This is a genomic window from Lentzea sp. NPDC102401, assembly GCF_044765805.1.
GTDB classification, from domain to species: domain Bacteria; phylum Actinomycetota; class Actinomycetes; order Mycobacteriales; family Pseudonocardiaceae; genus Lentzea; species Lentzea sokolovensis.
The window spans coordinates 228272-343614 of the sequence record NZ_JBIWKS010000010.1 but is presented as its reverse complement, the minus strand read 5'-3'; the positions used below and the strand labels follow the sequence as shown (position 1 = coordinate 343614).

Genomic DNA, 115343 nt, shown 5'->3' with positions numbered 1-115343 from the left:
CGATGCCCACCACACCTCACAGATGTGCCCGAGGTGCAAGCACACGTCCCGCTCCAACCGACCCACCCGGGACTCCTTCTCCTGTCGTCAGTGCGGTCTCGCTGGGCCCGCCGACGTCGTCGCCGCCGTGAACATCCGTGATCGCGCACGGCGCGCGTGGGTACTTGTCAACGTGCCCTTACCAACTGCTGCCTGAGCAGTCGGTAGATGCGGCCCGCACACCACAGCCAGCGGTGGACGAGGAACGCGAACAACGCCTCAGAGGTGTCGAGCCAACTACTCGATCCCTTCGGGCCCGAGTAGTTGGCGATAGGTACAACGCGCCCGCTCTGCGGATTGATCTTGCCCGCTGTCAGTTCAGGTCAGTGAACGCCTGATCGAGGCCGTGAACGCCGCGGTGAACGCGGCTCTGGTCTCGTCGGACGTCCGGTCCAGGGACAGGTACGGGTTCAGGTCCTCCAACTCGACCAGGAGCAGGTCGCCGTCCTGGGTCCGGCAGGCGTCGACGCGCTGGACGCCGTGGCCGAGGCCGTTCCAGTCGATGAACCTCTGCGCGAATTCCAGGTCTTCCGGCGTGGGGGCGTACCGGGTGAGTTCCCAGCGCTGGGCCGGGTCCGGTGCGTGCAGCGCGTACTGGAAGTCGTGGTCCACGAAGTAGAACGACACCTCGTACCGGAAATCGATCTTGGGCTGGATGAGCAGGTCACCGGTTCTGCTCCCGACCTCGTCGCGGTCCACGAATTCCAGGCCGTGCGAGTCGGCGCCGGCTTTGGGCTTCACGACGTACGTGCCGGCCTGGGGGAGGCGGTTCAGCTCGTCCGGGTGGCCGACCGTGGGGATGACCGGGTAGCCCTGCCCGGTCAGGTCGACCAGGTACTGCTTGCCCGCCATGTCGGCCTTGCCGCTCAGCGGGTTGTAGACGCGCTGACCGGTGGCCTCAGCCTGCGCCCGGAAGTGGCGGTAGGCGGGGAGGTAGTCGATCACCGGGCCGCTGTTGCGGACCACGACGACGTCGAAGTTCGCCATCACGGCCGCGGCGTCCTCCGGGTGGCAGACGGCCAGGTCGAAGTGCTGTCTGAGGTGCGAGGTCAGGTAGATGTCCTCGTCGCAGTAGCGGCGGCCTCTGGCCGGGTAGGCGAGGTTGGAGACGTAGAGGACCGAGGGGCGGGTGGGCATGGCTTGGGCTCCTTCGACCTGGCCGGCCTGGGGGTTGGTTCTACGTCATGGAGCAGGGCGGGGACGAGAGTTCGTGGTGGGGGCCACGGGGTTCGTGCTGGTGCTGTCGCGGGGTTCGGGCCTGGTGGGGGTCACGGAGGTTCGCGTGCTGGCGCCGCCGGGGCGGGACTGGTGGAGTGACCGAGGTTCGTGCTGGTGGGTGTCGCAGAAGTTCGTACGGGCGGGTGCCGCAGGGTTCGTTCGGATGAGGAACCGCAAGGGTTCGTGCGGGTGGCCGCCACGAACGGTCCCAGCCGTCGACATCCCAGGTGTCTGCGTTGCTGTGGCCGGCGGTGGCCGTTCTCGTTGGCGGAAGGGCTGCTTGCCTCGCCATCCCTGTTCCTCGGCGCCCCGTGCTCACCTGGCGCCCGTGCCCACCCGGCGGACGGGTGGGCACGGCGGGCGCTGCTTGGTGGGCTCGGGCTCAGGCGGCTTCCGGGGTGTCGCCGTGGCGCCAGAGGCGGGCGTAGGTGCCGTTGGCCGTCAAGAGGTCGGCGTGGGTGCCCTGTTCGATGATCCGGCCGCCCGCCAGCACGACTATTCGGTCGGCCCTGGCCGCGGTGGCCAGGCGGTGGGCCACCACGAAGGTCGTTCTGGCTCCTGCCAGGTGGTCACTGGCCGCGAGCACCGCCGACTCCGTGGCCGGGTCGAGGGCGGCGGTCGCCTCGTCCAGGAGGAGAAGGTCAGGGTTGACCAACTCCGCTCTGGCCAGTGCCACCAGCTGGCGTTGGCCCGCGGAGAGGTGGTTGCCTCGTTCGCCGACGGGCTGGTGGAAGCCGTTCTGCAGGGTGGCGACCATGGGGAGGGCGCCGACGGCTTCGGTGGCCCGCTGGATCTCCTGTTCGGTGGCCGTGGGGCGACCGTAGGCGACGTTGGCGGCCAGGTCGCCGCCGAACAGGTGGGCCTCCTGGGGGACCACGCCCAGGCGTTGGCGGTACGCGGAGAGGTCGTAGGTGCGGACGTCCACGCCGTCCACCAGGACCGCACCACTCGTGGCGTCGTAGAAGCGGGCGATGAGTTTGACGAGGGTGGACTTGCCCGCGCCGGTCTCGCCCACGAGGGCGACGGTTTCGCCTGGCTTCACGTGGAGGGACACGTTGTCGAGCGCCGGGGTCTCGGCGCCCGCGTAGGTGAAGGAGACGGCGCGCAGCTCCACCTCGCCCCGCAGGCGGGGTGGGACCGGGATCGGGTCCGGCGGTGGTTCGACGGTGCTCGGGGTGCGCAGGAGGTCGCCGATTCTGCGCAGGCCCACCCTGGCCTGCTGGTAACCGTCGAAGACGCCGGAGAGCTGCTGGATCGGGCTGAAGAACAGGCCCAGGTAGAGGAGGAACGCCAGCAGGACGCCCGGAGTCAGCGAGCCCGTCGCCACGCGGTGGGCGCCCACGGCGAGGACCACCGCCTGGGCCACACCGGAAAGCATTGCCACGAAAGGGAAGTACGTGGCGATGTAGCGCTGGGCGCGCAGGCGGGTGCGGCGGTAGGCGTCGCTGCGTTCGGCGAAGGCCTCCGCCGAACGGCGTTCCCGCGTGTAGGCCTGGGAGACGCGCAGGCCCGACACGTTCTCCTGGAGATCGGCGTTGACCGCGCTGACTCGTTCGCGGGCCTCCGCGTAGGCGGTGGACGAGAGACGTTGGAAGAGCACCGTCGCGACGGCCAGGATCGGCAGCACCGACAGGGCGATCAGGGCCAGCGAGGCGTCGGTGAACACCAGGGCCGCGGTGATGCCCACGACCGTGATCAGGCTGATCACGGCGGTGACCAGGCCGGTCTGCAGGAACGTCGAGAGGGCGTCGACGTCCGTCGTCATCCTCGTCATGATGCGGCCGGCCATCTCGCGCTCGTAGTAGTCGAGGCCGAGGCGTTGCAGGTGGGCGTAGCTGCGGACGCGCAGCAGGTAGAGCAGGCGCTCGCCCAGGCGGGCAGCGAAGATCGTGCTGCTCGCCGTGGTCAGCCAGCCGACCACGACCAGGCCCACGCCCAGGACGACGGCCTGCCACAACGACGACTCGGCGCCTCCCACGACACCGCCGTCGATGCCCAGCCGCACCAGCGACGGCATGCCCATGCCGACCAGCGCGTCCAGCACCACCAGGGCGCCCACGCCGCCCAGCGTCCAGCGGACGGGGCGCAGCAGCCGGGCGAGGCGGAAGGCGGGATCGGGGGCGCGCGGGTCTTCGCCGTGCAGCACCGGGATCTCGGTGGCGGGCGGGAGTTTCCGCACCTGCGCCAGCAGTTCCGGGGTGGGCGGGCCGCCGGCCAGCGCGGACATCCCGCCGCCGGCACCGCCGCCTCCACCACCGCCACGGCGCCCGCCGGAGGCGGGAGTGGAGGTCCTGGCCTCGGCGATCAGGCGTTCGTCCAGGTCTTCCTGCGACAGCGCCGGCCACAGCTCACCGGTGCGGACGGGCGCGGCGGACTCGATCGCCTCGCCGGGGCCCGCCAGCAGATCGCGGTAGAGAGCGCAGCGCGCCATCAGTTCGGCGTGCGTGCCGATGTCGATCACGCGCCCCGCGTCCAGGACCGCGATCCGGTCGGCGAGCGACAGGGTGGAACGCCGGTGCGCCACCAGCAAAGTCGTGCGGTGCGCCGTCACCGAGGCCAGCGTCGCGTGGATGGCCGCCTCGGTCGCGTTGTCCACGGCGGACGTCGCGTCGTCCAGCACGAGGATGCGCGGGTCGGAGAGCAGCGCACGAGCCAGGGCCACGCGCTGGCGCTGGCCGCCGGACAACGTGAGGCCGCGCTCACCGACGACCGTGTCGTAGCCGAGCGGCAGAGCCTGGATGAAGTCGTGGGCCTCGGCGGCCTTCGCGGCGCGTTCGACCTCGGCCCGCGACGCGTCAGGCCGGCCGTACGCGATGTTCGAGAACACCGTGTCGGAGAAGAGGAAGGCCTCCTCGAACACCACGCCCACCGTGCCGCGCAACGACTCCAGCTTCAACGTCCGCACGTCCGCGCCGCCGACCCGCACGGCACCCGCGTGCACGTCGTAGAAACGCGGCAGCAGCAGGGAGACCGTCGACTTGCCGGAACCGGACGTGCCGACCAGTGCCAGCGTCTCGCCGGGCTCCACGGAGATCGAGAAGTCCTGCAGCACCGGCTCGCTGCGGGCGTACCCGAACGTCACGCCGGAGAACGAGACCCCGAGCGGCCCGTCCGGCACCTCGCCGGGGCCGTCCGTGACGTCCGGCTGCGAGTCGATCAGTTCGTAGACCCGCTCCACGCCGGCGCGGGCGAGCTGCGCGGACACCATCAGGCTCGACAGCAGCCGCGTCGGCCCGACGAGGTTCGCCACGTACGTCGTGAAGGCCAGGAACGTGCCCAGCGTGACCTGACCGTGCAACGCCAGCCAGCCGCCCAGCCCGAGCACCGCGACCTGGCCGAGCAACGGCAGCGCCGTCACGGTCGCGAGCGGCTTCGACGACAGCCGGGCGGCCCGCATCCGTTCCGCGAACAGCGATTTGGCGTGTTTCTCCAGCCGCGCGACCTCGCGCGCCTCCTGGCCGAAGCCCTTCACCACGCGGACACCGGTGACGGTCTCCTCGACGTGCTGCGCCAGATCGGCGGCCCGCTGCTGCGCCGACCAGGTGGCGGGGAACAGCGTCAGCCGGGTGCGCCCGGCCAGCCACGCCACCAGTGGCAGCACGATCACCGCGATGATCGTCAGCGGGATCGACAGGTAGATCATCGCCGCCAGCGCGGCCACCGCGAACACCACCGTGCCCACGGCCAGCGGCGCCATCATCAGCAGCGACTGCACCAGCTGCAGGTCGGTGATCGAGCGCGACACGATCTGCCCGGTCCGCAGCTCGTCCTGCTTCGCGCCGTCGAGCCGCTGCACCGCGGAGAACACGCCGAGCCGCAGGTCGTGCTGCACGCCCAGAGCCAGCCGCCCGCCCAGATAGCGCCGCAGGAACGCCGACCCGAACGTGAGCAATTCAAGAACGATCAGCGCCACCATGAGCGGCCACAGCCGGTCGGTGCGGCCCACCGTCGAGTCGTCGATCGCGGTCTTGAGCAGCAACGGACCCGCCGCCTGCAGACCCACGCCGACGACCGCGGCGACCACCGACAACACCACCAGGCGGGGGTGCTGCCAGCACGCTGCGGTCAGTCGGCGGATCCAGCCCTTTGTCACGGGACCCACAGTACGTTCGGGGTCCGACATAAAAATGTGACGTCAGAAACCGCAGGTCAGGTGATGTCCTTGGATTGCGTGACCGCCCAGCCGCCCGCGAAGACGATCCCGGACCAGGCGAGGAACACGAGGCCCGACCACCACCAGTCGAGCGCCCCGCCGGCACCGGCGATCGCGCGCAGCACGTCCTCGATCTCCGGCGGCACCACGCCCGCGGACGACAGGAACAGGTCGACCGCGACCGCCCCGGTGAGCCCGTTGATCGACCCGTTCGGCAGGAAGCCGATGACCGCCGGCACCTCCAGGTACGCGAGCACGAAGTGCAGCACGTTCTCGATCACCAGGAAGTACAGCAGCAGCAACACGATCGTCCCGGCGACGTTCGGGATGAGCGCGCCCACGCCGACGCCGAACATCGTCATCAGGATCGACGACAGCACGCAGACCAGCGTCAGCATCGCCCACCCACCGGCGTCCGGCAGCTGCCCGGACTCGCTGGTGAGCACCACGCCGATGCCGAGGAACAGCATGATCGCGAGGCCGTAGATCGCGCCCCACAGCACGTAGACCAGCATCTTCGCCAGCATCGAGTGCATCCGCGACGGCGCGGTCAGGAACGTCGTCGTGATCGTCCTGCGGTTGAGCTCGCCCGAGATCGCCATCGCGCCGAAGATCATCGGGAAGATCGTGGAGATGTTGATCGCCCGCGCCATGCCGAACAGCGAGATCTTCCACTGGTCCGGCGTGACCCCGAGGAAGTCGGACACCTCGTCCACGTCGCTCGACGACGCGAAGTCCACGAAGAACTGTCCCAGCAGACCGGTCGCGAGTCCCCAGCCGAGCGCCAGCACCGCGGTCGGGATCAGCAGACCCCACCACAGGCCGGTCGTCGTCGTCTTGCGGAGCTCCGCCTGTACGAGGTTGCCCATCAGGCCCAACCACCCTGCTGTTGCTGCTGATACGGCGCCGGTGCGCTCCCGGCGTACTGGCCACTGGTGAGCTGGAAGAACAACCGCTCCAGGTCGATCTGTTCCTCCTGGATGCCGTAGATCGACACACCGGCCTTCAACGCGCAGTCCGCCACGTACTTGGAGTCCACACCGGACACCGCGAGCCTGCCGTCCGGCAGTTGCTCGATCGCCTGCACGCCTTCGGCACGGAGAGCGTTCGCGAGCGCGTTGAGGTCCGACGGCTGCACGAGAACGCGCCGCTGCTGCGACTGCCGCAACTGGTCGAGCGGCCCGTAGAACATCGTCTGCCCGCGCGAGATGATCACGACCTGGTCGACGGTCTGCTCGACCTCCGCCAGCAGGTGGCTGGAGATCAGCACCGTGCGTCCCATGCGCGCGTAGGACTGCAGGAACGTCCGCAGCCACGCGATGCCCTCGGGGTCGAGCCCGTTCGCCGGTTCGTCCAGCACGAGCACCTGCGGGTCGCCGAGCAACGCCGTGGCGAGCGCGAGTCTCTGCTTCATGCCGAGCGAGAACCCGCCCACCTTGCGATCGGCGGCCGTGCCCAGGCCGACCAGGCCGAGGACCTGGTCGGCCTGCGCGTCCGGCACGCCGATGGCCGACGCGTACACGCGCAGGTGGTTGCGGGCGGAGCGGGCGGGGTGGAACCCCTGCGCCTCCAGCACCGCGCCCACCACGCGGCCGGGCTGGCCGAGTTGGTGGAACGGTCGTCCGTTGATCGTCGCCGTGCCGCTCGTCGGCTTGACGAGACCCAGCAGCATTCGCAGGGTCGTCGTCTTGCCGGCGCCGTTCGGACCGAGGAAGCCCGTCACGCTGCCGGGGGACACGGTGAAGCTCAGGTTGTGCACGGCCATGACAGAACCGAACTGCTTGGACAGGTTCTGGACCGCGATGAGGCCGCTGCCGTCATGCATGCGGCCCATCCTGCCTGATACGTCAGTCCGGCAAGGCGTGCTTGGGCCGAGACACGACGGGCGCGCGATGCACGACCGACGGTTCGTCCCGCATGATCGGCAGTTCGGTGGTCATCTCCGCCGGGGTCTCCTCCGGCAGTTCGATAACACCTGATCGAGTGAAAGGGTTGCGCAACGGCCGGCGCCGCTCGCGGTGAGGCAGCCCCTCGCCGATCAGGTGCTGGTGCGCCATGTTCCAGATCTGGCACGGCCACCGGCGGCGACGCAGCCAGCCGGGACAGGCCTTGCACCGGCCGTCCTCGTCGGGCTGGTGCACCGTCAGCAACAGCCGCCAGCCGTCCGCCAGGCGGTGGATCTCCGCGCGGGCCAACGGAACCAGCGCCTCGGCCTCTCCGTGCTCTGCGACTTTGTCCAGCAGTGCCAGGCGTTGCAGCACCGCGTCGCGGAGGGTCTCGTCCATCACATCTTCGCCGTGGCCTGGTCGAGCAAAGAGCCCAGGCGACGCGTCTGAGTGGCGGACATCACAGCGGTCTCGCCAGGAGGCGTGACCAGCAGAACCCGGTCGTTCTCCACCAGAACGGTCATCGATCTGTCCCGACCGAACGGGTCGTGGCAGTGGATCCATCCCTGTGGTTCAGCCATGGAATCTCCCTTCGAGGGACACCCGACTCCGTCTTCATCGGCCGAACCCCCTGCTCGCCGCACCGGGAAACAGCGAATTCACTCGTTTGCTGGACTGGCCGGACACGGCCAGTGGTCCACTCGGGGAAACTTTTGGGTCGCGTTTCGGTGGGGGTGCTGGGCGCGCCTGCCCAAGGCCCGCTATATTTGGACACGGCGGCCCCGCTCCCAGTGACCCCCAGGCTGGTTGAGCGCGGCCGCCCTTTACGTGGCGGGCTCCGGCGTTCATTGGTCTTCGACCAATTTCGCCGGAGCCCGCAGTGCTTGTCGGGGGACACCCCGCCCCCCAGGTCTTTCTTCCCCTTTCTTTCCTCGCGTCCGCACGCTCTGCGCGAAATCGGCTTGCGCCCCGCACTCTCGTACGCTGTAAGTTCCTCGTACACCGTAAGGGGGAGGAACGATGACTTCGACGACCGAGAAGGTCGGGGTGCGCCCGCACCCCCAACGCTGGGCCGTGCTCGGCGTGCTCTGCCTGTCCGTGATGGTGGTGGTGCTGGACAACACCGTTCTCAACGTGGCGATCCCGTCGATCTCGACGGGCTTGGACGCGAGCACCGCGGACATCCAGTGGATGATCAACGCCTACTCGCTGGCGCTGGCGGGCCTGCTGCTCACGACCGGATCGCTCAGCGACAGGTTCGGTCGCAAGCGGGCACTTCTGGCCGGTCTCGCGCTGTTCGGCACCGGTAGCGCGGTGGCCGCCTACGCGAGCTCGTCCGAGGCGTTGATCGCGGCCCGCGGGTTCATGGGGATCGGCGCCGCGGTGCTGATGCCCGGCACGCTCGCCGTGCTGATGCAGTTGTTCGACGACGAGGAACGCCCGAAGGCCATCGGCATCTGGGCCGCCGTCACGAGTCTCGGCTTCGCGGCGGGACCGGTGATCGGTGGCGCGCTGATCAAGCACTTCTGGTGGGGCTCGGTGTTCCTGATCAACGTGCCGGTGGCGATCCTCGCGATCGCGGCCGTCGCGATGCTCGTGCCGGAGTCAAAGGACCCGACCGTGCGCAAACCGGACGTGCTCGGCTCGATCCTGTCGATCATCGGCATGGTGTCGATCGTGTACGCGGTGATCGAGGTGCCGGAGCACGGGTTCGGCTCGGCCGAGTTCGGCGTCCCGGTGGCGATCGGGCTCGTCACCATGACCGGATTCGCGTTGTGGGAACGGCACACCGCCGATCCGATGCTCGATCTCGGGTTCTTCAGGAACCGCCGCTTCACCGGCGCGGTGGCGTCCGGCGTGCTCGCGGCGTTCGGCATGGCGGGCTCGCTCTTCCTGCTGACGCAACACCTTCAGGGCGTGCTCGGCTACAGCCCGCTGGAGGCCGGCGTGCGCGTGGCACCGATGGCCATCGCGTTGCTCGTCACCAGCAACACCCTGGGACAGCTCGTGATCAAGCTGGGCGCGGGCAGGGCGATGCTGCTCGGCATGACGATCGTCGCGGGCGGCGTGGCACTGCTGTCGATCGGCACCACCTACCCGCCGACGCTGGCCGGCCTGATCCTCATCGGCGTCGGAGTCGGTGTGTCCCAACCGGTCGCCGTCAACGCGCTGATGGGCTCGATCCCGCCGGAACGCGCCGGCATCGCGTCCGGGCTGTCCGGCACGCTGACGGAGCTGGGCTCGTCGTTCGGCATCGCCGTGCTCGGCGCACTGCTGTCGGCACGGTTCGTGGCGTCGTTGCCGGACGGCGTTCCAGGGCGGTCACTGAGTGAGGCGCTGCACAGCGGTGCGGACATCACGGTCGTGCGCGAGGCGTTCTCGAACGGCATGAGCGTGAGCCTGGTGATCGGTGCGATCGCCGTGTTCCTGGGAGGTGTTGTGGCCAGCGTGTTGCTGCGGCGTGCCTAGGATCGGCCTGTGGACAGCGTGTGGTTCGGCAAGCCCAGGCCCAGCAGCGGGCAGCCTCTCGGCCTGAGCCGGGAGGCGATCGTCCACAAGGCGATGGAGATGCTGGACGAGCACGGCAGGCAGAAGCTCTCCATGCGCAAACTCGCCGCCGAACTGGGCGCGGCCCCCATGTCGCTGTACTGGCACGTGCCGACCAAGGACGCGCTGATCGAACTCTGCCTCGACGAGATCTACGGCGAGTTCCCCCTGCCGGGCCCCGACGAAGACTGGGAGACGGCAGTGCGCGGGATGATGAACGCGATGCGTCATCTCGCGCACAGGCACCCGTGGTGGATCCGGGGCATCGGTGAGTTCAACAGCATCGGCCCGAAGGCCGTGGCGATGTCCGACTCGATGTTCGAACCCATGCTGAGAGCGGGCCTGTCGTTGCCCGCCGCGGCGCAGTCGATCTCGACGGTGTCGAGCTTCGTCGTCGGGTACGCGATCGCCGAGGTCAACTTCATCGCCCGCGGCGGGATGGACTCGCCGCCGCCGGACCTCGCGAAGATCGCCGACATGTACCGGGAGAAGCACCCCAACTACGTCAGGATGCTGGACGAGCAGGAGATCTGGTCGCTGGAAGGACAGTTCGAGTTCGGGCTCGACTGCGTGATCGACGGCATCAAGGCGCGCGTCGCCGCCCTAAGATAGGCGAAACCCCCGCAGCGATTCACGCGTGCGGGGGCCTCATTCATTCAGTTGGTCCTAGACCACGGTCTCCAGCGGCGTGTGCACGAGGCCGGTCGCCTCGGCCACCGGGCCGTTGGTCAGCAGCCCGGCGTGGACGTTGAGACCCAGGGCGAGCGAACGGTCGTCCTTGAGCGCCTTCTCCCAGCCCTTGTCGGCCAGCGCGACCGCGTACGGCAGCGTCACGTTCGTCAGCGCGTAGGTCGACGTGCGCGGGACGGCACCCGGCATGTTCGCCACGCAGTAGAACACCGAGTTGTGGACCTCGTAGGTCGGCTCGGCGTGCGTGGTGGCGCGGGAGTCCTCGAAGCAACCGCCCTGGTCGATGGCGATGTCGACGAGCACCGAGCCCGGCTTCATGTCCGCGACCAGCGCGTTCGAGACGAGCTTCGGGGCGGCGGCACCGGGGACGAGCACGGCGCCGATGACCAGGTCGGCCTCGCGGACGGCCTGCTCGATGGCGAACGAGTTCGAGGCGAGCGTGCGCAGCCGGCCCTGGAACTGGGCGTCGATCTGACGCAGGCGGTCGACGTTGGTGTCGAGGATCTGCACGTCCGCGCCCATGCCGACGGCGATGGTGGCGGCGTTGACGCCGGCCACGCCGCCGCCGATCACGACCACGCGGGCCGGGGCGACACCGGGGACGCCGCCGGGCAGCACGCCGCGGCCACCGGAGGGCTTCATCAGGCTGAACGCGCCGACCTGCGGGGCCAGCCTGCCCGCGACCTCGGACATCGGGGCGAGCAGCGGCAGCGAGCGGTTCGGCAGTTGCACGGTCTCGTAGGCGATGGCCGTGGTGCCGGACGCCAGCAGCGCCTCGGTCAGCGGCCGGTCGGCGGCGAGGTGCAGGTACGTGAAGAGGGTCTGACCGGCGCGGAGACGGGGGTACTCCTCGGCGATCGGCTCCTTGACCTTGAGAACCAGGTCACCTTCCGCCCACACGTCGTCGGCGGTCGGGAGGATCTTGGCGCCCGCGGCGAGGTACTCCTCGTCGGTGATCGCGGAACCGAGACCGGCGCCCTGCTCGACGTACACGTCGTGGCCGCGGCTGGTCAGTTCGTGCGCACCGGCAGGCGTGAGAGCGACGCGGTACTCGTGGTTCTTGATCTCGCGAGGAACTGCGATCCGCACGATGACTCCTCCGTTCGGTGGGCCGACATCTCATAATGTGGGCCAGTCGGAAGGTCATGTCACTGTGCGGATCGCACTATCCGGTACCCCCCTGGTTGTTCATCTAGGACAGAGCGACCTGAGCCTCGTTCGCGTTCCGCTCGACCGTCCTGCGTTGACACTCGGCGGGGGCCGCACATAGCGTTCGCGCCGAGAACTGAACACCGGCCGCGGCGCGCAAGCGTCAGAACCCGAGTGGGAGAGACCTCGACGAACCGGTCGGGGCGCCGAAGGGGCAAGCTCCCGCACACTCTCAGGCAGCAAGACCGCTCGGGGTAGGCAACTCTGCACGGCGGAGGGGGCGCAAGTTTCCTGACCCGTCACAGCCAGAGGAGTCGCGCCGTGGAGTTCCCCGAGAACCTGCTCTACACCGCCGAGCACGAGTGGGTCGACTGGACGCCGGGCACCCAGGACCCGCTGACCTGCGGAATCACCGAGTACGCCGCTGATGCGCTCGGCGACATCGTCTTCGTCCAGCTGCCAGAGGTCGGTGCCAAGGTCGTCACCAACGCGGTCTGCGGCGAGCTGGAGTCCACCAAGTCCGTCAGCGACCTGTTCTCGCCCGTCACCGGTGAGGTGATCGAGGTCAACAGCGCCGTCGTGGACGACCCGGCGATCGTGAACAACGACCCGTACGGCGCCGGCTGGCTGTTCAAGGTCCGCGTCGAGTCGGCCGAGAACCTCCTCACCTCGGCGAAGTACGCCGAGCTCACCAAGTCTGACTGACCGCTCCACCACCACGAGGGACTGATCAGTGGCGATCAGCGTTTTCGACCTGTTCTCCGTCGGCATCGGACCGTCCAGTTCACACACGGTCGGTCCGATGCGCGCGGCCGCGATGTTCGTCGAGAAGCTCGGCGCACGTGTGTCCGAAGTGGACCGCGTGCACGTCGAGCTGTTCGGCTCGCTCGGTGCGACCGGCCACGGCCACGGCAGCCCCAAGGCCGTGTTCCTGGGCCTCGAAGGCAACCATCCCGAAGAAGTCGATCCCACCGTCGCGGCCGCCCGCGTCGAGGAGATCGTCTCCGCCAAACGGCTCAGGCTCGGCGGCGCGCACGAGATCGACTTCGTGCACGACCGCGACCTCGTCATGCACCGCCGCAAGTCACTCCCGTTGCACCCCAACGGGATGAGCTTCGAGGCGTTCGCGGGCGGCAAGTCGGTCGAGCACGCCGTCTACTACTCGATCGGCGGCGGTTTCGTCGTCGACGAGAACGCGTCGGGCACCGACCGGATCAAGCTCGACTCGACGCCGTTGGCTCACCCGTTCCTGACCGGCGACCAACTGCTCGCGCGCTGCCGCGAGACCGGCCTGTCGATCAGCGAGATCATGATGGCCAACGAGCTGTCGTGGCGCACCGAAGCCGAGGTGCGCCAAGGACTTCTGCGCATCTGGCACGTGATGCAGGAGTGCGTCGAACGCGGCTGCAACGAGCACGGCGTCCTGCCCGGCGGTTTGAAGGTCCGCCGCCGCGCCGCCGAGATGCGCAGGACGCTGGAGAAGGAGCACTTCGTCACCGACCCGTTGCGGGTCATGGACTGGGTGACGCTCTTCGCGCTGGCGGTCAACGAGGAGAACGCGGCGGGCGGCCGTGTCGTCACCGCACCGACCAACGGCGCGGCCGGCATCGTCCCGGCGGTCCTGCACTACTACACGAAGTTCGTGCCGGGAGCCTCCGACGACGGCGTGGTCCGCTTCCTGCTGACGGCAGGCGCGATCGGCGTGCTGTTCAAGGAGAACGCGTCCATCTCCGGCGCCGAGGTCGGCTGCCAGGGCGAGGTCGGCTCGGCCTGCTCGATGGCCGCGGGCGGTCTCGCCGAGGTGCTCGGCGGCACCCCCGAACAGGTCGAGAACGCCGCCGAGATCGCCATGGAGCACAACCTCGGCCTGACGTGCGACCCGATCGGCGGCCTGGTGCAGATCCCGTGCATCGAACGCAACGCCGTCGCGTCCATCAAGGCCATCACGGCCGTGCGCATGGCTTTGCGCGGCGACGGCTCGCACTTCGTGTCGCTCGACAAGGTCATCAAGACCATGCGGGACACGGGCAAGGACATGTCGGTGAAGTACAAGGAGACAGCTCGCGGCGGACTCGCCGTGAACGTCATCGAGTGCTGACCTCCGCCAGCATGTCGATCTGGTACACCGCCCACTGCGCGCTCTCGCCGTCCATTTCGGACAGACGGGCGCGCAGTGCGGCGGTGAGCAGCCACTCCCGGATCGGGCCGCCGGGCTCTGGCCAGAGATCCCAGCTGGAGGCGGACCGCCCGCTGCCGGACAGGAAGTCGTAGGACCACTCCCGGGCGAGCTCCGCGACGACCACCGGGGGAAGGTCGTCGATGACGCGCAGCCACGGGGTCACGTCCTGATCCATCTGGGCCGCGGCCCAGATCAGCTCGGCGACCTCCGGCCAGCGCTCCTCGTCGCCGGCGGCGCGGACGACGGTCTCGGTGAGCAGCGATCGCAGCGCGATCTGCTCGTTCTCCGGCCAGCGGGACAGCCCTGCCCACGTCAGGCCTTGGGTGAGCCAGCTCTCGGGGGTGTGGTCCAGCATGCCGACGATCCTGGGCGCGAACCGGCGCCAGGCGAGTTCGTACTCGTCCTCGTCGAAGTGGTCGAAGACCTCCCTCGCGAACTTCCGCAGGAGGTCGTCAGGAACCAGCGCCGGATCCCCGTCGAGCTGATCCAGCTCGGCTTGGTTCCAGCAGCGCAACAGCCGTTCATGCAGTCAGATTAAGCAGCCGGGACAAGCGGATTACCTGGCGTCGTACGCCTTCTGCGCCTCGAGCACCTCTGGCATGCGGCCCTCCAGCAACTGGATCAACGACAGCAACCGCTCGGCCGTGTCGCGGCCCAGCGGCGTGAGGCTGTAGTCGACGCGCGGCGGGTTCGTGTTCTGGGCTTCCCGGTGCACGAGACCGTCGCGCTCCAGCGCCTGCAACGTCTGGGACAGCATCTTCTCGCTGACCCCGTCGACGCGGCGGCGCAGCTCGTTGAAGCGCAGTTGCCCGTCGGCGAGCGCGGTCAGCGTCAGGCTGCCCCACCTGCCGGTGATGTGCTCCAGCGTGGGACGCGACGGGCACGCTTTCGCGAACACGTTGTAGTCCATAGCGGCATCATACCTGGTCAAAACGCTAACTGAAAGTAAGTGTGAGAACTCTCCGCGTCAGGAGAGCTCTCACGCCTCAGAACGGCCAGGTGGCGTTCTGACCTGCTTCGAACAAGGGGACCATGCGGAAAGTCGCGTCCGTCAGGCCGCCGAACTCGTGGCGATGAGCCGTGCCGGTGGCGTACGCGGCGTTCCGGTAGCCACCGAGGTTGAAGCCGTAGATCGGCACGTGCCGCGGCACGACGTCCGAGACGCCCTGCCCGTAGTACCCGGACATCGTCTGCATGTCCGAGATGATGAACACGCGGTCGTGCCCCTTGTAGGTGCGCTTCAACGACCCGACGATGTCCGTGCCGTGCCCGACCTCGCCGATCCGCTTGAGGAACCGGTCGACCTCGCGGATCACCGAAGCGCCCCGCGCGATGTCGTGCCGGAACGTGCCGTCGGCGAACCCGACGACGTCGACCTGCTCGCCCTTCGCGCCCAGTGCGACGCCGAACACCGCCGCGGCCTTGGCCGGGGTGACCTTCGAACGAGCCGAAATCGTGCCGCCGGTCATCGACGCCGAGGTGTCGACGAGGATCAGCGACCGGCCCGGCAGGGCAGGCAGGTTCTCCAGCGACGCCTGCAGCGCCCGGTCCAGGGCGTGGCCCCAGCGCAGGCTCGGAGCCGCCTCGTACGCGGACAGGAAGCGGAACGGGAACTGCCGTGAACGCGCGACCTGGCCCGGGTCGGCCAGACGTGCCGCGACAGCCGCCGCTGCCTCGTCGGACATGCCGGCCTCGTCGAAGTTCCTGAGGTTGCGCAAAAGAGCCATGTAACCCATCGACGGCGCCAGTGCCTCCCACACCTCACGGGTCAGCGGTCCCTGCAGCCATCCGGCCACGGACTCCCACGTCATCCCCGCCTGACGCAGCACGTCGACCGCGTCGGGACGGGAGAACAGCGAACGGCGCTGCTCGACCGGCCACGCCATCAGCTCACGCCGTGCCGCGATCACGCGCAGCTCGGCGGGAACGTCCGCCTCCGCGGAACGGCGGCGGTCCAGCACGTACTGGAAGAGCGCGCCCTGCCACGGAGCGGCGGGCGAGGGGTGGGCGAGGTTCAGCACGTCGGCCATCCGGAAGCCACGGGCGTCGCTGTCCCACTTGAGGACCGCGCGCTCGTTGTACAGGCGCCCGACGGCGTCGGCGATGCCGCGCTTGATCGGCTTCGGCACGCGCCGGCCGTTCGTGCCGGTCCAGTAGGCCAGGAGTTCGCCCGGCTCGTCGGCGCGCTGCAGCACGGAGTCCACGACGGCGCGGTTGGTCACGCCGACGTCGGACTCGGCCACGAGCCGTGCGAGCACGAACTCGGCCGCGCCGACGAGCGACGCCGTGCGCATGTTCGCCTCGCCGCGCAGCCACGCGAGCAGGCGCGCGGTCCACTCGGGATCCGCCAGAGCGGTCTCGTGGACGAGCTGGGCGAAGCGGTTGTCGCGCTGACCGCCGGACTCGTAGAAGGTGTCCTCGCCGCCGCCCATGTTCGACACGGCGAGCAGGAACAGCTCGGACTTCGCGTCACGGGCGTAGCCGTCGCCACCCTCGTAGGTGCGGCGGGTCGGTTCCGGCGCCGTGGCGACCGGGCTGGTGCCCGCCGGACGTGCGCGGAAGATGTTGAACTTCGCCATCGGCTCTTTCCCCCTCGGAAAAACAAAGGGAGCCCACAAACCCAACACGTGTCCGAGATCAAAGTCGCGGAAGGTACGTAGCTGCTCTGCCAGTTGAGCTACAGCCGGTTTCCCGTCTGGCGGGACTCGAACCCGCAACCCGCCCATTAACAGTGGAAGTAACCCTCTGCTTCGCACCGGACACGTGTGAAGTTGTGTGCTCCCGAGATCAAACGCGCCCACGGTCGGGTTTCATGTCGAGTGAAGTAACCGTGGACTTCGCACCGGGTGCGATTTATATGCAACCACATCGCGCCAGCGATTTAATTCCGGCAGATGTGGAGTTGTTGGACGCCCGAGATCAAATCGCGGAGGGTGACGTGCCCACCGAGGTGAGCGAGACCGGCCGAAACCGGCCTCAGGAGTCGAACCTGAGTAATCACCGGAAGTAACCCTCCGCTGCGCACCGGGCGCACACTCATACAACCACGCCGCGCAAAGGGTTTTCCTAAGGCGCCGCCTTCACGAGCCGGCGCAGCAGGTAGAAGAGGCCGACCGTCAGCAGGAATCCGACGGCGCTGATCATCACGATCTGCTCGACCGTGTCGGCCTTCGATCCCGCGAACACGTAGGCGGCGCAAATGGGGATGGTGCCGATGAGGGTGAACGACATGAACTGGCGGAACGACACCCTGGACACCCCCGCCGAGACCGACACCGTCTCCGCCATCATCGGAATACCGCGCGCCACTCCGAAGAACCAGGGACCGAACTGACGGCCCCATCGCCGCATTTCGGTCAGCTCCTCGATGGTCACCACCCGGCGCACCAGCCACGGGCCCGCGAACCGGCCCAGGGCGTACCCTGCGGCAGAGGAACCCAGGGATCCGACGACCGCGAGTGCCAGCCCGACGGGCAGGCCGAGTGCCGTTCCCGCCAGCACGATGAGCGGAGTGGACGGCACCGGCAGCAGCACGTCCACGACGAGCAGGGCGAAGATCGCCGCCGCCGCCCACAGCGGGTCGATGCCGCGCACCCACGACACGACCCCTTCGAAGTCGATGAGGTCCAGTGCCTCGAACACGATCCAGCTCAGCAGGACGAAGCCGAGCACGACGGCCGGTATCCACTTCCACCGAACGCCCGTCTCATAACTCATCGGGTGATGGTCGCCCACGTCGATCCGCCGGACAATCCGCCAGTGGCGCAGGTTCCGCGAAGGGACACACATGAGTGACGATCTCGTGCCTTTTCTGGGGCACTGGGTGCTCGACCCGGCACGCTCCGCGTACACGGGCGGCAATCCTCCCCGCAGCGGTCACCACGACCTGCGGCTGGAGGGCGAGCGGCTGATCGTGAGCATCGAGGGCGTGCTGGGGTCCGGTGATCCCATCCGCACCGGGTACACATTGGACCTGTGGCACGACACGCCGATGAGTGTCGGCAAGGTCGACCGCGTGCGCACGGTCGTGGAACCCAGACGGTTCTGCACGATCGCCTATGCGGGTGCGCAAGCGGTTGCGCGCTCGTGGCGGATCCTCGGGCACCTCAACGAGATGACGATCGTCCAGTCCGCTCCCGACCAGTTCGGCGTGTGGCGTGACGACGTCTCGGTGTATCGCAGGCAGTTCTAAGGTCGTGGTCGGAACACCGTGACGACGACGCGCAGACCCAGCAGCACGCTGATGATCAGCAGGTTGTAGCCGAACACCTGGTACAGCCCGATGTCCGCCGCGACCTCGGGTCCGCCGGACGCCCCGAGCAGCAGCACCGCCATCACACCCGCGGTCGCACCCAGCACGGTCAGCATGACCTGGTGCAGCAGGCCGGTGACGAACGACCGGTCGCGTTCGTCCGCGAACAGCCTCATCGACATGCTCAGCCGGCCCTGCTCCATCGCCCCGGTGATCCGGTCGATCCGCCGCGGCAACCGGCGCAGCATCGGCAGCACGGCCTGCAGTTCCTCGGTCATGGTCCGCTTCACCGACTCCGGCGTGAGCCGTTCGGAGATCTGCTCGGCGGCGAACGACCGCGACTCCACCACGATGTTGAAGTCCGGCGCGAGCACCGCCAGCGTGCCCTCCAGCGTCGCCAGGGCCCGGAACACCGCCGCGATCTCCGGCGGGACGGCAAGCCCGAACCGCGACACGATCAGGAACAGGTCGCCGAACATCTCCACGTCCGGCCGCATGCCCGCGCCGAGGTGCCGGGCCATGAACTGGCCGAGCGCGCGTTCCAGTCGTTGCTCGTCGATGTCCTCCGGCCGTGAGGTCAGCTCCAGCAACGCGTCGGTGAGGCTTGCCGGGTCGCTGCGGTCGATGGCGAGCAGCAGCCGTTGCAACGCCGAGCGCAGCGCCGAGTCGATCCGCCCGACCGAGCCGAAGTCGAGCAGGCCGAGGCGTCCGTCGGCGAGCAGCAGCACGTTGCCGGGGTGCGGGTCGGCGTGGAAGACGCCGTCCAGCATCACCTGGCGCAGCACGAACCGCAGCAGCGTCCGTGCGAGCCCCACGTCCTCCGAGGCGCCGCGCAACGGCACGCCGTCGAGCCGGTCCATGACGAGCACCCTGGACGTCGACAGGTGGACGTGAGGCAGTCCTACCGACGAGTCCGACGCCGCCGCCACGGCCGTGATGTTGCGTGCCTCGATCTTGAAGTCGAGCTCCTCGCGCAACGCCGCCGCGAAGCCCGCCGCCAGGTCGCGGACGCCCAGCGCGGCACCCCACCGCGTGCGTTGCAGCGTCTCGGCGAGGCGGGCGACGATGTCCAGGTCGCCCTCGGCCGTCGCCCGGACGTCCGGGCGTTGCACCTTCACGACCACCTCGGCGCCGGACTTCAGCACGGCCCGGTGCACCTGCGCGATCGAGGCCGCGGCCAGCGGTTCGGGATCGACCTCCAGGAACGCGTCGAGCCCGACCTCGGCGTCGAGCACCGCCCTGACCTGCTCCCACTTCGCCGCCGGCACCTTGTCCTGCAGCAGGCTCAGTTCGTCGACGAAGTCCTGCGGCAACAGGTCGGCGCGCGTCGACAGCACCTGCCCGAGCTTCACGAACGTCACGCCGGCGTCCTGCAACGCGAGTCGCAGCGACCGCGCGAGCCCCGTGGAGGTGCGTTCGCGGCCGCGCAGGTAGGGCCCCAGGCCGTGCCGGAACGCGATGGCGGTGATCCGCGAGTACCGCCGGGTTCGTGCGATCCGGCGCCGCGCCATGCCCCACCACTCGGTGGGCGGCGGGATCGAGCCGGTCGGCACGATGATCTCCGCGAACGCCAGCAGGCCGATCACCGCGAGGAGCGACAGCCCCAGTTGGAGCGTCACCAGCCCGGCAGAGGGCTCCGCGGTGGTCTCTCCGAAGGCGCTCGACGCGATCGAGATCGCCATCAGGCACGCCAGCGCCGTGCGGATCAGGCCGATGCGCAGGCCGAGGATGCGCCGCGCGGCCAGGGCCATGCCCATGACCAGCAGCAGGAACGTGATCGGGAAGCCGATCGTGTAGACGAGGAAGTCCCCCATGATCGAAGCCTAGGGCCTCTTGACTGAGACCGTGGGCGTCACGAAAGATCCGATGAATCGCCGCCAGCGTTGACCTGACCGCACAGCGAAGTGAGGTGCTCGGCAGTGGTCGAACTCAACCGGCGCACAGTGATCGGAGGCGCTCTAGCAGGGGTGGCGGGTAGTGCGCTGCTCTCTGGGAGTGCGTTCGCGGGTGATGCGTTTAGCTGGAAGGACTTCATCGGGTCATCCGATCTCATCTGGAAGAAGATGCCCACGACCTGGTTCGAGGGCCCGTTCCTCGGCAACGGCTACCTCGGCTCCGGCATCTACGCCGAACCAGGTGCCAACGCCGTCAGGTTCAACGTCCAGCACTCCCAGGTGCAGGACCACCGGCCGGAGTTCGGGGCGCTGTTCGGCCTCGCCCGGCTGCCCATCGGCTACTTCACGCTGGAACCCGTCGGCGCGATCACCGGCGTCGACCTGCGGCTGGACCTCTGGAACGCCGAACTGACCGGCACGATCACCACGGCCGCCGGAAGTCTTCGGGTGCGCGCCCTCATCCACACCCGGCGCGACCTCTACGCGATCGACGTCCAGGCCAGCGAGGGCGAACGCGCGTTCAGGTGGGTCTTCCACCCGCTCAAGGCGATCAGCCCGCGCACCGACCCGAAGTGGGGCCGCCAGCCACCCGCCGGATTCACCGACAACCCACCCGTGCAGCTGACCAGCGCCGGTGACGTGCAGCTGGCCGTGCAGCCGTTGAACGCGGGCGGCGAGCACGTGACGGCGTGGCACGAGGTCACCCGTGGCACCCGGCGGACGCTCTTCACCAGCGTCGCGTGGTCACATCCGGCGAAAACGGCGGTGCGCAAGGCGATCGCGAACGTCCAGTGCGGCTCGATCGACGGGCTCGCCGTCGAACATCGTTTGTGGTGGCACGACTTCTACCGCAGGAGCTTTCTGTCCATTCCGGACAAGCGGTTGCAGGCGTTCTACTGGATCCAGCTCTACAAGTTCGCTTCGGCGGCGCGGAAGGAGGCGCCCGCGATCGCGACCTGCGGGCCGTGGCTCGAGAACACGCCGTGGCCCAACACGTGGTGGAACCTGAACGTGCAGCTGGAGTACTGGCTGATCCACGGCTCCAACCACGTCGAGTTCGACGCCGTCACCTACTCCGTCGACAGGTATCGCGACGCGCTGGTGGAGCAGGTGCCGGCCGAGTACCGGCACGACTCCGCCGGCATCCCGCGCACCACCGACACCGTGCTGAACAACGGCGCGGGCATCGGCAACTCCGGTTACGGCGTGGGCGTTCCCGGCAAGGACGTGCCGACGCCCGAGGTCGGCAACCTGACCTGGACGCTGCACAACGTCTGGCTCACCTACCGGCACACGATGGACGACCGCGTGCTGCGGGGCGTGCTGTTCCCGTTGCTGCGCAGGGCGATCAACTACTACTTCCACTTCCTGACGAAGGGCTCGGACGGGAAGTGGCACCTGCCGATCACGTTCTCGCCCGAGTACGGCGTGAACGCGCCGGACTGCACCTACGACCTGGCGCTGATCCGGTGGGGCTGCCGGACGTTGCTGGAGTCCGCGAAGTCCTTGCGCGTCGACGATCCGTTGGTCCCGAGGTGGCAGGACACGCTCGCCAACCTCACGCCGTACCCGGTGGACGCCAACGGATACATGATCGGCGCTGGGGTGCCGTTCGCGAAGTCGCACCGGCACTACTCGCACCTGCTGCAGATCTATCCGCTGTACGAGGTGACTTGGGAGGACACCGCCAGTCGTCAGCTCATCGAGACTTCGCTGAACCACTGGATCAGCTTCGAAGGAGCGTTGCAGGGCTACACGTTCACGGGAGCGGCGTCGATCAGCGCGCAGATGTTGCGCGGCGACAAGGCCGACTTCTACCTCGGTGAGCTGATGCGCCGGTACATCAAGCCGAACACGATGTACCAGGAGTCCGGTCCGGTCATCGAAACGCCGTTGAGCGCGGTGCAGTCGATGTACGACATGCTCTGTCAGAGCTGGGGTGGCGTGATCCGGGTCTTCCCCGCGGTGCCGTGGCCGGACATCTCGCTCGACGACTTCCGGACGCAGGGTGCGTTCCTGCTCTCCGCGTCACGGCAGAACGGCGTCACGCGGTGGATCAGGCTGCGCAGCGAGGCCGGCGCGCCTTGCGTTGTGCGCACGGACATCAAGGATCCGGTCGTGCGTGATTCGCGTGGTCGGCCGAAGCGGTTCTCGGTGCTGGCCAACGGAGATCTGCGCATCGACCTGCGGCGCGGTGAGGAGGCTGTCATCCACCGCAACGGAGACAAGCCCGATTTGAGGGTAGGACCGGTGGGCGGATCACCGGTTCCGTCGTGGGGGCTTCCTGGTTAGTGCGTCGCCGGTGTTCCAGCACGACGGCGGTGCGCTGGAGCACCGGCGAACGCGGTTCTTTAGAAGTCGAAGACCTTGCCGGTGTACGCGCGCATCACGCACGGGTTCGAGAACACCTGCTGGAAGTCGACCCTCTTGGTGCGCCACTTGCCGCGCAACGTCGCCTTCACCGGGTTCAGCTCCATCGTGCAGAGCGCGTCGGCCGCGTCCATTCTGCGGAAGTCGCCTTCGACGGGCAGGAGCTCTTCGCACGCCGTTTCGGCGTTCTTGTGCAGTCCGCCTGCGGGTTCGCAGTTCAGCTGCGTGGTGCTGAGTGTGCCCATCTCCGGTTGCACCGACAGCACCAGGCCGGATGCGGGGAGGAGAGGCGCTGTCAGGGGTGCCGCCTGAGCCGTCGCGGGGACGAGCGGTGCGGCGAGCGCGAGACAGGCAAACAGAAGTCGGGTCCTTGCCATGCCACCACTCTGGCGCGGCAAGGACCCGGAATTCCATTCAACCGAGCGGTAACACCAGATCGTGTAAACCGCCGAAAGTACGTGCAACTAGACGCCGGTCAGTTCCGTCCCGGCGAGAGCGGCCGCCACCTGACTACCCACCGCAGCCATGCCCTTGGCGTTCGGGTGAACCGGGAACGCGAGGCTCGTCGGGATGATGCCCTCGACCCACTTGTCCCACGGTGCCGCACACGTATCGCGACCGGTGCTGATGTCGTAGGGGTTCACGAAAGTGGCGCCGGCTGCTTTCGCCTGTGCGCCCAGCATTCCGTTGAGCTGCTGCTGGACGTTGTCGAGGTACGGCACGTCGCCGCTGGAGATCGGCACGATCGGCCAGCAGCCACCCGACGGCGGCAGGATCCGCAGGTAGCCGACGACCACGATCCTGGCCTTCGGGCTGCGTTGCCTGATGCCCGCGAGCACGGCGGCCACCTTGGCGGAGGTGGCGTCGACGCGCTGACCGAGCGAGTCGCCGTAGGTCGCCTTGCAGGGAGCGCCGTGCGGGTCGGCCAGGCTCTTGCCTGCGCAGGTCAGGATGATGTCGGAGAAGCCGATGTCGTTGCCGCCGATGGACACCGTGACGAGGTCCGTATCGGCTTTGAGGGCGGAGAACTGCGGCGCGGACTGACCGGGGATGCCGCTCTGGACGCCCGCCATGTCCTTGGTCTGCGCGCCACCGCAGGAGATGTCGGTGAAGTTGGCGACGCCGAGCTTCTTCGCGAGCACGGACGGGTAGTTCTGAGTGGACTTGAAGCAGCTCAGCGGGTCGAGCCGCTGCAGGGGGATGAACGGTCCGGAGACGAACGAATCTCCGAGCGAGACGTAGTTCCGGTACTTCGGGGCGGCGCTGGCGTGCGGGGCCAGCAATGCCGCGATCAGGGCCGTGAGCAGGGAGACAACAGTCACTCGGCGCGTCATTGCTACCTCGTTACTGAAGAGTAGGAACGTAGGACGAAGGGTGACCGGACCATTGCGCAGTGTCAATCCCTCGACCAGGCTGGAACGATGACGGGGGTACGCAAAGTAGCTGTGGCATCGGCGGTCGGTAACACGATCGAGCTGTACGACTTCCTGCTCTACGGCACGGCCTCGGCGCTCGTGTTCGACAAGATCTTCTTCCCTCAGTTCGACTCGCGCGTCGGTGTGCTGCTCGCGTTCGCAACGTTCGGCGCGGGCTTCTTCGCCCGGCCGCTCGGCGGCGCGGTGATCGGGCACCTCGGCGACCGGATCGGCCGCCGCTCGATGCTCGTGATCACCCTTTCGGTCACCGGTGTGTCGACGGCGTTGATCGGACTGCTGCCGACCTACGCCCAGGTCGGCATCTTCGCGCCACTGCTGCTGGTTCTGCTGAGGCTCGTCCAGGGGTTCTTCATGGGCGGCGAGCAGGGTGGCGCGTCGTTGATGGCCGTCGAGCACGCGCCGCCGGGGCGGTGGGGCTGGTACGGCAGCTGGGTGTTCATCGGGTCGCCGGTCGGGCTCGTGCTGGCGAACCTGGCGATGTACCTGTCCTCGAAGGCTTCCGGGCCGGACTTCCTGAGCTGGGGCTGGAGGTTGCCGTTCCTGTTCTCGATCGTGCTGGTCGGGATCGGCCTCTACATCCGGCTGCGCGTGTCGGAGTCGCCGCAGTTCGCGCGCGTAGAGAAGTCGCGGCTGCCGATCGCCGAGGTGCTGCGCGACCGGTGGCGCGTGGTGTTGCTGGGCGCCGGGGTGAACCTCGGCTTCACGATCTTCATCTACGTGCTGAGCGTCTTCATGATCGGGTACGGGCGGACGGCGTTGAAGATCTCCGCGGACGATCTGCTGATCGCCACCGTGGTGGGGTCTGTCGCGCAGGTTGTCGCTGTGCCCGCGTTCGCGCTGTTGTCCGACCGCGTCGGGCGGCTGCCGGTGATGTTCGGCGGGGCGATCTTCCAGGCCGCGTTCGCGTTTCCGTTGTTCTGGCTCACGGACTCGGGCTGGTTCACGTTCGCGATGGTGCTCGGGTTCGTCGGATCGGCTGCGTTGTTCGGGCCGTCGGCCGCCTACTTCGCCGAGCTGTTCCGGACTCGGGTGCGGTACAGCGGGGTGGCGTTGAGCTTCCAGCTCGGTGCCGTGCTGGGTGGCGGGCTGGCGCCGTTGGTGGCGCAGTCGTTGCTGCGCACCGGAACCTGGGCCATCGCCGTGTACCTGATCTGCGGTGCGGTGTTGTCCGGGGTTTGTCTGTTGGTGATCGGGTCAGCGCACGAGGCGGAGCCGGCGGGCGGCGAGTCCGATGCTCAGCCGCTGGCCCCAGCCCAGTCGTAGCGCGTCGCTCTCGATGCCGTCGCCGAACGCCACCAGGCCGTCGGACTCGACCTCGATGTCGAGTGGCGCGTCGGTGATCTCGCCTTCGGTGTGGGTGATGCCGGTGCTGGGCGAGGGCCAGGCCTCCCTGACGAACCAGACGAGCTTGCGCTCGGTCGGGGTGGGGAGGGTGAGTCGGCTCTTTCGTTCGCGGTGGGCTGAGCTGCACCAGCCCGTTGCTCCGGTGCCGCTGCCGATCAGGATGCCGGACGAGGCCTGGCGTTCGGTGTGGATGCGGTAGCGGCTGGTCTGGTGGCTCGGGTGGCCGACGTAGATCTCGTTGAGCGCGTAGAGGGTCTGGCCGTCGTCCGACCTGGCCTCGACCATCGTGCGGTCCTCGGTGTCGGTGGTGTTGTGCAGTAGTTCAGCGGCCTCGTGCGGGGCGTGCTGGGCGAGCACACCCCGTTCCGGGTTGATGCCGATCACCGGCTGGCCGTCGAGGTACTTGGCGACGTTCGCGACCAGTCCGTCCTGGCCGACGATGACGACTACGTCCTCGGGCGCGAACAGGAACCGCGACAGGTCTTCCCGCTCGACGACGCCGCGGCGCCAGTCGAGCGGGATGGCGGCGCTGACGTCTCCCAACGCCCTGCGGGCCTGCTGGTCACGATCCACCACCTCGTCCAGGGTTCTGTTGCGGGACTTGAGGAAGAACTCGACCTGTCCTCTCGTCCCGTGTCGTGCCAGCAACTCTGTCAGCTCGGTGCGCCTGTGCACCAGCACAATTCGCGGGGCGAGGCTCATCGGGCCAGTCTCTGCAGGATGGGCTGGAGCATGTCCGGGGTGAGGGTGATGCTGCCGATCTCCGGGAGGTTGCCGGCCAGTTCCTTCGCTGCCAAGGCGTAGAGGGTCTCTTGAGGGATCTCCTTGTAGGCGTCGAGTCTGGCCTTCTCGCCCGCGGCTTCGGCTTCGGCCAGTTTGCGGATGCCGTCTGCCTTGGCGTCGTCGGCCACTCGGCTTGCCCTGGCGTGGTCTTCTGCCTTCTTCAGGGCGTTCGCGCCACGCTGGACCACCAGGAGTTCTTCTCGCTTGGCCAGTTCGATCTGGTTCTGGAGTTCGTTCTCGCTGATCGAGCGCTCGCGTTCCACTGCCATGGCTCGGCGTTCGTAGGTGGCCTTGTCGGCGTCCTGCTGGACCTTCTCCCGGACGGTGGTCTGGAGGGCCTTCTCCATGTCCGCGTCCGGGCGGATCGCGACCACGCGGACGTCGATGATCTCCAGGCCGATGTGGTCCGCCGTCAGGTTCTCGCTGATCTCCTGCTTGACGCGTGCCACGCCGGTTCTGATGGCGGTGTCCAGGGTCAGGGTGCCCAGGATCTTCAGAGCGTGCTGCTGGGTGCTCTCGGTGAGGGTGTTCGCGATCTGGCTCAACGGGTCCTGGCGCCAGACGCCCGTGTCCGGGTCGATCGAGAAGTCGATCCTGGTGGTGGCTGTTTCCGGGCTGGTGCAGCGGTAGGTGACGGTCAGTTGGACTGTCACGTCCTGGTAGTCGTTCGTTCTGGCGTGGAAGAGCATCGGGAGTTCTCGGTCGTCCACCGGGACCTCGCTGAGGACGGCGGTTCTGGGGCGGAACCAGAAGCTCAGGCCGGTGCCCTCGTGGACGACCTCGCCCTTGCTCACGTGTCGGATGTGGACGGTGGGGGCGCCCCTGAGGTGGCGGAGGCCGGGGTACCTGCTGATGTCAGCCATCTGGGGGCTCCTCGCCGGTGCTTGTCGTCGTTATGACGATAAGTCTATACTTCGGGGTGTGTACACGCCAAGTGATTTCCCTCCCTTTGCTGTCACGGTCGATCTGGTGGTGTTGACCGTGCGGGGGGATGCGTTGTGCGCCCTGCTGGTTCGGCGCGGGGAAGCGTCGTATCGCGGGCGGTGGGCGTTGCCCGGGGGGTTCGTTCAGCCGACCGAGTCGGTGGATGCGGCCGCCGTGCGGGAGCTCTTGGAGGAGACGGGGGTGTCCGGGCTGCATCTTGAGCAGTTGGGGACCTATGGGGAGCCTCGGCGGGATCCACGGATGCGGGTTGTGTCCGTGGCTTATCTGGCGTTGGCGCCTGACCTGCCGGTGCCTGTTGCCGGGACTGATGCCGCTGCCGCGTCCTGGGTTCCGGTGGGGGAGGCTTCTTCGCTGGCCTTCGACCACGACCGGATCTTGGGGGACGGGGTGGAGAGAGCGCGGGCCAAGTTGGAGTACACCGCGCTGGGGACAGCGTTTTGTGGCGCGGAGTTCACGGTGGCCGAGTTGCGCCGGGTCTACGAGATCGTCTGGGGGGTCTCGTTGGATCCTCGGAACTTTCATCGGAAGGTGACCGGGGTGGACGGGTTGCTGACGCCTACGGGGGAGAGCACCAGCCGGGACGGGGGGCGGCCGGCTGCTCTGTTTCGGCGTGGGCCGGCTGAGGTGTTGTACCCGCCGTTGGTGCGGGCGCCGGTTGCGTAGGTCGTCCCCCTGGTTCGTCGCAGCCGTCGCTTGTGGCCATGGGCGTCTGCAAGTACCGCCATCTCTTGATCGAATCGCCGCCAACTACACCCGACTGGCCAGGTCCGTGTCCGGGTGCGTGGCGGGCCAGCGAGGCTGCTGGCAGCAGAAGACCCAGAAAGACGCTTGAGGATCTTGAGTTGGCGGTACTTGCACACGCCAGGAGGACGGCGGGTTAGAGGCGGACTGCGTCCCCCGTGGTGGTGGAGTGCTTTGCGGCCTCGATTACCTCTAGGCCCGTTACGGCGTCCTGTGGTGAGACTGGCGCTTTGCCTGCGGCTACTGAAGCGTAGAAGTTCTGGTAGGCGCCTGGCTCTGTGCGGTAGGGCTCGCCGCCTAGCTTGCCCCAGGCTTCTTCTGGTTCTTCGCCCCAACCTGGGCCTGCGGGGGTGTCGCCTGCCTTCAGGCGGTCCTCCTGGGGGTCCATGCCGTACTTCACGTAGGCGGCGTCGTGGCCCAGCACGCGGAAGCGTGGGCCGAGGTCGGCGGCCAGGGCGCTCATCCAGAGGTGGGAGCGGACACCGCCCTCATGCACCAAAGAGAGGAAGACGTCATCGTCGGCCTTGGCGCCTGGGCGGACCGTTTTGATTTCCGCGTAGACCGTCGTCGGGCGGCCGAAGAGGGCCACCGACTGGTCCACCAGGTGGGTACCCAGGTCGAAGAGGATGCTGCCGAGGTCCGCCGGGTCGCCCGATTCCTTCCAGGAGGACTTGATCTCCGGGCGGTAGCGCTCGAAGCGGGACTCGAACTTGTGGACTGCGCCCAGGGCGTTCTCCGAGAGGAGTTTCTGGACCGTCAGGAAGTCGCCGTCCCAGCGGCGGTTGTGGAACGGGGAGAGCATCAGGCCCTTGGAGTAGGCGATCGAGGCCAGTGCTCTTGCCTCCGCCGCGGAGCCTGCGAAGGGCTTGTCGACCACCACGTTGAGGCCGTGTTCCAGGACCTGGCGGGCGTGGGTCGCGTGGAAGCGGTTCGGGGTGGTGATGACCACGAGGTCGAAGTCGCTCGACCAGACTTCGTCCAGAGTGGACAGCAGGCGGGCCGACGGGTAGCGGGCCGCTACCTCTGCTTGGCGCTTCGGGTTGGCGGTGACGACGGCGGAGAGTTCCAGGCCTTCCGTTGCCTCGATGAACGGGGCGTGGAAGGCCGCCCCACCTAGTCCGTAGCCGACCAGAGCTGTGCGCATGACGATCAGCCTAAGCGTTCCCAGCAGATGGACGGGGTGTCGCGAGCCTGGACGGACCCCTACCTTCGGTCACCATGACCGTGCTGCTCGTGAGCCGACGCCACGTTGACTACGTGCGCGTCACCAGCATGGCCTGTCGCAGCTCCCGTTGATCTGAGCCCACTCTTCAACGAACGTTCTGGAGCACAGCCATGTCCTGGTCCTTTGAGACGACGCAGATCCACGCGGGCGCCGCGCCCGATCCGGCCACTGGCGCTCGTGCCACGCCGATCTACCAGACCACCTCTTACGTGTTCAGGGACACGCAGCACGGTGCGGACCTCTTCGCGCTCGCTGAGCCCGGACACATCTACACGCGCATCAACAACCCCACTCAGGACGTGCTGGAGCAGCGGGTCGCCGCTCTCGAAGGGGGCGTGGCCGCTGTCGCCTTCGCGTCCGGGTCGGCCGCGGAGACGGCCGCGATCCTGAACCTCGCGAGGGCCGGGGACCATCTGGTCTCCAGTGCGTCCTTGTACGGCGGCACGTACAACCTGTTCCACTACACGTTGCCGAAGCTCGGCATCGAAGTGTCGTTCGTGGACGACCCGGACGATCTTGACGCCTGGCAGGCGGCGGTGCGGCCGAACACCAAGCTGTTCTTCGCCGAGTCGCTGGCCAACCCGCGCAGTCACGTGCTCGACATCGAGGGTGTCGCGGGCGTGGCGCACGCCAATCAGGTTCCGCTGATCGTCGACAACACGGTGCCCACGCCGTACCTGCTCAAGCCGTTGGATCACGGCGCTGACATCGTGATCCACTCCGCGACGAAGTACCTCGGTGGTCACGGCACGGCCATCGCCGGGGTGGTCGTGGACGGCGGGAAGTTCGAGTACGGCGCGGAGAAGTTCCCCGACTTCCACGAGCCCGACCCCAGCTACAACGGGCTGCGGTACTGGCCGGTGCTCGGGCACGGGGCGTTCGCGGCCAAGCTGCGGGTGCAGGGGCTGCGGGACACGGGAGCGGCCATCGCGCCGTTGACCAGCTTCCTGGTGATTCAGGGGATCGAGACGTTGTCGCTGCGCATCGAGCGGCACGTGCAGAACGCGCAAGCGCTTGCCGAGTGGCTGGAGGCGCGGGACGAGGTCGAGAAGGTCCACTACGCGGGCCTTGCGTCGTCGCCGTTCCACGCCGCCGCGCAGAAGTACCTGCCGAAGGGTGCGGGCGCGGTCGTGAGCTTCGAGCTGAGGGGCGGGGTGCGGGCGGGGCGGGCGTTCGTCGACGGGACGAGCCTGTTCAGCCAGCTGGTGAACATCGGTGATGTGCGGTCGTTGATCGTGCACCCGGCGTCGACCACGCACAGCCAGCTCACGCCTGAGGAGCAACTCGTCACGGGTGTCTCGCCCGGCCTGGTGCGGTTGTCGGTCGGGCTGGAGGGGCTGGAGGACCTCAAGGCGGACCTGGAGGCGGGCTTCACCGCGGCGAAGTCCGAGTTGTAGTGAGCGGCTGGCGCTTCGGTGACCCGAACGGCCGGCGGAAGTGGTTCAGCCACACCGAGCCGTTCGCGGGACTGCCGGGCTTCCAGCTCGCGTACGAGACGTGGGGGACCTTGAACGCCGAGGCCTCCAACGCGGTGCTCGTGCTTCACGCCCTCACCGGTGACAGTCATGTCGCCGGGGGCGTGGAGCCGGGTCACCCCACGCCGGGCTGGTGGGACTCCCTGGTGGGAAAGGGAAAGCCGCTCGACGCGTTCTTCGTCGTCGCGCCGAACGTGCTGGGAGGCTGCCAGGGCAGTACCGGGCCCTGGCAGTACCCCGGATTCCCCGGCATCACCATTCGCGACCAGGTCGCGGCCGAGGTGCACCTCGCGGACTACCTCGGCATCGGGCAGTGGGCCGCGGTGCTCGGCGGGTCGATGGGTGGCATGCGGGCGGTCGAGTGGGCGGTCAGTGCCCCTGAACGGGTGAAGTCCTTGCTGTTGCTGGCCACGACGGCGCAGGCTTCAGCCGAGCAGATCGCACTGGCCTCCGCTCAACTGCACGCGATCAAAGCCGATCCCCTGGAGGGACTGGGGGTCGCGCGGCGGATCGCGCACATCAGCTATCGCAGTGAGCAGGAGCTCCAGGCCCGGTTCGGGCGGCAGCAGCAGGCGGACGGGCGGTTCGAGGTCGAGTCCTATCTGGACCACCACGCGGCGAAGCTCACCAGGAGGTTCGACCCGGCCAGCTACGTGACCCTGACGAACGCGATGAACTCGCACGATGTCGGGCGCGGGCGAGGTGGGGTCAGGGCCGCGCTGGCGAGGATCAGCGCGCGCACGATCGTCGCCGGGGTGGACTCGGACAGGCTGTATCCGTTGGCGCAGCAGCGAGAACTGGCGGCGGGCATTCCTGGAGCCGACGGGCTGCGGGTGATCAGCTCGCCGTACGGGCACGACGCGTTCCTGATCGAGACCGAGCAGGTCGGCGCGCTCGTCACGGAACTGGTGCCCGTGCGTTCAGGTACTCGTTGAGCTTCGCGGAGGCGGCGAGCATCGCCAGGCCCTGCGCGGTGAGGCGGCGGCGCCAGTCGGCCAGGGCGGCACCCAGCGTGTCGGTGCCGCCCGCCGTGCGGATCTGGTCGACCACCAAAGCGATGCGCGCCAACGGATAGCCGCCGCGCCGCAGCAGGTGTGCCAGTTCGGCGTCGCGGACGTCCTCGGCCCGGAACACGCGATAGCCGGTGGATTCACGTGACGGGACGAGGATTCCGGCCTCCTCCCAGGCGCGCAGCGTCGCCGGGGTCACGTCGAGGCGCCGGGCCAGTTCGCCGATCGTGCGGGGTTCCAGGATCGGTTCGAAGTCGGTGAGGTCCTGCACCGCCCTGCTGACCGAGTCGAGGGTCTGGCGGTCGCGCAGCAGTTGTTCGTGGCCGCGGTCGATCCACAGGAGCACGTCGTCCAGCGAGCCTGCGTGAAGCGCGTTCATGATCTGCCCTGCGCGAGCGTGCCCGAAGGCCGGGATCAGGGCGATGAACGTACGTAGCGCGGCGGCGTGGACCTCGGTGTAGACGCGGTAGCCGGACGGCGTGCGCTCGGCGGGCGGGAGGAAACCGGACTCCTCGTAGTTGCGCACCGCCTGGGTCGACAGACCGTGTTCGCGGGCGAGGTCGGCTGGGCGCACGGTTGAGACTTTAGCGGCGAAAGTCGAGAGGATTTGAGTCAAAGTCTCAACGGAGCTTTTAATGTTACGGTTGAGACACATGAGCCAGGACATTCGCGAGTTCATCAGCCCCTTCACCGAGCTCCTGGGGTTCGGCGAGCCGACGCACCTCGAACACGCCCACACCTGGATCCGCAACGAGCTGTTCGAGCAGCTCGCGGGCCTGGGTTTCCGCTCGATCGCCCTGGAGACCTGCCGGATCAGGGGCCTGAGCGTCAACGACCACGTGCACGGCGGGCCCGGTGACCTCGACACGATCATGAAGGAAGGCTTCTCCCACACGTTCGGGGAGAACTGGCCCGCCAACCGCGAGCTCGTGCAGTGGATGCGCGAGTACAACGCGGACAAGGAGCCCGAGGAACGGCTGTCGTTCCACGGCTTCGACTTCCAGACCGAGACGGTCAGCGCGCCCAGCCCGCGTCCCTACCTCGAACACGCCCGCGACTACCTGGGCGAGGACGTCGACCTCACGATCGACGACGAGAAGTGGAGCCGCGACGAGGCCGTCCTGGACCTGACCCGGTCGCCAGGGCAGTCCGAAGAAGCGATCAGGCTGCGCGAGATCGGCACCGGGATGCTCATGCGGCTGCACGAGCGCAGGTCCACCGACGAGGCCTGGACGCGCGCGGAGACCTACCTGACGGCCGGGCTGAGTCTGCTCCGGTACCACCGGGAGTGCGCGGAGCAGAACCCGTTGGGCGTGCGCCTCAACCGGCTGTGCCAGATGCGCGACGGCGTGATGGCGCGGAACCTGCTGGAGATCCGGCGCGCGGAGGCCTCCCGGGGTCCGACGTTCGTGTTCGCGCACAACGCCCACCTGCAGCGCACCAACTCCTCGATGGAGATGGCCGGCGAACGCGTCGAGTGGTTCTCCGCGGGCGCGCTCGTGGCGCCGATTCTCGGTGACCAGTACACGGTCATCGGCGGCACCCTCGGCCGCAACGACTCGTTCGGACTGGGCGAACCGGACAAAGCCACCCTGGAAGGCCAGTTGCAGGGCCGGTTCACGACCTGGGGGATCACGAAGGACAAGCCGGAGGGCCCGTCCCGCACCGACACGAGGCGGGAGATGGGCTACTTCCCGCTCGACCAGCACCTCATGGACGGCGTGGACGCTCTGCTGCACGTCAAGGCTGGTCGTCCAGTGACGCGGTGATCCACGGCGCGACGGGCAGTTCGCGCGTCTCGCACTCGATCGCCAGCTTCAGGGTCCACCGCAGGGCTTGTAGGACCACGGTCGCGAGCTCCTGCGGTTGACCGTTGGCCAGGGCGATCTCGATCTGCTCCGCGGCCGCGTCCTGGTCGCCGTGCACCTCCGCCAGCAGGGCGCGGATCGCGGTGCGCACGGGCGGGTCCGCGTCGTCGATCTGGACCTCGTTGCCCTCCTCGTCGAAGACCTGCATCTTCACCGGGGTGGCGCCGCCGGAACCGAGCGCGCTGACCATGCTGCTGGACTCGGCGAACAACAGAAGGACGAGCTCACGGATCTCCTCGTTGCCTTCGGGCGACCCGCTGAGGTACCCGGTCACGAGGTCCACCGCCACAGCGTCTTCCCCGGCCCTGGCCGCGGCCAGGGCCTCACCGGCGACGGCCGTCAGCCGTGACCAGCGATCTGGATCCTGTGGTGGTCTCACAGGTACTGCCTACCGCGCGGTGTCACGGATTCGCAATGCCCCATCTTGATCAGAGTGCTACCGGGGTATGTCACTCCGCAGGTCAATGTGGGAATCAACGGATCCACCTAGCATCGGGTGGTGTTCCGCACGTTGTACCGAACCGTCTTAGGTCCCGATCGCACCCGCGTACTCGCCAAGGTGCTCGGGCGGTTGCGCATCCCCGTGCACGCCGCGCTGATCATCTACGCTCTCGTGTGGGCGATCGTCGCCAGCGCCGGTTACGTGCGCCAGGCGGACTCGGACGGCTGGTGGGTCGTCATCTTCCTGGTGACGGTCGTGCCGTACGTGCTGCTGATCTGGTCGCCGCTCTACGCCTGGCGGCTGGCGGTGCCCGGCTTCTACCTCGTCAGCCTCTTGTGGGACGGTGAGGGCGCCGCGGCGTTCCAGTACTGGACCGCGATACCGCTGTTCGTCGCGGTCGCGGGGTTCTACTCGCGCTGGATCGTCGTCGCGGCCACGGTGATCACCATGGCGCTGATCATCGCCTCCGAACCGCAGGCCGCGGACAGGGCGCTCTTCGTGCCCATCGTCGCCGCGGCGGTCTACCTGTTCGGTGCGCGCGGCAGAGCCGAACGCGAACTCGAGGAAGAGCGCGACGCCAAGGCCGCGCTGGAGGAACGGGCCCGCATCGCACGCGAGATGCACGACGTCGTGGCGCACCACATGTCGATGGTGGTGGTCAGGTGCGAGACCGCGCCCTACCGCCTCAAAGGACTGAACGAGGACGCGGTCAAGGAGTTCGCCGAGGTCGGTGAGGCGGCGCGCGAGGCCATCGTCGACATGCAGCGCCTGCTGGGCGTGCTCAGGACGAACGGTCAGGCGCTGGAACGCGAACCGCAGCCGGGTATCAGCCGCATCCCCGAGCTCGTGCGGCCGGGGGACGAGGCCGAGATCGACGTGGACGACGTGCCGGAGGCGGTCGGCCTGACGGCGTACCGGATCGTGCAGGAGGCGCTCACCAACGCGACCAGGCACTCGCCCGGTTCGAAGGCGTCCGTCCACGTGAGCAAGGACGGCGACCGGCTGGACGTGCTGGTGCGCAACACCGCCGGCGGGCCGTCCAGGGGCGGCGGCAGCGGGCAGGGTCTGGTGGGCATGCGGGAACGCGTCGCCGTGCACGGTGGCACGCTGACCGTGAAGTCGACCGAGGACGGCGGGTTCATGGTCCGGGCGAGGATTCCGTTGGGGGACAAGTGATCAGGGTGGTCGTGGTCGACGACCAGGAGATGGTGCGCGAGGGCTTCTCCGCGCTGCTCGACGCACAGGACGACATCGAGGTCATCGGCGCGGCGGGCAACGGAGTGCAGGGCGTCGCGTTGGCACGCACGGTCAAACCGGACGTCGTGCTGATGGACATCCGCATGCCCGAGATGGACGGCCTGACGGCTACGAGGTTGTTGCTGGACGGTTCTCAGGCGGTGAAAGTGCTGGTGCTGACGACGTTCGACCTCGACGACTACGTCTACGAGGCGTTGCAGGCCGGTGCGAGCGGGTTCCTGCTCAAGCACGCGCCGGCCCGTGAGCTGCTCAACGCCGTCCGCGTGGTGGCCGCGGGGGAGGCGCTGCTGGCGCCGTCGATCACCAAGCGGCTGATCGAGGACTTCGTGCGGGCACGGCGCTCCGACCGCGTGCGGCCCGCGCAGCTGGGCGTGCTGACCGAGCGCGAGACCGAGATCCTCGTGCTGATCGCGCAGGGCCTGTCGAACACCGAGATCGCCGCGCATCTGGTGCTGGCCGAGCAGACCGTGAAGACGCACGTGAGTCGAGTGCTCACCAAACTGGGCCTACGTGACCGCGCCCAGGCCGTGATCGCGGCCTACGAGAGCGGGCTCGTGATACCGGGGTAGCAACGGAAAAGCAGCACGCCGGCGTGACGATTCGGGGCTCGTGGTCTTCCTAGTTTCGGTTCATGCGCCGAGCCGTCCTGTTCCTCCTGCTGATCGCCCTGCCGTCGGTCGCGCCGTCGATCGCGCAGTGGCGTTCCGACGTCGCCCGCCGGGTCGCGATCGTCGGTGACCTGAGCACCGCACGCGACGTCGTGATCGTCGTGCCGGGGTCCGACGTGGACGTCGACAGGTTCGACCGGACCGTCGGGCGGATGGCGGTCGACCTCCACGCGCAGGCTCACCGCGGCGACCTCGCGGTGATCGCGTGGCTCGGATACCGGACGCCGCAGGGGCTCGGGGTGGACGCGGTGACCGGCTCGCTGGCCCGTCAGGGAGCTGATGCCCTGGTCGACTTCGTGCGGGCTTTGCAGACCAACGCGCGCATCCACGTCTACGGCCACAGCTACGGCACGGTCGTGGTCGGACTCGCGGCACACGAACTGGACGTGACGGACATCGTGTTCACCGGAAGTCCTGGTGTGCGGGCGAAGTCCGTGGCGGAGCTGGGGACGCGGGCGAAGGTGTGGGCGCTGCGGTCGAGCGGCGACTGGATGCGGTTCGTGCCCAACGCCCGGCTGTTCGACCTCGGGCACGGAACAGATCCGGCCTCGGACGGCTTCGGCGCGACCGTGCTGCGGTTCGAGGGCGGCAAACACGACACCTACTACGAACCGGGCAGCGAGACGCTGGGCGCGCTCGTCCGGATCGCTTCGGGGGAGAAGCTGTGAGGAATCCGTTCATCGACGCCGTGCGGGCGCTGGCCGTCGTCGCGGTCGTGCTCGGCCATTGGCTGGTGACTTCGCTGGTGGACACGCCCACCGGCATGTACATCGACAGTCCGTTGAAGCACCTGTTCTCGCTCACCCCGGTTTCCTGGGTGCTGCAGGCGCTCGGCCTGTTCTTCTTCGTGGGCGGCTACGCGGCCGCGCACTCGACGACGCCGTTCCTCGTCAGGCTGAAACAGCTTGCTGTGCCGACGTCGCTGATGCTCGGCTGCTGGGCGGCTGTCCTCTTCGGACTGATTCTGCGCGGCGTCGACCAGGGCACCGCCTGGAACATCGGGTTCCTCGTCACGACTCCGCTGTGGTTCTTCGGCGTCCACCTGGTGCTGCTGGCGCTGAAACCGTTGGTGCGCAGGCTGGACGAGTACTCGTGGGGTGTGCTCGTCCCGGTCGTGCTGGTGCTGGTGGTGCCGTACGCGGTGTGGTGGGCGGCCTGGCAGCTCGGCTACTCGCTGGCGCGCAGGAGGATTCCCGGGCCGCTGCTGCTGGTGCTGGGCGCGATCGGGTACGCGTTGCTGACGACGTTCGGCGGCTATCCGTTGTCCGCGGTGGGAATTCCCGGTGAGGCCGTCTCGAACCTGAACCCGCCGAACTACGCGACGCTCGCGCTGGCGTTCGCGCAGATCGGTCTGGTGCTCACGATCGCGCCGCTGCTGACGAGGCTCGGCACGACGAAACCCGTGGCATGGCTGAACAAACGCGCGTTGGGGATCTTCCTGGCGCACCAGAGCGCGCTGGTCACCGTGACGCTGGCGCTCAGCGCGTGGGGGCCGTTGCCGGGGCTCCAGCAGCCACCAGATCATCCGGGCTGGGTGTGGCAGCGACTGCTGTGGCTGCCGGTGTGCGCGGCCGTGACCTGGGGATGGCTCCGAGCACTGCGAGGCCGATCGCCACGGCGTGCAGCGCCACCACCGGCGGAGCCGGATCCAGTGCCAGCATCGGCGGAACGCACGCCAGCGCGGTGAGCAGCCACGGCAGACGGGTGTCGCAGCTGCCGGTGCGGGCCGTGTGGATCAGGTACCAGCCGAGCAGCAGGTGGATGAGGTTCTGCAGCGGATCCACCGGCAGCAGCACCAGCACGCCGTCGCCGAGGAACCCGCTCACCACGAACCCGAGCACGCCGAGCGTCCCGAACGACACGCCCATCGCCGTCGCGAGCCGGGTGCGGTGCGACTCGTGCTGGAGCCGCGGCAGCCGGACCAGGCGCCGTTCGAACCGGTGGAACAGCAGGATGAGCGGCACCAGCCCGAGCAGCAGCCAGCTCGGCGCCTGCGTCAGCCCGAGCAACCCGACCAGCGCGCCGACCCCGGCCAGGTACGCGAGGTACACCGTCATCGGCGCGCGGCGGGCGAAGTCCACGACGTGCCACCACCGGCCGCCGAGCCACGAGGTGACCCGTTCGCGTGCCAGCAGCGCCAGGCACACCTGCGCCACGCCGAGCACCATCATCGAGCGCGGGTAGTCGCTGAAGAACACCAACGCGGGCAACGTGACAGCGCCCAGCGCGGCCAGCGTCCGGCGCGACAGGTTCGTCAGCGTGCCGTCCGCGTAGAAGAAGCCGATCTGCTGCATCAGCAACGCGCCGACGATCAGGTTCGCGTACCCGCCGGTCTTCCAGTCCGTCGAAGTGCGCGCGACCTCGACCCCGAGCGTCACGAGCATCAGCACGAACGGCGCGGTGCGGCGGAAGTGCTGGTGCAGCCACGCGGCGGCCGGCGTCGCGGCCACGGCGAGCAGGTAAACCCCGACGAACCACAACGGATGCGTGATCAACCGGCTGTAGGCGTCGACCTTGACGTCCATCAGGTTCAGCGCCGCGAACAGCACCACCCACAGCAGCACGAACGCGAGCACCGGCCGCAGCAGCCACGACGTCCGGCTCGACACCCAGCAGCCGAAACCGCCCTGGTGCGCCTGCCAGCTGCGCAGGTTCGCGTGCCCGCCCGCGAAGAAGAACAACGGCACCGCCTGCAACGCCCACAGCCACGACGTCCCGGAGCCTCTGAGGTGCGCGAGCGTCGCCACGGTCTCGCCGAGCACGAGCAACGCCAGGCTGAAGAGCCGCAGGAACGTGGCGTACCGGTCCTGCTCGGCGTACTTCAGCACCAGGGGCAGCGAGTTCGCGGTGCCCGAGTCGTCACGGCGGCGGCCGTGCAGGCGCGCCAGCAGGAGGAACACCACGACCGCGCTGCCGAACGCCCATGCCACCACGGGTTCGTGGCCGGGCGGCCCCCACCGCTGCCGCCACGAGTTGAACTTCAGCCCCAGCGCGTAGGTCTCGGCCACCGCGTGACAGGTCTGCTCGGCGCCGCGCGGGTTGAGCCGGCACTGCGCGTGCAGGTCGATCGTGAGCCTGTCGTCCAGCGCCTTGCGCGCTTGAGGCCCGAGCGGTTCACCCTTGTGTTCGGCGTAGCGCAACAGGTCGTAGCCCAGGTCGTGCGCACGGCACCCGGTGCTGAAGTCCCACTCCGTGTCCCCGGCCGGTCCCGAGCACCCGCCACCCGCGTCGACGACCCTGAGCGTCCCGTCCGGCGCTGTCACGGTCTTGGGATCGCGGCCCATCTCACGGGCGAAGTCCGATGGCAGGTTGACGTAAGGGTCGTGCGTCGCGGACGGAGCCACGAACGCGGTGACGGCGTTGGCCGCGGCGATCACGTCAGCGCTCGGCGGAACCCCGTTGTCGCCGGTCGCCGGACGTGAGGCGATCACCCCGCAGACGAACACCGCGAGCGTGATCACCGTGAACCGGAACCAGGCCGGAAGTCGGAGGAGGAGTTTGCGCGCGCCCATTGTCGGGCAAGGTTACGGACAGGTCTCGGCTGATCGCCAGTCCGCCAGGTCAGGAACGTACGACGGCGGGCGTGAGCGAGGCGAGCGCCATCCGGGACAGCAGCGAGGCCATCTGGTCGCGGTCCAGGTGAGCGCTGTGCGGCGTCGAGTTGATGAGCCCGAACACGGCGTGCGCGGCGGCACGGGCGGTCGGCTCGTCGAAATCGGGAACGGTGCGCCGGATCGTCTCGACCCACACCTCGACGTAGCGGCGCTGCAAGGCACGCACGCGCCGGCGGTCCGGATCCGTCAGGTTCGCCAGGTTGCGCATCTGCACGGTGATGAGCGCGGGGTCGTCCAGTGCGAAGTCGACGTGCCAGCCGATGAGGTCCCACAACGCCTCGTCGGCGTTCGACGCGGCGTCCACCCGAGCCTGGCCGCCGTCCAGCAGCCGTTCGGAGATCGACGTCAGCATCTCGCCGAGCATCGCGTCCTTGCTGCGGAAGTGCCGGTACAGCGCCGGGCCGGAGATGCCCACGGCCGCACCGATGTCGTCGATGCCCACGCCGTGGAAGCCGTGGCGCGCGAAGAGTTCGGCCGCGGCGTTGAGGATCTGGTCCCGACGTGAGGGTTTCTCGACCACGGAAGGAGGTTAGCAGGCGTTTACCTGACGTCGGGGCCTGCAATTCGGGTCCGCGCACCCCAGGTCGGTGCCGTTGGGACGGTGCGCGCAACCCGGCGGGACGACCGGTGTCCTGTGTGGTTGAGGCCATTGCCGAACTCCGGGGGAGTTCCACGATCAAAGCGTTGCTGTGCGCTGCTGTCACCGGCGTGAGAGGCGAACGAACAGGGCGCGACCGTGTTCCTCTCGGTGTCTACGTCCTCGACACGATCGAAGCAGGGTCTCTCCGGGGGCCCCTGCTCTTTCGTGCGGCGCCATCCTCCGATGGGGGGAATTTCCGCAGGTACAAGGCCTGAATGTTGACTATTGACGAATACTTCACACAGCCCTTACTCGTGAGTAACCATTGGCGTGCACTGCATCACACCCCTGCGGCCCCTTCGGGAGTCTTCGATGCGTCCTGCTCACTTCATCGCCTCGGTGGTCACCGCCGCCGCGGCAGTCATCGCGCTCGCCAACCCCGCCAGCGCGGCCCCCGTCAACTACGTCGCGCTGGGCGATTCCTACGCCTCCGGGCTCGGGACCGGCAGTTATGACGGTGCCAGCGGCAGCTGCAAGCGCGGTCCGCTCGCGTATCCGGCACTCTGGGCGGCGGCGACAGCGCCCGCGACGTTCAAGTCCGTGGCCTGTTCCGGTGCGCGAACAGGTGACGTCCTCACTCAGGCCAACGCCCTGACGACGGCCACCAACCTGGTCACCGTGCAGGTCGGCGGCAACGACGCCGGCTTCACCGACGTCATCACCACGTGCACCTTCGGCTCGGATCAGGACTGCACCAACCGGGTGAACCAGGCCAAGACCTACGCCGCGAACACGCTTCCCGGCCTGCTCACCAACGTCTACAACACGATCAAGTCGAAGTCGCCGTCCGCGCGCGTGGTCGTGCTCGGCTACCCGCGCATCTACAAGGTGCCGGGTACCTGCAACGTCGGCCTGAGCGACACCAAGCGGGCCGCGATCAACTCCGGTTCCGACGCGCTGCACGCCACCATCGGCGCGCGGGCGGCGGCGGCTGGGTTCAGCTACGTCGACGTGCGCGGGGCGTTCACCGGGCACGAGATCTGCTCGTCGAGCTGGTGGCTCAACAGCCTGAGCTGGCCGGTCGAGGAGTCGTACCACCCGAACAGGGCAGGGCACCAGAGCGGCTACCTGCCCGCTCTGCGGTCAGTCATCGGCTAGGTTGATTCCGGAACGTGAGAGTGCCTGAAAGGCGGCTTGACCTGCGTTCGGGTCACTCTCGAGGCGTTCCGGTGGACCGCCAGGTGAGCGGGCGTTAACATGGCCTTGTTAACGCCCGCTAACCTGAGGTCTGGGGAGCATGGACGCACCTGTCCTGCGCAGCGCAGCCGAGCCGTCGGACCGCTACGCCAAGGAGCACACCGCGCTCGTCGACGAGCTGCGCGGCAAGCTCGCCACCGCCGCGCTCGGCGGTCCCGAGAAGGCACGTCAGCGTCACGTCGACCGCGGCAAGCTGCTGCCGCGCGAGCGCGTGGACACGCTGGTCGACCCCGGTTCGCCGTTCCTGGAGCTGTCGCCGCTCGCCGCCAACGGCATGTACGGCGACGACGCACCGGCCGCGGGCATCATCACCGGCGTCGGGCGGATCTCCGGCCGTGAGTGCGTGATCGTCGCGAACGACGCCACGGTCAAGGGCGGCACCTACTACCCGATCACGGTCAAGAAGCACCTGCGCGCGCAGGAAGTGGCGCTGCAGAACAACCTTCCGTGCGTCTACCTCGTCGACTCCGGCGGCGCGTTCCTGCCGAAGCAGGACGACGTGTTCCCCGACCGCGAGCACTTCGGCCGGATCTTCTACAACCAGGCCACGATGTCGGCGCGCGGGATCCCGCAGATCGCCGCCGTGCTCGGGTCGTGCACCGCCGGTGGCGCGTACGTGCCGGCGATGAGCGACGAAGCGATCATCGTCAGGAACCAGGGCACGATCTTCCTCGGCGGTCCGCCGCTGGTGAAGGCCGCGACCGGTGAAGTGGTCAGTGCCGAGGATCTCGGCGGCGGCGACCTGCACTCGCGGACGTCCGGCGTCACCGACCACCTGGCGGAGAACGACGCGCACGCGCTGCGGATGGTCCGCTCGATCATCTCGACGCTCGGCCCGCGCGCGCAGCGTCCGTGGGACGTCGCGCCGGTCGAGGCGCCGGTGGTCACGGACGATCTTTACGGCGTGGTGCCAACGGATTCCCGGACGCCCTACGACGTGCGCGAGGTCATCGCACGGGTCGTCGACGGTTCGAAGTTCCAGGAGTTCAAGAAGGAGTACGGGCAGACGCTCGTCACCGGCTTCGCGCGCATCCACGGGCACCCCGTCGGGATCGTCGCCAACAACGGCATCCTGTTCGGCGAGTCGGCCGTGAAGGGCGCGCACTTCATCCAGTTGTGCGACAAGCGGTCCATCCCGCTGGTGTTCCTGCAGAACATCACCGGCTTCATGGTCGGCCGCGAGTACGAGGCGGGCGGCATCGCCAAGCACGGCGCCAAGATGGTGACCGCTGTGGCGTGTGCGCGCGTCCCGAAGTTCACCGTGATCATCGGCGGCAGCTTCGGCGCCGGCAACTACTCGATGTGCGGCCGGGCGTACTCACCGCGCTTCCTGTGGATGTGGCCCAACGCCCGCATCTCCGTGATGGGTGGCGAGCAGGCGGCCTCCGTGCTGGCGACGGTCCGCCGCGACCAGCTCGGTGACGAGTGGTCCGCGGAGGACGAGGAGGCGTTCAAGGCGCCGATCCGCCAGCAGTACGAGGATCAGGGCAACCCGTACTACTCGACCGCGCGGCTCTGGGACGACGGCGTGATCGACCCGCGTGACACCCGCACGGTGCTGGGACTTGCCCTGTCCAGTGCGGCGAACGCCCCCATCGACGATGTTTCCTACGGCGTCTTCCGGATGTGATCATGTTCGACAGCGTTCTGGTGGCGAACCGCGGGGAGATCGCGGTCAGGGTGATCCGCGCGTTGCGGTCGCTCGGGATTCGTTCCGTCGCCGTGTACTCCGACGCGGACGCCGAGGCGTTGCACGTCAGGCTGGCCGACGAGGCCGTGCGGATCGGGCCCGCCGCGGCCCGCGAGAGTTACCTGTCCATCGAGAAGATCGTGGCCGCCGCTGTTTCCACTGGCGCACAGGCGATCCATCCCGGTTACGGCTTCCTCGCCGAGAACACGGCCTTCGCGGCGGCCTGTGACGCGGCCGGGATCGTGTTCGTCGGACCGCCCGCGTCGGCGATCGACGCGATGGGCGACAAGATCCGCGCGAAGCTGACGGTGTCGGCGGCTGGCGTGCCCGTCGTGCCGGGCCGCACTCGCGCGGGCATGTCCGACGACGAGATCGTCGACGCGGCCCTGGAGATCGGTTTCCCGGTGCTGCTCAAGCCTTCCGCGGGTGGTGGCGGCAAGGGCATGCGTTTGGTGCACGAGGAATCCGCGCTGCGCGAGGCGATCGAGTCCGCACGGCGGGAGGCGCGCGGGTCGTTCGGTGACGACACGTTGCTGATCGAGCGGTTCATCACGAACCCGCGCCACATCGAGATCCAGGTCCTCGGCGACGCGCACGGCAACGTGATCCACCTCGGCGAGCGCGAGTGCAGCCTCCAGCGGCGGCACCAGAAGATCACCGAAGAGGCGCCGTCGCCGTTCCTCACGCCCGAGATGCGCGAGGCCATGGGATCCGCCGCGGTCGACGCCGCGAAGTCCGTCGGGTACGTCGGCGCGGGCACTGTCGAGTTCATCGTGGACGGTGCTTCTGGCGACTACTTCTTCATGGAGATGAACACCCGGCTGCAGGTCGAGCACCCGGTGACCGAGATGGTCACGGGCGTCGACCTCGTCGAGTGGCAGCTCCGCGTCGCGTCCGGCGAGGTGCTGGACGTCTCCGTCGAACTGAACGGCCACTCGGTCGAGGCTCGTGTCTACGCCGAGGACCCGGCGCGCGGCTTCCTGCCGACCGGCGGCCGCGTGCTGGCGTTGAGCGAACCGGCTGACGTCCGCGTGGATTCCGGTCTGTACGAGGGTCTTGTCGTCGGTTCGGACTACGACCCGATGCTCGCCAAGGTCATCGCGCACGGCCGCACCCGCGAGGAAGCTCTCAGGCGTCTCGACCACGCGCTCGGCCGGATGGTGCTGCTCGGCGTCACGACGAACATCCCGTTCCTGCGGGCACTTCTGCGGGACGAGGACGTGCGGTCGGGCGCGCTGGACACCGGCCTGGTCGAACGGAAGCTGGACGCGCTGACCTCGGCCGAGATCCCGGACGAGGTGTACGTGGCGGCCGGCCTGGAGCGTTCGCTTCAGCCGCACGGCGAGGACCCGTGGGACCAGCTTGGCGGCTGGCGCGTAGGTGAACACGCCTGGACGACCTGGCGGATCAACGACGTCGACGTGCGCGTGCGTGGCGAAGAAGTCGTTGTGGGCGCAGGAGAACCGGTCCGCGCCTGGGCACGCCGCGAAGGCGCCGACCTGCTCGTCGGCTCGCGCCGCTACTCGATGGCCCGCGACGGCGACGTGCTGTGGCTGGGCCACGACGGCGCGTCCTGGGCGTTGGTCGAGGCCGAGTTCCTGGTCGGAGCCGCCGACGGTGCCGCGGCCTCCGGTGGTCCGGTGAAGTCGCCGATGCCCGGCACCGTGCTCGTCGTTCGAGCGCGGCAGGGCGAGGAAGTGACCGCCGGTCAAGCGTTGTTCGTGGTCGAGGCCATGAAGATGGAGCACACCGTGACCGCACCGGTCGACGGCGTGCTCGCCGAAGTGAACGTGCAAGCAGGCCAGCAGGTCGCACTCGACCAGGTACTGGCCCTCGTCGTCTCTCACGAGGAGTGACAGCAATGTTGGACTTCAGGCTCCCGAGCGAGTACGAGGACCTGCGCAAGACCGTCGAGGAGTTCGCTCGCGACGAGGTGGCCCCGGTCATCGGCGACTACTACGAGCGCTGCGAGTTCCCGTACCCGATCGTCGCGAAGATGGGGCAGATGGGCCTGCTGGGCCTGCCTTTCCCGGAGGAGCACGGCGGCATGGGCGGCGACTACTTCGCCCTGTGCATCACGCTCGAAGAACTCGCGCGCGTCGACTCGTCCGTCGCGATCACGGTGGAGGCGGCGACCTCGCTGGGCGCCATGCCCATCTACCGCTTCGGCACCGACGAGCAGAAAGCCGAGTGGCTGCCCTCCCTGACGTCCGGCGAGAAGCTCGGCGCGTTCGGCCTCACCGAACCGGGTTCCGGCTCCGACGCGGGCGCCCTGGTCACCACCGCGCGCCTCGACGGCGACGAGTGGGTCATCAACGGCACCAAGGCGTTCATCACGAACTCCGGCACGGACATCACCGGCCTGGTCACGGTCGCCGCGGTCACGGGCACCCAGCCCGACGGCCGCAAGGAGATCTCCTCGATCATCGTCCCGTCCGGCACCCCGGGCTTCACGGTGTCGAAGAAGTACTCGAAGGTCGGCTGGAGCGCCTCGGACACCCGCGAACTGTCCTTCCAGGACTGCCGCGTGCCCGCCGCGAACCTGCTGGGCACGCGCGGCCGCGGCTTCGCCCAGTTCCTGCGCACGCTGGACGAGGGCCGCGTCGCGATCGCCGCGCTGTCGGTCGGCCTGGCCCAGGGCTGCGTGGACGAGTCGGTCCGCTACGCCCACGAGCGCGAGACGTTCGGCGCGAAGATCGGCACCTACCAGGCGATCCAGTTCAAGATCGCCGAGATGGAGGCCCGCGTGCACACCGCGCGCCTGGCCTACTACGAGGCCGCGTCCCGGATGCTGCGCGGCGAGCCGTTCAAGAAGCAGGCGGCCATCGCGAAGCTGGTCTCGTCCGAGGCGGCGATGGACAACGCCCGCGACGCCACGCAGATCTTCGGCGGCTACGGCTTCATGAACGAGTACCCGGTCGGCCGGTTCTACCGCGACGCGAAGATCCTGGAGATCGGCGAGGGCACCTCCGAGGTGCAGAAGATGCTGATCGCCCGCGAGCTCGGCCTCTAGGCCATTCCATCTAAATAAACTCAAAGCACCGGTTCGAATCGGTCTGTCCGGCTACCGTCGTTCGCCTTCCGCACGAGTGTGAGGGTGCAGATGACAGGTAGCCGGACAGAACCCGTTTTCCCGGGTTTGCGAGATCTGCTCGGAGTCATTCGCGGTCTTTGCGACCGGCCGGGGTTCTTCTACCGGAGCAAGACCGAGGAAGTGGTCGGTGACCAGCCACTTCCGTTGCTCTACCTGGAGAGCGAAGCCAGTCCGACGCCATTTCTGCACGCCCTGGAGCACAAGCTCGACGAGGGGCGTCCGGCAATTCCGCACGCCTATGTCGACGTGTCCGCGGTGAGTGCGGAGGTGGACAAGAGATGGCCGCCGGAAGCGCGGGAGACCCCGCCGCTGCTGCCGTTGCTGGACGTGCTGAGCCATCGGCTCTCGGAGGTCCACGTCGGCAGCGAGCGGCTGACGCGGTTCGACCACTACCGGCTCGTCGACTGGCTCACCAGCAAGCGGCTGCCGCGCAAGCCGGGCCGTGACGACCGGGCGAGCGTCATCGAGCTGCTTCGGCAGTGGACCGGCAGGACCTCGGGGGACGGCGAGGCGCTGAACCGGGCCGTCGACGCGTTCATCCCGAACCTCGTGACGAGGCTGGGGCTCGGGCTGGTCGCCTGGGTCGGCAGCAAGGCGGGGTTCCGCTGGCTCGGCAAGCGGGTGCCGGGACTCGCGCGGGAGTCGAAGTGGTTCATGCGCGGGCAGAACTTCGCGCTGCCGAATCACTCCATCGAGTTCCTCGGGTTCGCCGAACGCCTCACGCTGGGCAGGCGCGAGTCGGAGAACACCGAGCAGATCAAGCTGCTGCTCGTGCACGCGTTCCTGGAGGACCTGCGGATCTCCTACCGGCGCCGCCGCCGGTTCCTGCCGCGCAGGGCCGGGTTCCGCCGCACCGCCTACATCCCCGTGCTGCTCGACGGCGTGACGAAGGAGAACGGCGGCTGGGAGCTGCTGGAGCTGATCAACGACGTCCGCAACGAGACGGGCGAGCTGGACCCGTTGCTGGTGATCGCGGCCAGCTCGGTGCAGCCGGCGTTGTCGCAGCGGCTCGGGACGACGCCGGTCGCGCCGGACGAGACCGCGGACGCGCTGGCGACGTGGCGGGAGGAGCTGCCGCGCAAACGGCAGATGCTCGCGCCGGACGCCCGCTACCTCATGATCAAGCTGCCGTTCCCGAGCGAGGACAAGAAGAAGTGGAAGGGCGCGCCCGCGTTCACCGCGGCACCGGCGCGCTGGCTCGCGAAGTCGCGGCGGCTGGAGGCGATCATCGCGCTGGTGGTCCTGGTGCTCCTCGTACCGGGATTCGTGGCGGTGCAGAACAACGTCAACGCCAACTGCTCGATCGTCGGGTCCGCGATCTCACCCGGTGTGTCGACGCGGCTGATGGACGTCGAGGGCAACGTCGAATGCGTCGGCTACAGCGACAACGACAGCCAGGTGTTCGGTTCGAACGAACGGCTGCGGTGGACGCAGCAGGCGGTCTTCGCGCAGAACGCCGAGGCCGAACGACTGCGCGAGTCGAACTCCGATCGCCCGCTCGTCTCGTTGCTCTACTTCTCGAGCCTCACCCACAAGGACAGCAACCCGGACGCGGACCACTCCCGAGCGGAGGAGCTGGAGGGAATGCTCCTCAGGCAGCGGCAGCAGAACGACAGGTCGGGCTCGGGACCGTTGCTGCGCATCGTGGTCGCGAACGGCGGCGCGAAGATGAACCGCGCGCACGACGTGCTGGCGGAGATGCTGACCCCGTTGCTGGAAAGGGATCCGGGCATCATCGGAGTGATCGGGCTCGACCGCAGCGTCGAGCAGACCAGGAAGGTCATCACCTCACTCGGTTCGCTCGGTGTGCCGACCATCGGCACCACCCTCACCGAGGCGTCGCTGCCGAAGCTCTCGACGATGTACTTCCAGCTGATCCCCGGCAACGTCAGGCAGGCCGACCTCGTCCGGCAGTACGCGCAGCACGTCCGCGCGACCAAGGTGACGATCCACCACCCGAAGCTGGGGCAGGAGGACGTCTACCTCGACAACCTGGTCGCCGTTCTGGGGCAGGAGCTGGCCAGGTCAGGTGTGCCGTTCGAGGCACGCGAGTGGGCCAACGGCCCGCAGGAGGTGCCGTCGCAGTGCGTCGAGGACCACTCCGGCGAACTCGTGTTCTTCGCCGGCCGTGAAGAGCACTTCGGCGAGTTCCTGCAGGCGGTCGGCAGGAACTGCTACGACAAGAACCGCCTGCCGCGCATCCTCGCGGACGACGCGATCATCCGGTTCATCGCGCAGGAGGCGAGCCGCAAGCGCGACTCCCTGGCCGGCATGCGCGTGTCCTACGTGAGCATGGCCGGACTCGTCGTGCTCGCGGGCAAGTCCTGCGTCGACGGCAAGCCGGACGCCAAGGTGCACGGCGGTCTGCCGTTGGACGCCTTCTGCGCCGGCTACAGCAGATTGGCCAAGGAGGTCAGGGACTCCGCGCTGCCGCGGGAGGACAAGCAGGCCAAGCCGTGGCCCGGCGAGCACATGGCGGTCGCCTATGACGCGGCGGGGCTCTTCCTCGACGCGGTGCGCAACGCCCAGGCACGTCTGGCCGGGCACACCCCGCACCGCGGGGCGATCGGCGGGGAGCTGCGCGAGCTGGAGTTCTTCGGTGCCACCGGACGCACGAACTTCAAGGTGTCGAGGGTCGGTGAGACGAGGAACTTCACGATCCTCGAACTCGCGGACATCTACGACTTCGAGCAGCAGCCGACGTGCGTCTACCTGACCGGTGACCTGTACGGGCCGGACTCGCCGCGCCAGGACAACGGTTGCCCTGCCTAGATCTTCGGTACGGCCCGGTCGATGATCGAGGCGAAGTCGGTGGACTTGGGGAGCGTGCCGAACGCGACTCCCCAGTCCCCGCCGAGCCGTGAGCCGAGGAACGCGTCCGCGACGGCGGGATGCCCGTGCCTGACCAGCAGGGCACCCTGCAGGATCAGTGCCATCTTCTCGACGACCCGGCGCGCCTGCGACTCGTCCACATCGGACAGTGCGGTGCCGAGCTCGTTCAATGCCCTGTCGACGCGCTGGTCGACCCCGGTGACGGCGGCCAGGAACTCCTGCACCGAATCGGGTTCCTTCTTCATCGCGCGCAGGACGTCCAGCGCGGCGACGTTGCCGGAGCCCTCCCAGATCGACATCAGCGGCGACTCGCGGAACAACCGCGGCATCCCGCTGTCCTCGATGTACCCGTTGCCGCCCAGGCACTCCAACGCCTCGGCGGCGTGAACCGGGCCGCGCTTGCACACCCAGTACTTGGTGACCGCGAGGGCGAGCCGCGGCCGGTGCTGGGCCAGCCACATCGCGGTGGTGGTCGCCGCCTCGGACTCGATCGCGAGGTCCGCCAGCACGTTGCGCATGGCCGGTTGGTCGATCAGGTAGTTCCCGAACGCCTTGCGGTGCGCGGCGTGGTGCGCGGCCTGCCGGAGCCCGAGCCGCATGCCCGCCGCCGTGCCGAGGACGCAGTCGAGCCTGGTCGTGTTGACCATCTCGATGATCGTCCGCACGCCGCGGCCCTCGTCGCCGATCCGGTGCGCGAACGCCTCGTCGTACTCGATCTCGGCGGACGCGTTGGACTTGTTGCCCAGCTTGTCCTTCAGGCGCTGCAGGAAGAACCGGTTGCGCGTGCCGTCGGGGAGCACCCGCGGCACCAGGAAGCACGTCAGCCCGCCGGGTGCCTGCGCGAGCGTCAGGAACAGGTCCGACATGGGCGCCGACGTGAACCACTTGTGCCCGGTCAGCACGTAGCCGTCGGTCACCGGCTTCGCGACGGTGGTGTTCGCGCGGACGTCCGAGCCGCCCTGCTTCTCGGTCATGGACATGCCGGCGATCAGGCCCTGCTTGCCCAGCGGAGCCCTGAGGCCGAAGTCGTAGTTCCGCGCAGTGAGAAGGGGTTCGTAGATTTCGGCCAGTTCCGGCGCAACGCGCAAAGCGGGCACCGCCGCGTAAGTCATCGAAATCGGGCATCCGTGGCCGGCCTCGACCTGGGACCACGCGTAGAACTTGGCTGCCCTGTTGAGATGCTTACCGTCGACATAGGCGTGCAATCCGTGCGAAACGGCCACGTTCATCAGTTCGTGCCAGGCCGGGTGGAACTCGACCTCGTCGATCCGGTTCCCGTACCGGTCGTGGGTGTGCAGGACCGGAGGGTTGGCGTTCGCGAGCCTGCCGTGCTCCTGCCACTCGTGGCTGCCCGCGAGCCTGCCCAGAGCGTGCAGGTCAGGGCTGTCGACCCAGCTCAGCAGGGCAGGGTCGTCCGCGACGTCGTGACCGCTCAGCGGCGGCACCTGGTTGGTCACCTCGTGCGTAGCCATGCCTCGCACGCTACTACTCGCTAGTAACTTTAGGCAGGGTGTGTCGAAAGATCGCTGGCCCATTCGGGCTTTTGGGCGCGACAAGGACGCTGACGAGGAATAACGTCGTTCTGGTGAGGGACCATGGGCACAGCTCGGCCGTGGCTGCGCTGAGCGCGCAGTACGCCGCGATGCGCGAAGGTGCGCCAGTGCGGCTCGCGAAGAAGACGTCGAACCTCTTCCGGTTCCGGGCCGACCAGTCCGGCGGGCTCGACGTCGGCAGGTTCGACCAGGTCCTGTCAGTGGACCCGGTCGGACGCACCGCACAGGTGCAGGGCATGACCACCTACGAGAATCTTGTCGCCGCGACACTTCCCCACGGCTTGATGCCGTTAGTGGTGCCGCAGCTCAAAACCATCACCATCGGCGGGGCGGTGGCGGGTCTCGGCATCGAGTCCACGTCCTTCCGCAACGGGCTGCCGCACGAGTCCGTGCGGGAGCTGGAGATCCTCACCGGCGACGGCGAGGTGGTCGTCTCCAAACCGGACGACGACCTGTTCCGCGCGTTCCCCAACTCCTACGGGACGCTCGGCTACGCACTGCGGCTGGAGATCGAGCTGGAGCCCGTGCGGCAGTACGTGCGGCTGCGGCACATGCCGTTCGGATCGTTCGAGGAATGCGCGGCCGTCATAGAGGAGGTCTGCGCGGACGGCTCGGCGGACTTCGTCGACGGCACGGTCTTCTCACGGGGTGAGATGTACCTGACGTTGGGGCACTACGCCGACATCGCGCCGTACACGTCCGACTACACCGGCAACCAGATCTACTACCGGTCCATCCAGAAACGCCGCACGGACCACCTCACGATCCACGACTACCTGTGGCGCTGGGACACCGACTGGTTCTGGTGCTCGCGCGCGTTCGGCGCGCAGAACCCGGTCGTCCGTCGCATGTGGCCGAAGCGCTACCTGCGTTCGGACGTGTACCGGAAGCTGGTCGCCAAGCACCGCCAGTTGCGGCCGCGCGTGGACGTGGAGCCGGTGATCCAGGACGTGGAGATCCCCGTTGCCGGCCTTGCCGAGTTCCTGGACTTCTTCGACCGCGAGATCGGCATCTCGCCGGTGTGGCTGTGCCCGGTTCGCCTGCGCGACACCACGGCCTGGCCGCTCTACCCGATGGACAAGGACACGTTGTACGTCAACGTCGGGTTCTGGTCGGAGGTCCCGGTCCGACCGGGAGAGAAGATGGGTGACCGCAACCGGCTGATCGAGCGCGAGGTGGCTCGGCTGGGCGGCCACAAGTCGCTGTACTCGGACTCGTACTACGACGAGGACGAGTTCTGGCGGCACTACAACGGTTCGCACTACCGGTCCGTGAAGAGCCGGTACGACCAGACGAACCGCTTGCCTGATCTGTACGCCAAGTGTGTCAGGGGACGATGAATGCGGTTGGCCTCCGTTTTCCAGCGCATCACAGGTGGCAGCGACGTTCGCTTCCAGGCCTACGACGGCAGTACCGCCGGGCCTGACGCGGCCTCGGTGTCCATCGACATCAAAACACCGGAAGCCTTGTCCTACCTGGCGTCCGCGCCGGGTGAGCTGGGCCTGGCCCGCGCCTACGTGACGGGTCACCTGGAGATACTCGGCGACGTGCACGCCGGTCTCGCGCAGCTCTCCGAGTTCTCCCTGCGGGAACTCCCGGTGCTGCAACGGCTGGAGCTGCTGCGGTTCCTGGGCCGGATCCGGTTCTCGCACAGGGTCTCGCCGCCGCCGCAGGAGACCCGTCTGCACGGCCTGCGTCACTCGAAGGCCCGCGACTCGCAGGCCATCGCACACCACTACGACGTCTCGAACCAGTTCTACGAGTGGATTCTCGGCCCGTCGATGGCCTACACCTGCGCGGTGTACCCGTCGCTGGAGTCCACTTTGGAGGAAGCTCAGTTCGCCAAGCACGACCTGGTGGCGCGCAAGCTGGGGCTGAAGCCCGGCATGAAACTGCTGGACGTCGGCTGTGGCTGGGGCGGCATGGTCATGCACGCCGCCCGCGAGTACGGGGTGCGCGCGATCGGCGTGACGCTCTCCCGCAACCAGGCGGAGTGGGCGCAGAAGGCGATCGTCGAGGCCGGTCTGTCCGACCTGGCCGAGGTGCGGCACCTCGACTACCGCGACGTGCGCGAGACCGGGTTCGACGCGGTGTCGTCCATCGGTCTGACCGAGCACATCGGCAAGGCCAAGCTGCCCGCGTACTTCTCGGCGCTGTACCGCAAGCTCAAGCCGGGCGGCCGCCTGCTGAACCACTGCATCACCCGGCCGAACAACAAGGAACGGGCGTTGTCGGGGCCGTTCATCGACCGGTACGTGTTCCCGGACGGCGAACTCGTCGGTCCCGGTCACCTCGTGTCGCTGATGCACGACACCGGGTTCGAGGTGCGGCATGAGGAGAACATCCGCGAGCACTACGCGCTGACCCTGGCCGCGTGGAGCCGCAACCTCGACGAGCACTGGGAGGAGGCCGTCGAGGACGTCGGCGAGGCCCGGGCTCGGGTGTGGCGGTTGTACCTGGCTGCGTCGCGGCTCGGGTTCGAGCGCAACAACATCCAGCTGCACCAAGTGCTCGGGGTGAGGCTGGACGGGACGACGTCGCACATGCCGTTGCGCCCGGACTGGCTTTCCTAGGACGGACTGAGGGCCGCGGCTTCGTGCCGCGGCCCTGGTTCTGGGGGCGATCAGCTGAGCTGGTCCACGATCTGCTTGGCCGTGTTGGACGGGATCGCGAACCCGATCCCCACGCTTCCGGCCTCGCCGCTGCTCGACGCCGGCGAGTAGATCGCCGAGTTGATCCCGACCAGTTCGCCGGCCGCGTTCACCAGCGCACCACCGGAGTTGCCGGGGTTGATCGACGCGTCGGTCTGGATCGCCTGGTACGACACGGGCTGCGAGCGACGGCTCTCGCCCGGCACCGTGACCTTGCGGTCCAGTGCCGAGACGATCCCGGTCGTCACGGTGCCCTGCAGGCCGGACGGCGAGCCGATGGCCATCACCGCGTCACCGACCTTCACCGAGCCGGAGTCCGCCCACTTGGTCGGCGTCAGCCCCGAGGCCCCGGAGACCTGCAGCACGGCGAGGTCCGAGGTGGCGTCGGCGTTCACGACGGTGGCGGGGAGTTCCTTGCCGTCGTTGAACTTCACCGTGATCTGGCCGCCGGCCGCCGCCACGACGTGGTTGTTGGTGAGGATCTTGCCGTCCGCGGAGAGGATCACGCCGGAGCCGAGGCCGTTGCCGACGTTGACCTGCACCACGGAGGGCAGCACGTCGGAGGCGACGGCGCTCCAGTCCAGTGTGGACGTGTTGGAGATCGTCTGCGCGGAGACGGAGGTGGAGGTGGGGGTGGAGTCCGGCGAGGCGATCACCGCTCCGGTGACGCCGCCGAACAAGCCCGCGACGAGTGCCGCGGCCGTCAGCATCGGGGCCGTTCGGCGCCAGAACTTCGGGGCGACGACGGCGGGCTGCGGTTCCACCAGTGACCCGCTCATCGCGGGGAAGCTCTGCTCGGTCATGACTCCACGATGGACCCCCATCATGTGAGCCACCTGTGCCGAAACCCTGGAAAACCCTGATAAGAACTAGCTGAGAAGAAGCGCGGAGACCTCCGCGGCGGACAGCGGCGGGCTGAAGTGCGCACCCTGTCCGCCCGTCACGCCCAGCTCGGCCAGTCGCGCGGCCTCGGCCTCGGTGCGGACGTCCTCCGCGTACAGCGGCACCCGCAGGATCGACGCCCACGTCAGCAGCGTCACCGACGCGCTCTCCTCCACGCGGTTCGCGCCCTCGTCCAGGCCGTGCACGACGGAGCCGGTGAACTTCACGCCGGTCAACGGCAGGCGCCGCAACCGGTCGACGCCGACGTTGCCGCCGTTCACCTGGTCCAGCACCAGCCCGACGCCGCGTTCGGCGAGGATCGTGAGCTCCTCGAGCCGCTCGTCGTTCAGCAACGCCGGCAGGTGCTCGTGCAGTTCGAAGCGCAGCAACGACGCGGGCAGGCCGGTGCGGTCCAGCACGCGGACGACCTCGGCGACGAGTTCGGGTTCCTGGCACAGCCTCGTCGGCAGGTCGATCGAGAGCGCGGGCATCCGCGCGCCCAGCGCCTGGTACCAGTCGCTCGCGTGCCGGCACGCGTCGTCCAGCGCCCAGTGCACGAGGCGGACGATCATGCCGTTGTTCGAGGCCTGGTCGAGGAACATCTCCGGGCACAGCACCCCGCGTTCGGGGTGGTCCCAGACGATCTTGGCTTCCAGCGCGAGCACCGAGCCGTCGGCCAGGGAGTAGGCCGGCACGTAGTCGACGCGGAACTGGCCCTCCTCCAGCGCGCCGGGGATGGAGGCCGCGAGCGCGTAACGCTCTTTGTCGTGCACGTCCCGTTCGCGGTCGTACAACGCCCACTGCGCCTTGCCGTCGCGCTTGGCCCAGCCGACCGTGACGTCCGCCGCGCGCAGCAGGTCCGCCGCGTCGCCGCCGCGCGCCGCCCGTGCCACGACGCCGACGCTGGTCGTCACGCCGACGCCGTGCCCACCGAACCAGATCGGCTCCTCCAGGCGTGCCGTGAAGTCCTCGACCAGGGCGACGACGCTCCGCACGTCCTGCGGATCCTTGATCAGGACGCCGAACTCGTCCTCGCCGATGCGCGCGATCTTGGCGATGTCCTCGGAGAACACGGCCCGCAGGTGCGTCGCGACGTGCGTCAGCACGCGGTTGCCCATCTCGTGCCCGAACGCGTCGTTCACGCCGCGGAACCCGTCGATGTCGACCTGCACGAGCGCGAGCGCGTCCGGACCCTTCGACCCGGTGGCGCCTTCGAGCCAGCCGAGGAACTGCGCGCGGTTCGGCAGGCCCGTCTGCATGTCGTTGAGGCTCTGCCGCACGAGTTGCGTCTGCAGCGCGCGCATCTCGTTCATGTTCTCGATCATCGTGACGAGGTACGGCGGCGCGTCGTCCCCCTCGCGCACCAGCGAGATCGCCATGTGCGTCTGGATCGTCTCGCCGTCGCTGCGGATCATCCGCTTCTCGACCCTGATGTTGTCGAAGTCGGACGCGATCAGCTGCTTCGTCATCTCCCGCAGCGCGGGCCTGTCGTCCGGGTGCACGAGGTCGCGGCCGCTCATCTTGCACACCTCGTCGTGCTGGTAGTCGAGCATCGCCAGCAACGCCTCGTTGACGTCGATGATCTCGCCCTTGAGGCCGCTCACGACGATCCCGAACGCCGAGCTCTCGAAGATCGCCCGGAACTTGGCCTCGCTCGCCCTGACCGCGCTCTCGGCCCGGCGCATCGTGTTGATCGCGGCCGTGCGGCTGAGCTCCTGCTGGTTGAGCGTGCGGTCGCGCAGGCCCTCCGCGTACCCGGCGGCGAGCGCGGCCAGCTGGGGCTGCGTGACGGGGATGTGGTCACCGAGGCACGCGAGCGTCTGCTCCAGCGTCGCCGAGGAGATGAAGTCGTGCTCGACCATGGACCGGCCGACCCGCCGTGCCTCGTCCACCCCGCCGCCGAGCAGCTGCTCGACGTAGCCGCCGAGCAGCTGCTCGAGCTTGTCGCGCGTGAAGTTCGCGACGAGGGTGTTGGAGATCGCCGCCGCCCAGGCAACGGCGGGCTCTCGGCTGTCGACCATGTTCATTCAGCTCAGGTGGCCATTCGGAATCGGTCGAACGGGTGATGACCCCACGCGGTCGAACCACCGGGTGTGGGCCCAACCGACAAGCTTACTGATCAGTCGGAACCTGTCCAACGGAACCCTGAATTCCGGTCGAGATACAGCTGTCAGGCCACGAATTCACTCGTTTGAACTAATGAATCACCTTGCTGAAGGCCAGTGGGCCAATTGTCAGGGGGTCTGTATCAACGTCGAACAACGGTGTGTAACCGGTCGCCAGGTACAACCCTTTCGCCTCGGGCTGGCGAGGCCCTGTGGTCAGGTAGATCCTGCTGTACCCAAACGTTCTCGCCTCGTTCTCCAGTTCCACGAGCACCCGCCGCGCCAATCCACGCCTGCGGTGCTGTGAATGCGTCCAGATCCGTTTCATCTCTGCTGTTTCGGCGTCGAACCGCTGGAACGCGCCGCCTGCGACGGCCACTCCGGCTTCCATCAGCAGCAGGAACTGTCCGTTCGGTGGCTCGAACACGTCCGCCGGTCGTTGCATCTCCTCTGCGCCCATTGGTCCGTAGCGAGAGGTGTATTCGTACGTGAGCTCAGCTACCAATGGCGCCGCCTCCGGATCCGATTGCCGGACGCGGCGCACTTCGAGAGTCGTCATGCGGCCTTGGCCCTGTCCCGCTTCGCGACCTCCTCGCGCACGATCGGAATCACGTGGCGGCCGAAGTCGATCGCGTCGTCCAGCAGGTCGTAACCACGCGCGGACAGGATGTCGACGCCGAGGTCGTAGTAGTCCAGCAACGCCTGCGCGACGGTCTCCGGAGTGCCGACCAGCGCGTTGGAGTTGCCCGCGCCGCCGGTCGCCTTCGCCGTCGGCGTCCACAAAGCACGATCGAATCGCTCACCACGTTCCGCGACGGCCAGAAGTCGTTGCGAGCCGGTGTTCTCCGGGCTGGTCAGCGAGTGCCGGCGGCTCAGCGGCCCGTTCGCCTTCCGCGCCTCGATCCGGTCGACCGTCCGGTGCGCCTTCTCCCACGCCAGTTCCTCGGTCGGCGCGATGATCGGCCGGAACGCGACCTGGATCCTCGGCACGTCCGTGCGGCCCGCGTCCTTCGCCGCCTGCTTGACGGACTCGATCTGCTGCGCGGTCTCGGCCAGAGGCTCGCCCCACAGGCAGAAGATGTCGGCCTCCGCGCCGCCCGCCGCGTACGCCGCGGGGGAGGAGCCGCCGAACGACACGTTCGGGCGTGGTTGCTGCACGGGGAACACGTCGCTCACGAAGTCCGCGAAGTGGTAGTGCTCGCCGTCGTGGTCGAACGCGGACCTGCTGGTCCAGGCCTTCTTGACGATCTGGATGTACTCGCGGGTGCGGCCGTAGCGCTGGTCCTTGGTCAGGTAGTCGCCCTCGCGCTGCTGCTCGTGGTCGGTGCCGCCGGTGATGAAGTGCACGGTCAGCCGGCCGTCGCTGATCTGGTCGAGCGTCGCGAACGTCTTGGCGGCGAACGTCGGGTAGGACACGTTCGGCCGGTGCGCCAGCAGGATCTGCAGCTTGTCGAGCCTGCTGGCGAGGTAGGCGGCCGCCGCGGAGGGTTCCGGCGCGCCCGATCCGTACGCGAACAGCACGCGGTCCCACCCGTGCTCCTCGTGTGCCCGAGCGAGCCTGAGCGTGTAGTCCTTGTCGAACGCGCCGTTCGACGACCGCGGCGTCGTCTCCGACCCGTCGTTCGTGGCGGCGATCCCGAGAAACTCAACTGGCATGACCGATTCCCCAGAACTGGTAGTGGGAGTGGGGGCGCGTTGAGGGAGGCGCCCTTCGAGTGCACACCCCGATCTCGTCCGCCGCAACGACGTCCACAGAGCGGGATTTGCTTGCACGCGCGGGGTACTGTGGTGGCGTTCGCGTTGAGGGGCGCGGCTCGTTCTTCGTTGTCCTCCAACGGAAAGACGCGCATGCGCTCACTCGTCGTCATCGGTGGCGGCCCTCGTGCCGCCGGTCTGCTGGAACGCATCGCCGCCCAGTCGCCCACGCTGCCCCTGGCCGTGCACGTCGTCGACCCGCATCCACCGGGAGCGGGCCGGGTGTGGCGGCACGCCCAATCCCCGTTGCTGCGCATGAACTCCATGGCCGAGGACGTGACCGTCTTCACGGACGACTCCTTTGACGGCGCCGGTCCGGTTCGTCCCGGCCCGTCGCTGGCGGAGTGGACCACCATCGACCCCACGTCGTTCCCGTCACGTCAGGTGCAGAGCAGGTACCTGGCGTGGTTCTTCGGCCACGTGACGAAATCTCTGCCTCCGAACATCTCTGTGACCGTGCATCAGGCGACGGCGCTGAAGGTCGTGGGCAACCGGGTGTGGCTCGACAGCGGCGAGTCCCTGAACGCCGACGTGCTGGTGCTCGCGCTGGGACATCTCGACGCCGAACCGGAACCCGAGCACCGCAAGCTCGCCGAGCACGCCTCGGAGCACGGCCTGATCTACGTGCCGCCGCTGTACTCCGCCGACGCGGACCTGTCCGCCGTTACAGGGGACGTGGTGCTGCGCGGTTTCGGGCTCGCGTTCGTCGACCTCATGGTGCTGCTGACCGAAGGACGCGGCGGGCGTTACGTGCGCGGCTCGGACGGGCTCACGTACGTGCCTTCCGGTGCCGAACCGACGCTGTACGTGGGTTCGCGGCGGGGCGTGCCGTACCACTCGAAGACCGGCTACCGGTTGCAGGGAACCCGCCCGGCGCTGCCGCACTTCTTCGTCGCGGACGCCTTGCAGGGGCGGGCTTTGGACTTCCGCGACGACGTGTGGCCGTTGATGGCCAAGGAGATCGCCTGGGGCCACTACCACGAGCTGTTCACCGGACATCCCGGGCTGGTGCGGATGCCGTTCGTGGAGTTCGCCGCGTCGTTCACCGCTTTGTCCTGGTACAGCCAGGAGATGCGTGAGCTGGAAGTGCTCGCCGTGCCCGATCCGGCCGACCGCATCGACTTCGAACGCCTCGACCGCCCGCTGGCCGGCGTGACGTTCGCGTCGGCCGAGGAGTTCCAGGAGCACCTGCGCGGGTACGTCGAAGCGGACGTGGCCCGCCGCTCGGATCCGCGGCACAGCGCCGATCTGGGGGCGTTCCTGGCCCTGCTGTCGGTCTACGGCCAGCTCGCGGGCCTCATGCCGTTCGACGGCTGGTGGCACGGCTACTTCAGCTACCTGGCCTCCGGACCGCCGCCGGACCGGCTGGAGGAGCTGCTGGCGTTGTCGCGCGCGGGAGTCGTGCGGTTCCTCGGCGCCGACATGTGGGTGGACGCCGTGGAGGGTGCGTTCGTGGCCGGCAGTGCCACGACGCCGGAGGTGGTGCGCGCCAACGGTCTGATCGAGGCCCGTCTGCCGACGCATTCGTTGTCGCGCACGGCGGATCCGGTGCTGCGGTCGTTGCGGGCGGTCGGCGACGTCTCCGAGGACGCCGCCGGGCTGGTCCGGGTGTCGCCGGTGGGGCGCCTGATCAACGAGAACGGCGACGAGGACCCGGTCCGGTTCGCCGTAGGTCCTTACACGACGGGGAAGGCGTTCGCGGCGTTCGCGCGGCCGCACACGAACGCCCCGGCGTTCCGGCAGAACGACGTGCTGGCGCGGGAGATCCTCCGCCAGTTAGGCGACTGAGGTGTAGCGCCCCTGGTGCCGCACCAAGGGCGCGGCGATGTCGGTGTGCGTGATGTCGAGCGGCTCGCCGACGAGCGCGATGTGATCGCCGACCGCGATCCGCCGCGACGTCCGGCAGCGCAGCCGTACGGGGGCGTCCAGCAGCACCGGCACGCCGTCGTCGTCGGGCTGCCAGCGCGTGTCCGGACCGAACCGGTCGACGCCCTTCGTCGCGAACAGGTCCGCCAGCCCGGTCTGCGCGGCGCGCAGCAGGTGCACGGCGAACAGGGGCGCGGTCCGCAGCACCGGCCACACCGAGGCACCCTCGCCGATCCAGACGACGACCAGCGGCGGTTCGAACGACACGGAGGTGAACGACGAGACCGTGGTGCCGACCGGACCCTCCTGGCCGGTCGCCGTGACGATCGTGACGGCTTGGGCGTGGTGCTTCAACGCGTTGCGCAGCTGTTCCTTCATCGCAGCACCTTCAGGGCGTCCAGGTCGAAGTCCGCGGCATCGGCGGGCAGTGCCGCCTCGTTGAGGAACAAAGCCTGTGGCACCAACGCACCCAGCTCGGCCAGCACCGGCCTCAGGTGCACCTCGACGGCCAGCGCGTGCTTGTCCGACGCGGCGATCTGGAGCGGTACGACGACCTTGCCCTTCAACCACCCCGGCGGCGCCTGGTCCAGCACGGCCTTGAGCAGACCGGTGTACGCGGCCTTGTACGTCGGCGTGGCCACCACCAGCACGTCGGCCTCGCCGAGCGTCGCCAGTGCGGCCTTGATGGTGTCGGGTTCCGTGAAGACGGCGGGCGCCAGCGTCGCCGCCTCGACGACGGGCCCGTCGACGGGCACGCCCAGCGTCGAGGCCAGAGCCTCGCGCAGGGCCAGGGCCGCCTGCAGCGTGCGCGAGGCGGGCCGCGGGTTGCCGACCAGAACACCGATCTGCGTCATGCCTTCAGCACAGTCGCAAGCCGGAGGACCGTCAACCCGCGTCCACCACGCGAGAACTACTTGACGGCCTCCGCCGCCGAACGCCCGGCGACCCGTCCCGAGAACAGGCAGCCGCCGAGGAACGTGCCCTCCAGCGCGCGGTATCCGTGCACGCCACCGCCACCGAACCCGGCGGCCTCACCGGCGGCGTACAGGCCCGGCAGCACCTCGCCGGACGTGTCGAGAACCCGCGACGACAGGTCGGTGTGCAGGCCGCCCAGCGTCTTGCGGGTGAGCACCGACAGCCGCACGGCGATCAGCGGACCGGCCTTGGGGTCGAGCAGCCGGTGCGGCTCGACGACGCGGATCAGCTTGTCCGTCAGGAAGTTGCGGGTCTGGCGGATCGCGTTGATCTGCATGTCCTTGCTCAGACCGGCGGTGACCTGGCGGTCGCGTTCGACGATCGTCTTCTCCAGCGCGGCCGCGTCGATCCGCGAGTCGCCGGTCAGCGCGTTCATGCCGCGGGCCAGGTCCGCGACCGTGCCGGCCTGGATGAACTCCTTGGACTTCTGCGCGAACGCCTCGACCGGCGCAACGGCACCCGGCAGCGCGCGCTTGAGGACGGCCTTGGTGTCCTTGCCCGTCAGGTCCGGGTTCTGCTCGGAGCCCGACAGCGCGAACTCCTTGCCGATGATCCGCTTGTTCAGCACGAACCACGAGTGCTCGTGCCCGTTCGAGGTGATGTGCTGCAACGACCCCAGCGCGTCGAAACCGGGGAACAGCGGGATCGGCAACCGCTTGCCGTCGGCGTCGAGCCACAGCGGCGACGGGCCGGGCAGGATGCGGATGCCGTGCCGCGACCACACCGGCGCGTAGTTCGCGATGCCCTCGGGGTAGTGCCACATGCGGTCCTCGTTGATGATCGCGCCGCCGGCCTTCTGCGTGATCTCCATCATCGAGCCGTCCACGAAGTCCGGCACACCGGCGAGCATGAACTTCGGCGGCTTGCCCATCCGCTCCGGCCAGTTCTTGCGGACCAGGTCGTGGTTGCCGCCGATGCCACCGGACGTGACGATCACGGCCTGCGCGGAGAGCGAGAAGTCGCCGACGACCGTCCGGGAGCTGGGTTCGGCCCTGGCCACCGACGACGGCTCCAGCACGTCACCGGACACGCCGTCGCACACGCCGTTGGTGACGTTGACGCTCGTGACCTTGTGGCGGAACTTCAGCGTCACGAGTCCTTTCGCGACAGCCTCCCGCACCCGGCGTTCGAACGGTTCGACGATGCCCGGCCCGGTGCCCCACGTGACGTGGAAGCGCGGCACCGAGTTGCCGTGCCCGTCCGCCAGGTAGCCGCCGCGCTCCGCCCACTGCACGAACGGGAACCAGCGCACCCCCATGTTGTGCAGCCACGAGCGCTTCTCGCCGGAGGCGAAGTCCACATAGGCCTGTGCCCACAGCCGTGGCCAGTGGTCGCTCTCCCGGTCGAACGCCGCCGAGCCCATCCAGTCCTGCAGCGCCAGGTCGTGCGAGTCCTTGACCCGGAGCCTGCGCTGCTCGGGGGTGTCCACCAGGAACAGCCCACCGAACGACCACCAGGCCTGGCCGCCGAGCGACGCTTCCGGCTCCTGGTCGAGGAGAATGACCTTGCGGCCCGCGTCCGCGAGCTCTGCGGTCGCGACGAGACCTGCGAGGCCCGCGCCGACGACGATGACATCCGCGTCATGTGCCATCGGGCGAGTCTAGATCTACCGCTGGTCACGCACGAGACCTGAGTTAGTTTCACTTTTTGAGGGGATGACGGCCCAGTGAGCTTCCGACCGGCCTCCGAGGTGGGTTTCACCACTCCGACCACGCGTTTTGTCGCGCCAGGGTCGGTCACGAACGGTGAGTTCGGCCTGTTCGAATGGCGGATGGAGGCCCGTCAGCCGGGCGCGCGCCCGCACTTCCACAAGACGTTCTCCGAGTCGTTCTACGTGCTCGAGGGCGAGATCACGCTGCTCGACGGCGAGGAGTGGACGACAGCGGGCGAGGGCGACTTCCTCTACGTGCCTGCTCATCGCCCGCACGCGTTCCGCAACGACAGCGACGCCCCGGTCCGGATGCTGATCCTGTTCTCGCCGGGAATCGCCCGCGAGAACTTCTTCCTGGAGGTCCGCAACGCCAAAGGGCTCTCGCCAGAGGAGCTCGTCGCGTTCTACGAGAGCCACGACCAGTACAACCTGTGAGGGTGCCGTCGACCGCCACTACCGGTGAGGGGGGTTTACCGGAGTGCCGGTCGACGGCGGGTTGACCGCGGCGCGAGCACGCATCGCCTGCGGAAGGGCTTTTCCGACCTGGGGGTGTCGGATCGCCCTGGCGCGCAGCTCGAGCGCCAGCGGCCAACCACTTTGTTGAACGTACAACCGGACCGCTGTGTTCCGGTCGGCTTTCACTGTGACCAGGCTCAATTCCTTCAGCTCGCCTTCAGGTTCTGAACCGGTCAGACGCAGCTGGTGATCAATTGCTCACGAAAGGTCGTTGAGCTTGCGTTCCGCAGCTTTGCGGGCCTTCTCGGCGGCAGAGGTGACCCGCTTGGCGTCCTCCAGCCGTTCCGCCGCCCGGTCGAACGCCCGCTGCGCCGCCAGCTGGTCGGCCTGAGCCTCCCCGAGTGCCTGCTCGGCCTCGTCCAGCGCCTGCCGCGCCTCGGCCCGCTTGCGCTCCTGCCGCTCGCGCCGTTTGCGGGCCAGCGCGTCCTCACCGTCCTGCGCCGGCTCGGGCGTGGGCAGCGCGAACCCGAACCCGGAGTACTCCAGCCCCTTCGTCAGCTGCCCGTTGCGGACCTGCTCGGCGGACTCTGGGTCGGCCATCGCGGCCGTCAGGGTGTTGCGGACCTGCGTGACGGCGTCGTCCGCGAGCGGTCCCGTCAGCTCCAGCGTGCGGTAGACGAGAGCTTCCATGAGCTCTTTGCGCTTGCGGCCGAGCTCCCGCATGGTCAGCTGGGCCGTGGAGAGGCCCAGGGCCTCCTCCAGGCCCTCAGGCGCGTCCCTGACGAGCTTGTTGACCGCCCAGGCGCCCACGGTCGGCCTGCGCAGCTCCTGGATGGCCTTGGCGAGGTCCTTGTCGTCGGCCTGCTTGGCCGCGGCGTTGCGGGCCGCGGTGAAGTCCTTCGGAGGCAGGCCGTAGAGCTCGTCGGCGACCGGCTTCAGGTCCATGGGCGCAAAATAGCGCCTGACCGGCCCTCAGTCCTGCCGAATGATCTGGTGCCCGCGCTGTCCCGTGACAACGCACACGGGCTTGCTCAACAAATCCAGGGCCGCAGGCGTCTGAAAGTCAGGTGGTTCGTGCGGGGATCAACCCCCGTGACCACCTGGTCGGCAGGCACGGCGGGCAGACCGCGGTATTCCGCCCGCACCGGCATCCGACCGTCCTGGTTTCGCACCGAACAATGTCGGGCCCCGCAATCGGGTAAACAGGATGGAGACATGCACACCAGGTGGAGATGGTTCCTGTTCGGCCTCGGCGCAGCCGTGGCCGCGATCGGTCCGCTCGCGGCACTGAACGGCCCCTGGTACGGCTACGTCTTCGGCGGCCTGTGGTTCCTCATGGGCGGCACGGTGGCGTGGCGGACCTTCAAACTGGGCACGAAGCTCACCGCCCAGGGCATCACGTCGAACGGCCTCGATCGCGAGACCACCGTCGAGTGGTGCGACGTTCAGGGGTTCGAACCGAAGCGCAGCCGGAACCTGATCTTCTTCCACACCATCACGCCCGCGGCACAACTCCGCCGCGGCACGCACGTGCTGACCGAGCTGAGCCTGCTCTCGATCAAAAAGGACTCGGTGCCCGAACGGACCGCGAAGCACGTGACGGAACTGCGGCAGGCGCTCGAAAGGCATCGGGGCAGGTGCCCGGAGTGCGGAGCGCAGCCGAAAGTGCTCGTGACCGGGCAGGGGATGGTGGCGCGCCTGCGGTCCCGATTGCGTTCGCTATTGGGCGGAAATAGCGATCAGTCCATCGCCCGATGACGAGATCCTGTTACACGCCAACACCGTTCACCGTTGACACAGCCTTGACATTCCCCTCCATCAGCTCTTGACTGGAGAGTGGTTGCTCGTTCCACGGCAGAAAAGAAACACGCAGCACTAAAAGTGTGCCCGTTCAAGCCGCTGAACAGTCCAATGTGGATCTGGGAATTACTCCGGTCCGACGATTGCCACTCGTGAGACGAAGAGATGTGCTTCGGAGCACTCTTTACCCCACGAAGGGCACATGCGCCGTGAAGAACTGGAGACGCCGCACCGGAACGGTCTTGCTGACCGCGGTGCTGGGCACTACCGGGATCGGCTTCGCCGCCACCCCCGCCATCGCGCAGAACGCGTCGCAGCAGCCGGCCGCTGACAAGCAGCTGGACAAGCAGGACCGTGCGCTCGTCGACGAGGCCGCCCGTGAGGGCAAGCCGACCGTCGACCTCCTGGTCGCCGCGGAGGACGGCAAGACCGACGCCGCGGTCAACGACCTCAAGGCGCTCGGCGCCACGGTCCAGAAGACCGAGAAGGACGTCGACTACGTCAAGGTGACCATCCCGCGTGAGAACGCGGCGAAGGCCGCCAAGCTGGCCTCGGTCAGCACCGTGGACGTCGACGGGCTCGTCGCCCTCGACAACCCGCGTCCCGAGGGCATGGAGCAGCCGGCACCGCAGAAGGCGCCGGACTCGAAGACCCCGCGCACCAACCCGTACATGCCGACGCAGGACACGCAGGCGGCGCAGTTCGCCACCGCGCACCCGCAGTGGGACGGCCGCGGCACCACGATCGCCGTGATCGACTCCGGCATCGACCTGGACACGCCCGCGCTGCAGACGACCAGCACCGGTGAGCGCAAGGTCATCGACTGGTACAACGCGAACGCCACGAACTCCGGCGACGGCACCTGGGTCACCATGACCAAGACCGGCCGCGTCGGCAAGTTCGTCGAGGGCGGCAAGGAGTACACGGCGCCGGCCACCGGTGGCCCCTACTCGTTCGGCCTCTTCCGCGAGACCGCGGGCGACCTGAACCTCGCCAACAGCGAGACCGGCGGCGACATCAACCGCGACGGTGACCGCACGGACGCGTTCGGTGTCCTCCAGGACATCACGACGAAGGAAGTCTTCGTCGACACCGACGGTGACGGCAACTTCACCAACAACAAGCGCATGATCGACTACAAGGTCAAGCAGGACAGCGGTTTCTTCGGAACCGACAACCCCGCGACCCCCGTCGCCGAGCGCGTCGCGTTCGTCGTGCAGACCGACCGGTCGATCTACGACAACGCGGGCACGCCGTACGTCAACCTCGGCATCGCGGGCGCCGCGCACGGCACGCACGTCGCCGGCATCACCTCGGCCAACAAGCTGTTCGACGGCAAGATGGCCGGTGCCGCCCCCGGTGCGAAGCTGATGGCCATCAAGGCCTGCCTCACCACGCCGTCCTGCACCAGCTCCGGTCTCATTGACGGTGTCCTCTACGCCGCGCGCAACGGCGCCGACGTCGTGAACATCTCCATCGGTGGCCTCCCGGCGCTCAACGACGGCAACAACGCCCGTGCGGAGCTCTACAACCGCACGATCAACGAGTACAACGTCCAGCTGTTCATCTCGGCTGGTAACTCGGGCGCGGGCGCCAACACCGTCGGTGACCCGTCGGTCGCCACGGACGCGGTGAGCGTCGGCTCGTACATCACCAAGGAGACCTGGCTCTCCAACTACGGCTCGAAGACCGCGCAGAAGCAGAACCTGCACGGCTTCTCGTCGCGTGGCCCGGCCGAGGACGGCGGCTTCAAGCCGAACATCGTCGCGCCCGGTTCGGCGATCTCCACCACGCCGCGCTGGCAGCCGGGTGGCCCGGTGGCGGGCACCTACGCCCTCCCGGCCGGCTACGCGATGTTCAACGGCACCTCGATGGCCGCCCCGCAGGCGACCGGTGCCGCCGCGCTGCTCGTGAGCGCGTTCAAAGCCACGCACAACGGCACGAAGCCGACCAGCGCCGAGCTGCGTTACGCGATCCAGCGCAGCGCGAACTACGTGAGCACCCTCGGTGCCTACGAGCAGGGCGCGGGCCTCTTCAACACCAACGCCGCGTGGACGTTGCTGGACAAGCACTCCGTGCCGGACAAGGTCACCACGGCCGTCCAGGTCAACACCGTCCTCAGTGGACTGCTCGCCACCCCGAACGTCGGCATCGGCATCCACGACCGTGAAGGCGTGACCGCGGGCCAGGAGTACACCCGCACCTACACGCTGACCCGCACCACGGGCCACGACGACGAGACGTACAACGTTTCCTGGAAGGGCAACGACGGCACGTTCACGGCGCCGAAGAAGGTGGAACTGCCGCTGAACAAGGCAGTCCAGTTCGCCGTCAAGGTCAAGGCCAAGACCGCGGGCGTGCACAGCGCCGTCCTGCAGCTCGACAACCCGGAGACCCCCGGTGTTGACGCGCAGACCCTGAACACCGTGTTCGCGGCGGAGAACTTCAACGCCGCCAACAAGTTCTCGGTCACCAAGTCCGGCACGATCGCGCGCAACCAGTCGACCAGCCTCTTCGTGAACGTGCCCAAGGGCACGAGCGCGCTGAAGGTCGACCTGGCCGGCGGCGGCGCCGAGGCCGGCAAGGGCCAGGTCCGCTTCCTGCGCTACACCCCGCAGGGCATCGGCTTCGACTCCAACACGTCGACCAACTGCTACAACCCGGACGCGGGCGCCGGTTGTGCCGGTGGCACCCCCACCAGCCGCACGGTGGCCAACCCGATGGCCGGTGTGTGGGAGATCGTGATCGAGGCGCGCCGCACCTCCGACGCCGACGAGGCGCCGTACTCGGTGACCGCGTCCGTGCTCGGCACGTCGGTCAGCCCGAACCCGGACACCATCGCGTCCGCGACGCTGGGCACGCCGATCGAGCGCTCCTACACCGTCACGAACACGCAGGCCGAGTTCACCGGCCGGCTCGCGGCGCAGCCCGCGCTGGGCAGCGCGAAGCAGGCCCGTCCGACGATCGCGAACCTGGAGGTTCAGCAGTACCAGGTCGCGGTCGGCGCCGGCGCGACGAGGCTCACCGCCACGATCGGCAACACCGCCGACCAGGGCGCTGACCTCGACCTGTCCGTCTACAACTGCACGACGGGCTCGTGCGTGCTCGCCGGTCAGTCGGCGGACGCGGACTCCGAGGAGTCGGTGACGATCGCCAACCCGGCGGCCGGCAACTGGCTCGTCGTGGTGGACGGCTACGCGGTGCCCGCGGGCACCACGGAGTTCGACTACTTCGACGTCTTCACGTCGGCCGGTCTCGGCACGCTGACCGTGTCGGACACCAACGCCCAGCGTGCGGCGGGTGCGACGTGGAACGCCACGGGCGTCATCACGCCGCAGGGCGTGCCTGCTGCCGGCCGCGTGCTGCGCGGTGAGCTCGAGGTCCGCACCGACGAAGACGTCGTCGTCGGCGGCGGTGCCGTGATCATCCAGTCCGTCAGCTAGCAGCTCTCAGAAAACGCAGAAAGCCCCAGGGTCCACGAGATCCTGGGGCTTTCTACGGTTCAGGCAGCTTGTTGCCGAGCGGCTCGTCCAGATCCACCCTGGACACGCCGATGATCAGATACGCGTCTTCCACCTTGTCGACCGGCATCTCGGCGCGCAGGTAGCCGATTCTGGGATCGCGCGACTCGACGGTCGCGCCCAGCCTCGTCAGTGCCTGCTCGACCTCCTCGTCGCGTCCCGGCTGCACGGAGATCATCAGTGGCACTGTGAGGTGGCCGTCACGCTTCGCCTGCTCGAGCCGGATCCTGTCCGGTTTCGCTGAGGACACGGTCGGCACCTCCGCCAAGGGCACGGCTGGAGACCCGTTCGTACCACAGCTTGCGAGAGCCAGCGCGCAAAACGCGACGGCGAGCGGTCTTCTCATGTGGTGAGGACGGAACGAGCTCCGCGGGCGGTTGCATCCTGTTTTCGCACCGTCACTGCTTCGGTCCCGCAAACGCTTGCTCCCGCAACGCCCCGTCAAGACTCTCACCGAACACCCGAGCGTCCGTGTGCTGGTCACCGGCGGGCTGAGACTTCTTGACCCCGCTCACGGCCTTGGTCCTGACCTGCGGCAACGCGCCGCCGTGCTGCCGCTGCACCCAGTCCACCAGGTGCTCACGCGTCAGACAGCGCAGGTCCCACAGCTTCCCGGCATCAGCGGCGCTGACCAGCGCACGCAACCGCACGAACCCCTGTGTGGCCTGCGTGACCTGGAGAACGGACACCCGCCCGTCCCACAGATCGCTGCCCTCCAACATGGACCGCATCTCCTGCCGCATCGCCTCGACCGGCACCGTCCAGTCCAGATCGAGCTCCACGGTCCCGAGCAACGCCGACTGCGTGCGCGTCCAGTTCTCGAAGGGCGTCTTGAGGAAGTACGAGGTGGGAAGCACCAGCCGCCGGTCGTCCCACAGGTGCAGCACGACGTACGTCAGCGTGACGTCCTCGACCCGCCCCCACTCACCTTCCACCACCACAACGTCATCGAGCCGCACCGCGTCACTGAACGCGATCTGCAGCCCCGAGATCAGGTTGCCCAGCAACGACTGCGCGGAGAACGCCGCCACAGCACCAATAACAGCCGCTGAGGCCAGCACGGTGGACCCGACAGCCCGAGCCCCGGGAAACGTCATGAGGATCGCGCCGACCGCCAGCACCCCGATGACCACCAGAACCAGCCGCCGCACCAACGTGATCTGCGTGTGCACCCGCCGCGCGTGCCGGTTGTCCGTGACATCAGTACGAATCCGCGACAGCGAAACGTCCACAAGGGTGCTGATCAACGCGGCCAGCAACCAAGCTCCGGCCAGGATCAACGCGATTCCCAGCGCGTGCAACGTGACCGGCGCGTTGACCGGGTACACGCTCAGGCTTATCTGCGCGGCCAGCAACGCCCCGAACGCCTGTCCGGGCCGGTACATCTTGCCGCTGTGGGTGAAGCGGCGGACCAGGCGGTGGATCACCTCCACCACGAGCAACGCGAAGGCCACCGAGCAGCCCATGACGACGAAAAGCACTGTTCCTCCTCCCGTATCGGGGCCGGGTACCCGGCGTCTGGGGAGGGGAACACCATGAGTCGCCTCACGGGACCTCGGTCACAACCGTTGCGTTCTCGGTTTGAGTCTGCAAGACTCAAACCATGTTCACGACACCGGAGGCGCTGGAGCTGGTGGAGCGCGCCAGAACAGCCGAGGCGCTGTTCGGGCCCCGCACCACCGATCCTGACCTGCGCAAACAGGCAAAGCGCCGGTACCGTGCGCTGGCTTCGGTCCTGCACCCCGACGTGGTCGGACCGGACAACACGCGGGCGCACCGGGCGTCGGCGAACCTGACCCGCCTGCACCACGAGTGGACCCACAGCACGAGCGTCGAACTGAAGACCAGGACCGGCGTCTACCGCATCGGCGAGCCGTTCGCGGTCGGCAGCATCGCCAACCTGTACGAGGCGGACGGGCCGCAGGTGGTCAAGGTGGTGCGCAACCCGGCCCTCAACCCGCTGCTGCACGGCGAATGGCACGCCCTGCGAGAGCTGGAGCGATTCACCGACCGGAACCAGTGGTTGCGGCCCTACTATCCGCGGCTGCTCGACACGTCCGGCGATGTCGCCAAGGGCTCAAGGGCTTTCACCGTGCTGGACCCGCTCATCGACGGGTTCGTGACGCTCGCGGACGTGAAGCGTGCGTACCCGCACGGCCTGGACGGGCGCGACTACGCGTGGATGCATCGCAGGCTGCTCAAGGCGTTGGCCGGCGCGCATCAGATCGGGCTCGTGCACGGGGCTGTGACCGCCGAGAACGTCATGGTGCACCTGGGACAACACGGGATCGTGCTGGCCGGCTGGTCGTTCGCCGTCGAGAACAACCAGCGGCTCCTCGCGACCAGCAGGACCATCGGCTACCCGCCGGAAGTTGCGGCAGGAGAACTGGTCACGGCCGCGACGGATGTCCACATGGCACACACGATGATGCTCGATCTCCTGAAACACGAAGAACATCGGCAACAAGCCTTCGCGCGAGGCTGCCTGCAGGAACGTCCGGAACGCAGGCCTGACGCCGCCGACCTGCTGGGCGAGTACGACGACCTGCTCGAAGAACTTTACGGACCAAGGGTTTTCCGCCCGTTCGCTCTGCCAAAGGGAGAATGACCATGGGACACGGCAAGTGGGATGACAACGCCTACGCGGCAGCCAAGACCTTCCGTGCGGCCAAGGGAATCGCCGACTTCGGCTACACCGCCTCGATCAAGGGCAACCCCGCGTCGAGCTGGAAGGCGGCGCCGAGCCTCGACCCGCTCAACGTCGAGTACCGCGAGTGCCGCGACTCGCCCGACCACGCCGACTCGACGCCGATCGCGGTGCTGTTCGACGTGACGGGGTCGATGGGCGCCGTGCCGCGGATCATGCAGGGCAAGCTCGGCAAGTTGCACGGACTGTTGCAGCGCAAGGGATATCTCGCCGACCCGCAGCTGATGTTCGGCGGGATCGGGGACGCCGACAGCGATCGCGTTCCGCTGCAGGTCGGCCAGTTCGAGTCGGACAACCGCATGGACGAGCAGCTGCGGGACATCTTCCTCGAAGGCAACGGTGGCGGGCAGAAGAGCGAGTCGTACGAGCTGGCCGCGTACTTCGTCGCACGGCACGTGGTCACGGACGCGTGGCAGAAGCGGGGCCGGAAGGGATATCTGTTCATCATCGGCGACGAGCTGAACAAGCCGCGGCTGGAAGCCAGGCACATCCGCCGGATCATCGGCGACGACGTCAAGCAGGACATCGACCCCGTGTCGGTGTACCGCGAGCTCGCCCGCAAGTGGCACGTGTACTTCATCCTGCCCAACCAGTCGTCGTACTTCAACGACGACTCCATCGGTGAGCACTGGCGGACGATCCTCGGGCAGAACTTCCTCAAGCTGGACGATCCCGGCGCGGTGTGCGAGCTGATCGCCGCGACGATCGGCATGGAGGAACGGGTGGTGGATCTCGACCAGGCCCTGGTGGACCTCGCCGAGATCGGGTCGGTCGCCGAGAGCAGGGCGGTCGGCAAGGCGCTGGTCGCCGTCGGCGGCGCGGCACGCTCGATCACCGCCGCGCCGCTGGGCATCGACGGCCCCGATGACGTGGCGCTGAGCTGATGAACGACCACGTGATCGTCGTCGGGCTGGGGTTCGGCGACGAGGGCAAGGGGGCCACCGTCGACGCGCTGTGCGCCGACGGGTCGGTGTCCACCGTCGTGCGGTTCAACGGGGGAGCGCAGGCCGCGCACAACGTGATCGCCGACGGACGGCACCACACCTTCAGCCAGTTCGGGTCCGGCACGCTCGCGGGCGTGCCGACCTGGCTCTCCCGCCACGTGCTCGTCGAACCGATCGCGCTGGCGACCGAGTCACGCGAACTGGAGGCGCTGGGCGTCGCCGACCCGCTCTCGCTGATGTCGATCGACGCTCAGGCGCTGCTCACCACCCCGTTCCACGTGGCCGCGAACCGGGCCCGCGAGAACGCACGGGGCAAGGATCGCCACGGTTCGTGCGGCAAGGGAATCGGCGAAACCGTCTGGTACGGGCTGCTGGAGGGGACGACCAGGGGAGTGGTCGTCGAGGGGCAGGAGGTCATCGGCGAGCCGGGTCCGGCCCCGGCCGTCGGTGACTGCCTCGATCCCACCACGTTGAGGCGCAAGCTGGACGCGCTCGCCAGGTTCTACGAGCCGCTGATCGGCGACGGCGTCGGCGTGGACGAGCTGGTCATGCTCTACCGCTCGTTCGCGGACGCCGTCCGGATCACGAGCGCGGACGAGGCCGGGCGGCTCGCCGACGCCGGAAGGCTCGTTTTCGAGGGTGCACAAGGCGTTCTGCTGGACGAGACCTACGGCTTCCACCCGCACACGACCTGGTCCACCACCACGCCACGCAACGCGCGTGAGCTGCTTCAGGGACGCCCGGCCCGCGTCATCGGCGTGATCAGGACCTACCAGACACGGCACGGCGCGGGCCCGCTGCCGACCGAGGACCAGGCCGTCCTCGACCGGTTCCCGGAGGCGCACAACGGCACCGGGGAGTTCCAGGGTGCCTGGCGGGCCGGCCACCTGGACGCGAACCTGTTGCGCTACTCCGTCGATTGCTGTGGGGGTATCGACGGCTTGGCCGTGACGCACCTGGACGCTCGTGGCTTGAAGGTGGCCACGGGTTCGAGCCTGGACGACCTTCCCGATCCCGTGGCCTTCCTGGAGGACCTGCTAGATGTCGATGTGCTCGTCACCGGCGCGGGGCCGACCAGGGCGGACTACGTGGTGCGGGACAATCCACGACATGATCGAGTCGACGTTGGTGTCGGTGGACGTGATCGTGCTCCGGTTTGATCCGGACGCACGTGCGGTGCTCGTGGGGGTGGCGTCGCGCGCGCAGGAGCCGTTCGCGGGCCAGTTGGCGCTGCCCGGCGTGCTGCTGGGCAGGGGTGAGCGGCTGCGCGACGCGACCACGAGAGCCGTCACGGGCAAGCTGGGCCTCGCCGCGGAGTCCGTGACGGCGACCGGTCAGCTCGCCACGTTCGACGAGCCTTCCCGCGACCCGCGCGGCCCGACGTTGTCGATCGCGCTGTGGGCCACGGTGACCAGGCCGACCGGTGACGTGGCGGTCTGGAGCCGGTTCGACGCCGTGCCCGCGCTGGCGTTCGACCACGACCGGATCGTCGCCGACTGCCGGCCGCTGCTGGCGGACAAGCTCTGGCGGGACGTGCCGTTCACGGCGGGCCTGCTCGGGCCCGAGTTCACCACGGCGCAGGCGCTCGACGTGACCGAGTCCCTGACCGGCGACCGGCCCTATCCCGCCAACCTGGGCCGCACGATGGACCGCGTGCCGGGCCTCGCCCGCACCAGCCAGCACGCGTCGGCGCTGCCCAAGGGAGGCCGTCCGCCGCTGGTGTGGAGGTTCAGCGCAGGGGAAGCTCCGGCTTGAAGAGCCAGCGGGTGAGCAGGTCCCGATGTCCGGCCAGTGCGAGGAAGTCCTCGGTCGTCACCACGCCGTGCCGGTTGCGGGCACACCACTCCCGCAGCAACGCGAAGAACGAGTCGTCGCCCATCTCGCGGCGCAGGGCGTGCAGCGTCAAGGCTCCGCGCTTGTAGACCCTGTCGTCGAACCAGTCGGCGCGTGGTGGCCGTCCGATCACGAGGTTCTGCGGCAGGCGCCTCAGCAGATCCCGTGCGCTGGCAGCACAAGCGTCGGCGGAACGGCCGCCGGAAGCCTCGGACCACAACCACTCCGAATAGCAGGCGAAGCCCTCGTTCAGCCAGATGTGCTCCCACGCGGCGATCCCGACCGAGTTGCCGAACCACTGGTGCGCCAGTTCGTGCGCCACCAGCCGTTCCGAACCCCGGCGCCCGTCGACGTGGTTGGCGCCGAACGTCGAAAGCCCTTGCGCCTCAACGGGAACGTCCAGCGCGTCATCGGTCACCACGACCGAGTAACGTGCGAACGGGTAGGGTCCGAACAACGACGAGAACAGCTCGATCATGGCGTTCTGGCGGCCGAAGTCGTGTGCGACGAGCCTGCGCAACCGCGCCGGCGCCCACACGTCCGGCAGCGCCTCGACGTACTGTCCGATCTGGACGGTCGCCAGGTAGGTCGCCATCGGCGCGGCCATCGAGTACGTCCACTTGGTCGTGCTGCCGGATACCTTGCCGTCGACCAGCACCCCGTTGCACACCACCGTGTACGGCGAGGGCGCGACCACTTCCAGGTGGTACGAGGCCTTGGAGGAGGGATCGTCCAGGCACGGGAACCACGACGGCGCACCGATCGGCTGCGACGCCACGATCGACCCGTCCGTGAGCTCGTCCCAGCCGAGATCGCCCCACTCCGGCGTCGAGACCGGCACGGGCGTGCCCGAGTACCGGACCTCGACCGAGAAGGCCCCGCGCACGGCCGCACGGATGTTCAGCACACCGCCTGAATGCCCGTAGCGCGCCGGTTTGCCGTTCACCAGCACCTTCGCGATCCGCAGTGGACCGAAGGACAGCGAGAACGACGACAGCGAAGTGCAGGAAGCCTGCAGCACCGCGCGCCCGGACAGGCGCGCGGAATGCGGCTTGTAGTCAAGCTCTAATGCGTAATGATGTACGGAGAAGCTCATGTCCACGCGGAGATCGGGTTGCCCAGCCAACGGGTTCCCGACGGTACATCCTCTCCGCGCATGACGAGCGAGGCGGGTCCGATCGTCGTGTGAGCGCCGACGGACGCGCCGGGCAGCACGATGCCGTGCGGGCCCAAAGTAGCGCCCTCCGCGAGTGAAACCCGGTCCATGCGCAGGATCCGGTCGTGGAACAGGTGCGTCTGCACGACGCAACCGCGGTTCACCGACGCGCCGGCGCCCAGCGACACCAGGTCCGCCTCGGGCAGCCAGTACGACTCGCACCACACGCCACGGCCGACCGACGCGCCCAGCGAGCGCAGCCACAGGTTCATCAGCGGCGTGCCACCGGAGAACCCGATCAGCCACGGCACCGCGAGCACCTCGACGAACGTGTCCGCGAGCTCGTTGCGCCACACGAACGCCGACCACAGCGGGTACTCACGCACCTTGAAGCGGCCCACGAGCGTCCACTTGGCGATGACGGCCACCAGGCACGCGGCCACACCGGCGCCCAGCAGCACGACGCCGGCCCACCAAAGCCCGAACTCCTTCAACGCGAACAGCACGAGCACGACGAGAGCCACGTTCAGCATCACCGGGACGAACCGGCACAGCTCGACCAGAGCCCGCGCCCACATGAGGCGCTTGGGCGGGTTGAACGTGCGCGACTGGTCCGACACCTCGGCGGAGCGCGGCAGCTTCATCGGCGGCATGCCCAGGTACGACGACCCGGCCTTGGCCCGCTTCGGCGCCGCCGACAGCACGCCGACGAGTCCGCCCTTCGGCACGTTGCGGCCGGGGGCGGTCATGCCCGAATTGCCCAGGAAAGCCCGCTTGCCCACGCGGGCCGTGGCGATGCGCAGCCAGCCGCCGCCAAGCTCGTACGTCGCGACCATCGTGTCGTCGGCCAGGAACGCTCCGTCGCCCACTCGGGTCATCTTCGGCAGCGCGACCACGGTGGACGCCTCGACGTTGCGGCCGACCTTCATGCCGAGCAGCCGCAGCCACACCGGCGTGAACAGCGACGCGTACAACGGGAACAGGGCCGTGCGCGCGTTGTTCATCAACCGCTCTGTGGTCCACGCCGCCCACGCCACGCGGCTGTGCACGGCGTAGTAGCCCTCGCGCATGCCGATGCCCAGCAGCCGCACGGCGACCAGCACGATCAGCGCGTACGAGCCGAACCAGATCGCGGACGCGACCGGCACGTCCCACAGCGCCGAGGTCAGGGAAACGGGCCTGCGCAGCACGTAGAGCAGGGCCGGAGCGGCCGCCAGCAGCGGCAGCACGGCCAGCAGGCCGGACGAGACGCCGTACATCAGGTTCCAGAAGCGCGACCGCGTGGGACGGCGCGACGGGAACGAGCGCGACGCCTTGCCCTCACGGGTGGCGGGCACGCCTGACCAGCGCTGACCGGTCGGCACGGACCGAACGACACCCGAACCGGGCGCCACCTCGGCCTTCTTGCCGATCCGGGCGCCGGGGAACAGCGTGCTGCGCGCACCCACGGTCGCGCCGGCGCCGATCCGGATGCGGCCGATGCGCAGCCTGTCGCCGTCCAGCCACCAGCCGGACAGGTCGACCTCGGGTTCGACGGCGGCGCCGCGCCCGACCTTCAGCATGCCGGTGACCGGCGGCAACGAGTGCAGGTCGACGCCGGGTCCGATCTTCGCGCCCAACGCCCGCGCGTAGTGCGTGACCCAGGAACCGGAAAGTTCGGTGGCGCGCGACATCCGCGCCAGCATCTCGGCGGTCCACAGTCGCAAGTGGACGGATCCACCACGCGGGTACTCGCCGGGCTTCACACCGCGCAGCAGCAGCCGCGCGCCGCCGGCGGAGATCGCCAGCCGTCCGGCGGGGCTCAGGAACACCACGAAACCGGCGGCGACCCACCACCACGACACGGAGGTCCAGCCCAGCACGTTCGACAACGCCGTCAGCCCCACGACCCAGCGCGCGCCGGAGATCGTGAGCAGCGGGATCATCAGCAGCGTCTGCACCACGCCGGTCCAGCGCGGCGTCGGCGCGACCTCGTGTACCTCAGCGGTGGAGCCGTACGACTCCAGACGGCGGGCCAGCTTGTACAGCGTCGGATTCTGGTAGACGTCCTGCACCGACGTGCTCGGGTACCGCGTGCGGATCATCGAGACGAGCTGCGCGGCGCCCAGCGAGCTGCCGCCGGACGAGAAGAAGTTCGCGCCTTCGGAAGCGGGACCGGAGCCGAGCACGGCGGCCCACTGCTCCGCGAGCCAGCCTTCGAGACCGGAGAACACCACGCCCGCGGTGTCCATCGACGCCAGCGGCCACGGCAGCGCGGCACGGTCGACCTTGCCCGACGTGCGCGTCGGCAGCGTCTCGACGACGGCGATCAACGGGACGAGAGCGGCAGGCAGTTCGCCGCGCAACTGCTCGACGGCGGCTTCCTGGTCGAACTCGCCGTCGACCACCACGTAGCCGACGAGGATCTGGTTGCCGCCGCGAGTCGTGCGCACGGCAGCGGCGGCACCGGCGATACCGGGCAACGCGGCCAGCGCGGAGTCCACCTCGCCGAGCTCGATCCGGCGGCCGCCGAGTTTGATCTGCTCGTCCGCGCGGCCGAGGAAGACGAGGCCCTCCGGCTCGGCGCGGACCATGTCGCCGCTGCGGTACGCGCGGTCCCAGCCCATCGACGGCAGCGGCGCGTACTTCTCCGCGTCCTTGGCTTCGTCCAGGTAGCGCGCCAGGCCGACGCCGCCGATCACCAGTTCGCCGGACTCGCCCATCGGCACGACCTCGCCCTGGGCGTCGACGACGACGAGGTCCCAGCCGTCCAGCGGCAGGCCGATGCGCACGGGACCGGTGCCGTCCATCCGGGCGGCGCAGGCGACGACGGTCGCTTCCGTCGGCCCGTAGGTGTTCCAGACCTCGCGGCCGTCCACGGCGAGCCGCTCGGCCAGTTCTGGCGGGCAGGCCTCGCCGCCGAAGATCAGCAGCCGCACGTCGTCCAGCGCCTCGACGGGCCACAGCGCGGCCAGCGTCGGAACCGTGGACACGACGGTGATCTCCTGCTCGACCAGCCACGGACCCAGGTCCATGCCGGTGCGCACCAGCGAACGCGGCGCGGGCACCAGACAGGCGCCGTAACGCCACGCGAGCCACATCTCCTCGCAGGAGGCGTCGAACGCGACCGAGAGCCCGGCGAGAACGCGGTCCTCCGGCCCGATCGGCTCGTCCCGCAGGAACAGGTGCGCCTCGGCGTCCACGAACGCGGCGGCGCTGCGGTGCGTGACGGCGACGCCCTTCGGCTTACCGGTCGAACCGGACGTGAAGATGATCCACGCGTCGTTGTCCAGACCGGGTTCGCCGGGCACGCCGAGCGTGGTGCCGTGCGGCACAAGGGATCGGCCCTCGCCGAGCACGGCACTCACTTGTGCCTCACCGAAAACGAGTTCGGCGCGCTCGTCCGGGTCCTCGAAGTCGACGGGCACGTAGGCCGCGCCGGCCGCGAGGGTCGCCAGGATCGAGACGTAGAGGTCGACGGTCCCGGACGGCACGCGAATGCCGACCCGGTCGCCGACCCCGACGCCTTCGGCGTTGAGTTTTTCGGACAGTTCCTGAACTTCGGTGATCAGTGCGCGGTACGTCAGCGCGGTGGTGCCGTCGTCGACGGCCAGCGCGTTCGGGTGCTTCTCGGCACTCGCGCGCAGGATGTCCAGGAGGGTGCGCGGTGTGGGCGCATCGCCTGCGGTGAACATCGATCGAAGGACAACGGGTTCAGCCGCGATCGTCACGTCAGCGTCACTTCTCACCCTCTCGGCAACTGGTAGCTGACCAACTTTACAGCCACGTAACGGACTACCTCTCTCCGGAGTACGCACCCTCACAGGTGACCTCAGTCACCGCAACACTTTCGAGTGACTTCCTTGCGTTGTGGCGCGCGAGGTTCCACTCCCGCCAGTCCTGCTCGACGGTGCGATTCTTCATCCACCGCAAGGCACACGAGCGTTCATACGCGGGCAACCGGACCAACGCCGGCACCGCGTCCTCGGACAGCTGTGACAGGTAGTAGGTGTCGATCTTCTGCGTCGCCTCGAACCGCGACACGTTGTAGTCGGCGACCACCCGTTCGGGGTTCATCGCCACCACCGCGAGGAAGAAGGCCGCGCCGGTCGCGACGACCGCCTTCGGCAACCAGTTGGCGCGCAACGAGATCCCGCTCGCGATCACCATCAGGTACACCACGGCCAGCCACACCTCGCACGAAATGACGAGCAGCCGCAACACCGTCCAGCCATACGCCTGCTGGTAGAACCACATGCGACTCAAGGCACTCGCCACGATGACCAGCGTCAGAACAGCCAGTGAACCGAGCAACACCCGCAGCCACAACTGTTCTTGCTTCGTCTTCTTCACGGCGAACCGCGCGACACCGGCGATCACGCCGAGCGTGAGAACGGCGACCCACAGCAGCTGCCAGAAACCGGTCCGCGCGTACTCGGCGAACGTCACGCCCGCCGTCTTCATCACGTAGGCCTCGCCACCGAACAGAACCGCGAGCTGCGTCCCCACGAACCCGGTGAACAGCAACACGAGCACGCCGACGGGCAACCCGTAGTCCTTGAGCTGCAACGTCCCGGGCTTGCCCTCCACGTCCTCGTTCATCTGCGGAGGCGCCGCCACGAGGTAGCACGCCCCCAGAGCACCAAGCGCCGCAACAACGCCGTAGAACGTCTTCTGCACGTAGACGCCGACTTCGAGATCCGGCACGAGGCCTTCGAGGAAGTCGTTGAAACTCTTGTCCGCCCCGGCCAGCAACGACCCGAAGACCAGCAACAACACCAACGCCACACCAACGGAGACGAACGGCCGGATCCCGATCGGCCCCCGCCTGCGGAACCCCTTGGCAACCCACGGAATGGACCGCAACCCGCCCAGCCCCACGCCCAAAGCGCCGAACACGAGGCCCTTGACCGTCTTGCCTCCGGCCATCGCGATCGACCCGCACAGCATCGACGCCATCAGGCTCAGCGGGAACACCCACTCCGCGGCCCTCAAGAAGCCCATCGCGAGGAAGGCCAGCGCGCCCGCCAGCCACAGCGCCCGCTCGACGGTCGGCTTGCCCGCGTAGAACAGGACCCCGTCGATGCCTGCCAGCCCGGCGAGGAACCAGCCGATGCCGTTGTTCGGCACGGCGAGGAACGCGCCGGCCAGGCCTGCGATCAGGCCCGCGACCAGGGCTTTGCCGGGCGCGCCGGTCGTGGGTGGCCGCCACCAGGGCAGGAACGGGAGCCCCGGGGTAGCCATGGCGGCCGTTGCGGCGGGGTAGCGGGGCGGACCCTGCCACGGGGACGGCGGGGGCAGGGTGGCGGTGACGACCTGCGCGGGCTGGGAGGACTTCGCGGGCTGGGAGGGCTGCGTGGGCTTCGGTGCTTCCGCGGCCTTGGGCTCTCCAATGGCCCCGGCAGCCTTCTCGCCGCCCGGCTGATCTTGTCGGACCTCCTGAGTAGGTTGAGTCGCAGGGGTTCCCAGCTCGGGGGTACCCCTGCGTGAGCCTGCCTCGGCCTTCTCCGCGGCGACGTTCTCAGCGGCCTCCTTCCCGGGCTTCTCCTCGGTCTCCTGTCCCATCTCCTCCGCAGGCTCCGGCGAGCCCCCAGCGCCCGCCGGCTCCCCCTCCCCGGAAACGGGCCGATACCCGACCTTCCGGAAGTTCCGGTACTTCGGCCGCCCAGCGGCCTTCTCCCTAGGCGTCTCAGACGAGTCAGCCGATGGCGTCGAGTCAGTCATGTCTCTCTCCCAAGCCCGGAAACGGGCGTGCTTCACCGTCACACCGCCCAGCGGTGCGAACGAGGTCAGGCGAAAAGTCAGCTACAAGGTCAGCGAGGCAAAGTCACCCGGATGCACGACCCGGGATCCACCACGGCGATCGTCCCGCCGTGCAGGTCCACCACCCACCGGGCGATGGCGAGCCCGAGCCCGGTCCCGCCACCGCCCGCCCTCTCCCCTCGGGTGAACCTCTCGAAGATCCGTGACCGCTCGGCCGGCGCGATTCCCGGCCCTTCGTCCCGGACCTCCAGCACCACAGCACCCACGGACGCGTACCCGGACACGGACACCAACCCCCCGGTGGGTCCGTGCCGGGCGGCGTTGTCCACCAGGTTCACCAACACCTGGTGCAACCGCTCCCCATCAGCGAAAACAGTCAGATCCCCGGCAACGTCGATCGAGAACGAGGCAGCGGGAGCCGCCACCGCGGCCTCCGCCACCACATCGGCCGCCAGAGACGACACCGACAGCGTCTCCCGCTTCAGCGACAGCACCCCGGCATCGATCTTCGACAGGTCCAGCAGCTCGGTGACCAGCCGCCCCAGCCGTTCGGTCTGGGCCAACGCGGTCCGCATGGTCGCGGCATCGGCAGACGCCACCCCGTCGACCACGTTCTCCAGCACGGCCTGCAAGGCGGAGATCGGTGTTCGCAGCTCATGCGACACGTTCGCGATCAACTCCCGCCGCTGCTGGTCGGCCGCGGCGAGATCGGCCGCCATCACCGTGAACGCCTCCGCCAGCTGCCCGACCTCGTCAGAAGACGTGGCACGCACCGACCGCGAGTAGTCCCCCGAGGCCATCGACCGGGCAGCGGACGTCATCTCCCGCAACGGCGAGGTCATGCCGTGCGCGAGCAACTGCGAGGTCAGCAGCCCCAGCACCAGAGCGATCAAAGTGGTCCGAGGCGGCAACCACCCGGTCACGTAACGGAAGTAGGCGAACGACACGCAGCCGGACACCACAATCACGATCCCGAGCTTGAGCTTGATCGACCGCACCGAGTCCAGCGGACGCGGCAGCAGGTCCAGCAGATCCAGCAACCGCTTCACGAAGACACCCGCCGGCTAGGCACCTCCAGCGCGTACCCCACCCCGTGCACGGTCCGGATCAGGTCGGCGCCGAGCTTGCGCCGCAACGCCTTCACGTGCGAGTCGACCGTCCGCGACGAAGCTCCCTCGTGCCACCCGCACGCCTCCGCCAGCAGCCGTTCCCGGGCCTGCACGGCGGAGGGCCGCTCAGCCAGGAACACCAGCAGGTCGTACTCGGTGGGCGTCAGATGAGCCTCGACGCCGGAACGGGACACCCGGCGCGAAGACAGATCGATCAGCAGGTCACCGAGCTCCAGCGACTGCGACGACACCGCCCGGGACACGCGCCTCAGCAACACGTGCACCCGCGCGGCCAGTTCGCGCATCGAGAACGGCTTCGTCAGGTAGTCGTCGGCCCCCACGGCGAGCCCGACCAGCAGATCGGTCTCGTCGCCCCGAGCGGTCAGCATCAGCACCGGCACCGAACGCGACGCCTGGATCCGCCGGCACACCTCGAGCCCGTCGAACCCCGGCAGCATCACGTCCAGAACCACCAGGTCAGGCACAAAAGACGCGGCCAAAGCCACCCCGGAGGGCCCGTCATGAGCCACCGCCACCACGAAGCCCTCCGCACGCAGCCGCACGGCCACGGACTCGGCGATCGTGATGTCGTCCTCCACGACGAGCACCCTGCGCTGACCTGTCATGCCGGCGACTTTATGGGTATGTCGTGGAGGACGCCGGGACAAGTTGTGAAGATCGTGTGCAGACCCGCGCTGTAGGTTCGCACCATGAACGTCCTCGAAGCGGTCCTGGAGAGGATCACGTACGCCAACGAGGACAACGGCTACACCGTCGCCAAGGTCGACACCGGCCGAGGTGACCTGGTCACGGTCGTCGGCGCGCTGCTCGGCGCGCAGCCCGGCGAGTCGATCCGCATGCGCGGCACCTGGGGCTCGCACCCGCAGTACGGCAAGCAGTTCCACGTCGACGACTACACGACGATCCTGCCCGCGACGATCCAGGGCATCCGCCGCTACCTCGGCTCCGGCCTGATCAAGGGCATCGGCCCGGTGCTCGCGGACAAGATCGTCACCCACTTCGGCGTCGACGCGCTGGACGTCATCGAGAACGCGCCGGAACGCCTGATCGAGGTCCCGAAGCTCGGCCCGAAGCGCACCAAGCTCATCGCGGACGCGTGGGAGGAGCAGAAGGCCATCAAGGAGGTCATGGTCTTCCTCCAAGGGGTCGGCGTCTCCACGAGCCTCGCCGTCCGCGTCTACAAGCAGTACGCGGACAAGGCCATCGACGTCGTCAGGAACGAGCCGTATCGCCTGGCCAGCGACGTCTGGGGGATCGGCTTCAAGACCGCCGACGTGATCGCGAAGGCCGTCGGCATCCCGCACGACAGCCCACAACGCGTCAAGGCCGGCCTGCAGTTCACGCTCTCCGAGGCCACCACGAACGGCAACTGCTACCTGCCGGAACAGGCCCTCATCGCCGAGGCCATCAAGATCCTCCAGGTCGACACCGGCCTGGTCATCGACTGCCTCGCCGAACTGGTCGAGGAGGAAGGCGTCGTCCGCGAGGAACTCCCGGACGACGAGATCGCCGTCTACCTGATCCCGTTCCACCGCGCCGAGATCTCGATGGCCGCGCAGCTCAAACGCCTGCTGCACGCGGACCACGACCGCATGCCGAGCTTCGCCACCGTGAACTGGGACAAGGCCCTCGCCTGGCTGGGCACCGACCTCGAAGAACACCAGTCGGCGGCGGTGAAATTAGCGCTCACCGAGAAGGTCGCGGTGCTGACCGGCGGCCCCGGCTGCGGCAAGAGCTTCACGGTCCGCTCGATCGTCCGGCTGGCCAAGGCGAAGGGGGCCAAGATCGTCCTGGCCGCCCCCACCGGACGTGCGGCGAAGCGCCTCACCGAACTGACCGGCCACGAGGCCCGCACCGTCCACCGCCTGCTCGAACTCAAGCCCGGCGGCGACGCGGCGTACGACCGCGACCACCCGCTCGACGCCGACCTCGTGGTCGTGGACGAGGCCTCGATGCTGGACCTGTTGCTGGCCAACAAGCTCGTGAAGGCCGTCCCGCCCGGCGCGCACCTGCTGCTCGTGGGCGACGTCGACCAGCTGCCGTCCGTCGGCGCGGGGGAGGTGCTCAGAGACGTGCTGGCGCAGGGAAGCCCGATCCCGAACGTCCGGCTCACTCACATCTTCCGCCAGGCCCAGGAGTCCGGCGTCGTCACGAACGCCCACCGCATCAACAGCGGCGACTACCCGATCGTCCAGGGCATGCCGGACTTCTTCCTCTTCAGCACCGACGAGGCCGAGGAAGCCGCCGCGCTGACCGTCGACGTCGTCGCGAACCGCATCCCGCGCAAGTTCCGCCTCGACCCGCGCAAGGACATCCAGGTCCTCGCCCCGATGCACCGCGGCCCGGCCGGCGCCGGCGCGCTCAACACCGTGCTCCAGGAGGCCCTGACACCGTCGAAGGACGGCCTGCCAGAGAAACGCTTCGGCGGCAGGGTGTTCAAGCTCGGCGACAAGGTCACCCAGATCCGCAACAACTACGACAAGGGCCGCAACGGCGTCTTCAACGGCACCCTCGGCGTCGTCATCGCCCTGGACCCGGTCGAGCAGAAGCTGACCATCCGCACCGACGAGGACGAGGAAGTCGACTACGAGTTCTCCGAACTGGACGAGCTCAGTCACGCCTACGCCATGACCATCCACCGCTCACAGGGCAGCGAGTACCCGTGCGTGGTCATCCCGATCACGACCAGCGCGTGGATGATGCTGCAACGCAACCTGCTCTACACCGCCGTCACGCGTGCGAAGAAGCTCGTGGTGCTCGTGGGCAGCAAACGAGCCATCGGCCAGGCCGTGCGCACGGTAGGGGCGGGCCGCCGCCACACGGCCTTGGCCCACCGCCTCCGGACGAGCCAGAACTACACCGACGTCAGGTAGTCGGTGATCAGCCGCGACCACGGCATCGCGGACTCCAGCGCGATCGCGTGCCCGCAGGCGATGTCGGAGTACTTCGATCCGGGGATGAGGTCCGAGACCTCCTTGCCCAGCTCCCGCGACAACAGCTGGTCACCGGACGCGCCGATCACCAGCGTCGGCTGCGTGATCTGCGGCAGCAGCTCGGTCAGGTCGATCTTCAGGATCAGGTCGACGTGCGCGGGGGAGCCCGTCGGCACGCTCGCGCCGATCAGCTCGGCGAAGCCCTCCGCCTGCGCGGGCGTGAGCCGGGCCAGGTACTCCCTGCTGCACATCACCGAAAGGATGAACCTCGACAGCACCGAGCGGGACCCGTCGAGCAGCGACTTCCACTCGTCGATCTTCGCCTTGGTCGCGGCGTCGATCTTGGTGAACGGCGCGCTCAGGACCAGCCCGCGCACCCGGTCCGGATGCCGGACGGCCGCCGTGGCGGCGACCGCGCAGCCCATCGAGTAGCCGGCGACGAAGAACGACTCGTGCCCGGTCTTGACCGCGACGTCCACCAGGTCGTCGGCGAGCTTCTCCAGGTCGAGAGCCCCCGACGCCTTCGGTGAGCCGCCCGAGCCGGGCAGGTCCGGCGCGATGACGGTGAAGTACTGGGTCAGGGTTCCGAGGATCGGTCCGTAGTTGGCCTGGATGCTGCCGCCCGCGCCGTGCACGAGCAGGAGAGCCGGGCCGGTGCCCTTGACGACGGTGGACAGGCCGGTCATGCGGACCCCCGAGTTTTGTCAGTCCATGCTGCGGACGATGGTCGGCTCCAGCCCCTCGTCGTCGTCCGTCAGGCAGCCGCGCCAGGGGAAGTCTTGCAGGGAGATCTCAGCGACACCGTCGTTGTACAGATGATCCATGGCTTGAACTCCCGTTTCTTCCGGTGGTCGGTTGTCTGCGAACCTCGCTGTCCGTCGAGTCGGTTTCGGCCTTGTCAGCACGATAACCGCTGCGATGCTGGGTGAAATCCTATTGATTTTCGTCACAGCGCACCAAGTGGGCGCTTTCTTCGTCCCAAGAACCGGACGGTAATCATCCGGTCGGTCGAACGGACTGGCGGTGATCAGCGGAACGGTCGATCATCGTTGATCATGAGGACCGCCGTCGCCCTGTTCGCCTGCCTTGCCCTGCTGCTGAGTCCCGCGCCGGCGCCCGCGGAAGGTCCACAAGCGACATACGTGCTGCGTGTGCCGGCGCCCAAGGGTGATTCTGCCCAACGGTTGTTGCGCCTCGGTTACGACGTGTTGGAACAGCGTGACGGCGACGACCTGTTCGTAGTGGGCGACCCGCGAACGTCGCAGAAGCTCCGCGCGGACGGTTTCCCGTCCACCGTCGAGACGGCGATGCCCCCGTCTGAACGGGCGCCGCGCTCACTCGCGGACGCGACTTATTACGGCGGTTATCGCACCATCACCGCGCAGTTCGCTCACCTGGACGAAGTCGCCCAGGCTCACCCCGATCTCGCCACGGTCGTCGACTACGGCGACTCCTGGCGCAAGTCCCAGGGCAGCGGCGGATACGACCTGAAGGCCATTTGCATAACGCGGAAAAGCCCAGGTGATTGCGCTTTGACGCCCACCGCGCCAAAGCCGCGCCTGTTCGTGATGGGGCAGCTCCACGCACGTGAAATCACCACCGGTGACATGGCGTGGCGGTTCATCGACGACCTGGTCGGCTCGGACCTCACCGCGATGCTCTCCGACCTGGAGGTCTGGGTCGTCCCGATCGCCAACCCGGACGGCGTCGAGATCGTCGAGTCCGGCGGCGACTCGCCCGTCCTGCAGCGCAAGAACGCCAACGGCACCTGCACCTCGGGCTCGCGCGGCGTCGACCTCAACCGCAACGCCGGCTCGCACTGGGGCGAGGTCGGCTCGTCCACGAACAAGTGCAGCGAGACCTACCGCGGCACGCGCGCCGACTCCGAGGTCGAGGTCCAGGCGCTGGAGTCGTTGTGGCGCAAGCTCTACCGCGACACCCGTGCACCCGGCGACACCGCGGCCGCCTCCGCCGACACGACCGGCGCCGTGATCTCGATGCACAGCTACGGCGACTACGTGCTGTTCCCGTGGGGCTGGAGCACGCAGAAGACCGGCAACGACGCGGCCCTGCGCAAGATCGCGAACGACATGGCCGCGCTGTCCGGGTTCACCGCCGGTCAGCCCGGCGAGGTGCTCTACAACGCGTCCGGCGCGACCGACGACTGGGTGTACGACGACCTCGGCGTGCCGAGTTTCGTCTGGGAGATCGGCGCGGGCTCTGGCAGGTGCGGCGGCTTCCTGCCGCCGTTCTCGTGCCAGAAGGACGCGCATTGGCCGAAAGTGCGTCCGATGCTCGTTTCGGCCATGAAGGCGGCGAAACGCCCGTACTGACGCTGAACGGAGCAGGGGACACCCCTAGGGCGCGCGTACGACTGAAGGTGGATGCGCGCTGACACCGTGGCTCGACAGGGTGTCACCATGGGGATTCGATTGGTAGCCACAGTCACCGCGACGAGCCTCCTGGCTCTGACCACGGTGGGCGTCGCGTCGGCGGACACGTCGAACGTCGACCGCTCGGTCGTCCAGCAGGCTTTGGACCAGATCACGCAGAGTGGGGCGGCTCTGGGCGTGCAGGCCAGGGTCACGGACGGACGGCAGCGCTTCACCGCCAGTTCCGGCACGGCCGAGCTGAACACCACCAAGTCGGTGCCGGAGAACGGCAGGTTCCGCGTCGGCAGCATCACCAAGACGTTCGTGTCGACGGTGACGCTGCAAATCGCCGGCGAGGGGAAGGTCGACCTGGACGCCCCGGTCGTCCGCTACCTGCCCGGCCTGATCGACGGCCGCATCACCGTCCGCCAGGTCCTGCAGCACACGAGCGGACTCTTCAACTACACCAACGCGTTGCCGCTCAACCCGGACGAGTTCGAGCAGATCCGCTACAAGCACTGGTCGCCACAGGAGTTGCTCGCTCTCTCGACGTCCAAGCCGCTCGACTTCGAGCCCGGCACGCAGTGGAACTACTCCAACACCAACTACGTCGTCGCCGGCCTGCTGGTCGAGAAGATCACCGGCAGGCCCTACGAGAAGGCCGTCGAGCAGCGGATCCTGAAGCCGTTGCACCTCAACGACACCGAGTTGCCCGGCGGCAAGGCCGGCATCAGCGGCCCGCACGCGCGCGCCTACTGGACCGTCAAGGGCCAGCCGAGCGAGATCACCCGGATGAACCCGTCGGTCGCCTGGGCAGCCGGCGAAATGATCTCCACGACCCGTGACCTGGACACGTTCGTCACGGCGTTGTCCAGCGGCAAGCTGCTCAAGCCCGCACAGCAGCAGGAGATCAGCAAGACCACGACCGTGAGCCCCGAGTACGGCCTGGGCCTGCAGGTCGAGACCCTGCCGTGCGGCACCAAGGTGTGGGGCCACGGCGGCGGCATCCCCGGCTACTCGTCGCAGCTGCTGACGACGCCGGACTCCAAGAAGCGCTTCGAGCTCAACGCCACCAGCGGGCCCACCGAGGGCAACCCAGGTGGCGCCTTCAACAAGCTCCTCACCGAGGTCTTCTGCTGATCATGAAACTGGTAGCCGCACTCACCGCGGCCACCCTGCTCGCCACGGCCGGTGTCGCCTCCGCGGCACCGGCCCGGCAGGGGGCCGTGCAGGAAATCATCGACCAGCTCACGACGTCCGGTGGCGCACTGGGCATCCAGGCGCGGATCAACGGACGCGACACCGTCCGTTCGGGCGTCGCCGAGCTGGGCTCGCGCAAACCTGTGCCGCACAACGGAACCTTCCGCGTCGGCAGCGTCACCAAGCCGTTCGTGTCGACCGTGGTGCTGCAACTCGCGGGTGAGGGGAAGGTCGAACTGGACACGCCGGTGTCGCGCCATCTGCCCGGCCTGGTGGATGACCGCATCACCGTCCGGCAGTTGTTGCAGCACACCAGCGGCCTCTACAACTACACGGACGCGTTGCCGCTCGATCCCGCAGGCTTCCCGTCGATCCGCTTCAAGACCTGGACGCCGCAGGAGCTTCTCGCGGCTTCGACGTCGAAGCCGCTCGACTTCGAGCCCGGTACGCGATGGAACTACTCCAACACGAACTACGTCGTGGCCGGCCTGCTCGTCGAGAAGGTCACCGGCAGGCCGTTCCAGCAGGCGGTCGAGCAGCGGATCCTGAAGCCGTTGCGGCTCAAGGACACCGTGCTGCCGAGGAACTCGGTGGAGGTGCCCGGCCCGCACGCGCACGGCTACTACCCCGATGCGTCCGGCAAGCCCGTGGACGTCACGCGGCTCAACCCGTCGTGGGGCTGGGCGGCGGGGGAGATGATCTCGACGACCCGTGACCTGGACACGTTCCTGACGGCCCTGCTGGCCGGAAAGCTGCTCAAACCCGGGCAGCAGAAGGAACTGACGAAGACGTCGTCGGTGAGTCCCGACTACGGCCTTGGCCTCGCGGTCGCGTCGTTGCCCTGCGGCACGACGGTCTACGGCCACGACGGCCAGATCCACGGCTACGGGACGATGATGGTCGGCACGCCGACCGGCAAGCGCCTCGAACTGTCGCTCACCGAGGCGGCCGACGGCGCGAGTCCTGGCGACGGCTACCGCAGGCTGCTGGACCAGGTGTTCTGCTGATTTTTGGGCAAAACAAAAGGGGAGCTGGGTTGACCCAGCTCCCCTCCCGGCGTTGAGAAGAACTAGTTGAGACCGCTCTTCATCGCTTTGACGAGCTCACCGTTCGAGGTGTCTCCGGACATCTCCCAGAAGAAGGCGCCGCCGAGACCCTGAGTCTTCGCGTAACCCATCTTGCCGGTGATGGTGGACGGGGTGTCGTAGCTCCACCACTGGTCACCGCACTTGGCGTAGGCCGTGCCCGCGACCGTGCCGTTGGCCGGGCACGACGTCTTGAGCACCTTGTAGTCCTGGATACCCGGCTCGATGCCCGGCGCGGGGCCGGTCGCCGTGCCGCCAGGAGCGTCCTGCGTCACGCCGGACCAGCCGCGGCCGTAGAAGCCGATGCCCAGCAGGAGCTTGTTCGACGGAACGCCCTTGCTCTTCAGCTTCTGGATCGCGAGGTCCGAGTAGAAGCCAGCGGTCGGGATGCCGCTGTAGTTCGTCAGCGCGGAGTGCGGAGCCGTCGGGCCCTGCGCCGCCCAGGCGCCGAAGTAGTCGTACGTCATGACGTTGAACCAGTCGACGGACGCAGCGGCGCCACCGTAGTTCGCGGCGTCGATCTTGCCGCCGTTGGTGCCGTCCGCCGTGATGGCCGAGGTGACCAGGTAGTTCGGGCCGAACTTGGTGCGCAGCGCCGCCATCAGGTTCGAGTAGGCGTTCGCACCGCTCGTGTCGCAGGTGAGACCACAGGCGTTCGGGTACTCCCAGTCGATGTCGATGCCGTCGAACAGGCTCGCCCAACGGGGGTCCTCGAGCAGGCTGTAGCAGGATTCCGCGAACGCGCCGGGGTTCTTCGCCGCATCGGCGAAGCCGCCGGACCACGTCCAGCCGCCGAAGGAGTACAGGACCTTGATGTGCGGGTACTTCTTCTTCAGCTTGATCAGCTGGTTGAAGGCACCGCGCACCGGCGCGTCCCACACGTCAGCCACACCGTCGACCGACTCGGCCGCCGTGTACGACTTCTCGATCGCCGGGAACGACTCACCGATCACGCACTTGCCGCCGGTCACGTTGCCGAACGAGTAGTTGATGTGCGTGATGTTGGCGGCCGTGCCGGAGGTGTCGATGTTCTTCGGCAGGTAGTTCTTCGCGGGGTAGGTGCCCCACTCGGTGAAGTAGCCGAGGTTGATCTTGCCACCGGGCAGCGGCGGGTTCGACGTGGTCGTCGTCGTGCTCGTGGTGGTGCTGGTCGTCGTAGTCGTGGTCGTCGTGGTGGTGGTCGTCGGGTTGGTCCCGCCGGCCTCACACGAGCCACCGTTGAGCTTGCAGTTGGTCGGCGCACCGAACGCGCCGGTGTAGGAGCCGTTGAAGCCGAAGCTCGCCGACCCGCCGACACCGATGCTGCCGTTCCAGGTGTTCTTGACCGTGACGGTCTGGCCGCTCGTCGTGTACGAGCCGTCCCACAGCGAGGTGACCTTGTGGTTGGCGGGGAGCGTGAACTCGACGGTCCACGACGTCAGGGCCGCCGCGCTGTTGTTCTTGATCGTGTACTTGCCCTCGAAGCCAGTTCCCCAGTCAGAACCCTTGGAGAACGTGGCGGAAACGCCACCGGCACCGCTAGCAGCGGGCACGACGACGATTCCGAGGACCATCGCGGCGACTGCCGCGAAGAGAGCAGCTAGATGCCATCGGAACTTGGACATCGGTCTCCTCAGTCGCAGGGGGTACCGGAACGATGTGGTTTAGACCACTCGAAGGTCAAGGTCTAGACCTCTGCCGTCACTCGAATGGAGCAGTCCGAAAACGGTTTAGGTGCCCTGGTTGTCCCGTCTCTGTCTAGTTGGTTAACTATTGGAGGGGTTCCGAGACGACAGCCCTTCGGGTCGAGTTTCGCTGGAGCGACTGCACAAAGAGGACGGTCGGCCCTAACTTCGTTCCATGCCAAAGCGTTTCTCCACCGCGCGTGGGCGGGAGTTCGGCGACGCGGTTCGAGGTGCCCTGTCCGCCACGGGCATGACCGCGCGCGAGATCTGCGAGAAGATCGACTGGGACCCCGGCAAGCTCTCGGATCTTTTCAACGGCAAGGGTGGCTGCTCAGAGGTGGATCTGGCGATCCTGCTCAGCTTCTGCCGAATCGTTCCAGAGGAGCGCGACCACCTGTTGCGGCTGTTCCGCGAGACAGACATGAAGGACTGGTGGCAGAAGCACGGCGATCACCAGCCGATCCTGCCGCGGACGTGGTTCGAACACCTGCAGAAGGCCAAGGTCTTCACCAGTTGGTGCCCTCTGGTCTTTCCCGGCCTGCTCCAGGTGCCTGATTACACGCGGGCCGTCATCCTCGCGAACCCGAACGCGCCCCATGACGAGCTGGAACAGCGTGTGGCTGCTCGTCAAGCGATGCAGGAGATCTTCCGGCAGAGGCTCAAGTCCACGTTCTACATCCATGAGCAAGTGCTCGTACTCCCCGTGGGTGGCCGTGACGTGCTTCGAGACCAGCTGCACCATCTGTTGAGGATGTTGGTGCGGCCCTACATCGAGGTTCGGATCGTTCCCACTGACACCGGCGCGCACGCGGGACTTGGAGGTGCTTTCGACCTCATGACGTTCGACAGGTATGAGCCCACTGTCTTCCTCGACACCGAGAACTCGACCCTCATCGTCGAGAGCGCGGGTGCTGTCAAGGCGCACAGCGAGGTGCTGACATCACTCGCAGCGGTTGCGTTGGATGCGGAACAATCGAGGGAGAGGATCACCGAGCTAGCGACCTGAGGAGGCGCCCGTCATGTGGCGCAAGAGCAGCTACAGCGCGAACGCCCAGAACTGCGTTGAGATCGGTCGTGGCGTCGGCATCCGTGACACCAAGGCTCCTGCCACCCACCTCGCTGTCACCTCTGGCTCGTGGTCCGCGTTCCTGCTCTCCGTGAAGCTCGGCAAGTTCGCACCTTCGGGTCAAACCGACTAGTCCGCCGAGCGTCACCCCCGCCCGTTCCCAACGATGAGGACGTGCACCTCACCGTTCCTGAACAGGCAAAACGCAAGCCAGGCCCCGACTCGGTCCAGGCAGCCATCGCCGACCTGCGTGCGGGCCGCCCGGTGATCGTGGTCGACGACGAGGACCGCGAGAACGAAGGCGACCTGATCATGGCCGCCGAACACGCCACCCCGCAGGCGCTGGCGTTCTACGTGCGGCACACGAGCGGCCTGATCTGCGCGCCGGTGGCCCCCGAGGTCGCCGACCGGATGCGCCTGCCGTTGATGGTCCAGGACAACGAGGACCCCGAGGGCACGGCCTACACGGTCTCGATCGACGCCAAGAACGGCATCGAGTCCGGCATCTCCGCCGCCGACCGCGCCCGCACTCTCCGCGTCCTGGCCGATCCGGCGAGCACCCCGCAGGACGTGCGCCGGCCCGGGCACGTGTTCCCGTTGCGCGCCAGGGCAGGTGGCCTCACCGAACGGCGCGGGCACACCGAGACCGCTGTCGAACTGATGCGGCTCGCGGGGTTCGCGCCGGTCGCGGTGATCAGCGAGGTGTGCGACGAGGACGGGAGTGTTGCGCGGTTGCCGCAGCTCAGGGCGTTCGCGGACCAGCACGGGTTGACGCTGGTGTCCATCGAGCAGCTCGCGGCGTTCGTGCCGGAGAGCGTGGTGGCGCTGTGACTCTGCTCGCGACCGTCTTCGACCTCGACGAGACCCTCGTCGACAGCGCCGCGACGTGGAACCAGGTCATCGGCACCGTCGCGGCCCGCCACGACCACCGCTGGACCTCCACCGACTGGACGGCGATCCAGGGCACGAGCACGGCGAGCTGGACTGCCTACCTCGCCGAACGGTGCCACGGCCTCACGCCGGAACGCGCCGCGTCGGAGTGCGTGGACGGCATGGTGGACGCGATCGCGCGTGGCACGTTCGGGATGCTGCCCGGTGCCGCGGAACTCGTTGCCCTGGCGGCCGAACTCGGCCCGGTCGGGCTGGTGTCGGCGTCGCCGCGGCGGTACGTCAGGGCGGCCGCGTCGGCGTCCGGACTGCGCAGGCACGTCGAGGCGATCGTGACGGGCGACGACGTCGCGAACGGCAAGCCCGCGCCCGACCCGTACCTGCTCGCCGCCCGCAAGCTCGGCCTCGACCCCGTGAACGTCCTCGCGGTCGAGGACTCGGCGTCGGGCATCCGCTCGGCGCACGCGGCGGGCATGACCGTGCTCGCGATTCCCAACGCCACCACGGCCCGCGACGCCGACGTGTTGAAACTGGCGGCCTGCACGGCGTCCGATGCCCGTGTCGCGGCCAAGGAGATCTGCCAGTTGTGGGTGAACGTGTACGCGCTCAGCCGATAGCGCGTTCCGCTCCCCAGGCCGCGATGTCCTCGCGGCTCTGCAGCCCGAGCTTGTCCCGCAGGCGCTGCAGCCGCGAGGCCACCGTCCGCAGCGACACGTTCAACCGGTTCGCGATCTGCTGGTTCGTCAGTCCCGTCGCGAGCAACGCGATCACGCGCCGTTCGTGGTCGTCCAGCGAGTCGAACGCGGCCTCCGTGCGATCGAGCCACACTTCGTCCTGGATGAACGCCTCGGTCTCCGCGGCGGTCAACGGCGTAGAGGCCGCCTCTGCGCGCGCGACGGACAGCATCAGCCGTGCGGTGCGCATGGCCACGGCGACCTTCTCCGCCCAGAACGGGTTCGGCACCACGCCGACAGACCGCCTGAGCGCGCGTCCCGTCGCCTCGATCCGTAGCGCGCGCTCAGCCTGACCGCGCGTCACGGCGACCACGGCCAGGCCTTCCAGGGCGTCGGGGGCGGTCAACGGGTTGATGCCGTCCATCCGCAACGCCTCCTGGAAGGCGTGCGTCGCCTCGTCCAGGTCGCCCTGCACCAACGCGACGGCGCCTCGCGTGGTCAGTGCGGAGGCAATGCGCGCGGGCATGCCCGACGCGCGCGAGATCGGCAACGCCTTCATGACGTTCTTCTCGGCGCGTTCGTGCTTGCCCAACGACAACGCCGTGCGCGCGAGGTCTACCAAGCACGCCGCACGGGCGAGAGGCTCGCCCAGCAACTCCGCGACCCGCAGGCACTCGGTGCTGTTCGCGTTCGACGCCTCCCACTCGCCGGACGACTGCTGCACGGCCGCCAACGTGCTGCGGCAGCTCATCGCCAACGCCGTCGCGCTGTCCGGCACCAGCCGCGACGCCTCGCTGGAGAGTTCGACGGCTTCGTCGTGGTCGCCCTGCTCGGCCGCGAACCGGGCGGCGTGGTTGAGGGCCACGCACCGGTAGTCGTCCCTTGTGGACGGTCGTCGCAGCGCGTCCCGAAGCATCACGCGCGCCTGGCCCAGCCGTCCGCGCCGGGCAGCGCAGTCGGCCAGTGCGGAGGTCAGCAGCAACAACCGCTCGTCGTCACGATCCGCCGCCCACTCGACGGTGCCGAGCAGGCTGTCGACGTGGTTGTCGAGCTTGAGCTGCACGTCCGCGGGCACCGACAGCGGCGCGGTGATCAGCACGTCCGACAGGTCGGTGAACCAGCGGGCCAGCGCCTCGTAGGCCATGTCCAGCTCGCCGGCCGCCAGTAGCTTCTCCCTGGCGTGCAGGCGAACCGACTCCAGCTGCCGGAACCGGGTCGTGCCGGGCACGGCCGTCAGCAACGACTTCGCCTGCAGCCGGGACAGCACGTCCAGCACCGGTTCCGCGGAGCGTTCCGACGAGCAGACCTCGGTGGCCGCGGTCAGGTCGAAGCCGCCGTCGAACACCGAGAGCCGCCGCAGCGCGAACTGCTCGTCCGGCTGCAACAGCTGGTAGCTCCAGTCGATGGCGTCACGCAACGAACTCTGGCGCGACGGCGACTTGCGGCAGCCCAGCGTCAGCAGTTCCAGCGGCTCGTCCATGCGGTCGCAGATGTCCGCGACCGGCAGCACCTGCACCCAGCGCGCGGCCAGTTCGATCGCGAGCGGCATGCCCTCCAGTCGTGCGCACAACAGCGCGACCGCGGCGATGTTGTCGAGGGTCAGGCGGAAGTCGGGCTTTCGCTCGCGGGCCCTGTCCACGAACAGCTTCACGGCCTCTGAGCGCGGCGCCGCCGTCGTGACCAGGTCCCGATCCGTCGAGGGAACAGGTAAACCCTCGACGTGGAAGCTGACCTCGCCGGTGATCCACAGGGCTTCGCGTGACGTCGCGAGCACCCGCACGCCGGGGCAGCGGTTCAGCAGCATGTCGGTGAGTTCGGCGCACGTGTCGAGGAGGTGTTCGCAGTTGTCGAGGACTACGACCGCCTTCATGTTCTTGAGCGTCTCGACCACGGTGGCGCGCAACGGTTCGTCGGACTCCGCGGCCACTCCGAGCGCGTCGGCGAGGGCCGGCACGACGTCTCGGGAAGCGCTGATCTCGCCCAGCGCGACGAGCAGGACCCGGTCCGTTCGCCCGCGCCGCAGCCGTCCCGCGGCCTCCAGCGCGAGCCTCGTCTTGCCCGCACCCGCACTGCCCACGAGCGTAACGAGACGATGCCTGCGCAACAGCTGGTCGAGTTTCGACAGCTCCTGCTGACGGCCGATGAACGTGTCGCGCGCCGCGGGCAGGTTCGAGAGAACGCGCAGGTTCTGCCTGGTGGGAGGCGTTGTCGTGGAAACGGTGGCACGGCGGCGATACGCCCGTTGGCGGCACGCGTTGGAGCAATAGGACCTGCGTTGCTCGGAGGTGGCGGGAGGCATCGTGCCGTCGCACAGTGCGCAACGTCCGCTGCTGCTCATGAGTCCCTCTTCTCAAGCCGTAACGGCAGGCTGTTCCTGTCTCGGTGCGGTGTTCGCGCAGTTCGTAAGTGGTGGGCCGTTATGTGCAACCCGTTACGCCTGCGTGCGCGCGAGACGGTTCGCAACCTGCTCGTTATGCCTGCCTTCCTGAGTCCCTCGTTCGGGAACAAACTGGAGACTGGTCCGGTCTGACAGGGAGTGCGCATGACGTTGACGACGAGCACCTCGTGGGCGAGCGCAGGTCTGCAACTGGTGGACAAGCCGCGCACGATCACCGTTGGCATCGCCGACGACGAGGTTCTGATCCGCACGGGAGTTCGCGGTGTGCTGGAGCGTGCCGGCAACGTCGTGGTCGTCGGCGAGGCCGGTGACGGCGGCGGTGCGCTCGAACTCGCGCGGCGCCAACGTCCGCAGGTGCTGCTGATGGACGCCTCCATGCCCGGTATGGAAGGCCTCGCGGCGGTGCGGATGGTGCGCAGGCACGTGCCCGGTACCCAGGTGATCATGCTGTGCACCCGGCAGACCGAGGAGATGCTCTTTCCCGCATTGCGGGCCGGCGCGGCGGGATTCCTGTTCAAGAGCGGCGAACCCGACGCGCTCGTGAACGCCGTGTGTGCCGTGGCAGCAGGAGAAGCGATCCTCTCACCGTCCGCAACGCGTGCGTTGATCGACCACTTCACCGGCGCCGACTCGGAACGCCGTGACGCCGCACGCAGCCGCATCGGCCTGCTCACGCGGCGCGAGCAGGAAGTGCTGGTGTATCTGGCGCAGGGCATGGCGAACGCGCGCATCGCTAGGCTCATGTACCTCTCGGAAGGGGCGATCAAGGCCCACGTCAGCCGACTGCTGACGAAACTTCGGTGCGACAACCGCGTCCAAGCCGCTCTCATCGCACGCGACGCCGCCCTTCCATGCTGAATCTGACAACTGCTGCCACGGCGCGAAGGCCAGCCTAGCCACGGAATTTCGCGCCGCGAAGCAGGTCACCCGGTTGGCCCCGTCCGGAATGATGTCGCTTTCCCGCCAGCGTCTCGCTTGGAATGGCGTCATGCTGGTGGACATGCAGCTCGACACGTTCTCGGAACACTTGCACTTTCAAGCACCTCTGTGTCCCGACAACCTGTTCGGCCACCTCATCGCCACCGCCGTGCCCGGCGTGGAGGAGTGGCGAGGCGGTGTCTACCGGCGGACCTTGCGACTTCCTTGCGGATTCGGGATCGTCGCATTGCAGCCGTTCCCGGAGCACGTCGCCTGCACGCTGGAACTGTCCGATTCTCGCGATTTGGCCAGTGCTCTAGACCTTTGCCGGTTTCTGCTGGACCTCGACGCCGATCCATTCGTGGTCGATGCGGCGCTGTCCGCGGATCCGCTTTTGGCGCCGCTGGTTTCCGCCGCGCCCGGCCGCCGTGTACCGCGCACGGTGGATGGTGCGGAGTTCGCTATTCGCGCCGTACTGGGTCAGCAGGTCTCGACGAAGGCCGCGCGCACGCACGCCGCACGCCTCGTTGCGGCTCATGGAACGCCGGTGGGCGACCTGTTCCTGTTCCCGCTGTCGTTCGACGTCGGCGAGCTGGCGATGCCCGAGTCCCGCCGCCGCACGATGGCCGCGTTGCTCGATGCACTCGAGTCCGGTTTGGACCTGTCGCCCGGAGCGGACCGAACCGTTGCGCGCGAATGGCTTTCGTCGTTGCCCGGCTTCGGCCCGTGGACCGTCGAGTCGATCCTGATGCGCTCTTTGGGCGATCCCGACGCGTTCCTGCCGACTGACCTCGGCATCCGTCTGGCCGCGGAGGCCCTGGGGCTGCCGTCGACGCCGGCGGCGCTGGTCAGGCGCTCGGAGGCGTGGCGACCGTGGCGGGCGTACGCGGTGCAGCACCTGTGGGCGACCGGCGATCACGAGGTGAACCGAATCCCGGCCTGACCTGCACACTCGAGTACATCGCCGTCGACCCGTCCCGCACGAACCCGGGCAACGCCGGCGGATCCTGCGCAAACCCTTGCAGATCCTCGAAAACCTCCAGCGCCGTCGCCGGCCGCCCGCCGGGGTCCTTGGCCAGCAACCGCTGCACCACCGGGTCGAGCGCGCCGGGCAGCCGCGGTGGCGGCTCCTTGACGTGCTTGTCGAACACCGCGTACGCCGTCGGCCCCGTGAAGAGTTGGTCGCCCGTCAGCATCTCGTGCAGCACGCACCCCAGCGCGTACAGGTCGCTGCGCGGCTCGGCGATCCCGCGCTGAATCTGCTCCGGCGCCATGTACGAGGGCGTGCCGAGGATCTGGCCGGCCCGGCTGAACGGCGCGACGTCGCTCTCCCGCAACAGCGCGAGCCCGAAGTCCAGCACCTTCACCGCGCCGTCCGGGCACAGCATCAGGTTGGTGGGCTTGAGATCCCGGTGGCAGATGCCGCGTTCGTGCGCGGCGGCCAGGACCGCGGCGGTCTGCGCGGCGATGTTCGCGGCCCACGCCTCGGGCAGCGGACCGAACTCGCCGACCAGATCGGCGACCGTGACGCCGTCGACGAACTGCATGACCTGGAACAGGCGCTGTTCGTACGTCCCGAAGTCGTACAGGACGGGCACTCCTGGGTGCTCCAGCTTGGCGACGATCCTCGCTTCGCGCGCGAACCGTTGCGCCACCTCGTCGTCGCTGCCGGGCAGGCGCAGCAGCTTGACCGCGACCCGGCGATCCAGGCGCAGGTCCCGCCCCTTGTGCACGGCACCCATGCCACCCCGCCCCAGCGGCAGGTCGTCGATCTCATAGCGGTCGGCGATCAGCACCCGGGAAGCCTAACTGCCGTCGCCTGTTCGCTGACCCCGCGCTTCCTCGTACGCGAGGCGACCGTAACAGCGTTTCAGGACGTCCCGATCGGGTGAATCTGCCGGAATCACGCCGGACCGACCTGTCCACCCAGGAGTCCATTGTAGCCCAAACGGACCAGTGCGGCGGCCTCTTCCAGGCCTGCTTCCAGCGCCTTGAGCTGCGCGAACGCCTGTCCGTACCGTCGTTGTTCGGCCAGAGGCAGCGACGGTACCTGCGTCCGGCGCACGTCGAGCCGGGTCGAGCCGGTCGGCGTCCTGGCGAACGCGGCGCGCAGCACGCCTTCGAGGAAGTCCGGGTCGATCTTGCGCGGATCGATCTCGTAGGTGGCGCCGGTCGGGGACGTGACGACGTGCTCGCCGGGGGCCGCTCGGACCAGTTCGCCGATCGTCGTCATCGGGGGAGCGGTCTGTTCCCGCAGTTCAGGTAGGGGGGCCAGACCGAACGTCGGTTGCGCGTCGAGGTAGGCGGACGCGTCGGTGCCGTTGCGGCGTGACGGACTGAGGTCGACGTCGTCGTCCAGCAGGTCGATGACCCGCGTGTTCGGGTCGAGCGGGCCGGGCGCCTCCAGCAGTGCGATCTGTTCTGGCGCGCGGCCGATCGGGTTCCGCAGCAGCCACAGATCGCGTCCCGGCTGCACGGTCATCACCGCGCGCACGGCTCCGGCGCGCAGGAGGTTGCCGCGAATCCGCTTGCCGGGCCTGCGGGACGCCGCCGCCGACGGCAGCAGCACCGCGACCAGCCCGCCCGGCTTCGTCAGCGACAGGCAGTGCTGCAACCACGCCAGCTCGGGTTCGCCGCGCGGTGGCAGCCCGTAGGTCCACCGGGCGTCGCCCACCAGTTCCTCGTGCCCCCACGCCCGGTCGTGCCACGGCGGATCGCACACCACCGCGTCGGCCTTCTCCCGGACGCCGTTGTGCCGCAACGAGTCGCCGGTGTAGATCTGCGCGTGCGGCATTCGGCGGCGCGCGATCACCGCCGAGACGGGATCGAGCTCCTGCCCGATCTTGTTCCGGGCCTTGGAGGCCTTCAGCAAACTGCCTGTGCCGCACGCCGGATCGATCACCGTATCGCCGTCGGTCGTGGCCAGCACGACCTCGATGACCTCGGACGGAGTGGGGTTCAACAGCCGCGAGTGCGCTTCGAGGTAGCGCTCGTGCAGGAACTCGAACGTCTGCGCGTCGGCCTCGACCGCGGCCAGCGCCTCACCGAGCTTCAGGTCGTCGGCGGTCCGCAGTTGGGTCCACAGCCGCTCGGCCGGTGAGACACGGAACGGTTTCCCGTTGCGCCGAAGCCATGACTCCACGTCGCGCAACAGGTACAACGGACTTGAGGCCGTCCCGCCGACCGGCGACGGGAAGTCCTCGAACCGTCGCCGCCAGTTCGACACCGCCGCCCGCCCCACATCAGCGAGGCGCGCGATGTCACCGGCGTTGACCGTCTCATCCATGTTCACAACCGTATTGCTTGTGAACTCACTTCACAACTGATCTACTGGAGACATGACACACGAGCTGCGTATCGCCGTGGCGACCGATCCTGGGCTCGTTCGCGAGCACAACGAGGATTCGGTCTACGTCCGCGCGGACCTGCAGGCCGTGGCGGACGGCATGGGCGGCCACGAGCACGGTGAAGTGGCCAGCGCGCTCGCGGTGAACGTCTTAGCGGGCTGGCAGGGCGACCTGGGCCCCGCGGTCTCCGAGATCGCGCGCAGACTCGACGCCGAGACGCCTCAGGGCGCCGGCACCACCCTCACCGCCATCCGCTGGGAGGGCCTCGCCTTCCAGCTGGCGCACATCGGCGACTCCCGCGCGTACCTGCTCAGGGAAGGCGAGCTCCGCCAGATCTCCCACGACCACACCATGGTGCAGGCCCTGGTGGACGCGGGCCGCATGACGCCGGAGGAGGCGCTCGTCCATCCACGCCGCGCCTATGTGTTGCGCGCCTTGCAGTCCGGCAACTCGCACGACCCGGACCTCACGTGGCACCAGGCCAAGGTCGAGGACCGCTACCTGTTGTGCAGCGACGGCCTGACGGACTACACGGACCTGGACGACGTCCACGAGATCCTGCTGTCCACTGAGGACGGAACGGATGCGGCCTGGCAGCTGATCGCGCTGGCGAACGGCAACGGCGGCCCGGACAACATCACCTGCGTGATCATCGACGTGGTCCGCAAAAAGTGGTGGCAGCGCTAGCGAATCCCGTTGCGGTCGCGATGTGACGACAGAGGGGGCATCAGTCTCGGAACCGCGCCGCACGACGCTTGGCCGAGCTGGGCTGCTGTGAGATCGCGCCGGGGCTGACCGATGCGGAGTTCGCCCGCATCGAGGCCGAACACGGATTCGAGTTCGCTGACGATCATCGCGCGTTTCTCGCGGTGGGCACCAACTCGGTAGGACACGACTGAAGAAGCGATGGCGGTGGCACGGTTCGAGATGGAGGACGTGCCCAGGTTGATCCCGGTTCAGGGGCATCGGTTTCTGCCCGCGGGGCGAGGCACGTCCGGGCATCCGGTTCTGTCCGTGCACGAACGGACGTCGTCTGCCACGGCAGTGATTTGATCGACTACCTGGACCAGCGCTGGTAGTCCCGCGCGTGGAAACGGCCCCCGGCGCATCGCGCCGAGGGCCGCAGCTCTAAACGGGTGTTACAGGTTGGCCGGCATGCCCGACTCGTCGGCCGCCGCCGTCGAGGAACCGCTCAGCAGGTCCTTGACGATCTTGTTGGCTTCCTTCACGGCCGGCGTGATCATCTTGATCTTCACCTTGCCGTTGGTGAGCTTGCCGCCGACGTCGAACGTCTTGTCCTCGTTCGGCAGCGGGAGCGCCTGGCAGCCCGTGAACTGCTTGCGCGGGGTGGCGCCGGTCTGGAAGTAGAAGACGATCGGGTCGTCGACGCAGTCCGTGTTGTACGGGAACAGGCCGTGCGAGCCCTCGTTGTCGACGCTGATCAGCTTGGCGTTCGGCAGCGCCTTCGCCGTGGCGAGACCACCCTCGTACGCGGTGGCGGCGTCGAGCTCGGACTGCGCGACCAGCAGACGCGGGAAGGTCTTCTTGTCCGGCTTCGGCATCGAGTTCTTCGTCGGCCAGTAGGCGCACAGCGGGGTGCTCATGAACGGCGCGATGAACGGCGCGTTCACGGTCAGGTCGGCCAGCCAGTAGTTCCAGTAGTGCAGGTTCTGGTTCCACTGACCGTCCTGGCAGCGGATCGCCTCGAACGTCGCGTCCCAGGTCTCGACCTCGGCGGCAGCGGTCGTGGCCTTCACCGCGACGCGCTCCTTCTTGGCGATCGCGTTGAGCGCGTTGCTCTTGCCCTTGGCGATGAACGCCTTGTTCTCGGCCGAAAGGCCAGGCGTCGCAAGCATCTTCGCGACGAGCTGCTCGACCTTCGCCGAGTCGGTCGCGGCCGGAGCCGGGTCACCGATCACCGCGGCCACGGCCGAGGCGGCGGTCGGGTACTGGGTGGTGTCGTACATGGACGGGATCACGAACCACGCGACGAACAGCTGGCCGAGGAACTCGCGGGTGCCGCCGGCCTTCTCCCAGTTGCGGCGGATCTCCATCGGGTCGGTGCCCTGGCCGTACGTGGCGTTGTTGCGCGCCATGTAGGGCAGCAGCGCCTCCTGGAACTGGCGGTCGCGGGTGCGCGGCTGCAGGTCCCAGGTGTTCTCCAGCGTCGACTGCGAGGCGTCGACGGCCGAGTCGAGCAGGAAGCGGTGCGCCTTGCTCGGGAACGTGGCGGCGTACCAGGTGCCGAGCCACGTGCCGTAGGAGTAGCCGATGTAGCTCATCTTCTTCTCGCCGAGCACGACGCGGATGAAGTCCATGTCGTAGGTGGTCTGCTCGGTGGTGATGAACTGGGTCAGCGGGTTCTCGAGGCAGCCGTCGACCTTGGCCTTGTTCAGCACGTTGACGTCAGTGCTGTTCGGGACGGTGTAGCTGCAGGTGAGCGGCGAGGAGAGGCCGACGCCGCGCGGGTCGAAGCCGATGAAGTCGTACTGGCCGGCGAGGACCGGGGCGCGCAGGGCCATCGCCGCGCCCCACGGCAGGCCGGAGCCGCCGGGGCCACCGGGGTTGACCAGCGCGATGCCCTGACGGCTGGTGCCCTTGTACGCGGTCTCGGTCTTGGAGACGCGGATGCCGATCGTGTTGCCGTCGGCCGGGTTGTGCCAGTCGCGCGGGACCTGGATGGTCGCGCAGGCGAGTCCCTTGACGGTCTTGAACTTCTCGACGGTCTCCGGAGCGACGCCGGGGAAGGTGCACTCCTCCCAGGTCACCTTCTGGGTGGCGAGCGCGCCCGCGAGCTTCTGCGTGTCCGGGTCCTGCTTGGCCGCCGCGCCGGCCGCCGGCGTGAGCACGATGCTCGTCGCGATCAGTGCCCCCGTCAGCGCGGCGATGCCGCCTCTGAAGTACTTCCTCACTGGTGGATCCCTTCCTGCCCCCGCACGACCGGTGAGGCCGCGCTTGCAACAGAGGAGAAAGGAAAAACGCGCGTTTAACACTCCTGGGTGATGGCAGAAAGTCGCCATGTCTGGAAACCGTCACCAATCGTGTTCGCAGAGTGATGAAGATCAGTGTCTCAATTACCTTGGGTGACTAGAGCCAACCGCGCCGTGACGCCTGCACGCCGAGCTGGAACCGGGTCTGCGCACCCAGCAACTGCTGCAGCCGGCTCACCCGGCGGTGCACCGTGCGCTCGCTGATCCCGAGCTCGCGCGCGATCGCCTCGTCCGTCAGACCCGCGCTGAGCAGTGCCATCAGCCTCCGAGTCGCGGTGGTCGGCTCCTCACCGGTGACCTCCTGGCCGCCAGGCGTGATCGACACCGCCATCCGCCAGAACGCCTCGAACAACTCGATGAGTGCGCTCAGTAGCACGGACGGGTGAATGAGCAGTGCCACCACGTTCCCACCCGTGACCGTTGGCACCGCGATCAACGCCCGGTCCGAGTCGGCGATCACGAGCTTGAGCGGCACACCGGGAAACGTCCGCGCCTGCTCGCCTGCCGCGATGCTCTCCTGCACCGACGCGAATCCCCGCTCGGTCTGCAGCAGCGCCGACTCGTACACGACCCGATAGCCGATGCCCCGGGCCAGCGCCGGAGGCTGCGCGGGACTCGCCTCCGGTTGCGGGCTCAGGTACGAACCGGGGTCGAGCGCCCTGATCTCCGACTTCGCCTGGCTCTGCATCTCCTCGAACGCGCTGATCACCTCGGCCGCGTCCTGGAGCACCTCGACGAAGTCGACCTCTTTCGCACCGCGCGCGGCGTAGGCGGCGGCCAGGAACTCAGCGGTCTCCCTGGCCCTGACGGCCGCGGCCTCGTGCCCGGACGCGATCGCGGCCAGTGCCGACCGCGGCGGCCGCACGTCGTCGTTCCTGACCAGCCCGAGCCGTTCGAGTTCCGCGCGCGCCGCATCGGACTCCGCGCTGTCGTCTCCGCGCAGCATCGCCAGGTAGAGCTTCTCGGCCTCCGGCGACAGCCCCTCGTGCACACGACTCCCCTCGGTGGTTCTGAACCGAAGGTACCTGCTCAGACAGTAGGAACACGGCTTAGGCGAACCGGCGCAGCGCCCCGAGGAACAGCGCGTCGAACGCCCGGTCGGACAACACCCTGCGCGCGAACAGGATCGGCCGCGCCCCGAACCCCGCCGCATAGCGCGTGCGCGGCCTTTTGGCCTCGGCCGCCTTCACGATGACGTCCGCGATGACCTTCGGCTCACTGGCGCGATCCATCTGCGTGAAGAACCCGGACAACTGCTTGACCTGCCCCGCGTAGGCACCGCCACCGGAAGTCTTCTGCAGGTTCTCGACCGCGATCCCGCCCCACTCGGTCTTGATCCCGCCGGGCTGGATCACCACGACGTCGATCCCGAACGGCTTCAGCTCGAGCCGCAGCGAGTCGCTCAGCCCTTCCACCGCGAACTTCGTCGAGTGGTACCAGGCTCCGAGTGGCTCGTAGATCCGCCCGCCGATCGACGAGACGTTCACGATCCGCCCGCGCCCGGCCTCCCGCATGTGCGGCGACACCAGCTGCACCAGCCGCGCCAGTCCGAACACGTTGACCTCGAACTGGTACCGCGCCTCGTCCAGCGGCACGTCCTCGACCGCGCCGTACGACCCGTAGCCGGCGTTGTTCACGAGCACGTCGATCCGCCCGGCCTCCGCGATGATCTTCTTGACCCCGTCGACCATCGACTCGTCGCTGGTGACGTCCATCTCCAGCACCCGGATGCCCTGCGCGGCGAGCCCCTCCATCCGCTGCACCCTCCGTGCCGCCGCGTACACCGTGTAACCGGCTTTGTGCAGCTCGACCGCGGTGGACTCGCCGATCCCCGACGAGGCACCCGTGACCAGTGCGACCTTCATGGCGTTCTCCCGACTACCTGGTTGGTTGGAGCAACTAACTGTTTGGTTGCTAAAACCAGGCAACCATGTCCGAGGCGGGCTGTCAACTAACTGGTTGGTTGCTAATACCAACCGGTTAGTTAAGATGGGGGTGTGGTGAGGGACAAGGAAGCGACCAAGGCGAAGTTGCTGGACGCGGCGCTCGAGGAGTTTTCCCAGTACGGGATCGCCGGGGCGCGGGTCGACCGCATCGCGGCCACGGCCGGCTGCAACAAGGCGATGATCTACGCCTACTTCGGCAGCAAGGAGGGCCTGTTCGACGAGCTGCTGAAGATCCAGGTCGACCGCATGATCCGGGAGGTCCCGATCACGCCGGAGGACCTGCCCGGCTACGCGGGCCGGCTGTTCGAGGCGTACCTGGAGCGGCCGCAGTTGCTCAGGCTCGTGGCCTACCACCGCCTGGAGAACGGCTTCAGCGAAGTTCCGAAGGCCGAAGCGGAGGCCTACAAGCACAAGATCGAGGCCGTCGCGCAGGCTCAGATGGAGGGCAGGATCTCAGCGGCGTTCAACGCCACGAACCTGCTCGACCTGGTCGTGCACATGTCGATCCTCGCGTTCAGCACCCCGAACGCGACCCGCGAACTCGTCGAACGCTCCGTGCGCCGGCTGATCGCCGAGTAGGGGCGAAGCCAGCACGCGGGAAACCGCTGCTGGGGAGGACCTGCCGGAGGATCAGTGCCTGCGCAGCAGGTAGGTGTCCATGATCCAGCCCTTGCGCTCGCGCGCCTCCGACCGAACCCTGCGGATCTCCGCGGCCACGTCCCCGACCCGCCCCGACACCAGGATCTCGTCTGGCATGCCCAGGTAGGCGCCCCAGTAGATCCACGTGTCCGGGTCGACGCCCTCGAAGGAGTACGAGGCGTCCAGCATCACGGCCACGTCGTCCACATCGGACGGCCACCCGGCGGCGAGGCGGCGGCCGGTCGTGATCTGCACCGGCTTGCCCACCTGGTTCAGCGACACCCGGTGCCCGGCCGTCAAAGCCGCCACCGAGGTCACGCCGGGGATGACCTCCACCGCGAACGACTCGCCGCGGGCCAGCAAGTCGTCGAGGATCGCCAGGGTCGAGTCGTAGAGGGACGGGTCGCCCCACACCAGGAACGCCCCGACCTCGTCCTCGCCCAGGTCCGACAGCAGGCCCAGGACGACGTCCGCGCGGTCCCGGCGCCAGGCGTCGATCGTCGCGACGTAGTCGGCGGGGTTGCGGTCGCGCTCCGGATCCCGGCCCTCGATCCAGCGGTACGGCCGCGTCACGTGCGCTTCCAGGATCGACGCGCGCAGGTCGACGAGCTCCTGCTTCACGGACCCCTTGTCCAGCACGAAGTACACGTCGACCGTCTGCAACGCCTTGACGGCCTGCACCGTCAGGTGGTCGGGGTTGCCCGCGCCGATACCGATGACCAGGATCTTTCGCACCGGAACACCCTAACTACACAGGGCGCTCGTCGATGAGCCGCACGGTCTTGCCTGTGCGGGGATTCACCTCCAGAGCGGGCACCCAGTCCACCGCCAGCGGTGCGACCACGCCGCGTCCGGCCTGCAGCTCGAACCGCGGGCTGATCACGTGCACCTCGGCCCGAACAGCCTCGACGTCCTGCGGCTCAGCGGCGATCCGCAGCACGAGCTGGTCCCGCGCGTCGACCCGGCGGATCACGACCTGCACGCCGTTGTGCGCGATTCCGGCGCGGTCGACGGCGGCCCGCAGGTGGTCGAGGTGCAGCGTCACGGGACCGACCCGCGCGCCCTCGTCGGCGCGGCCGAGCAGCCGGAAGATGCCGTCCTCCGCGTCGACCCACTCGGCCAGGTCGCCGACCGGGTAGCGGATCATCGGCTGCAGTCGCCGGGTGAGGTCGGTCTGCAGCAACCGGCCCGGCCGGCCGGCGGAGGTGATCGGCTCGCCGGTCTCAACGTCGACGATCTCCAGCACCGAGCTGTCCACAAAGGAGCGGAACACCCGCGCGTCGTCCGAGCCGAGCACCGCCGTGCCGATGATCCCGCCGTCCACGCTGCCGTAGACGAACGACCGGAACTCGGCACCGGGAAAGGCAGAAGACAGCAACGCGCGCTGGTCGTCGTACATGGCCTCGCCGCTGAAGAGGATCAGCCGCACCAGAGGCAGTGAGCCGGCAGAGGCCACGACGTGCGAAGCCAGCCGGCACAGCGTCGTCGGGAAGCCCGCCACGACGGTGGCGTCGAAGTCCTGCATGGTGGTCAGCGTGAACTCGACCGGCGCGCTGCCGGTGATCGGCAGCTGGACCAGGTCGATCGGGGAGCGCTGAAGGGAGTTCAGCGCGAAGATGAAGCTGGAGTACAGCTCGCCGGCCGCGAAGAGGTTCGCGATCCGGTCGCCGTGCCGCAGTCCCGCCGCGGGCAGCGTTTCCGCGTACGCGCGGCACATCGCGTCCCATTCCTCGTTGGTGTAGAAGGAGACGCGAGGTGCCTTGGTGGTGCCGCCGGTCTTGAAGATCAGGCCGTCGGTGTGCGCGCGGGTCAGCACCTGGTTCTGGCGGACGGTGTTCGCGGCCCAGAACGCGGCCTGGTCGATCACCGGCAGCTCGGACAGCGGCGTCGAGGAGTCGTAGCCGTCGTACAGCTCCTTGTAGAACGGGGAGTGCGTGCGGGCGTAGCAGATGAGGTCGATCACGGACATCGTTCACACACTCCTGCTGCTGCGCTGGTCGACGACCGCGATCAACTTGCCGCTGCTCTTCGTCCGCAGGAAGTCCGCCAGCGGAACGTTCTCGACGCGCACGGTCAGCAACGAGTCCTTCTCGACGGCCTCCGAAACCTCGGCATAGCGGGACAACAACGTGGTGTGGGTGGCCGCGGGTTCGGGCGCGCGATCGCGTTCCATCCGCACGACGAGTTCTTCGCCTTGAGCGTTCTCGTTCAGCACGATCTGCAACGCGCCGGCGTAGCTGTGCTCGTCCTCCAGGATCGTGAGGAACCGCCGGTAGTTCAACGTCTGCGCGGCGGCCCGGAACACGTCACCGGTGCGTCCCAACAGCTCGAACCGCGGTGTCTGGCGGCCGCACTCGCAGTCGCCGGGGACCCAGCGGCCGAGGTCGCCGATCTCGTAGCGCTCCAGCCGCTGGCCACGACGGGTGTGCGTGGTGAACACCAGCCGGCCGGGCTCGCCGAACGAGACGGGCCGGTCTGCCTCGGGATCGAGGATCTCCAGCGTGTGCAGGCCGGTGAACAGGTGGTGCACCTTGCCGGACGAGGCCTGGCACTGGTAGCCGACCGGGCCGGCGTCGACGGTCGCGTAGGCCGCCGAACGGATCACCTCGACGCCGAACTCGTCCCGCAGCCGGGCGATGGCCTGCGCGCCGAAGTGCTCGCCCGCGTAGAAGATCTTGCGGACACCGCCGTACTGCTTCAACTGCTCACCGTGCTCGGCGAAGAGGCGCTGCACGAACGAGGGCGCGGTCAGCAGCGTGTCGACGCGGTTGTCCACAATGGCCTGCGCGATCGCGTCGAGCTGGCCCCACTCGCCGCCCATCGGGAACTGCACCGCGTTCATCCTCTCCAGCGCGGAGAAGAAGCTGACGAAGCTCGCGTACATGTGCCCGTTGAAGAACAGGTTCATGATCCGGTCGCGGCGCGGGTCGAGGCCGGTGGCGAGCAACGCCTCGGCGCCCACCCACATCTGCTCGTCCCAGTCCGCCCAGGTGTACGCGGACAGCTTGGGCGCGCCGGAGCTGCCACCGCTGCGGAAGTACACGTCCGCCGGACGGTCCTGCAGCGTCTCGAAGTCCGACTTCAACGTCACCGGCACCGGAGGAACCGGCAGTTGGCGCGACTCTGTCAGGTCGTCCAGCGAGGCGTCCGCGGCGAACCTGTCGTCGAGCTGCACGGACACCCGGTTGCTGTAGCGCTGCAACGCGTAGACGCCGTCGTGCGGCTCACCGCTGTAGCCGCCGAGCATCGACCCCGGCGTGGTGATCCGCTGCACGCCCACCGACACGAACGAACGCGCCAGGGCAGCGGTGTCAGGGCGGTCCGCCGCGAGACCGACGGTCTGCAGGTAGCGGCGCATCGGTCGCAGCACGGACGTGATCTGCTTGCGCGGCAACGGCTTCACCCACACCGTCCGGTACAGCGGCGAGGTGCGCAGCGCGGAACGGACGTCCGCCAGCACACGCCAGTGCTCGCCGGTGTGCACCTTCGTGAGCTTGAGGTGCTCTTCGAGCTGCGTGACGACGACGGTGTTCGTGATCTCCGCCCACTCGGCCTGAGACGGTTCACGGGTCGGCGGGCCGGTCAGCTCCAGCACGGAGGCGAACCGCTCGGCGAACGCGAAGACCTCCGCCGGGTCCTCGGTGTCGAGGTAGATCACCTGCGGGCTGGAGCACGCCTGTTGCTCCAGCTGGCACACGTCCGCCGCCAAGGCGTGCAGGGTGTCCACATCGGACCACGAGTCGCCGGTCAGGTAGGCGAACGACAGCTTCGGGCCCCAGTCGATCACTCGCGTGCCGGGCCGAACCAGCTCCGTGACGCCGGTGATCGCCTCCTCGCCGCCCCAGACCGCGACGGCGTCGGCTGCGCCGAGCACGCGCGACATCCAGTCGGTGCGCGAAGAGGAGAAGTGCAGCACGACGAGCCGCGCGGCGATCTGGCCGGTCTGGTCGTGTGCTGCCAACGAGGCGAGCACCTCGGCGGTGAACCCCGAGTCGTCCGACGCGACCTTGATGACGTTGAGGTTGCCGGAGAGCAGGCCCTCGACGGCGCTCAGGACGCCCGCGACCGGCGCGTTGCCCGCCGTCACGTGGGCGAGCAGGCCGAGCGGCACCCAGGCCTCGTAGACGGGCGTGCGGAAGTCGAACCGGACCATCCGCGCCGGGTCGAGGTTGCCGAGCTCGCGCTTGAGCTTGCGCTCCAGCGACGGCCGGCTGAGGGCGTTGCGCAACGCGTCCAGCGTCTCGTCGATCTCCACCTCGTCGAGGCCCCACGAGATCAGCGACGCGCGGTGCTGCTCCAGGTCCAGCTTCTCGGCGGCGGCGAGCACGACGAGCGGGTTCAGGCGCGGCCCGGTGATGACCTGCTGGGTGAGGTCGTCCAACGTGTCCAGCCGCAGCGCGACAGCGTCGTCGTCGATCCACTCACCCTGCCAGAGGTGCCTCATGCCTTGCCCTTCAAGAGTTCTGCTGCGGCGATCGCGCAGGATCGGTTGCGGGAGACGCCGGCGCGGCCGAGGATCTCGAACCACGGGGTCTCGTTGCCGCAACCGCACTCCTCAGGTGCGTGCAGTGCGGCCAGGTCGCCCATCAGCACGCTCTGCGCGGGCGCCGAGGTGATGTACGGGGACACGAACTGGATGTAGCCGGACTCGCCGTACGGCAACGGTTCCAGCGTCCGGACGTCCCGGACGATCGCACGTGACCAGGTCGGCACGTGCAGGTTGTGGTGCGAACACTCGACGTACGGCACCGAGTGCTCGACCGAGCCGTAGCTGTCGCGGATCCGCGCGTCCGGGATGCCGAGCATGTCGGTGACCTTCGCGCGCAGCTCGGACTTGGAGATCTGCTTGTCCGCGTTGCCCTTCCAGCCACCGCCGAACCACACCATCGAACGCTCGTCGAGCCGCAACGGTTCCACGCCCATCGCGCGCATGCGGTCGATGGTGAAGCTCAGGAACGCCGGGAACCCGAAGATCCGCACGGGCTTGCCGCTGTCCGCGAACCGCTGCAGGGCGCGGATGCTGCCGAACGCGTCGAACTCGTGCCCGGTACCGGTGTGCGCGAGGCCGTAGTCGACGGACTCCACGGGCGCGAAGTCGGTCATGAACTGCCCGGTGAACGAGCTGCCGAGCTTGCCGGAGGGCGTCGGCTGGTTGAGGTTGATCAGGTAGTGCACCGGGTCGGTGTCGATGAACCCGTTGTGGTCGTAGATCCGCGCGACCATCCGCTGGCCCGCCCTGAGAGTCCAGGCGTCCCAGAACATCTGCGACTTCTGCCCGGTCGTACCGGACGAGGTGGCGTGCACGACGACCTCGTCGCGCGGCACCGACAGCACCTCGTGCATCTTGAAGAAGTTGGCGTGCACGAACGGCTGGTCGGTGATGTCGCGCAGCGGCTTGCCGTTCCACAGGCTGCGGAAGAACTCGTTGCGCTGGGCGTGCCAGCGGTTCGACTCGTTCATCGCTTCCAGGAACAGGTCCGGGTCGCTGTGGTCGTACGGCGCCGCGATGTCGCACAGCGCCTGGACGGCGCTCAGCGAGGGATCCGGCACCGTTGCCGGTCCGAGGTGCGGGTTCATGCTCGAAAGACTCCGTTGGTGTTGAGGAACTTCTGCGTCCACAGCTCGATGTACTGCTCGGTGAAGGGCCGGAACGCCTCATCGATCGCGAGGCCGCGGAAGTCCGGCGGCTGCGGCGTGTGCACCATGACCACGTAGTCGTGGTAGACGTCGCCGTCCTTGCGCATCGCGGGGTACAGCGCCACCGGCAGGAATCCGAAGGCCAGCAACGCACTCAGTTCGTCGAACTCGTGCAACGGCACGAGCGTCTCGACGTGCGGCGCGCCCAGACCGGCCAGCGTGTCGATCACGCCACCGAGGTGCGGGAGCAGTGCCTGGGGACTGGGGGTGGCTCCGAAGATCGTGCAGTAGCCGTCGTGGCGGTTGAGGTGCCCGTAGATCTCGTACTCGCCGCTTTCGTCGGCCAGCAGCACGTTCGGCTTGTGCAACGGGTAGAACCGCCGCGCTGGGTCGTTGATCGTGCGCTCGAAGTGCCGCTGCACGAACTGCGGCGCGTCGATCACCTCCAGCCGCGACTGCTCGGCGGCGGTGAACCCGTTGTCGTCGACGAACTCCGGCAACGTCGGCATCTGCGTGGCCCTGACGAGCTTTTCGAGGCTCGCGGGCACCTTGTGCACCTCGGCCCGTTGCTCCAGGACGCCGTCGCGGTGCCTGGCCAGCAACGTCATCGTCTCGCGCTTGGCGTGCTTGAACAGGTTCGGCACGAGCCCGAGCGGGTGGAATCCGTTGCGCAGGCACACTCTCTGCGGCGCGAGGTGGATCGTCCGCGCGGTGCCGTAGACCGAGTCGACGTCGCCGCTCGCGAGCATCCGGCCGGTGATCTGCCCGACGGCGTGATGCGCGATGCCGCCGCCCTGCGCGTCCGGGTCCACGACCAGCCCGGCGATCTTGCCGAGACGGTCCGCGCTCTCGACGTGCCCGGTGATCGAGGCGACGACCCGGCCGTCACGGCGCCACACCAGCCACGTGGTGTGCGGGGCCTCGATCTCGGCCGCCATGACGTCGGGGTCGGTGCCCATCGCGATGGGGTAGTTCGCGCCGTGAGCCCGCCGGTAGAGCCTGAGCAGATCGTCGACGTCGGCGAGTCGAGCCGGCTCGAACTCGGGTGCCACTCCTGTGCCTCCTCTGAATAACCGGAAATCAGGCTACTGGCTGGTACTGCCGCCATTCAGGTGACGGAAGCGCGGGAGCTGCGGAATTGATTCCTGAGGGCGAGCGGGATCACAACGAGAATCAAATCCTCCTTAACAAGGATGGTTCTTCTGGGCTAATTCGCGCAGGTAGAAGCTGTGACGGAGATCGCGTACCGGAATTTCGACTGTCGGTCACATGTCAACACGACGCGCTCTCGTGGCGCTATTCCGGCGCCAAACGCAAAGTGGTCGCCGTTTCAACGAAACGGCGACCACTCGGAAAATCGGCAACTAGTGGGCGAGCACGTGGACGATCCTGACCGGCTTCTTCGGCGCGCCGTCCAGCAGACCGTCCGGCTGCGGCACGATCCCGGCCTTCACGATCCGGTCGAGCGTGTCCATGCCGTAGGTGACGTGGCCCATCACCGTGTAGTTCGGCGCGATGTTGGCGAACGAGTGCACGATGAAGAACTCGCTGCCGTTCGTGCCCGGTCCCTGGTTCCCGTACGCGATCGTGCCGCGCGGGTAGGTCTCCTTGCCGGTCACCTCGTCGGCGAACCGGTAGCCGGGCCCGCCCTCCTCCGCGCGGTAGATGTCGCCGCACTGCAGCACGCCCAGACGCGTGGTGTCGGTCAGCCGCCAGCACTGGGACATCGTGTAGAACCAGCTCCTCGCCAGGTGGGCGAAGTTCTCCACGCCGCACGGGGCGTTGGCGCGGTCGAGGTCCGCGACGACCACGCCGTAGTTCGTCACGATGGTGACCTTCACCGTCCCGCGGGCGGGCACGACGGCGCTGGGCGGCTGGACCGGGCGGGCGGCCGGGTTCTCCGGCGTCGGGATGAACTCGCACTTCGCGGTCGGCGCCGCTTCGGGTGAGGCGGACGCGACCGGGGCTAGAACGACCATCATCAGGACAGCGAGCAGTAGCCTCATGAGTGCCGACGGTAGCCGCCCGAACGTCACACGGGAACGGTTTCACGCTGCTCGACCGGGGTCTGACGACGGCGAGGCTTGCGCTCCAGCCACCACTGCGAGAGCAGTAGCGGGATCGTCCACCCGGCCCACGTCGAGATCCCCGCGATCGTGAGCGGCAGCTCCGCCTCGGGGACCCGGTCGGCGAAGGTGAGGAACGCGACCACGCCCCAGATCCGGTTCGTGATGATCGAGACGGTCAGCGCGAAGCTGCGGATCATCCACTTGCGGTGGTCGCGGAACTGACGCTGCCGGGCCGCGCGCCACGCCAGCCAGGTGAACGTCAGCCACATCACCGCTAGCAGCACGTTGCTGACCTGAGCCACCGGGCCGAACGGCGTCATGTAGCCGATGACCAGGCCGGACAGCCCGGCGGGCAGCACGCCGGCGAACACGTACACACGGCCGATGCGGCGGTGCCACGTGGGGAAGCGGCCACGGAACCACGGCCAGATCTGCACCACGCACGTGAGGATGGCGATCGACGCGCAGACGACGTGCACGACGAGCAAGGGGTAGTGCGGTCCCCAGTCCGACTGCACACGTGCCTGCAGTCGATCACCGGTCAGATACGGCGGCAGCGAGAACGCCACGAAGGCCACCACCACGAACGCCAACGGTCCCACCCAGGGCTTGCGCAACCACGTCATGGCGTCACCATGGCCATTCCCGCTGACCGATCGCGCACCGTTCGCTGACGTGCCCTTCTGACGCCGCGCTGACACCTGACGGGGTGTAGCTGTCAGGTCGCTGTGAGCGCTGCTCAGCAGTGTCTGCGCCATGAAGTCGACAGCCCTGATCGCCGCGGCCGCGTTCACGCTCCTCATGGCGCCGGACGCGCAGGCGGCGTCCTGCAGCGGGCGCGGATGCAACGACAAGGACCCGGTGTCCGCCGGATGCAGCAGCGGTTCCACCACGGCTGACAGCGCGCCCATGTACACGGGTGGTACGGCCGAACTGCGCTGGTCGCCCGGCTGCAGGACGAACTGGGTGCGGATCTCGAACTACTCGGGCGGCGACTCGGCTCTGCGCATCACGGTCTGGTCGGGCAGCGACCACGTCGGCTTCGTCGCGGCGGGAACGCCGGGAAACCACTGGGGAAACATGGTCTACGCGCCCGGCTGCGCCCGCGGCGAGGTGCTCTACGTCGACTCCGGTGGCGTGCACCGCACCGCCCGTCTCGCGTCGAGCGCTTGCTGAGGGGGCGCGCCGTGACCGGCTACATCACCGACTGACCTTCTCCGCACCACCATCGCAGAACCGTTGAGGGAGAAACATGTTCAGCAAGATCGCCGGCACCGTCGGCACCGCGGCGCTCGTCATGGGCGCGTTGCTCGGGATCGCGTCGCCGGCGAACGCCGAGACCAATCCGAACTGCAGCCAGGTGACGCAGATCGGCAGCACCGCGTACATCAAGTCGGGTGGCACGACCATCGCGTCGGTGAAGCAGTTCAAGGGCTGCAACAAGAACTGGGCCTACACCTACGTGTGGGAGGGCTTCCGCAACTCGCACAGCGGCACCTGGTGGGCGTGCTCCGGCATCTCCACCAGCTCCGGCCTGGAGGACTACAAGTGCGGCGGGAACCACCAGAAGGAGGTGTGGTCCTCCGGCGCCAACACGCTGACCAAGTGCACCAAGGGCTACGGGCAGCTCGAGTGGTCCGGCGGTGAGGGCTCCGCCGCGACCGACCAGCGCTGCTGATCACGCGCAGGGCCGTTCTTAGGCCGTTCTTAACTGCCGTGGCACATCGTGATCCAAGTTCCGTCGAATGTTCGGATGAACGAGGGGAAGTCATGAACGTCAAGAGGATCATCTCAGGGGTCGCAGGCCTCGCGATCGGGTTGGGCGTGCTGGTGCTCGGTGGCCCGCAGGCCAGCGCGGCCACCAACTTCGAGCTGCCGTTCCCGTGTGGACAGACGTGGTCGGGACAGACCAGGACCAACCACAGCCCGCAGCTGGCGCTCGACCTGAACCGCAGCGCGGACGAGGGTGACGCGGTCGTGGCGTCCGCGTCCGGCACGGTCAGCAAGGTTCGCAACGAGGGCAGCACGAGCTACGGTCGCTGGATCGAGATCGACCACGGCAGCGGCTGGACCACGCGCTACGCCCACCTCTCCGCGCAGCGGGTGTCGGTCGGCCAGAACGTCTCGCAGGGCCAGACCATCGGCAACGTC

At 68.3% G+C, this 115343-nt stretch carries 98 protein-coding genes, 1 pseudogene and 1 riboswitch (2 of these 100 running past the window's edge); of the genes and pseudogenes, 47 read left to right on the top strand and 52 right to left on the bottom strand.

The genetic code is table 11. The annotated features are described in order from the left end of the window. Window positions 1–196: the end of an RNA-guided endonuclease InsQ/TnpB family protein gene (locus ACIRG5_RS32045; RefSeq protein WP_402911601.1), read on the top strand. Its footprint begins 962 nt before the window's first position; the window shows 196 of its 1158 coding nt (coding positions 963–1158); the start codon falls outside the window, past its left edge; the stop codon is at window positions 194–196. A gap of 161 nt (window positions 197–357) precedes the next feature. Here ACIRG5_RS32045 and ACIRG5_RS32040 read toward each other — a convergent pair whose 3' ends face one another. The 6 genes from ACIRG5_RS32040 to ACIRG5_RS32015 form a co-directional block, all read right to left on the bottom strand. Further along, entirely contained in the window at window positions 358–1176 is an 819-nt protein-coding gene (locus ACIRG5_RS32040) for a hypothetical protein (RefSeq protein ID WP_402911598.1), read from the bottom strand. A gap of 463 nt (window positions 1177–1639) precedes the next feature. After that, on the bottom strand, window positions 1640–5380 hold the full coding sequence (locus tag ACIRG5_RS32035) for an ABC transporter ATP-binding protein (protein WP_402911596.1): 3741 nt from the start codon (window positions 5378–5380) through the stop codon (window positions 1640–1642). A 26-nt stretch (window positions 5381–5406) separates the two neighbouring features. After that, on the bottom strand, window positions 5407–6279 hold the full coding sequence (locus ACIRG5_RS32030) for a hypothetical protein (RefSeq protein WP_319975271.1): 873 nt from the start codon (window positions 6277–6279) through the stop codon (window positions 5407–5409). Further along, window positions 6279–7235 (bottom strand): ABC transporter ATP-binding protein, encoded by a 957-nt coding sequence (locus ACIRG5_RS32025; protein WP_402911593.1) that lies wholly within the window; start codon window positions 7233–7235, stop codon window positions 6279–6281. The genes ACIRG5_RS32030 and ACIRG5_RS32025 overlap by 1 nt, the downstream gene beginning before the upstream one ends. A 22-nt stretch (window positions 7236–7257) precedes the next feature. Beyond that, on the bottom strand, window positions 7258–7695 hold the full coding sequence (locus tag ACIRG5_RS32020) for a hypothetical protein (protein ID WP_402911591.1): 438 nt from the start codon (window positions 7693–7695) through the stop codon (window positions 7258–7260). Next, complete coding sequence (locus tag ACIRG5_RS32015) at window positions 7695–7877, bottom strand: hypothetical protein (protein ID WP_045312139.1); 183 nt, start codon at window positions 7875–7877, stop codon at window positions 7695–7697. The genes ACIRG5_RS32020 and ACIRG5_RS32015 overlap by 1 nt, the downstream gene beginning before the upstream one ends. Window positions 7878–8316: 439 nt before the next feature. Here ACIRG5_RS32015 and ACIRG5_RS32010 point away from each other — a divergent pair, with 439 nt between their 5' ends. Next, window positions 8317–9765, top strand: coding sequence for an MFS transporter (locus ACIRG5_RS32010; RefSeq protein WP_402911587.1), 1449 nt, complete (start codon window positions 8317–8319; stop codon window positions 9763–9765). 9 nt (window positions 9766–9774) lie between these two features. Then, window positions 9775–10455 carry a TetR/AcrR family transcriptional regulator gene (locus ACIRG5_RS32005; protein WP_402911585.1) on the top strand — a complete coding sequence of 227 codons (681 nt, stop codon included), beginning with the start codon at window positions 9775–9777 and terminating at the stop codon, window positions 10453–10455. A 54-nt stretch (window positions 10456–10509) separates the two neighbouring features. Here the strand turns inward: ACIRG5_RS32005 and ald are convergent, their stop codons facing one another. Then, window positions 10510–11622 carry an alanine dehydrogenase gene (gene ald, locus ACIRG5_RS32000; RefSeq protein WP_319975276.1) on the bottom strand — a complete coding sequence of 371 codons (1113 nt, stop codon included), beginning with the start codon at window positions 11620–11622 and terminating at the stop codon, window positions 10510–10512. Between the two features lie 225 nt (window positions 11623–11847). Further along, window positions 11848–11940: riboswitch (glycine riboswitch) on the top strand. 63 nt (window positions 11941–12003) lie between these two features. Here ald and gcvH point away from each other — a divergent pair. Next, on the top strand, window positions 12004–12387 hold the full coding sequence (gcvH, locus tag ACIRG5_RS31995; protein WP_319975277.1) for a glycine cleavage system protein GcvH: 384 nt from the start codon (window positions 12004–12006) through the stop codon (window positions 12385–12387). 28 nt (window positions 12388–12415) lie between these two features. Further along, window positions 12416–13780, top strand: a complete 1365-nt coding sequence (locus ACIRG5_RS31990) for an L-serine ammonia-lyase (protein WP_402911582.1) — start codon at window positions 12416–12418, stop codon at window positions 13778–13780. On the opposite strand, the gene ACIRG5_RS31985 is transcribed toward ACIRG5_RS31990, so the two are convergent. From ACIRG5_RS31985 to ACIRG5_RS31970, 4 genes are all read right to left on the bottom strand, one after another. Further along, window positions 13767–14375, bottom strand: a complete 609-nt coding sequence (locus ACIRG5_RS31985) for a hypothetical protein (protein WP_402911579.1) — start codon at window positions 14373–14375, stop codon at window positions 13767–13769. The genes ACIRG5_RS31990 and ACIRG5_RS31985 overlap by 14 nt on opposite strands. Before the next feature lie 42 nt (window positions 14376–14417). Further along, window positions 14418–14771 carry a winged helix-turn-helix transcriptional regulator gene (locus ACIRG5_RS31980; RefSeq protein ID WP_402911577.1) on the bottom strand — a complete coding sequence of 118 codons (354 nt, stop codon included), beginning with the start codon at window positions 14769–14771 and terminating at the stop codon, window positions 14418–14420. A 76-nt stretch (window positions 14772–14847) separates the two neighbouring features. Continuing rightward, on the bottom strand, window positions 14848–16440 hold the full coding sequence (locus ACIRG5_RS31975; protein ID WP_402911575.1) for a TROVE domain-containing protein: 1593 nt from the start codon (window positions 16438–16440) through the stop codon (window positions 14848–14850). 487 nt (window positions 16441–16927) lie between these two features. Continuing rightward, window positions 16928–17578: a TVP38/TMEM64 family protein gene (locus ACIRG5_RS31970; protein ID WP_402911572.1), complete on the bottom strand. Its 651-nt coding sequence runs from the start codon at window positions 17576–17578 to the stop codon at window positions 16928–16930. A 70-nt stretch (window positions 17579–17648) separates the two neighbouring features. Between ACIRG5_RS31970 and ACIRG5_RS31965 the strand changes: the two genes are divergently transcribed. Then, window positions 17649–18053 (top strand): hypothetical protein, encoded by a 405-nt coding sequence (locus tag ACIRG5_RS31965; RefSeq protein ID WP_319975283.1) that lies wholly within the window; start codon window positions 17649–17651, stop codon window positions 18051–18053. Here ACIRG5_RS31965 and ACIRG5_RS31960 read toward each other — a convergent pair. After that, window positions 18050–19927, bottom strand: coding sequence for an ABC1 kinase family protein (locus tag ACIRG5_RS31960; protein WP_402911569.1), 1878 nt, complete (start codon window positions 19925–19927; stop codon window positions 18050–18052). The genes ACIRG5_RS31965 and ACIRG5_RS31960 overlap by 4 nt on opposite strands. 249 nt (window positions 19928–20176) lie before the next feature. Here ACIRG5_RS31960 and ACIRG5_RS31955 point away from each other — a divergent pair, with 249 nt between their 5' ends. Further along, the gene (locus tag ACIRG5_RS31955; protein ID WP_402911567.1) at window positions 20177–22300 is read left to right on the top strand and encodes a glycosyl hydrolase family 95 catalytic domain-containing protein; all 2124 of its coding nucleotides are present in this window, start codon (window positions 20177–20179) and stop codon (window positions 22298–22300) included. 59 nt (window positions 22301–22359) lie between these two features. Here ACIRG5_RS31955 and ACIRG5_RS31950 read toward each other — a convergent pair whose 3' ends face one another. Together ACIRG5_RS31950 and ACIRG5_RS31945 are read right to left on the bottom strand one after the other, a co-directional pair. After that, on the bottom strand, window positions 22360–22755 hold the full coding sequence (locus ACIRG5_RS31950; protein WP_402911564.1) for an SSI family serine proteinase inhibitor: 396 nt from the start codon (window positions 22753–22755) through the stop codon (window positions 22360–22362). Window positions 22756–22842: 87 nt separating this feature from the next. Next, on the bottom strand, window positions 22843–23712 hold the full coding sequence (locus ACIRG5_RS31945) for an SGNH/GDSL hydrolase family protein (protein ID WP_402911562.1): 870 nt from the start codon (window positions 23710–23712) through the stop codon (window positions 22843–22845). Window positions 23713–23799: 87 nt separating this feature from the next. Here ACIRG5_RS31945 and ACIRG5_RS31940 point away from each other — a divergent pair, with 87 nt between their 5' ends. Then, window positions 23800–25077, top strand: coding sequence for an MFS transporter (locus tag ACIRG5_RS31940; protein WP_402911559.1), 1278 nt, complete (start codon window positions 23800–23802; stop codon window positions 25075–25077). Here the strand turns inward: ACIRG5_RS31940 and ACIRG5_RS31935 are convergent. Together ACIRG5_RS31935 and ACIRG5_RS31930 are read right to left on the bottom strand one after the other, a co-directional pair. Beyond that, entirely contained in the window at window positions 25009–25860 is an 852-nt protein-coding gene (locus ACIRG5_RS31935; protein WP_402911557.1) for a hypothetical protein, read from the bottom strand. The genes ACIRG5_RS31940 and ACIRG5_RS31935 overlap by 69 nt on opposite strands. After that, the gene (locus ACIRG5_RS31930) at window positions 25857–26804 is read right to left on the bottom strand and encodes an SPFH domain-containing protein (protein WP_402911554.1); all 948 of its coding nucleotides are present in this window, start codon (window positions 26802–26804) and stop codon (window positions 25857–25859) included. Before ACIRG5_RS31930 ends, ACIRG5_RS31935 begins: the two co-directional genes overlap by 4 nt. Before the next feature lie 58 nt (window positions 26805–26862). Between ACIRG5_RS31930 and ACIRG5_RS31925 the strand changes: the two genes are divergently transcribed. Continuing rightward, on the top strand, window positions 26863–27549 hold the full coding sequence (locus ACIRG5_RS31925) for an NUDIX domain-containing protein (RefSeq protein WP_402911551.1): 687 nt from the start codon (window positions 26863–26865) through the stop codon (window positions 27547–27549). A 214-nt stretch (window positions 27550–27763) separates the two neighbouring features. On the opposite strand, the gene ACIRG5_RS31920 is transcribed toward ACIRG5_RS31925, so the two are convergent. After that, window positions 27764–28771 carry a Gfo/Idh/MocA family oxidoreductase gene (locus ACIRG5_RS31920; RefSeq protein WP_402911549.1) on the bottom strand — a complete coding sequence of 336 codons (1008 nt, stop codon included), beginning with the start codon at window positions 28769–28771 and terminating at the stop codon, window positions 27764–27766. Window positions 28772–28962: 191 nt separating this feature from the next. On the opposite strand from ACIRG5_RS31920, the gene ACIRG5_RS31915 reads away from it, so the two are divergent. Next, complete coding sequence (locus tag ACIRG5_RS31915; protein WP_402911546.1) at window positions 28963–30249, top strand: bifunctional o-acetylhomoserine/o-acetylserine sulfhydrylase; 1287 nt, start codon at window positions 28963–28965, stop codon at window positions 30247–30249. Beyond that, window positions 30249–31262, top strand: a complete 1014-nt coding sequence (locus ACIRG5_RS31910) for a homoserine O-acetyltransferase (RefSeq protein WP_402911543.1) — start codon at window positions 30249–30251, stop codon at window positions 31260–31262. The genes ACIRG5_RS31915 and ACIRG5_RS31910 overlap by 1 nt, the downstream gene beginning before the upstream one ends. Here the strand turns inward: ACIRG5_RS31910 and ACIRG5_RS31905 are convergent. After that, complete coding sequence (locus ACIRG5_RS31905) at window positions 31225–31911, bottom strand: TioE family transcriptional regulator (protein ID WP_402911540.1); 687 nt, start codon at window positions 31909–31911, stop codon at window positions 31225–31227. The two genes, ACIRG5_RS31910 and ACIRG5_RS31905, sit on opposite strands and share 38 nt — an antisense overlap. Window positions 31912–31990: 79 nt before the next feature. On the opposite strand from ACIRG5_RS31905, the gene ACIRG5_RS31900 reads away from it, so the two are divergent. After that, on the top strand, window positions 31991–33106 hold the full coding sequence (locus ACIRG5_RS31900; RefSeq protein ID WP_402911537.1) for an erythromycin esterase family protein: 1116 nt from the start codon (window positions 31991–31993) through the stop codon (window positions 33104–33106). On the opposite strand, the gene ACIRG5_RS31895 is transcribed toward ACIRG5_RS31900, so the two are convergent. Further along, a complete protein-coding gene (locus ACIRG5_RS31895; RefSeq protein ID WP_319975297.1) occupies window positions 33078–33584 on the bottom strand; it encodes a hypothetical protein in 507 nt (168 codons plus the stop codon). The genes ACIRG5_RS31900 and ACIRG5_RS31895 overlap by 29 nt on opposite strands. Before the next feature lie 120 nt (window positions 33585–33704). On the opposite strand from ACIRG5_RS31895, the gene ACIRG5_RS31890 reads away from it, so the two are divergent. The 4 genes from ACIRG5_RS31890 to ACIRG5_RS31875 all read left to right on the top strand — a co-directional run bounded on the left by ACIRG5_RS31890 (window position 33705) and on the right by ACIRG5_RS31875 (window position 37259). Further along, window positions 33705–34823, top strand: coding sequence for a sensor histidine kinase (locus tag ACIRG5_RS31890; protein WP_402911534.1), 1119 nt, complete (start codon window positions 33705–33707; stop codon window positions 34821–34823). Further along, window positions 34820–35473 carry a response regulator gene (locus ACIRG5_RS31885; protein ID WP_402911532.1) on the top strand — a complete coding sequence of 218 codons (654 nt, stop codon included), beginning with the start codon at window positions 34820–34822 and terminating at the stop codon, window positions 35471–35473. Before ACIRG5_RS31890 ends, ACIRG5_RS31885 begins: the two co-directional genes overlap by 4 nt. A gap of 62 nt (window positions 35474–35535) precedes the next feature. Beyond that, complete coding sequence (locus tag ACIRG5_RS31880; RefSeq protein ID WP_402911529.1) at window positions 35536–36240, top strand: alpha/beta hydrolase; 705 nt, start codon at window positions 35536–35538, stop codon at window positions 36238–36240. Then, on the top strand, window positions 36237–37259 hold the full coding sequence (locus tag ACIRG5_RS31875) for an acyltransferase family protein (RefSeq protein ID WP_402911527.1): 1023 nt from the start codon (window positions 36237–36239) through the stop codon (window positions 37257–37259). Before ACIRG5_RS31880 ends, ACIRG5_RS31875 begins: the two co-directional genes overlap by 4 nt. A 1363-nt stretch (window positions 37260–38622) precedes the next feature. On the opposite strand, the pseudogene ACIRG5_RS31870 reads toward ACIRG5_RS31875, so the two are convergent. Continuing rightward, a pseudogene (locus tag ACIRG5_RS31870) lies at window positions 38623–38856 on the bottom strand (hypothetical protein); the annotation flags it as partial. 277 nt (window positions 38857–39133) lie between these two features. Beyond that, window positions 39134–39706 (bottom strand): TetR/AcrR family transcriptional regulator, encoded by a 573-nt coding sequence (locus ACIRG5_RS31865; RefSeq protein WP_319975302.1) that lies wholly within the window; start codon window positions 39704–39706, stop codon window positions 39134–39136. Between the two features lie 432 nt (window positions 39707–40138). Between ACIRG5_RS31865 and ACIRG5_RS31860 the strand changes: the two genes are divergently transcribed. The 5 genes from ACIRG5_RS31860 (at window position 40139) to ACIRG5_RS31840 (ending at window position 48579) form a co-directional block, all read left to right on the top strand. Further along, complete coding sequence (locus tag ACIRG5_RS31860) at window positions 40139–40924, top strand: SGNH/GDSL hydrolase family protein (protein WP_402911524.1); 786 nt, start codon at window positions 40139–40141, stop codon at window positions 40922–40924. 139 nt (window positions 40925–41063) lie between these two features. Next, complete coding sequence (locus ACIRG5_RS31855; protein WP_402911521.1) at window positions 41064–42653, top strand: carboxyl transferase domain-containing protein; 1590 nt, start codon at window positions 41064–41066, stop codon at window positions 42651–42653. Window positions 42654–42655: 2 nt separating this feature from the next. Then, window positions 42656–44569 (top strand): acetyl/propionyl/methylcrotonyl-CoA carboxylase subunit alpha, encoded by a 1914-nt coding sequence (locus ACIRG5_RS31850; RefSeq protein WP_402911518.1) that lies wholly within the window; start codon window positions 42656–42658, stop codon window positions 44567–44569. A 5-nt stretch (window positions 44570–44574) separates the two neighbouring features. Next, window positions 44575–45726: an acyl-CoA dehydrogenase family protein gene (locus tag ACIRG5_RS31845; RefSeq protein WP_402911516.1), complete on the top strand. Its 1152-nt coding sequence runs from the start codon at window positions 44575–44577 to the stop codon at window positions 45724–45726. A gap of 126 nt (window positions 45727–45852) precedes the next feature. Further along, complete coding sequence (locus tag ACIRG5_RS31840) at window positions 45853–48579, top strand: hypothetical protein (RefSeq protein ID WP_402911513.1); 2727 nt, start codon at window positions 45853–45855, stop codon at window positions 48577–48579. Here ACIRG5_RS31840 and ACIRG5_RS31835 read toward each other — a convergent pair. Then, window positions 48576–50111 (bottom strand): acyl-CoA dehydrogenase family protein, encoded by a 1536-nt coding sequence (locus ACIRG5_RS31835; RefSeq protein WP_402911511.1) that lies wholly within the window; start codon window positions 50109–50111, stop codon window positions 48576–48578. The two genes, ACIRG5_RS31840 and ACIRG5_RS31835, sit on opposite strands and share 4 nt — an antisense overlap. 170 nt (window positions 50112–50281) lie before the next feature. Between ACIRG5_RS31835 and ACIRG5_RS31830 the strand changes: the two genes are divergently transcribed. Both ACIRG5_RS31830 and ACIRG5_RS31825 read left to right on the top strand, forming a co-directional pair. Then, window positions 50282–51532 (top strand): FAD-binding oxidoreductase, encoded by a 1251-nt coding sequence (locus tag ACIRG5_RS31830; protein WP_402911734.1) that lies wholly within the window; start codon window positions 50282–50284, stop codon window positions 51530–51532. Further along, the gene (locus tag ACIRG5_RS31825) at window positions 51533–52765 is read left to right on the top strand and encodes a class I SAM-dependent methyltransferase (protein ID WP_402911508.1); all 1233 of its coding nucleotides are present in this window, start codon (window positions 51533–51535) and stop codon (window positions 52763–52765) included. A 50-nt stretch (window positions 52766–52815) separates the two neighbouring features. Here ACIRG5_RS31825 and ACIRG5_RS31820 read toward each other — a convergent pair whose 3' ends face one another. From ACIRG5_RS31820 to ACIRG5_RS31805, 4 genes are all read right to left on the bottom strand, one after another. Beyond that, on the bottom strand, window positions 52816–53646 hold the full coding sequence (locus tag ACIRG5_RS31820; protein ID WP_402911506.1) for a S1C family serine protease: 831 nt from the start codon (window positions 53644–53646) through the stop codon (window positions 52816–52818). Between the two features lie 66 nt (window positions 53647–53712). Next, entirely contained in the window at window positions 53713–55746 is a 2034-nt protein-coding gene (locus tag ACIRG5_RS31815; RefSeq protein WP_402911504.1) for an EAL domain-containing protein, read from the bottom strand. A gap of 175 nt (window positions 55747–55921) precedes the next feature. Continuing rightward, window positions 55922–56389: a GNAT family N-acetyltransferase gene (locus ACIRG5_RS31810; RefSeq protein ID WP_402911501.1), complete on the bottom strand. Its 468-nt coding sequence runs from the start codon at window positions 56387–56389 to the stop codon at window positions 55922–55924. Next, complete coding sequence (locus tag ACIRG5_RS31805) at window positions 56386–57486, bottom strand: LLM class flavin-dependent oxidoreductase (protein WP_402911499.1); 1101 nt, start codon at window positions 57484–57486, stop codon at window positions 56386–56388. The genes ACIRG5_RS31810 and ACIRG5_RS31805 overlap by 4 nt, the downstream gene beginning before the upstream one ends. A gap of 192 nt (window positions 57487–57678) precedes the next feature. On the opposite strand from ACIRG5_RS31805, the gene ACIRG5_RS31800 reads away from it, so the two are divergent. Beyond that, on the top strand, window positions 57679–59373 hold the full coding sequence (locus ACIRG5_RS31800; protein ID WP_402911497.1) for an FAD/NAD(P)-binding protein: 1695 nt from the start codon (window positions 57679–57681) through the stop codon (window positions 59371–59373). On the opposite strand, the gene ACIRG5_RS31795 is transcribed toward ACIRG5_RS31800, so the two are convergent. Genes ACIRG5_RS31795 through ACIRG5_RS31785 form a run of 3 tightly spaced genes read right to left on the bottom strand, consistent with a single transcriptional unit; the run spans window position 59362 to window position 62017 of the window. Beyond that, window positions 59362–59829: a flavin reductase family protein gene (locus ACIRG5_RS31795; RefSeq protein ID WP_402911495.1), complete on the bottom strand. Its 468-nt coding sequence runs from the start codon at window positions 59827–59829 to the stop codon at window positions 59362–59364. The two genes, ACIRG5_RS31800 and ACIRG5_RS31795, sit on opposite strands and share 12 nt — an antisense overlap. Next, window positions 59826–60305, bottom strand: a complete 480-nt coding sequence (locus ACIRG5_RS31790) for an NADPH-dependent FMN reductase (RefSeq protein ID WP_402911493.1) — start codon at window positions 60303–60305, stop codon at window positions 59826–59828. The genes ACIRG5_RS31795 and ACIRG5_RS31790 overlap by 4 nt, the downstream gene beginning before the upstream one ends. A 56-nt stretch (window positions 60306–60361) precedes the next feature. Continuing rightward, window positions 60362–62017, bottom strand: coding sequence for an FAD-binding dehydrogenase (locus tag ACIRG5_RS31785; protein WP_402911490.1), 1656 nt, complete (start codon window positions 62015–62017; stop codon window positions 60362–60364). Between the two features lie 75 nt (window positions 62018–62092). On the opposite strand from ACIRG5_RS31785, the gene ACIRG5_RS31780 reads away from it, so the two are divergent. Then, entirely contained in the window at window positions 62093–62512 is a 420-nt protein-coding gene (locus ACIRG5_RS31780; RefSeq protein ID WP_402911488.1) for a cupin domain-containing protein, read from the top strand. A gap of 279 nt (window positions 62513–62791) precedes the next feature. Here the strand turns inward: ACIRG5_RS31780 and ACIRG5_RS31775 are convergent, their stop codons facing one another. Beyond that, the gene (locus ACIRG5_RS31775; protein ID WP_402911486.1) at window positions 62792–63478 is read right to left on the bottom strand and encodes a hypothetical protein; all 687 of its coding nucleotides are present in this window, start codon (window positions 63476–63478) and stop codon (window positions 62792–62794) included. Window positions 63479–63748: 270 nt separating this feature from the next. Here ACIRG5_RS31775 and ACIRG5_RS31770 point away from each other — a divergent pair, with 270 nt between their 5' ends. Beyond that, on the top strand, window positions 63749–64291 hold the full coding sequence (locus tag ACIRG5_RS31770; protein WP_402911483.1) for a hypothetical protein: 543 nt from the start codon (window positions 63749–63751) through the stop codon (window positions 64289–64291). A gap of 251 nt (window positions 64292–64542) precedes the next feature. Next, window positions 64543–67776 carry a S8 family serine peptidase gene (locus tag ACIRG5_RS31765; protein ID WP_402911481.1) on the top strand — a complete coding sequence of 1078 codons (3234 nt, stop codon included), beginning with the start codon at window positions 64543–64545 and terminating at the stop codon, window positions 67774–67776. Between the two features lie 52 nt (window positions 67777–67828). On the opposite strand, the gene ACIRG5_RS31760 is transcribed toward ACIRG5_RS31765, so the two are convergent. Then, window positions 67829–68104 (bottom strand): hypothetical protein, encoded by a 276-nt coding sequence (locus tag ACIRG5_RS31760; protein WP_402911479.1) that lies wholly within the window; start codon window positions 68102–68104, stop codon window positions 67829–67831. A gap of 148 nt (window positions 68105–68252) precedes the next feature. Then, the gene (locus ACIRG5_RS31755) at window positions 68253–69335 is read right to left on the bottom strand and encodes a mechanosensitive ion channel family protein (RefSeq protein ID WP_402911476.1); all 1083 of its coding nucleotides are present in this window, start codon (window positions 69333–69335) and stop codon (window positions 68253–68255) included. Between the two features lie 122 nt (window positions 69336–69457). Between ACIRG5_RS31755 and ACIRG5_RS31750 the strand changes: the two genes are divergently transcribed. Genes ACIRG5_RS31750 through ACIRG5_RS31735 form a run of 4 tightly spaced genes read left to right on the top strand, consistent with a single transcriptional unit; the run spans window position 69458 to window position 73260 of the window. Beyond that, the gene (locus ACIRG5_RS31750) at window positions 69458–70462 is read left to right on the top strand and encodes an adenylate cyclase (RefSeq protein ID WP_402911474.1); all 1005 of its coding nucleotides are present in this window, start codon (window positions 69458–69460) and stop codon (window positions 70460–70462) included. A gap of 2 nt (window positions 70463–70464) precedes the next feature. Beyond that, window positions 70465–71445 carry a hypothetical protein gene (locus ACIRG5_RS31745; protein WP_402911471.1) on the top strand — a complete coding sequence of 327 codons (981 nt, stop codon included), beginning with the start codon at window positions 70465–70467 and terminating at the stop codon, window positions 71443–71445. Next, window positions 71445–72665 (top strand): adenylosuccinate synthetase, encoded by a 1221-nt coding sequence (locus ACIRG5_RS31740; protein ID WP_402911468.1) that lies wholly within the window; start codon window positions 71445–71447, stop codon window positions 72663–72665. The genes ACIRG5_RS31745 and ACIRG5_RS31740 overlap by 1 nt, the downstream gene beginning before the upstream one ends. Then, window positions 72616–73260: an NUDIX hydrolase gene (locus ACIRG5_RS31735; RefSeq protein ID WP_402911465.1), complete on the top strand. Its 645-nt coding sequence runs from the start codon at window positions 72616–72618 to the stop codon at window positions 73258–73260. Before ACIRG5_RS31740 ends, ACIRG5_RS31735 begins: the two co-directional genes overlap by 50 nt. Here the strand turns inward: ACIRG5_RS31735 and ACIRG5_RS31730 are convergent. The 5 genes from ACIRG5_RS31730 to ACIRG5_RS31710 form a co-directional block, all read right to left on the bottom strand. Next, a complete protein-coding gene (locus ACIRG5_RS31730) occupies window positions 73235–74434 on the bottom strand; it encodes a M1 family metallopeptidase (RefSeq protein WP_402911462.1) in 1200 nt (399 codons plus the stop codon). The two genes, ACIRG5_RS31735 and ACIRG5_RS31730, sit on opposite strands and share 26 nt — an antisense overlap. Beyond that, window positions 74431–78168, bottom strand: a complete 3738-nt coding sequence (locus ACIRG5_RS31725; protein ID WP_402911459.1) for a Pls/PosA family non-ribosomal peptide synthetase — start codon at window positions 78166–78168, stop codon at window positions 74431–74433. Before ACIRG5_RS31725 ends, ACIRG5_RS31730 begins: the two co-directional genes overlap by 4 nt. Before the next feature lie 100 nt (window positions 78169–78268). Further along, the gene (locus ACIRG5_RS31720; protein ID WP_402911457.1) at window positions 78269–80038 is read right to left on the bottom strand and encodes a DUF4153 domain-containing protein; all 1770 of its coding nucleotides are present in this window, start codon (window positions 80036–80038) and stop codon (window positions 78269–78271) included. A gap of 248 nt (window positions 80039–80286) precedes the next feature. Beyond that, window positions 80287–81285, bottom strand: a complete 999-nt coding sequence (locus ACIRG5_RS31715) for an ATP-binding protein (RefSeq protein ID WP_402911455.1) — start codon at window positions 81283–81285, stop codon at window positions 80287–80289. Next, the gene (locus ACIRG5_RS31710; protein WP_402911453.1) at window positions 81282–81971 is read right to left on the bottom strand and encodes a response regulator transcription factor; all 690 of its coding nucleotides are present in this window, start codon (window positions 81969–81971) and stop codon (window positions 81282–81284) included. Before ACIRG5_RS31710 ends, ACIRG5_RS31715 begins: the two co-directional genes overlap by 4 nt. A gap of 84 nt (window positions 81972–82055) precedes the next feature. On the opposite strand from ACIRG5_RS31710, the gene ACIRG5_RS31705 reads away from it, so the two are divergent. Continuing rightward, window positions 82056–84239, top strand: a complete 2184-nt coding sequence (locus tag ACIRG5_RS31705) for an ATP-dependent RecD-like DNA helicase (protein WP_402911451.1) — start codon at window positions 82056–82058, stop codon at window positions 84237–84239. Here ACIRG5_RS31705 and ACIRG5_RS31700 read toward each other — a convergent pair. Beyond that, on the bottom strand, window positions 84221–84985 hold the full coding sequence (locus ACIRG5_RS31700; protein ID WP_402911449.1) for an alpha/beta fold hydrolase: 765 nt from the start codon (window positions 84983–84985) through the stop codon (window positions 84221–84223). The two genes, ACIRG5_RS31705 and ACIRG5_RS31700, sit on opposite strands and share 19 nt — an antisense overlap. A gap of 369 nt (window positions 84986–85354) precedes the next feature. On the opposite strand from ACIRG5_RS31700, the gene ACIRG5_RS31695 reads away from it, so the two are divergent. The 3 genes from ACIRG5_RS31695 to ACIRG5_RS31685 all read left to right on the top strand — a co-directional run bounded on the left by ACIRG5_RS31695 (window position 85355) and on the right by ACIRG5_RS31685 (window position 88878). Further along, the gene (locus ACIRG5_RS31695) at window positions 85355–86632 is read left to right on the top strand and encodes a M14 family zinc carboxypeptidase (protein ID WP_402911446.1); all 1278 of its coding nucleotides are present in this window, start codon (window positions 85355–85357) and stop codon (window positions 86630–86632) included. Window positions 86633–86719: 87 nt separating this feature from the next. Then, window positions 86720–87811, top strand: coding sequence for a serine hydrolase domain-containing protein (locus ACIRG5_RS31690; RefSeq protein ID WP_402911443.1), 1092 nt, complete (start codon window positions 86720–86722; stop codon window positions 87809–87811). Between the two features lie 2 nt (window positions 87812–87813). Then, entirely contained in the window at window positions 87814–88878 is a 1065-nt protein-coding gene (locus tag ACIRG5_RS31685; protein ID WP_402911441.1) for a serine hydrolase domain-containing protein, read from the top strand. Between the two features lie 62 nt (window positions 88879–88940). On the opposite strand, the gene ACIRG5_RS31680 is transcribed toward ACIRG5_RS31685, so the two are convergent. Then, window positions 88941–90560 (bottom strand): glycosyl hydrolase family 18 protein, encoded by a 1620-nt coding sequence (locus ACIRG5_RS31680; RefSeq protein ID WP_402911439.1) that lies wholly within the window; start codon window positions 90558–90560, stop codon window positions 88941–88943. Between the two features lie 235 nt (window positions 90561–90795). Between ACIRG5_RS31680 and ACIRG5_RS31675 the strand changes: the two genes are divergently transcribed. Genes ACIRG5_RS31675 through ACIRG5_RS31660 form a run of 4 tightly spaced genes read left to right on the top strand, consistent with a single transcriptional unit; the run spans window position 90796 to window position 93191 of the window. After that, a complete protein-coding gene (locus tag ACIRG5_RS31675) occupies window positions 90796–91626 on the top strand; it encodes a helix-turn-helix domain-containing protein (RefSeq protein ID WP_402911437.1) in 831 nt (276 codons plus the stop codon). A gap of 13 nt (window positions 91627–91639) precedes the next feature. Continuing rightward, entirely contained in the window at window positions 91640–91819 is a 180-nt protein-coding gene (locus tag ACIRG5_RS31670) for a DUF397 domain-containing protein (RefSeq protein ID WP_402911434.1), read from the top strand. Window positions 91820–91860: 41 nt separating this feature from the next. Further along, window positions 91861–92517 (top strand): 3,4-dihydroxy-2-butanone-4-phosphate synthase, encoded by a 657-nt coding sequence (ribB, locus tag ACIRG5_RS31665; protein WP_402911431.1) that lies wholly within the window; start codon window positions 91861–91863, stop codon window positions 92515–92517. Beyond that, a complete protein-coding gene (locus tag ACIRG5_RS31660; RefSeq protein ID WP_402911429.1) occupies window positions 92514–93191 on the top strand; it encodes an HAD family hydrolase in 678 nt (225 codons plus the stop codon). Before ribB ends, ACIRG5_RS31660 begins: the two co-directional genes overlap by 4 nt. On the opposite strand, the gene ACIRG5_RS31655 is transcribed toward ACIRG5_RS31660, so the two are convergent. Then, entirely contained in the window at window positions 93181–95586 is a 2406-nt protein-coding gene (locus tag ACIRG5_RS31655; protein ID WP_402911426.1) for an ATP-binding protein, read from the bottom strand. The genes ACIRG5_RS31660 and ACIRG5_RS31655 overlap by 11 nt on opposite strands. Window positions 95587–95790: 204 nt before the next feature. Here ACIRG5_RS31655 and ACIRG5_RS31650 point away from each other — a divergent pair, with 204 nt between their 5' ends. Both ACIRG5_RS31650 and ACIRG5_RS31645 read left to right on the top strand, forming a co-directional pair. Next, entirely contained in the window at window positions 95791–96504 is a 714-nt protein-coding gene (locus ACIRG5_RS31650) for a response regulator (RefSeq protein WP_402911423.1), read from the top strand. A 130-nt stretch (window positions 96505–96634) separates the two neighbouring features. Then, the gene (locus tag ACIRG5_RS31645; protein ID WP_402911420.1) at window positions 96635–97507 is read left to right on the top strand and encodes a DNA-3-methyladenine glycosylase family protein; all 873 of its coding nucleotides are present in this window, start codon (window positions 96635–96637) and stop codon (window positions 97505–97507) included. On the opposite strand, the gene ACIRG5_RS31640 is transcribed toward ACIRG5_RS31645, so the two are convergent. Beyond that, window positions 97413–98360: a serine/threonine-protein kinase gene (locus tag ACIRG5_RS31640; RefSeq protein WP_402911418.1), complete on the bottom strand. Its 948-nt coding sequence runs from the start codon at window positions 98358–98360 to the stop codon at window positions 97413–97415. The genes ACIRG5_RS31645 and ACIRG5_RS31640 overlap by 95 nt on opposite strands. A gap of 107 nt (window positions 98361–98467) precedes the next feature. Beyond that, window positions 98468–99850, bottom strand: a complete 1383-nt coding sequence (locus ACIRG5_RS31635; protein ID WP_402911415.1) for an N-6 DNA methylase — start codon at window positions 99848–99850, stop codon at window positions 98468–98470. A gap of 52 nt (window positions 99851–99902) precedes the next feature. On the opposite strand from ACIRG5_RS31635, the gene ACIRG5_RS31630 reads away from it, so the two are divergent. Both ACIRG5_RS31630 and ACIRG5_RS31625 read left to right on the top strand, forming a co-directional pair. After that, window positions 99903–100598, top strand: coding sequence for a PP2C family protein-serine/threonine phosphatase (locus tag ACIRG5_RS31630; RefSeq protein WP_402911412.1), 696 nt, complete (start codon window positions 99903–99905; stop codon window positions 100596–100598). Between the two features lie 68 nt (window positions 100599–100666). Further along, complete coding sequence (locus ACIRG5_RS31625; RefSeq protein ID WP_402911410.1) at window positions 100667–100810, top strand: hypothetical protein; 144 nt, start codon at window positions 100667–100669, stop codon at window positions 100808–100810. Between the two features lie 240 nt (window positions 100811–101050). Here the strand turns inward: ACIRG5_RS31625 and ACIRG5_RS31620 are convergent, their stop codons facing one another. From ACIRG5_RS31620 to ACIRG5_RS31610, 3 genes are all read right to left on the bottom strand, one after another. After that, on the bottom strand, window positions 101051–102823 hold the full coding sequence (locus ACIRG5_RS31620; protein WP_402911408.1) for an alpha/beta hydrolase: 1773 nt from the start codon (window positions 102821–102823) through the stop codon (window positions 101051–101053). 175 nt (window positions 102824–102998) lie between these two features. Further along, window positions 102999–103892 (bottom strand): helix-turn-helix domain-containing protein, encoded by an 894-nt coding sequence (locus tag ACIRG5_RS31615; protein ID WP_402911406.1) that lies wholly within the window; start codon window positions 103890–103892, stop codon window positions 102999–103001. A 58-nt stretch (window positions 103893–103950) separates the two neighbouring features. Beyond that, a complete protein-coding gene (locus tag ACIRG5_RS31610; protein ID WP_402911403.1) occupies window positions 103951–104766 on the bottom strand; it encodes an oxidoreductase in 816 nt (271 codons plus the stop codon). 135 nt (window positions 104767–104901) lie between these two features. Here ACIRG5_RS31610 and ACIRG5_RS31605 point away from each other — a divergent pair, with 135 nt between their 5' ends. Further along, entirely contained in the window at window positions 104902–105426 is a 525-nt protein-coding gene (locus ACIRG5_RS31605; protein ID WP_319975353.1) for a TetR family transcriptional regulator, read from the top strand. 51 nt (window positions 105427–105477) lie between these two features. Here the strand turns inward: ACIRG5_RS31605 and cobF are convergent, their stop codons facing one another. From cobF to ACIRG5_RS31570, 7 genes are all read right to left on the bottom strand, one after another. Then, on the bottom strand, window positions 105478–106221 hold the full coding sequence (cobF, locus tag ACIRG5_RS31600) for a precorrin-6A synthase (deacetylating) (protein ID WP_402911400.1): 744 nt from the start codon (window positions 106219–106221) through the stop codon (window positions 105478–105480). A gap of 13 nt (window positions 106222–106234) precedes the next feature. Next, the gene (locus ACIRG5_RS31595) at window positions 106235–107455 is read right to left on the bottom strand and encodes a phenylacetate--CoA ligase family protein (RefSeq protein WP_402911398.1); all 1221 of its coding nucleotides are present in this window, start codon (window positions 107453–107455) and stop codon (window positions 106235–106237) included. A 3-nt stretch (window positions 107456–107458) separates the two neighbouring features. Further along, complete coding sequence (locus ACIRG5_RS31590; protein ID WP_402911395.1) at window positions 107459–109930, bottom strand: acyl-CoA reductase; 2472 nt, start codon at window positions 109928–109930, stop codon at window positions 107459–107461. Next, a complete protein-coding gene (locus tag ACIRG5_RS31585; protein ID WP_402911392.1) occupies window positions 109927–111063 on the bottom strand; it encodes a hypothetical protein in 1137 nt (378 codons plus the stop codon). Before ACIRG5_RS31585 ends, ACIRG5_RS31590 begins: the two co-directional genes overlap by 4 nt. Continuing rightward, the gene (locus tag ACIRG5_RS31580) at window positions 111060–112175 is read right to left on the bottom strand and encodes a GNAT family N-acetyltransferase (protein ID WP_402911390.1); all 1116 of its coding nucleotides are present in this window, start codon (window positions 112173–112175) and stop codon (window positions 111060–111062) included. The genes ACIRG5_RS31585 and ACIRG5_RS31580 overlap by 4 nt, the downstream gene beginning before the upstream one ends. Window positions 112176–112487: 312 nt before the next feature. After that, complete coding sequence (locus tag ACIRG5_RS31575; RefSeq protein WP_402911388.1) at window positions 112488–113129, bottom strand: peptidylprolyl isomerase; 642 nt, start codon at window positions 113127–113129, stop codon at window positions 112488–112490. A 26-nt stretch (window positions 113130–113155) separates the two neighbouring features. Further along, complete coding sequence (locus tag ACIRG5_RS31570; RefSeq protein WP_402911385.1) at window positions 113156–113818, bottom strand: DUF2306 domain-containing protein; 663 nt, start codon at window positions 113816–113818, stop codon at window positions 113156–113158. Between the two features lie 130 nt (window positions 113819–113948). Here ACIRG5_RS31570 and ACIRG5_RS31565 point away from each other — a divergent pair, with 130 nt between their 5' ends. From ACIRG5_RS31565 to ACIRG5_RS31555, 3 genes are all read left to right on the top strand, one after another. Then, window positions 113949–114368, top strand: coding sequence for a DUF2690 domain-containing protein (locus ACIRG5_RS31565; RefSeq protein WP_402911382.1), 420 nt, complete (start codon window positions 113949–113951; stop codon window positions 114366–114368). A 76-nt stretch (window positions 114369–114444) separates the two neighbouring features. Further along, window positions 114445–114870, top strand: coding sequence for a hypothetical protein (locus ACIRG5_RS31560; RefSeq protein ID WP_402911379.1), 426 nt, complete (start codon window positions 114445–114447; stop codon window positions 114868–114870). 92 nt (window positions 114871–114962) lie between these two features. Next, window positions 114963–115343 carry the 5' portion of a M23 family metallopeptidase gene (locus ACIRG5_RS31555; RefSeq protein ID WP_402911376.1) on the top strand. Its footprint extends 474 nt past the window's final position, so 381 of the gene's 855 nt are visible here — the first part of the coding sequence; it begins with the start codon at window positions 114963–114965; the stop codon falls past the right edge of the window.

Coding starts and splice junctions, on each gene's coding strand:
- ACIRG5_RS32040 (WP_402911598.1), bottom strand. CDS start 1,176: ATGCCCACCCGCCCCTCGGTCCTCTACGTCTCCAACCTCGCCTACCCG.
- ACIRG5_RS32035 (WP_402911596.1), bottom strand. CDS start 5,380: ATGTCGGACCCCGAACGTACTGTGGGTCCCGTGACAAAGGGCTGGATC.
- ACIRG5_RS32030 (WP_319975271.1), bottom strand. CDS start 6,279: ATGGGCAACCTCGTACAGGCGGAGCTCCGCAAGACGACGACGACCGGC.
- ACIRG5_RS32025 (WP_402911593.1), bottom strand. CDS start 7,235: ATGCATGACGGCAGCGGCCTCATCGCGGTCCAGAACCTGTCCAAGCAG.
- ACIRG5_RS32020 (WP_402911591.1), bottom strand. CDS start 7,695: ATGGACGAGACCCTCCGCGACGCGGTGCTGCAACGCCTGGCACTGCTG.
- ACIRG5_RS32015 (WP_045312139.1), bottom strand. CDS start 7,877: ATGGCTGAACCACAGGGATGGATCCACTGCCACGACCCGTTCGGTCGG.
- ACIRG5_RS32010 (WP_402911587.1), top strand. CDS start 8,317: ATGACTTCGACGACCGAGAAGGTCGGGGTGCGCCCGCACCCCCAACGC.
- ACIRG5_RS31980 (WP_402911577.1), bottom strand. CDS start 14,771: ATGGACTACAACGTGTTCGCGAAAGCGTGCCCGTCGCGTCCCACGCTG.
- ACIRG5_RS31975 (WP_402911575.1), bottom strand. CDS start 16,440: ATGGCGAAGTTCAACATCTTCCGCGCACGTCCGGCGGGCACCAGCCCG.
- ACIRG5_RS31970 (WP_402911572.1), bottom strand. CDS start 17,578: ATGAGTTATGAGACGGGCGTTCGGTGGAAGTGGATACCGGCCGTCGTG.
- ACIRG5_RS31965 (WP_319975283.1), top strand. CDS start 17,649: ATGAGTGACGATCTCGTGCCTTTTCTGGGGCACTGGGTGCTCGACCCG.
- ACIRG5_RS31960 (WP_402911569.1), bottom strand. CDS start 19,927: ATGGGGGACTTCCTCGTCTACACGATCGGCTTCCCGATCACGTTCCTG.
- ACIRG5_RS31955 (WP_402911567.1), top strand. CDS start 20,177: ATGCCCACGACCTGGTTCGAGGGCCCGTTCCTCGGCAACGGCTACCTC.
- ACIRG5_RS31950 (WP_402911564.1), bottom strand. CDS start 22,755: ATGGCAAGGACCCGACTTCTGTTTGCCTGTCTCGCGCTCGCCGCACCG.
- ACIRG5_RS31945 (WP_402911562.1), bottom strand. CDS start 23,712: ATGACGCGCCGAGTGACTGTTGTCTCCCTGCTCACGGCCCTGATCGCG.
- ACIRG5_RS31940 (WP_402911559.1), top strand. CDS start 23,800: ATGACGGGGGTACGCAAAGTAGCTGTGGCATCGGCGGTCGGTAACACG.
- ACIRG5_RS31935 (WP_402911557.1), bottom strand. CDS start 25,860: ATGAGCCTCGCCCCGCGAATTGTGCTGGTGCACAGGCGCACCGAGCTG.
- ACIRG5_RS31930 (WP_402911554.1), bottom strand. CDS start 26,804: ATGGCTGACATCAGCAGGTACCCCGGCCTCCGCCACCTCAGGGGCGCC.
- ACIRG5_RS31920 (WP_402911549.1), bottom strand. CDS start 28,771: ATGCGCACAGCTCTGGTCGGCTACGGACTAGGTGGGGCGGCCTTCCAC.
- ACIRG5_RS31915 (WP_402911546.1), top strand. CDS start 28,963: ATGTCCTGGTCCTTTGAGACGACGCAGATCCACGCGGGCGCCGCGCCC.
- ACIRG5_RS31900 (WP_402911537.1), top strand. CDS start 31,991: ATGAGCCAGGACATTCGCGAGTTCATCAGCCCCTTCACCGAGCTCCTG.
- ACIRG5_RS31880 (WP_402911529.1), top strand. CDS start 35,536: ATGCGCCGAGCCGTCCTGTTCCTCCTGCTGATCGCCCTGCCGTCGGTC.
- ACIRG5_RS31860 (WP_402911524.1), top strand. CDS start 40,139: ATGCGTCCTGCTCACTTCATCGCCTCGGTGGTCACCGCCGCCGCGGCA.
- ACIRG5_RS31855 (WP_402911521.1), top strand. CDS start 41,064: ATGGACGCACCTGTCCTGCGCAGCGCAGCCGAGCCGTCGGACCGCTAC.
- ACIRG5_RS31850 (WP_402911518.1), top strand. CDS start 42,656: ATGTTCGACAGCGTTCTGGTGGCGAACCGCGGGGAGATCGCGGTCAGG.
- ACIRG5_RS31845 (WP_402911516.1), top strand. CDS start 44,575: ATGTTGGACTTCAGGCTCCCGAGCGAGTACGAGGACCTGCGCAAGACC.
- ACIRG5_RS31835 (WP_402911511.1), bottom strand. CDS start 50,111: ATGGCTACGCACGAGGTGACCAACCAGGTGCCGCCGCTGAGCGGTCAC.
- ACIRG5_RS31830 (WP_402911734.1), top strand. CDS start 50,282: ATGCGCGAAGGTGCGCCAGTGCGGCTCGCGAAGAAGACGTCGAACCTC.
- ACIRG5_RS31825 (WP_402911508.1), top strand. CDS start 51,533: ATGCGGTTGGCCTCCGTTTTCCAGCGCATCACAGGTGGCAGCGACGTT.
- ACIRG5_RS31820 (WP_402911506.1), bottom strand. CDS start 53,646: ATGACCGAGCAGAGCTTCCCCGCGATGAGCGGGTCACTGGTGGAACCG.
- ACIRG5_RS31815 (WP_402911504.1), bottom strand. CDS start 55,746: ATGGTCGACAGCCGAGAGCCCGCCGTTGCCTGGGCGGCGGCGATCTCC.
- ACIRG5_RS31810 (WP_402911501.1), bottom strand. CDS start 56,389: ATGACGACTCTCGAAGTGCGCCGCGTCCGGCAATCGGATCCGGAGGCG.
- ACIRG5_RS31805 (WP_402911499.1), bottom strand. CDS start 57,486: ATGCCAGTTGAGTTTCTCGGGATCGCCGCCACGAACGACGGGTCGGAG.
- ACIRG5_RS31800 (WP_402911497.1), top strand. CDS start 57,679: ATGCGCTCACTCGTCGTCATCGGTGGCGGCCCTCGTGCCGCCGGTCTG.
- ACIRG5_RS31795 (WP_402911495.1), bottom strand. CDS start 59,829: ATGAAGGAACAGCTGCGCAACGCGTTGAAGCACCACGCCCAAGCCGTC.
- ACIRG5_RS31790 (WP_402911493.1), bottom strand. CDS start 60,305: ATGACGCAGATCGGTGTTCTGGTCGGCAACCCGCGGCCCGCCTCGCGC.
- ACIRG5_RS31785 (WP_402911490.1), bottom strand. CDS start 62,017: ATGGCACATGACGCGGATGTCATCGTCGTCGGCGCGGGCCTCGCAGGT.
- ACIRG5_RS31775 (WP_402911486.1), bottom strand. CDS start 63,478: ATGGACCTGAAGCCGGTCGCCGACGAGCTCTACGGCCTGCCTCCGAAG.
- ACIRG5_RS31770 (WP_402911483.1), top strand. CDS start 63,749: ATGCACACCAGGTGGAGATGGTTCCTGTTCGGCCTCGGCGCAGCCGTG.
- ACIRG5_RS31750 (WP_402911474.1), top strand. CDS start 69,458: ATGTTCACGACACCGGAGGCGCTGGAGCTGGTGGAGCGCGCCAGAACA.
- ACIRG5_RS31745 (WP_402911471.1), top strand. CDS start 70,465: ATGGGACACGGCAAGTGGGATGACAACGCCTACGCGGCAGCCAAGACC.
- ACIRG5_RS31740 (WP_402911468.1), top strand. CDS start 71,445: ATGAACGACCACGTGATCGTCGTCGGGCTGGGGTTCGGCGACGAGGGC.
- ACIRG5_RS31735 (WP_402911465.1), top strand. CDS start 72,616: ATGATCGAGTCGACGTTGGTGTCGGTGGACGTGATCGTGCTCCGGTTT.
- ACIRG5_RS31730 (WP_402911462.1), bottom strand. CDS start 74,434: ATGAGCTTCTCCGTACATCATTACGCATTAGAGCTTGACTACAAGCCG.
- ACIRG5_RS31725 (WP_402911459.1), bottom strand. CDS start 78,168: ATGTTCACCGCAGGCGATGCGCCCACACCGCGCACCCTCCTGGACATC.
- ACIRG5_RS31720 (WP_402911457.1), bottom strand. CDS start 80,038: ATGGGACAGGAGACCGAGGAGAAGCCCGGGAAGGAGGCCGCTGAGAAC.
- ACIRG5_RS31710 (WP_402911453.1), bottom strand. CDS start 81,971: ATGACAGGTCAGCGCAGGGTGCTCGTCGTGGAGGACGACATCACGATC.
- ACIRG5_RS31705 (WP_402911451.1), top strand. CDS start 82,056: ATGAACGTCCTCGAAGCGGTCCTGGAGAGGATCACGTACGCCAACGAG.
- ACIRG5_RS31700 (WP_402911449.1), bottom strand. CDS start 84,985: ATGACCGGCCTGTCCACCGTCGTCAAGGGCACCGGCCCGGCTCTCCTG.
- ACIRG5_RS31695 (WP_402911446.1), top strand. CDS start 85,355: ATGAGGACCGCCGTCGCCCTGTTCGCCTGCCTTGCCCTGCTGCTGAGT.
- ACIRG5_RS31690 (WP_402911443.1), top strand. CDS start 86,720: ATGGGGATTCGATTGGTAGCCACAGTCACCGCGACGAGCCTCCTGGCT.
- ACIRG5_RS31685 (WP_402911441.1), top strand. CDS start 87,814: ATGAAACTGGTAGCCGCACTCACCGCGGCCACCCTGCTCGCCACGGCC.
- ACIRG5_RS31680 (WP_402911439.1), bottom strand. CDS start 90,560: ATGTCCAAGTTCCGATGGCATCTAGCTGCTCTCTTCGCGGCAGTCGCC.
- ACIRG5_RS31675 (WP_402911437.1), top strand. CDS start 90,796: ATGCCAAAGCGTTTCTCCACCGCGCGTGGGCGGGAGTTCGGCGACGCG.
- ACIRG5_RS31670 (WP_402911434.1), top strand. CDS start 91,640: ATGTGGCGCAAGAGCAGCTACAGCGCGAACGCCCAGAACTGCGTTGAG.
- ACIRG5_RS31655 (WP_402911426.1), bottom strand. CDS start 95,586: ATGAGCAGCAGCGGACGTTGCGCACTGTGCGACGGCACGATGCCTCCC.
- ACIRG5_RS31650 (WP_402911423.1), top strand. CDS start 95,791: ATGACGTTGACGACGAGCACCTCGTGGGCGAGCGCAGGTCTGCAACTG.
- ACIRG5_RS31645 (WP_402911420.1), top strand. CDS start 96,635: ATGCTGGTGGACATGCAGCTCGACACGTTCTCGGAACACTTGCACTTT.
- ACIRG5_RS31635 (WP_402911415.1), bottom strand. CDS start 99,850: ATGGATGAGACGGTCAACGCCGGTGACATCGCGCGCCTCGCTGATGTG.
- ACIRG5_RS31630 (WP_402911412.1), top strand. CDS start 99,903: ATGACACACGAGCTGCGTATCGCCGTGGCGACCGATCCTGGGCTCGTT.
- ACIRG5_RS31610 (WP_402911403.1), bottom strand. CDS start 104,766: ATGAAGGTCGCACTGGTCACGGGTGCCTCGTCGGGGATCGGCGAGTCC.
- ACIRG5_RS31595 (WP_402911398.1), bottom strand. CDS start 107,455: ATGTCCGTGATCGACCTCATCTGCTACGCCCGCACGCACTCCCCGTTC.
- ACIRG5_RS31590 (WP_402911395.1), bottom strand. CDS start 109,930: ATGAGGCACCTCTGGCAGGGTGAGTGGATCGACGACGACGCTGTCGCG.
- ACIRG5_RS31585 (WP_402911392.1), bottom strand. CDS start 111,063: ATGAACCCGCACCTCGGACCGGCAACGGTGCCGGATCCCTCGCTGAGC.
- ACIRG5_RS31575 (WP_402911388.1), bottom strand. CDS start 113,129: ATGAGGCTACTGCTCGCTGTCCTGATGATGGTCGTTCTAGCCCCGGTC.
- ACIRG5_RS31570 (WP_402911385.1), bottom strand. CDS start 113,818: ATGACGTGGTTGCGCAAGCCCTGGGTGGGACCGTTGGCGTTCGTGGTG.
- ACIRG5_RS31565 (WP_402911382.1), top strand. CDS start 113,949: ATGAAGTCGACAGCCCTGATCGCCGCGGCCGCGTTCACGCTCCTCATG.
- ACIRG5_RS31560 (WP_402911379.1), top strand. CDS start 114,445: ATGTTCAGCAAGATCGCCGGCACCGTCGGCACCGCGGCGCTCGTCATG.